Here is a 109,450-nt window from a genome sequence, read left to right on the forward strand (position 1 = left end):
GGAAGTAGTCGAACGGGCCCGGCGCCGAGCCATCGCCCTTGTAGCGAATGGGCTGATCGGCGACCACCGTGAAATCATCGAACTTGGCTTCAAGTCGGAGGTTGTCGAGAAAGTTAACCTTGATTTCCATGCGGGATTACCATGATAAAGCGAAACGAAATGGCCGCCATTATCCGGATTTTTGTCGCGCAAGTCTTTGCCGATCAGCGCGGCGTACTTGTTGCAGCCTCTGGCGTGCTTGCTTAGCGTCAAGGCCGCTCATAAAATGATAATGACTCCCAATTGCGCTTCGAGCCTTTTATGACCTCCAGCCAACGCCCGCTGACCCGTCAGGTGCAGCGCCTTTACCAGGAACATCAGCGTTGGCTGTTGAGCTGGCTGCGCCCGCGCGTCGACTGCCGTGAGCTTGCCGCAGACCTGGTGCAGGATGTGTTCATTCGGGTGCTCAGTGCCAAGGATGCACAGAATCAGCTTGAGGCAGTGCGCGAACCCAAGAGTTACCTGGCGACCATCGCCCGCCGCCTGATGATCGACCATTTTCGCCGGGCTCGGCTCGAACGCGCCTGGCTGCAGGCCCTGGCCGAGCAACCCGAGGCGGTCAGCATCAGCGAAGAAACCCGCGCAATCCTCCTCGAAAGCCTGTGCGAACTGGATGCGATGCTTGCCGGCCTGGGCCCAAACGTGCGCCAGGCGTTTTTGCTGTCGCAACTCGACGGCATGAGCTACAAGCTGATTGCAGAGCAATTGCAGGTTTCGGTGGTGACGGTTACCCGCTATATAGCCAAGGCCACCCAGCATTGCGTGCTGTTCAGCTTGGGCGCCGAACGCTGATGACCGTCCTCCACGCTCGACAACGCGCAGCCCTGGAACAAGCCGCAGGATGGTTTGGGCTTTTGCAGTGCGAGGAAGCCTCGGTTGCAGACCAGGCTGGCTGGCAAGCATGGCTCGACCGCGATGAATACAATCGCTGGGCCTGGGCTCAGGTCGAACAACTGCAACAACGTCTGCATGGCATGCCCACGAACGTTACCGGGCGAGCGCTGCGCCTTGCCGATCAGCCCGCGCTGGATAGCAGACGCGCCGTGCTCAAAGGTTTCGCCTTGATGGTGGGTACCGGCGCACTTGGCTACGCAGGTTATCGCCAAGGCCAACGCGCAGGCTGGATGGCTGACCACCACACACGCACCGGCGAGCGGCTCAATACGATGCTCGCCGACGGATCGCGCCTGCAACTGAACACCGCCAGTGCCGTCGACGTGCTCTACAGCGCTACCCAACGCCGAATACAACTGCACAGAGGCGAGCTGCTGCTGACCAGCGCCGCCGACCCTGCCCGTCGGCCGCTGCTGGTGCAGACTGCACAGGGCAGCATTCAGGCGCTGGGCACGCGCTTCGCCGTCAGGGCCGACGGCGCGAGCACGCTGGTCAGCGTTTTTCAACATCAGGTGCGTGTCACCCCAAATGGCGCTGCGCCAGTGGTGCTCGATGCAGGCACCCAGTGCCGCTTCAACGCCAACCAGCTTGGCGCGGTGCAACCGATCAATGCCGGTCAGGACGCCTGGAGCGAGGGCATGCTGGTGGCCAATGATCAGCGTCTGGATGCGTTTCTGGCTGAACTGAGCCGCTATCGCCCCGGCTGGTTACGCTGCGACCCCGCGGTCGCAGGGCTGCGCATCAGCGGCGCCTTCGCCATCGACGACAGCGACCAGACCTTGCGCGCACTGAGCACGACCCTGCCAGTGCGCGTAGTACAGACCACTCGCTATTGGGTCACAGTGGTAGCGCTATAAAGCATCCTGGTTCGGTAATCGCCCATTTTCAACTAGCAAACGTGCTAGCCGATTGACGAATTAACCAGATAGTACAAATATCGGGGCAATCAAAAACAACAAAGTGATCTGCCATGACGCCCCGAATTCTCGTGCTCAACGGCCCCAATCTCAATCTGCTCGGCACCCGCGAACCTGAACAGTATGGCCGCGAGACGCTCGCCGACCTCGCCAACAGCTGCGCCGACAGCGCCCGCGCTCTGGGCCTGGATATCGAATTCCGCCAGACCAACCACGAAGGCGAACTGATCGACTGGATCCACGCCGCCCGCGGTCGTTGCGCCGGCATCGTGATCAACCCTGGTGCGTGGACCCACACCTCGGTAGCCATCCGTGATGCGCTGGTCGCCAGCGAGGTGCCAGTGATCGAAGTACACCTGTCCAATGTGCACAAGCGTGAGCCGTTCCGGCATATCTCGTTTGTCTCGTCGATTGCCGTTGGGGTGATCTGCGGCCTGGGTAGCCATGGCTATCGCATGGCGCTGGCGCACTTTGGGCAGATGCTCGCGGAGCAACCAGCATGAGCCAATCGAGCATTCTGGCCGGCCTGATTGGCCGCGGCATTCAGGCATCCCGCACCCCTGCCCTGCATGAGCATGAGGGCGATGCGCAATCGTTGCGTTACCTGTATCGGCTGATCGATGCCGACCAGCTGGGGTTGGAAGACAGCGCCCTGCCCGATCTGCTTGAGGCCGCGCAGCGCACCGGCTTTACCGGCCTCAACATCACCTTCCCGTTCAAGCAGGCGATCCTGCCGCTGCTCGATCAACTGTCCGATGAAGCGCGTGGCATTGGCGCGGTGAACACAGTGGTTTTCAAGGACGGCAAGCGCATTGGCCATAACACTGATTGCCTGGGCTTCGCCGAGGGTTTCCGACGCGGGCTGGGCGACGTCAGCAAGCGCTTGGTGGTGCAGATGGGCGCCGGTGGCGCCGGTGCTGCAGTGGCCCATGCCTTGCTCGCTGAAGGAGTCGAACAGCTGGTGCTGTTCGAAGTCGATGTTGCGCGCGGGCAAGCCCTGGTCGACAACCTGAACCAGCGCTTCGGCGCAGGTCGAGCGGCCCTGGGCGGTGATCTCGCTGCCACCTTGGCCGATGCCGATGGCTTGGTCAACACCACACCGGTGGGCATGGCCAAGCTGCCAGGCACACCCTTGCCAGTGGAACTGCTGCACGCGCGGCTATGGGTTGCCGAGATCATCTACTTCCCGCTTGAGACAGCACTGCTGCGCCACGCCCGTGCGCTCGGCTGCCGTACACTCGACGGCGGCAACATGGCGGTGTTTCAAGCGGTCAAGGCTTTCGAGCTGATCAGCGGCAGAGTCGCAGACGCCAGCAGGATGCAGGCGCATTTCGCCAGCATGGATTGAAATGCCGGGCGACGGGCTGCCGAGGTTGCAGCCCGCTTGCCTCAGCTTTCATGGCAGCCACTGGTGGCATAGCTGCGGTATTCAACGCTCTGGCGCTGGCCGTGCGAATCGAGATACTCGATGCGCGAGTTGACGACCCCGCACGCATTGCTGCGGTCATCTTCTACCGACAGTACTTTCTTCACGTCCAGCCGATCGCCATAGCGATAGTGCATAGAGCTGCTGCTTTCCACCGATACGCTGCTGGCTTGCGCAGCGATGGTGGCGCTGCTGGCAACGGCGAACAAGGCTGCACTGGCAATGGTCTTGAAGTTCATGGCAACTCTCCGGGCTAGGTGGGGAAGACCACGCTTCCCGTTGAGTGCCATTTCACCCCCGACAGGTATCTGCCCTGTGTCGCCGAAGCGGCGTTATTGCGAGCCCGTGTATCTGCAGCACTGCGAGATACACTGCAATACAAAGCCGCGCAGGCAAGCGCCTTGGCGCTCGGTACACTGCGTCCATTCTCGCTGAGACGGACTTGCCTGATGGATCACATCGACCACATCCTAATCGTCGACGACGATCGCGAAATCCGCGAGCTGGTCGGCAATTACCTGAAGAAGAACGGCCTGCGCACCAGCATTGTCGGAGACGGCCGGCAGATGCGCAGCTTTCTGGAGTCGAACACGGTCGACCTGATCGTCCTCGACATCATGATGCCCGGCGACGACGGCCTGCTGCTGTGCCGTGAGTTACGCGCCGGTCGCCAGCGTACTACGCCGGTTCTGATGCTTACTGCGCGCAATGACGAGACCGATCGCATCGTCGGTCTGGAGATGGGCGCAGATGATTACCTGACCAAACCGTTTTCCGCCCGTGAGCTACTGGCGCGGATCAACGCAGTGCTGCGACGCACCCGGATGCTGCCGCCGAATCTGACCATCAGTGAAAGCAGCCGATTATTGGCGTTCGGCCAGTGGCGGCTGGATACCAGCGCACGCCACCTGCTTGACCAGCAAGGCACGCTGGTGGCCCTGAGCGGCGCCGAGTATCGGCTGCTGCGGGTGTTCCTCGACCACCCGCAGCGGGTGCTCAGCCGCGAGCAGTTGCTCAACCTTACCCAGGGCCGTGAGGCGGATATCTTCGATCGTTCGATCGACCTGCTGGTCAGCCGCCTGCGTCAGCGTCTGGGCGACGATGCTCGTGAGCCGACCTGCATCAAAACCGTACGCAGCGAAGGCTACGTTTTCTCGCTGGCGGTTCAACTGCTCGAGCCAACACTATGAAATGGCCGCATACGCTGGCTTCGCGGCTGGCCTTGATCTTCTTCAGCGGGCTGGTGCTGGCCTACGGGCTGTCGTTCAGCCTGCAGGCCTATGAGCGCTTTGTCAGCAGCCGCTCGATGATGCTCACCAATCTCGAACAGGATGTAGCCACCTCGGTGGCAATTCTCGACCGCCTGCCCGCAGCAGAGCGCGCCGCCTGGCTGCCGCGGCTGGAGCGCAGCACCTACCGCTACCGGCTCGACAACGGCCAGAGCGGCCAGGCCATGCCCAGCGAGAACCCGCCGATGGCGGCCGAGTCGGTGGTCAAGGCAATTGGCAAGGACTATCACCTGACGTTCCTGGAGATCCCCGATCAGGACGCGCACTTCCAGGTCCATCTGCGCCTGGCCGACGGCGCCCCGCTGACCATCGATGTAACGCCAGCCCTGGCACCGGTAGCCAGCTGGCTGCCGGTTGTGCTGCTGATACAACTGGTGCTGCTGCTGATCTGTACCTGGCTCGCCGTGCACTTGGCGATCGGCCCACTGACGAGGCTATCGCAGGCGGTGGACAACCTCGACCCCAACGCCCCCGGGCCGCAACTGGATGAAAGCGGCCCACGTGAGGTCAGGTATGCGGCAGTGGCCTTCAACGCCCTGCAAGCACGTATCGCTGCCTACCTGAAAGAGCGCATGCAAATCCTCGCGGCGATTTCCCATGATTTGCAGACGCCCATTACCCGCATGAAACTGCGCGTGGAGGTGATGGATGATGGGCAGGAAAAGGACAAATTATCGAGCGACCTGAGCGCCATGGAGCATCTGGTTCGCGAGGGCGTGGCCTATGCCCGCAGCATGGACGGCGGCACCGAAGCGCCGTGCCGCGTTGATGTTGACGCCTTCATCGACAGCATCGTCTTCGATTACCAGGACAGCGGAGCCCAGGTCGAGCGCCTGGGACATACCGGCGGTACCGTGCAGACCCGGCCGCATGCCTTGCGCCGGGTGCTGGTCAACCTGCTCGATAATGCGCTGAAGTTTGCCGGGGCTGCGCAGCTGGATGTATCCCGGCATAACGACCTGACGATCATCCGCGTGCTCGATGACGGCCCGGGCATACCTCAGGAAGAGCTCGACGAGGTACTCAAGCCGTTTTACCGGGTTGAAGGCTCACGCAATCGTCAGACCGGTGGCACCGGCCTTGGACTGGCGATTGCCCAACAACTGACGCTTGCGATGGGCGCCAGGCTAACGTTGAGCAATCGCTCGGGCGGTGGACTCTGCGCCCAAATCGAGGTGCCTTGAAGGCGTAGCCGGGGCTTGCAGTACACAGCGATACACAACGCTGTTTGGTCGACACATTGCCGATACCTCAGCGTCGCAGACTCTGCTCTCACCCTCTTCATGCAGCGGAGTTTGACCATGAACGCTATAAACCGCGCCTTCAGCAGTTTCGACAATTTCGCAGGCTGGACTGCCGACATACCGCTGCGCTTGTTCCTGGCCTGGGAGTTTTTTGAATCAGGCTGGGAAAAATTCAACGGCGGCAACTGGTTTGGCGACCTGCAAGCGAGTTTCCCGTTCCCTTTCAACCTTGTGCCTGCACAATTCAACTGGCAGCTGTCGATGTGGGTCGAGCTGGTCGCCCCGCTGCTGCTGATGCTGGGTCTGGGCACCCGGCTGGCCTCGGTGACACTGATTATCCTGACCGTGGTAGCCATTGCCGCAGTTCACTGGCCTGCCGACTGGTCGAGCCTGGCCGAGCTGGCCAAAGGTTATGCGATTACCGACCAAGGCTATGGCAACTTCAAACTACCGCTGATTTACCTGGTGGTCTTGCTTGCCCTGCTGCTGAGGGGCGCCGGCCGATTGAGCCTGGATCATTGGCTCTGGCAGCGACGCCCGACTACCACTAATACCGCATGATAAATTTCCGCCCACGGCCCTCGTCATTTGTACAAATGAGCCAACCAAGCGAGTAAGCCGTGGACCTGCAGAGCATTCTGGGCAATTTGTTCGCCAACGCCGCCAGCGTTGGCCTCAAGGGCGTGTTTCAGTTCGTCTTCGATGGCCATACTGCGTACTGGTACGAGGCCGGCGGCCATGCCGAAAGCGGCAGCGGCCAGCACGGCTCAGCAGACGTCAGCATTGCCGTTGCCAGCGCAGATTTCATGGCGATCATGGCCGGGCAGGCCAATGTCGAAGAACTATTCGCCAGCGGCCGCCTGATCATCGACGGCAACCTGGGCCTGGCTACTCTGCTGCCGCTGGCGATCGACATGGCGCTGCGCGGTAACCAGGCGCCTGCGGTCGAAGCCAATCGCCGCTATCCGCCAAGCGCCCGACCCAGCGATGCGCTGTCTGCAGCGCAGCCGCCGTTAATTCGCATCGAACGGCGGCCACGCGACGGCTTGTCCGTGGACGAATTCCGCCAACACTACATGCTGCACGGCATTCCGCTGGTGATCAGCGACGCGCTGCACGACTGGCCGTTGTTCAGCAATGGTCATGAGGCCTCGCTCGAGCTGTTCGCCAACCTGCAAGGCATTACCCGCCACGGCGACTATGTCGAGAAAACCTTCTCCACCGAGCGCGACTTCCGCTCGACGTCCATGGCTGATTTTGTCTCCAGCCTGGACAACCCCATAGCGGCAAGCACTGACGGCAAGCCGCCCGCATACATGGGTAATAACATCCTGCCGGCACAACTGCTCGAACACATCCGCTACCCCGGCTATTTCGAAGCCGAGCAATTCATCCCGCCGCGCATCTGGATCGGCCCCAAAGGCACGCTGACGCCCCTGCATCGCGACGACAGCGACAACCTGTTCGCTCAGGTCTGGGGAGAAAAGTCGTTCATACTCGCCGCGCCCCATCACCGCGAGGCCCTGGGCTGCTGGGCGACATCGCCAGACGGGGGCCTGGAAGGCTGTGACGTTGACCCCAAAGCGCCCGATTACGCACAATTCCCGCGTTGCCGCGAGGTGCGGTTCCTGCAAGTTGTGCTGCAGGCTGGCGACTTGCTGTTTTTGCCCGAAGGCTGGTTTCATCAAGTCGAGTCGCTGTCGACATCGTTGTCGGTGAATTTCTGGGTGAATTCAGGCCGCGGCTGGCCACGCTCGCCATTGCCTGAGCTGGTCGAAGCAGCGCCCTGCCCTACAGTACCCGCTTGATCAACGGCTCCAGCCGACTGAAACGCAAGCGTTTGAGGAATTTGCGCACCTGCTGCGGATGCTCGCCCGGCTCGCCCAGCTCACTGGCCGAGCGCAGCGCCGGCGCATGGTGCCTGAGCGCTTGCAACTCTTTCTCGCGCGGCGCCAACCACTGGCCCAGCGGGTCATCGATGAGCAACCCGTTTTCAAGGTCGAGGTTGAAGCCGCGCGGGTTGAGATTGTTGCCGGTGAGCAGGCTGTAGCGCTGATCGATCCAAACGCCCTTGGCGTGGAAGGTGTGGCCGGGGTCATTCCAGATGCGCAGGGTCAACTGACCCGCGTCGATCGCCGCCTGGCGGCGTTTGGCAAAGGCGCGCAGGGTGTCTTCGTACAGGTACGGCAATACACCACTGGCGCTGAATGGCTCACCAGGCGCGACGTAAAAATCGTTGGCAGTACGGTCGCCGACAATGATTTCCAGCGCCACACCACGCGCCAGTGCCCGATCGATCTCGGCCATGACCAGGCGCGGCGGATTGAAATAGGGCGTACTGATGACGATCTGCTCGTCCGCTGCCGCGAGTAACGCGCAGATCGCACGGTTGAGCGGGTTGCCACGGCCAATGCCGAGCAGCGGGATGACCCGCAGGCCTTGACTGGCCGGTTCAGCCGGCAATGGATAGGTCATGCGCCGCAAGCGTACGCGCAAGCGACGGATAGCAGCGCGCATAGTGCGCGTGGCCGGCGGCGCGGGCTGGTCCAGGCGCGGCGTGGCAACGCTGGCCAGCACCTCGTGGACCAGGCTGACCATGGCATCGGCAAGGCTTGGGCACTCGAACAGGTGATAACGGTCGAGGCGATACCGATCGAAGCGATGCAGGTAAACATTGTTGAGGCTGGCACCGGTGTAGATCACGCAATCATCGATGACGCTGCCTTTGAGGTGCAGCACGCCAAACAGCTCACGGGTTTGTACCGGTACGCCGTGGATGACGACGTCCAGACCGCGCTGTTCGCGCTGGGCCTGATACCAGGCGGCGTTGCCGGGCTGGCGGCCAGCGCCAAGCAAGCCACGACGCGCGCGGAACCAGTCAACCACGATGACAATCTGCAGTTCAGGCCGCGCCGCCTTGGCCTGGTAAAGCGCGTCCAGCACCTCTTGACCGGCTTCGTCTTCCTGCAGGTACAGCGCCACGATGACGATGCGCCGCTGCGCGCTGGCAATGCGTTCGAGCAACACCGTTCGATAAGCTGCAGCATCAGGCAGAGCGCTGATGGCTTGCGGTTCGATGGCAAAACCAAGCTGGGGAACAGGCATGGACGTGCGGATCAAGCGGATCACCTCCGGTCTCGAGTGAAATGCAAGGTTCACCCGTGCATTGCGTGGCGCCCATCATAGCAATAACGCCAGCACGCCCGACCATCGCGATCATTACAAAAAAATGAAGCGATGAGATGTCGCCGCCACCAGAGCAGCCCAGATTGCCTGGGGCTGCCCGGGGCGCCAATGGCTACTTCAGATCGAAACGGTCCAGCTCCATCACCTTCACCCAGGCCGCGATGAAGTCCTTGGCAAACTTCTCACTGGCATCACTGCTGGCGTAGACCTCGCTCAATGCGCGTAACTGCGCATGGGAGCCGAACACCAGATCTACCCGGGTACCCGTCCACTTGGGCTGGCCAGTTTTGCGGTCACGGCCTTCGAACGCATTGTTGTCCGCGCCGGTCGCCTTCCATTCAACGCTCATATCCAGCAAGTTGCGGAAGAAGTCATTGCTCAACTGCCCAGGTTTGTCGGTGAACACGCCATGCTTGCTCGCATCGTTGTTCGCGCCCAGCACACGCAGACCACCGATCAGCACGGTCAACTCTGGCGCGGTCAAGGTCAGCAGTTGTGCCTTGTCCAGCAACAGCCGCTCTGCCTTGACGTTGTAACTGCCCTTGGCGAAGTTTCGGAAACCGTCAGCCAACGGTTCCAGCGCACCGAACGATTCGACATCGGTCTGCTCCTGCGAAGCGTCGACACGACCCGGACGGAACGGCACAGTCAGGGCATGGCCGGCATCACGCGCCGCTTTTTCGACGGCAGCACTGCCAGCCAGCACAATCAAGTCGGCCATCGACATCTGCTGGCCGTCAGTGGCGAAACCGCTGCGAATGCCTTCCAGCACACCCAGCACTTTATCCAGCTGCTGCGGCTGATTGGCGGCCCAGAACTTCTGCGGCGCCAGGCGTATGCGCGCGCCGTTGGCACCGCCACGTTTGTCCGAGCCACGGAAGGTCGAGGCCGAAGCCCAGGCGGTATTGACCAGCTCGCCTACGCTCAGGCCCGAGGCGAGCACTTTGCTCTTGAGCGAGGCGATGTCTTGCTCACTCAGTGCCGAGGGGGTGGTTTTGGGCAGAGGGTCTTGCCAGAGCAGCTCTTCCTGCGGCAGCTCCGGCCCCAGATAGCGCGCCAGCGGGCCCATGTCGCGATGGATCAGCTTGTACCAGGCGCGCGCAAAGGCATCCGCCAACTGCTCGGGGTGATCCTTGAAGCGACGCGCTATCGGCTCATAGATGGGGTCAAAGCGCAACGCCAGGTCGGAGGTCAGCATTGACGGCGCATGGCGCTTGCTTGGGTCGTGCGCGTCGGGGATCTGCCCTGCCCCATCACCGTTCTTTGGCTGCCACTGATGGGCGCCAGCAGGGCTTTTGCTCAGTTCCCAGTCGAAGCGGAACAGATTTTCCAGATACTCGTTGCTCCAGCGCGTCGGCGTCGAGGTCCAGGTCACTTCGAGGCCACTGGTGATGGTATCGGGGCCTTTGCCGGTGCCAAACTTGTTGTGCCAACCCAGACCTTGCTGTTCCAGGCCGGCAGCCTCGGGCTCGGCGCCAACATTGTCGGCCGGGCCGGCACCGTGGGTCTTGCCAAAGGCGTGCCCGCCAGCGATCAGGGCCACGGTTTCTTCATCATTCATGGCCATGCGGGCGAAAGTCTCGCGGATATCCTTGGCCGATGCGACTGGGTCCGGATTGCCTTCGGGGCCCTCCGGGTTGACGTAGATCAGGCCCATCTGCACCGCCGCCAGCGGATTCTCCAGGTTGCGCCCGGCATCGGTGCGGCTTTGTTCCTCACCATGCTTGGCGGGCTCGGCAACCAGGTCACCCTGACCCGGCGTCTGGGCCTTGCCGTAGCGGGTGTCACCGCCCAGCCAGACCTTTTCCGAACCCCAATAGACGTCTTCGTCGGGTTCCCACACATCGGCTCGGCCGCCGGAATAGCCAAAGGTCTTGAAGCCCATCGATTCGAGGGCGACGTTGCCGGTCAGTACGATCAAGTCAGCCCAGGAGATAGCCTTGCCGTATTTCTGCTTGATCGGCCACAGCAGACGCCGCGCCTTGTCCAGGCTGACGTTGTCTGGCCAGCTGTTGAGCGGCGCAAAGCGTTGTTGCCCGGAGCCTGCACCACCGCGCCCGTCGCCAATGCGATAGGTGCCGGCGCTATGCCAGGCCATGCGGACGAACAACGGCCCGTAGTGGCCAAAGTCGGCTGGCCACCACTCCTGCGAATCGGTCATCAGCGCGGTCAGGTCCTGCTTCAGGGCTTGAAAATCAAGGCTGGCATAGGCTTTGGCGTAGTCAAAATCGGGGTCCATTGGATCGGACTTGTGTGAATGCTGGTGCAGAATGTTCAAGTTGAGTTGGTCAGGCCACCAGTCACGATTGCTGGTGCCACCACCTGCGGTTTGATGGAACGGGCATTTCGATTCGTTCGACATCTGCGGGTACCTTCGGGTCGGGTTCTGTCAGAGTTCCGGTCTAGGCCAGCTTGATCAGCCGAGCACACAGGCTCGGCCGTCTGCTCATCAGGTGGAGCGGTCAGGCCGCCACAAGCGTGCAAAGGGATTGCCTGATACGGCGCGCAGTGCAGCAGGTACAGCGCCGCCGCAGGCTTGTCCCTTGAGCAAGACTAGCCGAGCGCTGGCAGAGGTCTAATAGAGCCCGTATTCCCTGGCGATAGCGTGAGTCTGTCAGCCCGCCAAGACCTGCGTGCGCGGCGGCAGCTTACTTGCGCCGTTGCATCCACGCAGCGCCCAGACCACTGAGGCAGATGATCGCGATGCCCACCATGCTCAGGTGGTCTGGCACCTGGCCGAAGACCACAAAGCCCAACAGCCCGGCAAACACGATCTGGCAGTAGCTGAACGGCGCCAGCATGGCCGGGGCGGCAAAGCGGAAGGCCTGGGTCAACAGCAGGTGCGCAGACATGCCGAACCCCCCCAGCGCCAACATCAGCAGCAGGTGATCCCACTCGGGCATCTTCCAGAAAAACGGCACCAATGCCGTCATCACCAGGGTGTTGCACAGCCCGGCAAAGAAGTTGCTGGTGGTCGGACTGTCGTAGGCAGCCACTCTGCGCGTGAGTATCTGATAAAAGCAGAAACCCAACGCAGAGCCGAACGGGAACAGAATAGCCGGCGTGAACATCGAGCCGCCTGGGTGTACCACTACCAACACGCCAATGAAGCCCATGACCACTGCGACCCACTGACCGGTGGTGACATGCTCTTTGAGCAGCGGCACCGACAAGGCTGTCACCAGCACCGGTGCGAGGAAGTTGACCGAGGTGGCCTCGGCCAAGGGCAAATACTGCAACCCTGCGGTGAACAGCAGACTGGTACTCAGCAGGCTCAGTGCGCGCAGCGTCTGCAACACAGGCTTGCGAGTACGCAGGACTGCCATGCCCGACTTGGGCAGGAAGATCCCGGCCATCAGCAGCGTGTGCACCAGATACCGAACCCACACCACCATGATGATCGGGTACAGACCACCGAGGAACTTGGACAGCGCATCATGACTGGCAAACAGGAAAGTGGCGACCACCACCAGGGCGATCCCTCGCAGCGGCTGGTTGACTCCGGACAGCGGTGTACTCGAACTCATGGCGTACTCAAATATGGACCTGGCAGCTACTCCGCCAAGATCCGGCCGCCATCAAGGCTGCCTGGATATGGGCGAATTCTAGAAGAGATGCGCGCAATTGCGATAGCCGGTAATGGGTTGCCGTGCCTACCGGCCATATTAGCGTTCGCTGATCGAACACTTTGTCACAGCAGGTACGACAGCACCGACGCGCTAAAGCTCCCGGCGCAACAGGTAAGTGTCCATGATCCAGCCTTTGCGTAGCCGTGCCTGTTCACGCACCGCGAGGATCTGCATCTTCATTTGCAACAACGGCCCTGCCAACAGGAGCTCGTCCACCGTGCCGAGGTAGGCGCCCCAGTAAATATGCAGTTGTGGGTCGTCGATATTGGCAAACGCGCACTGGCCATCAAGCATGACCAGCACATTGTCGATCTGCTGCACTGCGCCGAGCTGCCGCCCGGGAAGCACGGTCAGCGGCTCGCCAATGCGGTTCAGCGGGATCTGATGACGAGCTGCCAGGGCCTGAATGCTGCTAATGCCGGGGATCACTTCGAGTTGCAGTCGTGTACCGCGCTGGCGTACCAGCTGGAGAATCCGCAACGTGCTGTCGTACAGGCTTGGCTCGCCCCACAGCAAAAAAGCACCCACGTCGTCCGGACCGAGCTCGTCATCGATCAATCTTGCGTAGAGCGCTGCGCGCTGCTGATGCCAATCCTGTACGGCATCAATGTAATCGCTAGCAAATGCATCACGCTGCGGATCATCGACTTGCAGCACCCGGTAGTCGCCAGTGTGCAGGTAGCGCTCGAGAATTGCCCGGCGCATGCGCACCAGCTCATCAGAGCGGGCGCCCTTGTCGAGGACGAAGAATACCGTGGCCCGTTTGAGCGCATCGACTGCCTCGAACGTCACCTGCCGCGGATCACCAGGGCCGATGCCGATCAATAACAACTGTTTCATTATTCGCTCCCGATCGGGGTTGCCGCCAGTGCCAGACCCTGAGTGTCGCCTTGAGCCGACACTAAGTCGAGCAGTTAAGGCTCTGGGGGAACAGCAAAAAAATCAACGTACATAAAACTAGTAAAGTTCCCTGACTACTTGCAAAGTTTATGGTTTACCCTGGCGCCGCCGGCAACTACACTCGGGACTAGTGAACAGCACTATCCCCTGCGTGGCCGACGTTATATCTTCTTGCAATGTTCGTCACGTTTTGACGCAGTCGTATTTAAGGAGTGATGAAAGTGTCCAGACTTGCAGAGTTTCGCGCTGCCGAAAAAGCGCTTCAGGAACAGATCGCCCAACTCGAGGCGCTCAAGCAGGATGCCGGTCTCAAACGCGAAATCGAGTTCGAGCAAAAGCTGCTGGGCCTGATGAAGACTTACGAAAAGGGCCTGCGCGATATCGTCGCCATTCTTGACCCCAAGGGCAGCAGCAAACCGGCCGCGAAGGCATCCGGGGCAGCGCCAAAACAGCAGCGCCGCGCCCGCGTGGTCAAGGTTTACGAGAATCCGCACACCGGCGAATTGATCGAAACCAAGGGCGGTAACCACCGCGGGCTTAAAGCCTGGAAAGAAGAATACGGCGCCAGCACTGTTGATGGTTGGTTGCGTCCATGAAACATGGACATACACTTCACATTTTTTTCACAGCTTGTCGGCCATGATCATTTCCAGCTAACGGATTAGCGACCCCATCTGCGCCCGCACACGCGGGCCTCTAATTTCAGCGCCCTGCCCTCGTGCAGGGCGCTTTCATTTTGCCTCCGCGCTCACCTCCCGTATCATGGACGGCCTGTCTTACCGCTGGTGCCTGCGGGCCCGGCCTCGTCTCTGGAGCTTTCATGAGCCTGAACGACCTCAACACCCTGCCTGGCGTTACTGCCCAAGCGGACCCTGCCACTGCGCAATTCGTTTTCAACCACACCATGCTGCGCGTCAAGGACATCGAGAAGTCGCTGGACTTCTATACCCGCGTGCTTGGTTTCAAACTGGTGGACAAGCGCGACTTCGTCGAAGCCAAGTTCAGCCTGTACTTCCTGGCGCTGGTTGACCCAGCGACAATTCCAGCTGATGACGATGCGCGCCACCAGTGGATGAAGTCGATCCCTGGCGTACTTGAGTTGACGCATAACCACGGCACTGAACGTGATGCAGACTTCGCCTATCACGATGGCAATACCGACCCGCGCGGTTTTGGCCATATCTGCGTTTCGGTGCCTGACGTAGTTGCGGCCTGCGAACGCTTCGAGGCCTTGCAGGTGCCGTTCCAGAAACGACTGAGCGACGGCCGCATGAACCATCTGGCCTTCATCAAAGACCCGGATGGTTACTGGGTCGAAGTGATTCAGCCAACGCCCTTATAAGTACAGCTAACTAGGCGCCCCGCGCATAGGCAACTGCAGCGTCGATCTGCGCTGCAGTGGGGCGCACGCCGGTATACAGCACAAACTGCTCCAACGCTTGCAGGGCAATCACCTCAAGCCCTGTGATGACCGGTTTGCCCAGTGCTTCGGCGCGGCAGATCAGTGGTGTGCGCGCCGGCATCGCCACGACGTCGAACACCCGCTCTGCCACTGCAATCGCGGTTTCCGGGAACGCCAGTTGCTCCGCCTCGGGGCCGCCGGCCATCCCTATCGGCGTTACATTGATCAGCATCGGCGGCGCCAGGTCGCCCAGTTCTGCCTGCCAGCGATAACCCAGCATGTCGGCCAGTTGCCGCCCAGCTTGTTCATTGCGGGCAACAATCAGCCCCTCACGAAAGCCGGCGTCACTCAACGCACAGGCCACTGCCTTGGCCATGCCGCCGCTGCCGCGCAGCGCGAACGCGGTGCTTGGATCTACCTCATGTTTGGCCAACAATTGCTGCACGGCCAGATAATCGGTGTTGTAAGCCTTCAAGTAGCCGTTGCTGTTGACCAGTGTATTAACCGACTCGATGGCAGCCGCAGACGCATCAACCTCGTCGACCAACGCCAGGCAAGCTTCCTTGAACGGCATCGACACACCGCAACCGCGAATCCCCAATGCGCGGATACCAGCCACCGCAGCGGGCAGATCATCTGTGGTCATGGCCTTGTAGTAGTAATCCAGGCCCAGCTGGTCATAAAGATGATTGTGAAAGCGCACGCCAAAGGTGCCGGGACGGCCGGCCAGGGAGATGCACAACTGCGTGTTTCTGCTGGGAATGTGACTCATCAACTGCTCCGTTTGCCTGAGCTGAATCGTTGCTCCAGCGTACCAGAGGGCATTGCTTACACAACCTTTACCCTTTCCCGGCGCTCAGTTGACAGTAACAGCGGCCATAGTAGGAGCCATTGCGAAGCGTGGTCTCGACACTACTGTTGATAGAGCTGATGACCACTATTGAGGAAGTTGATTTCAAACGCCGTCAGCAGCTGGGTAAGGTTGGCGCACGTCTTACAGGAGGTCAGCATGGCCACTATCCAGATCATGTCGGTTGTTGGTAGCGCAGTTCCTACTCGTTTGCGTGAGCAGGGGCTGCTGGCCTGCTGGTATCTAATGCGCAATGGCGAGCAGGTCAGCGGACCGCTGGCGTCCAAAGCGTGTGCGCTGGCAATGGCCGATCAGTTGCAGAGCGGCAGCTTGATGGCTTGAACGAATTTGTTGTGTGTTGCTCCTTGTGCCCTTGTTGCCCGCCGTTATTGGCGGGCTTTTTTTGCGGGCTGGGGCAGGCCTCAGACTGGATCTGGATGCTCGCTGGACACTGTGTTGTTCGCCTCTACGTCTGGCATTTCTTCGTCCAGGCCGGCATCTTCATCTTCAGGCAGCGGGGGCATTGAGTCATGAGCCGTCTCGTTGTCGGTCTTGCCGCCTACGCCCTGCTGGGAGATGTTGCCAGGTGCTTTTTCGTCGATATCCACAGCACTACCCTCGTCGATGCACAGATGCTCTGTGCCTAGACGTGAGAGCAGCGCCACCGACGCAAGTGCCCACGACAAGACCAACGGCACACCTGCTCAGCTCGATGTTTCTCGGCCCTGCTCACTTCGAGCCATCGTTATTGCTCCCACGCTTACGCCGAACCGCCTGCAGCAACAGAACAGCGCTGGGGATCAGCAGACCGACCGCAGTCCAGCTAAACGCAGGCTGGCCAGACGCGCCCACAGCAGCGAAGACAATGCCGATTACCAGCATCGATCCGCCTGCTGCGTAGAAAGGGATAGTGTTGTCCTTGCGCATGGGTATCCTCCTTAAAGTGCCGTATTGAATCATGAATCCGGAGATTGCTCATTAAACGCTGCAATGAGGCTGCGAAGCAGTCCTGATGAGGAGTAAATGCACCCGCCCGTTGTAACTGTTCCAGGTAACACATCGCGCCAGGATTAAAATTCGTTCACCTTGCGCCCTTTAGTCATAAGGCATTCGACACGCTTTCAGCCATACTCCACAATGCAGCGGTTTTTGGGGAAAACCCTGCAAAGCCAACGACATACCTCCTTTTAGTGAGCCTCAACGTGAAAACTTCTCTGTCCATCCTCAGCCTGCTGCTGTTGCTCACTGGAACTTCGACCCTCGCAACTACCGCTGCCGCTGCCCCGCCGCCGAGCCAGGCTCAGCGCGATCCGGCCAAACTGCACCTGGCCTCGGGCAGCGCGCTGCTGATCGACCTCAACAGCAACAAGGAGCTGTACGCAAGCCATGCCGACCGGGTGGTGCCGATTGCCTCGGTGACCAAACTGATGACGGCCATGGTAGTGCTTGATGCAAAGCTGCCTATGGACGAGCAGTTGACCATGACCATCGCCAACAACCCGGAAATGAAGGGTGTGTACTCGCGGGTACGCCTGGGTAGCCAGCTCGATCGTCGCGAGACCTTGCTGATCACTTTGATGTCGTCGGAAAACCGCGCAGCCAACAGCCTCGCCAACCACTACCCAGGCGGCTATGGCGCCTTTATCAAGGCCATGAACGCCAAGGCGCGCAGCCTTGGCATGAGCCATACCCGCTATGTCGAGCCTACAGGCCTGTCGACGCTGAACGTGTCGACCGCACGCGACCTTGGCAAGCTGCTGTTGGCATCGCGCAAGTACCCGTTGTTGAGCGACTTGTCGACCACTCGCGAAAAGACCGTGGCGTTTCGCAAGCCTAACTACACACTGGGCTTTCGCAACACTGACCATCTGGTCAACAAGAGCAACTGGGACATCAAGCTGACCAAGACGGGCTTCACCAATGAAGCCGGGCACTGCCTGGTGCTTCTGACCCGGATGGACAACCGCCCCGTGGCGATGGTGATTCTGGATGCCTTCGGCAAGTACACCCACTTCGCCGACGCCAGCCGCATGCGTCAGTGGCTGGAAACCGGTGCGACCAAACCTGCACCGGCCGTGGCCATGCAATACAAAGCGGAGCGACGCAAGGTCGTTGCCGACTGAGCCTGACGCTTCAGGGCGACGCCAGGCCAACCGCCGGGCGTCGCCTCAGGCCTGAGTATTGACCGCACCGCCGGCGCTGCTGCCACCGGTCTTGGTCAGGGCTTCGAGCAACTGCGCGGTCGCCGCCATGACCTGGCCGGTCAGCGTGCTGACGCTGGCTTGCTTGGCGCTAATCAAAGCGATCATCGCACCATCATCTGTGTCTTTAGCCATCATCTCGGCCAATTGCTTCTGCTCTTCGGCGAGCTGTTTTTGCAGTTGCTTAATAAGTTCGCGCAGTTGCTTGATGTGCGGCGGCTCGCTGCTGTCCGAGCCGCTATCTGCTTGTGCCGCCTTGGCGCCGCCAGCGACTTTTGACAGGTCGACAGGCATGGCGCCGCCCTTCTCGACCTGCTCGACGTCCTCACGGTTGGTTTTGCCGGCGACTTGCGCCGAAGCAGCGCTAGCGATCGAGATGCCTGTAACTGTAACCATGTTGCGTACCTGCCCTGAAGTGGTCCTTGCGTTAACCAGGTTATCGGCCGCGCGCAGCAGATCTTGAAGTGGGCAGCACCTGCGCTGCAGGCTGGCTAAATTCCCTCAAAGCTGGCTCGTTCCAAACTGTGTAGAAGGCGCAGGGGCCAAACTCCGGCGCGCCTGTTCATTCGAACTTCAGGGAACGCAGCCATGAGCCAGACCCCAGAAACAGTCAAAGATGTGATCGGCGTGGGTTTCGGCCCCTCCAACCTGGCCTTGGCCATCGCCCTGGAAGAACTCGCCCAGAGCCAGGGCCATGCCCTGGACGCCCTGTTCATCGACAAGCAGCAAGACTACCGCTGGCACGGCGATACGCTGGCCACCCAGAGCGAGTTGCAGATCTCCTTCCTCAAGGACCTGGTGTCGCTGCGCACCCCTACCAGTCCGTACAGCTTCGTCAATTACCTGCACCAGAAGCAGCGCCTGGCCGACTTCATCAACCTCGGCACCTTTTACCCGTGCCGGTTGGAGTACAACGACTACCTGCGCTGGGCCGCCGAGCATTTTGCCGAGCAGGCCGTGTACGGCGAAGAAGTACTGCGCATCGAACCGGAACTGCACGCTGGCCGGGTCGAGCACCTGCGGCTGGTCTCGCGCGACGGTCAGGGCCGTGAGTACAGCCGGCGCACGCGTTCGGTAGTAATTGGTAGCGGCGGCACGCCGAAAATCCCGGAGAAATTCGCCGGGTTCAAGGACGACAAGCGCGTCTTCCACCACTCCCGCTACATCACCGGCCTGGCCAAACTGCCCTGTGCCGAAGGCAAGCCGATGCGCATCGCGGTGATCGGTTCCGGGCAAAGCGCCGCCGAGGCCTTCATCGACCTCAACGACAGCTACCCATCGGTCAAGGTCGATATGATCCTGCGAGCCACTGCGCTCAAGCCTGCCGATGACAGTCCTTTCGTCAACGAGATCTTTGCCCCCGACTACACCGACCTCGTCTACAACGAGCCTGCCGAACTGCGCAGCAAGCTGATCGGCGAATACCACAACACCAACTATTCAGTGGTCGACCTCGACCTAATCGACCGCATCTACGGCATCCTCTACCGGCAGAAGGTCTCCCACCAGTATCGCCACAACGTACTGTGCCGGCGCAACGTGGATGCGGTCGTAGCCACTGCCGATGGCATCGAGCTGACCCTGCGCGACCTCGCCACCGGCCTGCAACAGACTCACCGCTATGACGCGGTGATCCTCGCCACCGGCTACGAACGCCGTTCGCACCGAGAACTGCTGGCGCCGCTGCAGGGCTATCTGGACGACTTCAGTGCCGATCGCAACTATCGAGTCCTGGCCAGCCCGGACATGCACGCCTCGGTGTACCTGCAAGGCTTCTGCGAAACCACTCATGGCCTGAGCGATACGTTGCTGTCGGTGCTGCCCGCCCGTGCCGCGGAAATCGGCCAGGCGCTCTATCAGGACCTCGCCCAGCGCTGTGCCCGCCCGGCGGTAATGGCCGCCGCGAGCAACGCCTGAGGGTACAGAACACCTTCTGAAATATCTGGTTGCATTTAAAAAGGCAGGATTTTCATTCTCATTCGTCTTTATTAATGCAGCCTTACACGGTTGAGCATGCGTTCGACCCTTATTTTCAGAAGATGACCGATGGCCCAATCTACGAAAAAGTCCAAGTCCAAGCTGTGGTTCCTCGTCCACAGCTGGCTCGCCCTGCCGATCTGGTTCTTTGTCCTGATCGTCTGCTTCACCGGCATGCTGGCCGTGGTCAGCCAGGAGATCGTCTGGCTGGCCAACTCTGACGTGCGCGCGAGCAAACCCAGCGACGGCGCCGAGCGGCTGAGCTTTCAGCAGATCATCGACGCCCTGCACAAGGCCGAGCCGGACATGGCCGTGCGCATGCTGGTGCAGCCTGAGGGTTCGCACTTTGCCCTCGCCGCCAGCGTCACCAACCCGGATGGCACCACCCCAACCCTGTACGTCAACCCGTACACCGGGGTGATCCAGGGCAAGGCGCCGGACTTCAACTTCGAAGCCTTCACCCGCGCCCTGCACGGCTGGTGGCTGGTGCCGTTCACCAACGGCTACAGCTGGGGCTGGTACCTGGTATCGCTGCTAGGCCTGCCGATGCTGGCCTCGCTGGTGACGGGCCTTGTGGTGTACAAAAAGTTCTGGCGCGGCTTTTTCAAGCCGGTGCGCAGCGGCCACGGCTCGCGGATCTTCTGGGGTGACGTACACCGGCTGGCGGGGGTCTGGTCGATCTGGTTCATCACGGTGATTTCGATTACCGGTATATGGTTCCTGATCCAGGCCATCCTCGGTGACAACCATATAACCATCTCCAGCGAGCCGATCGTGCCGGTGATTGCCCGCGAAGACGTGCCGCTGACTGCCGACGGCAGCCCGGCACCGCGGATCGACCTGGATGCAGCGGCGCGCATCGCCACCGAGGCCATTCCCGGCCTGGAGATCACCTTCATCAGCCTGCCCAGCACAGCTTACAGCCATGTCGAAATGGGTGGCCGCGGCTGGTACCCGCTGATGTTCCAGACCGCATCGGTCAACCCCTACACCAGCAATGTCGACAGCAAGTTCCTGCTCGAAGACCGCTCCGCACTGGAGTTCGTCACCGAGTCGATGCGTCCACTGCACACCGGCGACTTCGGCGGCCTGGCGATCAAGCTGATCTGGTTCTTCTTCGGCCTGGTGTTGACCCTGATGGTACTCAGCGGGCTGTTGATCTGGACCAAGCGCACCGCCCAGGCCACCGCCGCAGCGCTCAAGCGCACCGATCGAGTCGCGCGCGCGCAACCGGCACGCAGTGAAACTTCAGTGGAGGCGCAGCCATGAGCAAGGCGCAAGCAGTACAGGTGAGCCCGCTCAAGCAGTTCTGGCTGAAGTGGCGATTCCACATCAACATCCTGCTGATCCTGATCCCGCTGGGGTTCATGCCCAAGTACTTCGCCGACGCGGCCATGTTCCGCGGCGACAGTGGTTTGGGCGCCAATCAGGTCAGCGACATTCAGGTAGGCCCGTACACGCTCGACCTGGCCGAGCTGCGCGACGAAGCGCCCAGGGCGGATGGCCCGGCGGGTCATTTCAAACTGTTCAACGCAGCCCTGTGCAAAGCCTGTACCACGGAGGTTAAAGCGGTTTACCTGCGTATCGGCAAGCCGCGCAGCCTGCGCGCTGCGGGGACAATTTTCTTCGGGGCACCGTACCGCATGATCACTTCGCTGCCGGTACCGCCGCGCACACGGTCTGACGCACAGGTCTGGATCACTATCGAAGGCTGGGACGGCAGCATGCACCAGGCATCCGTCCCCCTGGCCCAGGCCTCACCGGCAACCGTGGCCTGGCTCGAGAAACAAGGAGGCACCAAATGAAACACCTGACTCGCAGGCTGGCCCTGCCAATTCTGCTGCTCTGCGCGGGCCCTGCCCTGGCGCACAATCCGATGTGCGAGTGCGCCCCGGTCGATGCGGAGCAGATCAAATGCACCGGTGGCTTCTCCGATGGCAGCGGCGCACCCGGCGTGACCCTGGACGTGATCGGCTACGACGAGCAGGTGCTGGTCGGCAGCAAGCTGGGAGACGACTCGACGCTGACCTTCAAGCGCCCAGACGGTGAATTCTACGTGCTGTTCGACGCCGGCCCCGGGCACGTCGTTGAAATCGACCATGCCGATATAGGCGAGCCATGAGCCGCGCCCAGGTGATCCGCCCGGCCGGTGCCGGGCACGAGACGCTATATGTACTGCTGACAGCCCTGCTGATCCTGGCGCTGGCCGCCACGGTGGTAACGCTGCGCGGCGAGCGTGAGGATGAAGTCAGCATCGAGAGCCACCAGATCGACGCCCGTCGCGACCTGACAGCGGCCGAACAAGGGGTTTTCACAGACCTGTTGGTGGCGTTCGACGAGATCCGCCAGTTGCGCGAAGAGAGCGGTTCCATGCCTGAAGTGGCCAGCCTCGCCGAAGAAGGCCTGCCGCCGTTTGTCAGCGATGCCAGCAGCGTCAGCCGCGGTGGCCATCAATGGCAGTGGCTGGCTGCCGGCGCCTATCTGGGGCGCAGCCAGGACAGCGCGGTTGCCGGTAGCTTCCTGCTGATCGTGCCCGCGCAGGCGGATGAACGGGCCGATGTCTGGCTGCGTCGCGACACCGCAGCGGTGGTCCCGGACGACCTGCAGCCGGTGGCCCTGATCGCCGCTGGCTGGCAGCAAGTGGTCAGCCATTACGACGCCGGGGTTACCCGTCAACACCGTCACTGAATCCAAGGACTCCTCCATGCTTCGCTCCGCCCTCGCCCGCCGCGCCCTCGCCCTGCTCATGGCCTGCGCCCTCCCGGCCCTGGCCCATGCCGAGGCCGGCAAGCCACTGCGCATCGGCATCACCCTGCATCCTTATTACAGCTATGTGAGCAACATCGTCGGCGACAAGGCCGAAGTGGTGCCGTTGATTCCTGCCGGTTTCAACCCGCATGCCTACGAGCCGCGCGCCGAAGACATCAAACGCATTGGCGGCCTGGATGTGATCGTGCTCAACGGCGTCGGCCATGATGACTTCGCCGACCGCATGATCGCCGCCAGCGAAACCCCTGATATCAAAACCATCGAGGCCAATGCCAACGTGCCGCTGCTGGCCGCGACCGGGATTGCCGCCCGTGGTGCAGGCAAGGTGGTCAACCCGCACACCTTCCTGTCGATCAGCACCACCATCGCCCAGGTCAACAATATCGCCCGCGAGCTGGGCAAGCTCGACCCGGACAACGCCAAGTTCTATACCCAGAACGCCCGTGCCTATGCCAAGCGCCTGCGCAAGCTGCGCGCCGACGCCCTGGCCAAGGTCACCGAAGCGCCCCACGCGGATTTCCGCGTAGCGACCATTCATGCCGCCTACGACTATCTGGTGCGCGACTTCGGCCTGGAGGTCACCGCTGTGGTCGAGCCTGCTCACGGCATCGAGCCAAGCCCGGCGCAGCTGAAAAAGACCATCGACCAGCTAAAGGCACTCGACGTCAAAGTGATCTTCTCGGAGATGGACTTCCCTTCGGCCTACGTCGAAACAATTCAGCGTGAGTCTGGCGTGCGCATCTACCCGCTGACGCACATCTCCTACGGCGAATACACCAAGGAGAAGTACGAGGTCGAGATGCAGCGCAACCTCGATACCGTGGTCCGAGCGATTCAGGAGAACAACGCATGACTGCGGCGGCCAACCTCAGCGTGGCCATGGGCCCGCGTATCGAGTTCGCCAGCATCGACCTGACTCTCGGGCGGACTTCGATTCTGGAACAGGTCAGCTTCAGCGTGGCAGCCGGCAGCGTGCATGCCATTGTCGGCCCCAACGGCGGCGGCAAGAGCTCGCTGATCAAGACCCTGCTCGGACAGATGCCGCATCAGGGTCAGCTGACCTTGCACTGGCCGGGCGAGCACGAAGTCATCGGCTATGTGCCACAAGCGCTGGAGTTTGATCGTGGCCTACCTATGACTGTCGACGACTTCATGGCTGCCATGTGCCAGCGCCGACCGGCCTTTCTCGGCCTGTCGCGCCGGGTCCAACCTGCCATCGATGCAGCACTGGCCCGGGTGGGCATGCTCGACAAGCGCAAGCGGCGCATGGGCGCGCTGTCTGGTGGCGAGCGCCAGCGCGTGCTGCTGGCCCAAGGGCTGATTCCCGAGCCGCAACTGCTGGTGCTTGACGAACCCATGTCGGCCCTCGATGAAGCCGGTATCCAGGTGTTCGAGCAACTGCTGCACCGCTGGCGCCAGAGCGGCATCACCGTGCTGTGGATCGAGCATGACCTGGAAGCGGTGCTGCGCTTGGCCGACCGAGTGACCGGCCTCAGCCGCAAAGTACTGTTCGATGCGCCACCGGCCCAGGCCCTGACCCCCGAGCGGCTGCTTGGCCTGTTCTCCGTCCACCCTCGCAGCGAGAGCCTCGCCCGATGAGCTTTGAAGCCTTCCGCCAACTGATCCAGGAATGGGCCAGCGCTGGCTATCTGCCGGAGGCGCTGGCCTACGGCTTCGTCATCAACGCGCTGATTGCCGGGGTGATGATCGGCCCGGTGCTGGGTGGCCTCGGCACCCTGGTCGTGGTCAAACGCTTCGCCTTCTTCTCCGAAGCGGTCGGCCATGCCGCGCTGACCGGGGTTGCCATCGGCATCCTGCTCGGCGAGCCCTACACCGGGCCGTACGGCAGCCTGTTCGGCTACTGCCTGCTGTTCGGCATCCTGCTCAATTTCCTGCGCAACCGCACCGGGCTGTCGCCGGACACCTTGATCGGGGTGTTCCTGTCGGTGTCGCTGGCACTGGGCGCAAGCCTGCTGCTGATGCTCGCAGGCAAGATCAACGTGCACATCCTCGAGAACGTCTTGTTCGGCTCGGTGCTGACGGTCAGTGCTCAGGACCTGCTGGTGCTGGGCATCGTCGCAGTACTGGTGCTGGCCCTGGCGTTGCCGCTGTACAACCGGATCATGCTGGCCAGTTTCAACCCACAGCTGGCGGCGGTCCGCGGGGTAGCGGTGAAGACCCTGGACTATCTGTTCGTCGTGCTGGTGACGTTGGTGACCGTGGCTTCAGTCAAGGTCATCGGCGCGATTCTGGTCGGCGCCCTGCTGGTGATCCCGGCAGCGGCAGCACGCCTGGTCAGCCAGTCGCTGAAAGGCTTTTTCTTCATCTCGGTGCTGATCGCTACGGTGAGCACGCTGTGCGGCATTCTGCTGCCGATCGTCTTCGACCTGCCGGTGCCGTCTGGTGCGGCGATCATTCTGGTGGCCGGCGTCTGCTTCGCCCTTGCCGCCCTCGCCCGCGCTCTGGTGCCACGCCTGCAAGGAAACCCGGCATGACTTCTACCCTCAAGCAACTGACTCTGGCCTTGGCCCTGGTGGGCCTGCCCGCGCTGGCGCTGGCGGCCAAACCGGCAACGGTTACCGTGCTGACCAGCCTGCCGGTCACCCACAGCCTGGCCACCGCGCTGCTCGAAGGCACGTCGGTACAGCTCAACAGCGCGGCGCCGGCGAACCTGCCAGCGACCCGCCAGCCGTCGTACTTCAGTGGCCGCGGTGGCGCCAGCCTGGACAAGGCCGCGCAAACGGCCGACGCCGCCATTGGCCTGCGTTCGATCTGGCGCGATGACCCGCTCTACCCAATGGCCCGGCGCAGCAACATCCGCATCGTCGAGATCGATGCCGCACGCCCGGTAGACGGTGCGCTGCCAGGCATTGCGATCCAGGGAGACAACGCGTTTGCCGGCTATCCATGGCTCAACCCCACCAACATGGGGCGCATGGCCGACGTCGTGGCCAACGATCTCGAGCGTTTGTCGCCGAGCGACAAGGCCAGGATCCAGGCCAATCTGGCAGGCCTGAAACGGCAGATGCTGGAACTCAACGCCAGCAGCCAGACGCGCCTGGCCGAGGCCGACAACCTCAGTGTGGTGAACCTGTCCGAGCGTCTCGGTTATCTGGTCAGCGGGCTCAATCTGGATGTGGTCGATCAGCCGCTGCCGGCGGATGACAAGTGGGATGCCGCTGCGCTCAAGGCCTTGGCCGACACGCTCAAAGGTCAGGGCGTGGCCTTGGTGGTTCACCATCGCCAACCCGCTGCCGAAGTCGCCGAGGTTATCAAGGCAGCCGGAGCAAAACTGGTCATAGTTGAAAGTGATCCACAAGACAGCGTCGCCGGGCTCAAAGCCAGTGTCGAACAGGTCATCGCCGCTCTGCTCGGCTAACCTGGTTTCAGGGGCTGCCAACAGCCCCTGAAATGCTCGTCCATCAGCGTTTCATACAGCGCTGATAACGCTCATCTACTCGACCAGCGAACCACGCCGTGGTCAGCTTGCGGGTGATCTTCGGGCTCTTCAGCTCGATCCCTGGCAACACCGCGCGCGGCAGCGACTTGCCGGCTTTGGCATCTGCCAGCGCAAATACCTCGCGATACAACTCGCTCTCCTCGAACGCAAGGCTTTCGCCCTCCTCCAGCTGGCTGCGTATTTGCGTGTTGCGCAAGCCCAGCGTCACCCCCAGCTTGCGTGCTGCCTGCTCGGTAGCGCCGGGCATGATCGAGCCCGGTGCAATCAGGTCACCATCGAGCGCCAGGCTGACGCCACTGGCGCGACTCAGCGCCGCCTGAAACGCCGCGTTGCGGCTGGCGTACCAACCCGCATTGAAGTCGCCAAAACGGTACAGCTGGCGCGGGTAATGCGCCGGATACCCCAACAGGTGGGCGATGCCGAAATACATGCCGCCGCGTCGGCTGAACACCTCCTGGCGAATGGTACCCTGATAGCTATAGGGGTAATTGCTGGCATGACGTTGGGCAAAGTCAATACTGACCTGCATCGGCCCACCGGTGTGCACCGGGTTAAGCCCGCCGAGCAGCGTCTTGCCCAACGGCAAACGTTCGATGACCTCGTCGTACAGCGCGCTGAGCTGCTTCTCGCTGCGCACCGCCGCCAGCCGCTGCTGATACGACTTGCCGTTGCCGGAGGGCGTCAGCAACGCAGCGTCCACCAGCAGTTTGGGGATATGCAGCCGGCCGGCCCGGCGGTCGATCTCGGCGCGGGCGATGCGGCCCAGGTTGGGCACCTGCGGGTCGGCGGTAAAGGTTGATTCCTGCTCGGTCACGGCCAATACCGCGCACAGATTGCTCTTGCTCGGATCAAGTTGCTGAGCTGTAAACGCCGTCTGGATGTCTTCGGCCCAGCCCTGACGGTCGTTGAGTTGGGCGGGCAGCAGCCGCAGCAGTTGTGCGCGAACCTTGGCCGGGTCTGCTTCGGGAGCACTCTCACGCTGACCGGCACACCCTTGCAGCAGGGCCAGAATCACCACGCCGGCCCCGGCCAGACGCCGGTTCAGGGTTGTTCTCCGACCATGTAGGTTTTGCTGATATGGCGGAACTGCGGATGGGCAGCGCTGCCCATTAGCTCGAACACGACCATCTCGCGGGTGACGATCTGCGCACCGGCGGCACGCATGCGCGCCAGCGCTGCAGCCTTATTCGCCACGGTACGGCTGTCGCAGGCATCCTCGACGACAAAGACCTGCTTGCCCAAACCGAGCAGGCCAAGCACGGTTTGCAGTACGCACACGTGGGTCTCCATGCCGCACACGATCACTTGCTCGCGCTCGAGCAAGCTGGCCGGCAGACACTGCGCGGCCACGCAGGAAAAGTGCTGCTTGCTGACCACCTGCGCGGCCGGAGCCGCCGCCGTGAGCTCGGTCAGGGTTGACCCGAGGCCTTGCGGGTATTGTTCGGAGATTACCGTTGGCAGCTGCAGCTCGGCAGTTGCCGCTAGCAACCAGCGCGCTCGCGCCCGGGTACCGGCCGGGTCGCTCATGGCGCCAATCAATTTTTCCTGGATATCGACGACCAACAGCGTGGCCTTGAGCGGATCAATCAACATTGCCCATCCCTTGCTTAGGAAAACTCAAGCCTCTCGCAAGCAAGGGAGGACGTCAATCAGGCAGTCAGGCGCAGCGGCTCGAGGACCTCGGTCAGCACGCTCAGCACGCGGTCTTCGTGCTGATGAATGAAGAAATGCCCACCCGGAAAGTGCTGCAGAGAAAACTCCCCAAGCGTTTCTCGGCTCCAGGCCTGCAACTGATCGGGGCTGGCGCGATCCGTCTCGCCACCGAGCACCCGCAACGGGCAGCGCAGTAATGGCCGCTGGCGATAGGCATAGCGGCCACACAGGAGAAAGTCAGCGCGCAGGATCGGCAAGGTCAGGTTCATCAGCTCCTGATTGTTCAACACCTCCTCAGGCGTACCTTGCAGACTGCGCAGCTCGGCGATCAACTCGGCGTCGCTGCGTGGCTCGCGCCAGCGGTTGCCGTCGTAGTCCTCGCGCCGAGTGGGCGCGGCGGTACCGCAGGCAAACAACGCCAACGGCGGCGGGCAACCCAGCGCCTGCAGTTCGTGGGCCAACTCAAACGCCACCAGCGCGCCCAGGCTATGCCCAAGCAGCGCGTAAGGCGCGTTGGCTGCCAATCGTTGCTCAGCGGCCAATTGCCTGGCCAGGCCCAGCAGGTCGGTGTGCAACGCCTCGCCCATGCGCGCACCGCGACCTGGCAACTCCACCGGACGCACCTGCAGCCAGGCAGGCAGCTTGCGCCGCCAGCGGCCATAGACCATTGCACTGGAGCCTGAGTAGGGAAGGCACAACAGGTTGACTACGCTCATCGGCAGACGCTCACTGCGCCGCCGCTGCTGCCATCTTCTGGCGCAAGCTCAGCGGTCGCATGTCGGTCCAGACCTCATCGATGTAGGCAAGGCATTCCTGCTTCAGGCCGCTTTTGCCCGCTGCGCGCCAGCCCGCCGGGATCGCTTTGTAATCAGGCCAGATCGAGTACTGCTCCTCATGGTTGAGCACCACCTGAAAAACGATATCGTCACGGTCGAAAACGGAAGTCATTGTCTGTCTCCTTGAAAATTGCCCGCCCCAGCACGGTCGGCGCGGGGCGATGGTTGCGGCCGTCTCAACGGCACTGACTTCAAGAGAACGTAAAAGCCCCGGGCAAAATTAGTCACCCGTGGTCTTTGCAAGCGCCGCCAATGCTGTCATACATCCAGTTACATCTGCCCAGCGCTTCGAGGAGAACAACAATGCTCGGTGTGACCGACTACGGCGCCTTCGTCATCGCTTTTCTGATCCTGCTGGCCATCCCCGGTCCTGGCAACTTCGCGCTGATCACCGCTACCGGCAAGGCGGGCATCAAAGGTGGCCTGGCTGCCACGTGCGGGGTGATTCTCGGCGATCAGGTATTGATGTGGCTGGCGGTGGCTGGGGTTGCCACGCTGCTGGCGGCCTACCCCGCGGCGTTCCATGTGGTGCAGTGGGCCGGCGCGGCCTATCTCGCCTATCTGGGACTGCGCATGCTGCTCAGCAAGGCCGGCGGCGCACCGCGCGTCAGCCGCATGGACAGCGGCCATTACCTGCGCCAGACGATGATGATCACCCTGCTCAACCCCAAGGCGATCATGTTTTACATGGCGTTCTTTCCGCTGTTCATCGACCCGGTTCGGCACCAGGGCATGGTCACTTTCGCCTTCATGGCGGTAACCATCGCCGCGCTGACATTGCTTTACGGGCTGGTGGCCGTGCTGCTGACCCATCACCTGGCCGAACGCATGCGCGCCAGCCCCAAACTGTCGAATGTGCTCGAGCGCCTGGCGGGTGCTTGCCTGATTGGCTTCGGGATAAAACTGGCGGCGATGCGCTGACTCAGGCGTCACGCAACAGGTCGTGCGCATCGAGCAGGCGGAAAGCAACTTCCGGGTTGCGCTCCAGCCCCCGGCGGATGGCTGCGGGGATGGCCTGGCGGGTCTTGCGGCACAGACCAGGCTGCTCGGCCAGTTCGATGAGGATACCGCGCATGGTGCGCACTTCGTTGAAACTGGGAGCAATGTGCACGCGGATGCCAAGCTGATCATGCATCAGCTGCTGCAAACGGTGCAGATCTTCAAGGCCCTTGAGGTTTTCCAGGCGTTCGAGCAGGCGTTTTTCTTCGTGGCGAGTCAGGCGCAGGATACGCTGCGCTGCAGGCGATGCGGCTTGCAAGTCATCGCGCCCGCAGTCGCAGGCACCGGGCGGGCAAGGTTGACGTATCGGCTGGCTGGCTGTCATGTGCCTAGCATAGCCGTTGTCACCGAGCCGCAACCACCGCCGTTGCTGATCCGAGAGCGGACAAATCGATACCCGTGCTCAGATCAGCGAGCAACCTGTCATTGCAATAGATCCTGGATCTTGTCACGCAGCGTATCCAGGTCGAACGGCTTGGCCAGGATCGGCGCCTTGCGCGCAATCGGGCTGCCGGATTCGAGAATCTCGGCTGGATAGCCGCTGATGAAAATCACCTTCAGATCAGGCCGCAGCTTGACCGCTGGCTCGGCGATCTGTACCCCGGAGATCCCACCCGGCAACCGGTAATCGGTGACGATCAGGTCCAGATGAGGCTTGCGCGCGAGAATCTCGAACGCCTGCTGGCCGTCTTCGGCAACCAGCACGTGGTAGCCCTCACCTGAAAGATAGTCGCGCAAGATCATCCGAATGGCCGGTTCATCCTCGACTACCAGTACAACATCTTGTGCATCTTCGCTCATGACAACGCCTTGGAATTCAGCAAGTTGGCCATCTGACCCCGGGCTTAAGCAGAGGTTGCCTGCGCCTGGTCGGTTTGTTGTGACAGCGCCGTCAGTGGCAGCAGCACGCTGAATGTCGCGCCTTGGCCTACCTCGCTGTCGATCTGGATCTGCCCACCATGGGCCCTGACAATCTGCTCGGAGATATACAGACCCAAGCCCAGGCCTCCGATGGCCTGCTCTGCTGCAACACGCTCGAACTGCTGGAAGATCCGCTGCTGGTTGGCGGCGCTAACGCCGATACCGTGGTCCTGCACCTGCACCCAGGCCATCCCGGCCTGCTCGAACACCCGTACCTGCACCGGTTGCCGCTGACCGTAACGCAATGCATTGGACAACAGGTTGGCTACCACCTGTTCAATTCGAAACTCATCCCACTCACCCTCAACTGTATCGCAGCGTTGCAGCTCGATGTGGGTGTTGGAGGCCAGCGCCTGCGCTTCGAAGTTCTCCACCAGGCCGCTGACCAGCTGCGCCAGGTCGAACTGGCGCGGCCGCAGCGACAATTTACCGGTGCGGATGCGCGATACGTCGAGCATGTCCTCGATCAGCCTGATCAGGCTGTTGATCTGCCGCTCGTCGCGCTCGACCATTGCCTGCAGCTTGTCTTCGCTGAATGCAGCCAGGTTGCCTCGCGACAGGTGCATCTTGCGCAGCTGGGTTTCCAGAATCAGCCCGTTCAGCGGCGTGCGCACTTCATGGGACACGATCGACATGAAGTCGTCGCGCATGCGCACCGCGCGCTCCAGCTCGCCCCGCGCCACCTGTAACTGACCGAGCAACACTTCCTGCTCCTGACGGCTGCGCTCCAGGTCCTGCAGCTGGCGGTCGAGCACCTTGCGCTGGCGGTACAGATCGACAAACACCGACACCTTGCTCTTCACCGCCATGGTGTCGAGGGGTTTGTGCAAAAAGTCGACGGCGCCACTTTCGTAGCCCTTGAACGCGTAGTTCATCTCGCGCCCGGCGGCGCTGACGAAGACGATCGGGATGTGCTTGGTTTTTTCCGTGCCGCGCATCAACTCCGCCAGCTCGAAGCCGTTCATGCCGGGCATCTGCACGTCCAGAATGGCCAAGGCAAATTCGTGTTCAAGCAACAGCCCCAACGCGTCTTCGGCAGACTGCGCCTGGTGCACTTCACGGTCTTCGCCATGGATCAGCGCGGCGAGGGCCAGCAGGTTCTCTGGCAGATCGTCGACGATCAGCAGTTTGGCGGTAATCTGGCTTAACATGCGCTGGTTTCCAGGCTGCCGAGCAATTGCCCGATGCCGCTCAGAGTAAGTATGTAGTCAGGGCTGTGCAGGGCCAAGGCGGCCTCCGGCATCAGCGCGACTTGTGCGTCCTGCGGGTCCTGAACCACTGTCCGGCCTCCGCATTTTTTGATGTAGGCGAGCCCGCGCGCGCCGTCTTCATTGGCACCGGTCAGGAGCACACCAAGCAGCCGCTGGCGATAGGCATCGGCTGCCGAGGTAAACAGAAAATCAATCGCCGGGCGAGAGAAATGCACCGGCTCCTCCTGGCTCAGCGACAGGCTGAAATCCTGCTCGACCGACAAATGATAGGCCGGCCCGGCCACGTAGATCAGCCCAGGCTCGATCAACGCCTTGTCACGCGCCTCCAGCACGGGTCGCTGCACCTTGCGCTGCAACACTTCAGCAAGCTGGCTGTGGCGGTCATCCGGCAGATGCAGCACACACAGCACCGGCACGGCGAAGCCCTGCGGCAGGCTGCCGAGCACGGTGAACAGGGCTGCGACGCCACCCGCCGAAGCGCCGATCACTACCGCATCGAAGCCTGTCATGATTTACGGAAGATCCGTTCAGGTTTGACCAAGGGCTCGAACTGCTCGCTGTAAGCAGAAAAATCCACCGACTCCTTGCTGCCCAGCACCAGAAAGCCGCGGTGGCACAGCGACTCGTGGAACAGGCCAAAGGCGCGGTCCTGCAAACTCTTGTTGAAGTAGATCAGCACGTTGCGGCACGACACCAACTGGGTTTCAGAGAACACACTGTCGGTGGCCAGGCTGTGGTCGGCAAAGGTCACGTTGTCGCGCAGGCTGCTGTCCATGATTGCGTTGCCGTAGGCGCTGGTGTAGTACTCGCTGAAGTCCCGGCGGCCACCGGCCTTGCGATAGTTTTCTTCATAGCCCTGCATGTTCTGCATCGAATAGATGCCCTGCTTGGCTTTCTCCAGCGAATGCGGGTTGATATCGGTGGCGTAGATGATAGTGCGCTCGAGCAGGCCTTCCTCGCGCAGGAGGATGGCCATCGAGTACACCTCTTCACCGGTGCTGCAACCAGCGATCCAGATCTTCAGCGACGGCCAGGTGCGCAACAACGGCACGACTTCTTCGCGCAGTGCAAGAAAATGCCCAGGGTCGCGAAACATCTCGCTGACCGGGATCGTCAGGTACTGCAGCAACTGCATGAACATGCCCGGGTCATGCAGCACCCGCTCCTGCAGCGCCGACACCGTACGGCAGTCGAACTGACGCAGCGCGTGCAGGATGCGGCGCTTGATCGACGCCCCGGAATAATCGCGGAAGTCGTAGCTGTACTTGAGATAGATCGCCTCGATCAGCAATCGGATCTCGATGTCGGTGTTGCGCTCGCTAGTCAAATTCGCTCCAGTTGCGGCAGCCAGACGCGGATCAGTGAGAACAGCCGGTCCAGATCAATCGGCTTGGCCAGATAATCATTGGCCCCAGCCTGCAGACAGCGCTGCTGGTCGTCTTTCATCGCCTTGGCGGTCACGGCAATGATCGGCAGTTTGCGCCAGCGCGCTTGCTGGCGAATCAAGCGAGTAGCCTCGTAGCCGTCCATTTCCGGCATCATCACGTCCATCAGCACCAGGTCGATGTCGTCGTGAAGCTCCAGCTGCTCCAGCGCTTCGCGTCCATTGCGGCCGATCTCGACGATGGCGCCCTTGTGTTCCAGGGCGCTGGTCAGGGCGAAGATGTTGCGCACGTCGTCATCGACCAGAAGGATCTTGCGGCCCTCGAACACTTTGTCACGGCTGCGCGCCGTCTTCAGCATGCGCTGACGCTCGTTGGACAACTGCGCCTCGACCTTGTGCAGGAACAACGTCACTTCATCGAGCAGACGCTCCGGCGAGCGCGCGCCCTTGATGATGATCGAGCGCGAGTACTTGAGCAGTTCGGTTTCTTCTTCGCGGGTGAGGTTGCGCCCGGTATAGACGATGACCGGCGGAAACGCGCGGATATCTTCGGCCGTCATTCGTTTGAGCAGCTCGTTGCCGAGCATGTCGGGCAGTTTGAGGTCGATGATCATACAGTCATAGATGTTCTCGCGCAGCAGCTCGAGTGCATCCTGTGCCAACGCCACCGCCGTGATTTCGATATCGTCGTCCCCGATCAGGCGGGCAATGCTCTCGCGCTGCAGGTCGTCGTCTTCAACCAGCAGGATGCGTTTGAGCTTCTGGGTCAGCTTGGCCTCGAGCAGGCCGAACACCTCTTTGAGCTCTTCGCGACTGGTCGGCTTGACCGCGTAACCGACCGCGCCCATGTGCATGGCCGCTTCGACACGGTCTTCGACCGAGATGATATGCACAGGAATATGGCGCGTGCTGGCCTGTTCCTTGAGCCTCTGCAGCACGGTCAGGCCGGAATGGTCAGGCAGGCGCATGTCGAGCAGGACCGCATCCGGCAGGTACTGCGCCGCCAGCTGGAAGCCCTCGTCAGCGCTCTGCGCGGCCAGGCAGTTGTAACCCAGTTCATGGGCCAGGTCGAAGAGAATACGGGCGAAGTTCGGCTCGTCCTCGATCACCAGAATGCAGCGCTTGCTGAACGGCGCCAGCTCGCGGTCATCGGCAAACGCGTGGCGCGGCAGCGGTACTGCTGCTGGTACCTGCGGCGCGGCCGGCAACTGATCGACAGCTGGGCGCAGGGTCTGCACCTCGACCGGCTCATCCGACTCATAGCGCTCGGGCATGATCAGGCTGAACACGCTGCCTTGGCCGGGGCTGCTGTCGAGGCTGATCTGGCCACCGAGCAGATGGGCCAGGTCGCGCGAAATCGACAGGCCCAGCCCGGTTCCACCGTAGCGGCGATTGCTGGTGCCGTCGACCTGATGGAAGGCGCCGAAAATCGCCTGCTGTTGATCCGGCGCAATGCCGATACCACTGTCGCGCACGGCAAACACCAGGCCGACGCCGGCCTGCTTGCTGATGGTCATGCTGACCTGGCCACGCTCGGTGAACTTGATCGCATTCGAAAGCAGGTTCTTGAGAATCTGTTCCAGGCGCTGGCGGTCGGTGAACAGCGTCGCCGGCAGCGGGTGCTCGAGCACGACCTGGAAGTCCAGGCCTTTGTCTTTGGCCAGCGGCACGAACATGCTGCGCAGGCCTTCGACCAGGCGCTCGACCTGGGTCGTCTCGGGGCGCACTTCAAGCTTGCCCGCCTCGACCTTGGCGATGTCGAGAATGTCATTGATCAGGTTGAGCAGATCGTTGCCAGCCGAATAGATCGAATCGGCGAACTTGACCTGTTCGACGGTGAGGTTACCCTCGCCGTTTTCGGCGAGTAGCTTGGCCAGGATCAGCGAGCTGTTCAGCGGCGTGCGCAGCTCGTGGGACATGTTGGCGAGGAATTCGGATTTGTACTTGCTCGAGCGCTGCAAGTCTTCGGCGCGGGCCTGCAGCTCCTGCTGGGCTTCATTAAGCTCGCTGTTCTTGCGATCGAGTGCCTCGGTGCGCTCGGACAAGCTCTCGTTGGTCTGTTCAAGCTCGGCCTGCTGCGTCTCAAGGTGCGCTTGCGATTCCTTCAGCACGCGGGACTGTTCTTCCAGCTCCTCGTTGGCAGTCTTGAGCTCTTCCTGTTGCACCTGCAGTTCTTCGTTGAGCTGCTGGGTTTCGGCCAGCACCTCTTGCAGGCGCTGACGGTAGCGGGCGCTTTCGATCGACATGCCAAGGTTTTCGGCAACGCGCTCGACCATCTCCTGGTCACGCTCGCTCAGCGGGCGCAGGAAACCAAGTTCGACGACGCCATTGATCTGGCCATTGTCGCGAGTCGGCATCAACAGTGCGCTGCGCGGCAAGCCGCTGCCCAGACCCGAGCTGAGGCGGAAGTAATCTTCTGGCAGCTGATCGAGGCGCACCACGCGCGACTGGCGCACTGCTTCCGACACCAAGCCCTCGTCGACGCCCAGCGCCTGCGTACGCAGTTGCTCCTCGGCGCTCAGGCCGTAACTGGCGACACGGACCAGGCTGCCGTGCTCGTTACGCACATACAACGCGCCAACCACACTGCCCAGGTACGTCGCAAAAAACTGCAGGATATTGTCGCCCAGCATCGGCAGGGTCAACTGCCCCAGCACTTGCTCGGCCAGCTGGGTCTGGCCATTACGCAGCCAGGCATTGTGTTCAAGGCGTTCATTGGCGCGCTGCTGCGCCTGCATGTTACCTACGTAGCTGTCCGACAACGCCAGCAAATCGCGGCGTCCCAGATACGCCAGCAGGCCGCTGAGCGCGACGATAAACAGTACGAAGGTGGTAATCGCCGTGACGGTAACCGTGTTGACGGTCTGGTTACGGACCTGGCGCAGTTGCTGTTCGTTGCCGATGAAGTCGTCAAACTCTTTGCGCACCTCGTCGGTGATACGCTTGCCGCGACCGTTGGTGATCGCCTGCTGGAATCCGCCTTGAGTCCGGCGCAGGGTGATCATCTCCTGGCCAAAATCGTTCCAGGCATGCTGCAGCGCGCTCAGCCGATCAATCCGGTCGACCTGCGCCGGGTTGTCTGCCACCAGCTCGCGCAAGCTGTCCAGGCTTGCGAATATACGCGGCTTGGCCACCTCGTAAGGGTCCAGGAAGCGCTCGTCACCGGTGATCAGAAACCCGCGCATGCCGGTTTCCATGTCGATCGACAGTTTCAGCGTTTCGTTGGCATTGCCAATCACGCGGTCGGTGTGTTCGACCCATTGCATGGCCGAGAGCAGGTAGCTGATTACCGCGACAAACGCCACGGCACCAAGCAGGCCCACGCCAAGTGGCAAGCCGACGTTGCGGCTTAACAGCTTGCGAAAGCTCTGCTGGTCCATAGAAGCTGCTTGAATCATCTGATAACGCCCGAGCGAATTAACTGTTGAATACCGAGGTGCCGGCACCTGCAAGATGCTGCTGCAGTGTCCCACTGGCGGGTCTGACAGCGAAGTCTAACCAGCTTTGCCATTTATGGCAGGGGCATTTAGCCAGTATTTGAGAACGGGATGCGCCAATCGTTCCATCTGATTGCAGTGAACGTTATATTGGGAACTTCTGGGCCTGATACGGGCACAGAGTAGAGACACTTATCTGGTACAGGACCCCGACATGCACCCCCTTCTAGTAGTCGAAGACGACGGCATCGTACGTATGCTGATGGTCGAAGTGCTCGAGGATCTTGGCTATAAGGTGATCGAAGCAGCAGACGCCACCAGTGCCCTGGCTATCCTCAATGACCCTGCAACGCCCTTGGACCTGCTTATGACCGACGTCGGCTTGCCCGATATGAGCGGTCAGGATCTGGCGGGTAAAGCACGGGAAATTCGCCCGCTGCTACCCGTGCTGTTTGCCAGTGGCTATGCCGACAGCTTGAGCGTGCCGGAAGGCATGCACTCGATCGGCAAGCCGTTCAGTATCGATCAGTTGCGCGACAAGGTCGTGCAGATGATCGGGCCTGCAGACTCCACGCAGGCCTGACTCACAGCTAAAAGACAGCTGTCACAACTTGGTTGCAGCGGGCCGAGCGCCGTCGATCTGGCGCAGTGTAATCAAGCGCTCGCTGGCCGGCACCGGCCGTCCATACAAGAACCTCTGGAAATGCGAGCAACCCTCGGCGCGCAGCAGTTCCATCTGCTCGGGCGTCTCGACCCCTTCTGCAGTGGTCTTGATCATCAGGCTGCAGGACAGCTCAGAGCCTAGCGGTCGCATGCGCCATGCCCTGCGATGGCAGCGACTGCGTCAACCTCTATCAGCATCCCATCAAGCGCCAGACGTGGCACCGGGATCAGCGTGCAGGTTGGCTTCATGTGCGCGCCCCAAGCCTGATCTGCCGCCTGCACCCATTGGCGCAGACGCTCTTCGCTGTGATCAACGATAAGCAAGGTGAGTTTGAATACATCGCCCAGACCGGCACCTTTGGAAGCCAGCGCCAGCTGCAGGTTGAGCAACGCCTGGGCCGCCTGTTCAGCAAACAGTGCTGAAAGGTTGCCCTGAGCGTCTTCGCCGCCCTGCCCGGCTACATACAGCAGGCAACTGTCGGAGCGGACCTGAGCAACATGCGAATAAGCATTGGCGCTGGGGTCATAAAGGCTGTCGGGATTGGTCAATTGGAAAACGTGGGACATGCGGTCGCTCCATCGAGTGAAAGAACGACCGAGTATCAAACCTCAGGTTAACCCGAGGTCAAGAGGATTATTTTTCTTCCAGCACATGACGGCCTTTGACTGCCCGCGGGCCGCGCCACATCCAGAACAACAGCCCAGGCACTGGCGCGTAGACGACAAAGACGATCCAGAGCATTTTTCGCTCCGCTCGCCGTTCACTACCGATGATGTTCCAGATCGCCCAGATTTCCAGGGCGATGACCACAGCGGCGACAATGATCCAGATCGTTCCGATTTCCATAAGCGTCCTCCCGTGAGCATGTAATGCTTTGGTCCCGCAGAGGGCGCAAGGGTTCATTCCGATTCAGCCCGTCTCAGGGCTTCGTCACCTGATCCAGCGCACTTTGCAGCGCCTTGGCATCGCTGAACTGCTGTTGTGCTACCACGCGACTGTGGTCCAGTTGCAACCAGAGCACCTGGCCTTCCTGCCCAGGGTAACGGCTGGCGACTTCACCTTGACGATCAAGCATGACCCGGTAGCTGTAGTCACGCATGGCTGGAATGGCGAACAGCTTGCTGATTATAGATGGCATACGCTGGATATCCGCGACGAACACTGCCTGCCGCGCCTCCAGATACCCCTTGGGCTGCTCGGCGATGGCCGCCTTGACCAGCTTGGCGCCGTCCATGTCGCGGGCCACAAGCAGAATGCGCGTGTCGCCATCCAGAGTGTAGCTCTGGTCATGCTGATCCTGCAGGGTCCAGGGCGCGAGTTGATCGCCAACTGCAACGGCATTGGCCACGAGCGGCAGGCAGGCAAGTAACAGGGCGGCGGCGAGTTTCATCTGGATTACTCGGATTGACGGCCCGCCAGCATAGAGCATGTCGCCAATAACGACCTCAACTACCACCCCAGCGCCGCCTCTGTTGTCTTTGCCCGGCGCCGGCAGCACACTCACCGCGTCAGCCAGGAAGCGGAGCCGGCAGTGGCCACACCTCGTCAATTCAGCAAGAAGACCAGCACCAGCAACATGTTCCGGACCAAGTCCGCAGATGCCAGTGTGCAGAAGCCCTACCAGGTCGATTTCGTCTTGCTCGAACACTTCTCGATGGCCAGTTTCACCGTGGCCATGGACGTCCTGGTCACGGCCAACCTGCTGCGCGCCGACAGCTTCGGCTTCACCCCGCTGTCGCTGGATGGCGAACGCGTGCAAAGCGACCTGGGCCTTGAGCTGATCGCCACCGATCTGGATCCGGCAACCCTCAAACAGGCTGATCTGTTGATCATCTGCGGCGGTTTGCGTACTCCACTCAAGTACCCGGCGCTGGATCGGCTACTGCAGGATTGCAACCATCATGGCCTGGCCTTGGGCGGACTGTGGAACGGTGCGTGGTTTCTCGGGCGGGCCGGAGTTTTGAGTGACTATGGCTGCAGCGTTCACCCCGAACAGCGTGCCAGCCTGGCCGAGCGCAGCCCGCAAACGCGGATCACCCCGGCAAGCTTTACCCTTGACCGTGATCGACTGACAGCAGCCAGCCCCAATGGCGCGATGGAATTGATGCTTGGGCTGGTACGGCGCTTGTACGGTGACGCCCTGGCCGAAGGCGTCGAGGAGATTCTATCGTTCTCCGGGGCGCGCTATCGCCAGGTTGGACCTGGCGCGAAAAAATCCATGAGCCTGCACCTGCGCACCATTGTCGAACTGATGGAAAACAACCTCGAAGAGACCCTCAGCCTGGACCAGCTGGCCGCTTACAGTGACCGCTCGCGGCGCCAGATCGACCGCCTGTTCCAGGCGCAACTGGGCACCTCGCCGCGGCGCTACTACATGGAGCTGCGCATCACCAAGAGCCGGCGCCTGCTGCAGTACTCGGACCTGTCGGTGATGGAAGTCGCCGTCGCCTGTGGGTTTGTCTCGGTGTCGCACTTCAGCAAGTGCTATGCAGCCTACTTTGGCTATCCGCCGTCGCGCGAGCAACGCCTGGGCGAATAGTCCGGTTCAGGCACGGATATAGCGCAGCACGACGTCGCCGATCATCTGTTTGTGGCGCTGCTTGACCTGGTCATCGGTCATGTCGATCTGGAAGATCTCGCTGAAGGTGTGCCGGTTGGAGACCCGGTAGAAGCAGAACGAGCTCATCAGCATGTGCAGGTCGATGACTTCGATACCCTCGCGGAACACGCCCTCGGCAACGCCGCGTTCGAGCGTGTGACCCAGTGTCTCCAGCACCACGCTGCTCATCTCGCGGATGACCGGTGATTGCTTGACGTATTCGCCATAGTGGATGTTTTCAGTCGAGACGATACGTACGAAGTCGACGTTGTGGTCGTGGTGGTCGAAGGTGAACTCCACCAGCCGGCGGATGGCCTGCTCTGGCGGCAAGGTCTCCAGATCAAGGCTGCGCTCGGTCTTGCGAATGTCGCCATAGAGCTTGACCAGGCACTCGACGTAGAGCTGCTCCTTGCTGCCGAAGTAGTAATAGATCATGCGCTTGGAGGTGGCAGTACGCTCGGCGATGGCGTCGACGCGGGCGCCGGCCAGGCCTTGCTGAACGAACTCGCCAATGGCGGCCTGGAGGATGTCCTCGCGGGTCTTCTCCGGGTTGTTCTTGCGCGATTTGCGCGCCCCTTCCAGGGCGGGCTCGCCGAGGCTGACTACGGAATCACTCATACCCACTCACAGGCTAATTATTGGAATTGGAGGGATTATCCGTGACTGCTGCGACGCAGGGAAGCGCGCAGATGGTCGCATTGGTCAGGTTTTGTGACAGGTGCGCCGGCCGCTGGGCCGGCGCTTGCCTTACAACACTGGTTTGCGTGCTGCCCCGCTGCGGGCCTTGGCCATGGCCGCCAGGCGAACCGCGACGTTGGCTGCGCCGTAACCGGCATACCCACCCTTGCGCTGGATGATTTCGAAGAAGAAACGCTCTTCGAACGGTTCGGTGTACACGTGGAACAGCTCGCCACCTTGGGCGTCACGGTCGTACAGCACGTTGTAGTAGGCCAGCTCACTGAGGAACTCGTCGTCGAAATCAAACCGCGCAGCGAGGTCGTCGTAGTAGTTCAGGGGGATTTCCAGCAGCGGCACACCGGCGTTTTTTGCCCGCGCCACTTCACTGAAGATGTCGGCACAGTCAAAGGCGATGTGGTGGACGCCCGAGCCACGATAGCTGGACAACGCGTGGGCAATCGCAGTGTTGCGGTTCTCCGAGATATTCAGCGGCAAGCGCAGGGTGCCACACTGGCTGCGCAAGGCACGGCTCTTGACCAGGCCGTAGGGGTCGGGCAAGACCACCTCGTCGTCGGCCTCGAAGTCGAACAGGCTCTTGTAGAACAGCACCCAGCTGTCCAGCGATTCGGCCGGCAGGGCCAGGGCCATGTGGTCGATGCGTTGCAGGCCACCACTGGCGCCGCTGGAGCCATCCAGACGGAAGTCGCTATCGTAGATGGTATGGCCGGCACCGGCCTGCTCGACCAGGTAGATCAGGCTGCCATCCGGCGCACGCACGGCCGGGATCTCGCGCTCGTTGGGCCCGACCAGGCCACGGAATGGCTGGCCACGGTAGGCGGTGGCACGCTGCAAGGCAGCCTGGCCGTCCTTGACCCGCAGTGCGGTGGCGCACAACGAAGGGCCATGGGCTTCGAAGAAGTTGTGCGCGAATGAATAGGGCTCAGCGTTGAGCACGATGTTGATATCGCCTTGGCGCAGCAGCCGGACACCCTTGCTGCGGTGTGCACCCGCCTCGACAAAGCCCAGGCGCTTGAGCCAACCACTCAGACGCGCCCCTACCGCTTCATCGACGGCAAACTCAAGGAACTCGACGCCGTCATAGGTACTGGCTGGCGCCGGGTCAAACAGTACCTCAGGCTCGATCGGCTGGGCCTCTCGCTGCAATTGCAGGCGAGTTTTTTCTTCCAGGTACAACAGCGAACGCAGGCCATCGGCAGCGTTCTGCCGGGTAGGTGCAGCGCGGAAGCCATCGTTGAAGATCTCCAGCGACAACGGCCCGCGGTAACCGGTCTGCAGAATCGGCGCGAGGAAACCGGCCAGGTCCATTTCGCCCTGCCCCGGGAAGCAGCGGAAGTGGCGACTCCACTCCAGCACGTCCATGGCCAGGATCGGCGCATCAGCCATTTGCACGAAGAAAATCTTGTCGCCCGGAATCTGCCGGATTGCACTAGGGTCGCCCTTGAGCGACAGGGTGTGGAAGCTGTCGAGGATCACCCCCAGCGCCGGGTGATCGGCCTGGCGTACCAGGTTCCAGACCTGCTGGTAGGTATTGACGTGACGGCCCCAGGCCAAGGCTTCGTAGCCAATGCGCAGGCCGCGGGCACCAGCATGTTCGGCCAGCAGGCGCAGGTCGTCGACCAGGATCTGCTCATCGCTCAGCGCGTCCGCCTGCACGTTGCTGCACACCAGCACCAAATCCGTTCCCAGCTCCTGCATCAGGTCGAACTTGCGCTCGGCGCGGTCGAGGTTTTTCTGCAGACGGTCGCGGCGGCAGCCTTCGAAGTCACGAAATGGCTGGAACAGGGTGATGGCGATGCCCAGATCGGCGCACATCTGGCGGATCTCGCGTGGGCTGCCGGCGTAATAGAGCAGGTCATTTTCGAAAATCTCGACGCCGTCAAAGCCGGCTGCGGCGATGGCTTCGAGTTTTTCTGGCAGAGTGCCGCTCAAGGACACGGTGGCAATCGAACGCTGCATGCTGGAGTTCCTTGTTATTTGAGAAGCGTCAGCCGAAAAACCCTTGCAGGTGCTTGGCAGAATCGATTATTCGCGGGTAAAGTCCTGCCATCAATGACTTTTGTACGAAACAGTTAGTTTTTGTTCGATTACCGAACAAAAGCGAATTTGGCGAATTGATTCGGTGCTCGAGCCTGGGCAACCATGAATCCAGTTACAGACCATTCGAACTCCTCACTGCCCTGCGAACGTTCAGCGGACCCTGTACCGACAAGCCCAGCGTCACGACATAATAAGTTCAATAACAAGAACAACGGAGACAACAATGGCTCACTCCAGCTCTCAAGCCAAGAAAGCGACCGCCAGTGGGTGGATAGGCTCGGCCCTCGAGTACTACGACTTTTTCATCTACGCCCAAGCCGCAGCACTGATCTTCCCGCAGATCTTCTTCCCGTCGATGGACCCGAAAATGGCCATCATCGCCTCGCTGGCGACTTACGGTGTCGGTTACCTGGCCCGTCCGGTGGGTGCCGTTGTCCTCGGTCACTGGGGTGATACCCGCGGCCGCAAAAACGTTCTGCTGCTGTGCATGTTCCTCATGGGTATCTCGACCATGGCCGTTGGCCTGCTGCCGACCTACCATGACATTGGCATCATTGCCCCGATCATTCTTGTGCTGCTGCGCCTGGTTCAGGGCTTTGCGGTCGCCGGTGAGATCTCCGGTGCCAGCTCGATGATCATGGAGCATGCGCCGTTCGGACGCCGAGGTTACTTCGCCAGCTTCACCCTGCAAGGGGTTCAGGCAGGTCAGGTACTGGCTGCGGCGGTGTTCCTGCCACTGGCCTACTTCATGCCAAGCGAAGCTTTCAACGAGTGGGGCTGGCGCATTCCGTTCCTGCTCAGCGCATTCGTCCTGGTAGCCGGTTTCATCATCCGTAGGGAAGTCCACGAGACCCCGGCCTTCGTCAAGGAAGAGAAGCAGGACAAGATCGCCCGCTCGCCAGTAAAGGAAGCGTTCAAGTACAGCTGGAAGCACATGGTCCTGGTTATGTTCATGGCCCTGATGAACGTGATTCCAGTCGTTGCCACCGTGTTCGGTGCAGCCTATGCGGTGCAGCCGGCTTACGGCATCGGCTTCGACAAGAGCGTGTACCTGTGGATCCCGGTAGTCGGCAACATCGTGGCAGTGCTGGTGATCCCGTTCGTTGGCAACCTGTCTGACAAGATCGGCCGTCGTCCAACCATGATTGCCGGCTGCCTGGGCTCGGGCCTGCTGGCCTTCGGTTACCTGTATGCGATCAGCATTCAGAACGTGCCGCTGGCCTTCTGCGCATCGATCCTGATGTGGGGCATGGTCTACCAAGGTTACAACGCGGTATTCCCAAGCTTCTTCCCGGAGCTGTTCAATACTCGCTACCGCGTCTCGGCCATGGCTATCGCGCAGAACATCGGCACCATGTTCACTGCCATGCTGCCAGCGGTATTCGCTGCCATCGCGCCGCCAGGCTCGGAAAACATCTGGCTGGTGGTAGGTGGCTCGGCGTTCTTCATCACCTGCATCTGCGCCCTGGCTGCCTACGTGGCTCCCGAGACGCACCGTCTGGCGATGGAAGACCTCGGCAACCCGAACGCCAAACCGATGGACAAAGATACCTACGAAGCTACCCGCAAAGGCAGCCTCAACACTGCTGCAACTCAGTAAAAACTGCCTGGGGCTGCATGCAGCCCCAGCCGTTTCAAGCGCTGACCACCGCCTGCAAGTTGGCCCACAAGCGTTCGACATGCTCACGCTCGGTGGGCAGCGCCCCTACCGATACCCGCACCATCCACTGCCCTTCCAGCGTTGCCGGCGTGACGTACGCCAACCCCGAACCATTGAGTCGATCGGCCCAGGCCCGGGTATGGGCATCCAGCGCCGCACCTTCCAGCCCGTCCGGGCAATGACGAATACACAACGTCTGCAACTGCACCGGGGCCAGTACCTGCCAATCTTCTGCGGCCTCGACCTGAGCGGCCAGCCAGCGAGCGTTGTCCAGATCGCGGCGCAAGCGCTGCTGCAAGGCCTCCACCCCTTCGCTGCGCAGCATCAGCCATAGCTTCAGCGCACGGAAGCGCCGCCCCAGCGGAATGCCCCAGTCACGCAGGTTCTTCACCTCGCCGTCGACCGCCGACTGCAAGTAACTCGGGTTGGTACTCATCACCCGAATCAGGTGCTGCGGGTCGCGCACGTAGTAAATCGAGCAATCGAAGGCCACCCCCAGCCACTTGTGCGCGTTGACCACGACCGAGTCGGCCAGCTCGATACCGTCCCACATCCAGCGACACTCAGGCAGGATCATCGCCGAGCCAGCCATGGCCGAGTCGACATGCAGCCATAGTTGGTGCGCCTGGCTGATAGCGCCGATCGCTGCCAGCGGGTCCAGCGCAGTGGTGGTCGTGGTGCCGGTGGTGGCGACTATCGCGCACGGTTGATTACCCGCCGCCAGGTCAGCCTCGATGGCCGCCTGCAACGCCGCTGGTTGCATGGCGAATTGCTCGTCGGTGGCGATCAGGCGGATGTTCTCGCGACCGAACCCTGCCAGCAAAGCCGCTTTGTCCACCGAGCTGTGGGCGTGGGCGCTGGCATATACGATCAGCGGCTTGGGCTGGCCCTGCAAACCACCACGGGTCAGGGCAAAGTCACTGGCGCGCTCGCGCGCGCAGATCAACGCCACCAGGGTGCTGGTCGATGCAGTGTCCTGGATCACCCCGCTCCATTGGGTAGACAAACCCAGCAATTGTCGCAGCCAGTCGAGGGTGGTTTCTTCCAGCTCGCTCAGGGCCGGACTGGATTGCCAGGACAAGCCGAGCACGCCCAGGCCGGTACTGAGAAAGTCGCCCAAAACTGACGACAGGGTGCCGTTGGAGGGGAAGTAGCCATAGAAGTCTGGATGCTGCCAGTGCGACAGGCCGGGCATGACCAGCTTGTTGAAATCGTCGAGGATGGCTTCGAAGGGCTCGCCTTGATGCGGCGCAGCTACAGGCAAGGCGGCTTTCAAATAGCCGGGCTCGACCTGCGCCATGACCGGGCGCTCGGCGATGGTCTGGCGATAGTCGGCAATCAGGTCGATCAGTTGGTGGCCGTGTTGGCGAAATTGTTCGGGGGTCACGCGCGGGCTCCTTGCGGGCTGAGAATCGGCTGCTGTTGCTGCCGCCCAGTCTAGGCGCGTGGCCGTCGCGCAATAACCCCGCCTGGTGCATAGGTACTATGGCGAAGGCGCATGCCCGCCGTACACGCCGAACTGCGATTGGCGCCACACTTCATAGACCCGGTTGCGCAGCCAGCGGTGCTCGGCCGACGCCTGCAAGCGCTGATGCCAGACCACCCAGTAGCGCTGGCTGTGCTCGACAAAGGCCAATGGCCGCCAGGCCAGGCCGTGCAACCGGGCCAGCTGCCGAGCAATGTGCTCCGGCACCGTCACCAGCGCCTGGCTGTTGCCAACCACCTGTACGGTAGCCGAAAAGAACGGCAGCTCCAGGCTGATCCGGCGCTGCAAACCCTGTGCCCGCAGATGGCGATCAATGAAGCTGTCCTTGTCACCGCCGCCACTGATGCGCACATGCTTGAAGGCCAGATAATCATCCTGACTCAAAAGCTCACGGGCGGTCAGTGGGTGATCAGCGCGCATCAGGCATACGGCGCGGTCTTCGCCGAGCAGGCGGCCATGAAGGTTGGCCGGCGACTCGTCGAACAGTGTCGTGGCCAGGTCGATCTCACCGCTGGCGAGTTGCGCATACTGCCCTGCCTGCCAGGTACGAAAATCCAGCGACACCCCTGGTGCCTCAACTTCAAGCGCCGCCACCAGCAACGGCAACATATGCTCGGCAACGTAATCCGACGCGGCCAGACAAAAGCGCCGCTCGCACCTCGCTGGGTCGAACACAGCCGGCTCGCGCAGCGCTTGCAAGGCTTCGAGCACCTGGCGCAGCGGCTCGACCAGCGCCTCGGCATGCTCGCTGAGCACGTAACCACGGCCCTGACGGACCAGCAATGGATCATCGAACGCCTCGCGCAAGCTGGCCAACTGGCGGCTCAAGGCCGACTGGCTGACGCCCAGGCGCGCACCGGCATGGCTGAGGTTTTTCAGCTCAAGCAGGCAATCGAGGGTCCGAAGATGGGAGAGACTGAGCGAAGCGAAGACAGGATGCATGACGTACCACACAAAAGCAGCGTTGCGCCGCGAAAGGGCCGCAGTGCGGCCCCCATGCACTGATCAGTCAGTCAGGCCGACGTAGACGTTCTGCACGTCATCGTTGTCGTTGATCGCTTCGAGGAACGCTTCAACTTCAGCCAGTGCCTCGGCACTGAGGCTGGCAGCACTTACCGGGTTTTTCGGGGTGTAGCCGATTTTTGCCGAAATCACGGTAAAGCCCTGCGCTGGCAACGCCTTCTGTACAGCGTCGACGTCGGTCGTGTCGGTGATGAACAGGGTCGCGCCCTCCTCTTCACCTTCTTCGAAGTCCTGCGCGCCGGCCTCGATGGCAGCCATTTCCGGATCGGCGTCAGCGCTGTCCGGGGTGGCTTCAATCAGGCCAACATGGTTGAAGTCCCAGGCGACCGAACCGCTGGCGCCCAACTGGCCCTTGCGGAACAGCACGCGGATCTGGGCGACGGTGCGGTTGACGTTGTCGGTCAGGCACTCGACGATCAGCGGCACCTGATGCGGCGCGAAGCCTTCGTAGCTGACGGCGGTGTACTGCACCGCGTCGCCATCCAGGCCTGCGCCTTTGCGGATCGCCCGTTCGAGTGTCTCGCGGGTCATCGAGGCCTTTTTGGCCTGTTCTATCGCCAGACGCAGACGCGAGTTGGAGTCAGGGTCGGCGCCGGATTTGGCAGCGATCTGAATTTCCTTGGCCAGCTTGCCCATGATCTTGCCTTTGGCATTGGCTGCGGTTTCTCTGTGCTTGGCTTTCCACTGTGCGCCCATGTCGACTCTCTACGTTTCAGCGGGCCGGTTCAGGAAGCGACCGGCCAAAGTGGCAGCAGTTTATACGGCCCTCGGCAAAAAATCTCGCGCCTGCACCGCCAGCCGGCACTGAGGCTTGATCAATATCAGCCTTTGTCGGCTTTGCCGGCGGCTGCGGCATACCTGGCCAGGCGCACGTCCAGCCGCCGTGGCCGCATGCCGCGGTCTTCTGCCCGCTCTTTGCGGCGGATCGCATCGCGCACCAGCAGCGAGCCCAGATAACGGATCGGCTCCGGCGGAAACTGCCCCAGCGGGCCTTTGACCAGCCCTGATCGGGTCCAGGGATTGTCCAGCCCCAAGGCCAGCGACGAGAGAATCTGCCCGCCCATATGACACGGGCCGACGCCACTGCCTGAATAGCCGAAGCCGTAAAAGACATTGCCCTGCCCGTCCAACCGCCCGAAGAAGGGCAAGCCGGTTACCGAACGGTCCGACGGCCCGTTCCAGCTCGCCGCAATCGGCACCTCGGCCAGCGCCGGGAAGAAGTCGTTGAGCGTCTGGCGCAGCAGCGGCTGGTACGGCGAAGGCTGGTCAAACACCGGCAGCATGCGCCCGCCGTAGGCAAAGGTATTGCCGCCCTTGCCGAGCATCAGCCGGCCGTCGCTGGTGTTGTGGTAGTAATGCACGAAGATGCGCGAGTCGAGCACGCTGATGCCGCTGTCCAGGCCGATTTTATCGAGCAGCTCAGGGCACGGCTCGGTGATCACCATATCGCTGGAGACGATCGCCACGCTGCGCTCGAACTGCTGGAACGCCCGCGCCATCCAGGCATTGAGGCCCAGCACCACTCGATCAGCACGGACCGTTGCATGAGCAGTGCGCACCTGTACCGGAGCGCCATGCTCAAGGCTGGTCATGGCCGTGCCTTCGTATATGCGCACCCCGCGCTGCAACGCAACGCGGCGCAAACCACGCACCAGCCGGCCCGGCTGCACTGTAGCGGCTGCCGGCGAGAACCAGCCTTCTAGATGGCGCGCAGAGCCCGCCCGCTGCTGCACCTGCTCAAGCGCCAGTCGCTCGAAAGAATTGATGCCCTGACGCGCCAAGGCGGCAATCACCGCATCGGTGCCGCCCAGTTGCGCGGCGTTGCTGGCGGTATACAGGGTGCCATCCATGCGGTAGTCGCAATAGATGCCGTTGGCTGCGCAATAGTCGCCGATGGCTGCAATACTGCGCTCCGATTCGCGCACCAGGCGCACCGCTTCGGCCGCGCCGAACAAGCGCTCGAGGGTGAAGTACTTGGCCGACCAGGACAACGCACAACCGCCGTTGCGGCCACTGGCCCCGGCGCCGCAGATATCGGCTTCGATCAGCACCACCTCCAGCTGCGGCGCCTGCTCCTTGATCATCAATGCCGTCCACAAGCCGGTATAACCACCACCGACGATGCAAACATCACAGCGGATGTCGGCGCTCAGCGGCGGGCACAGTGTGTCCTGCTCCTGATCCAGGGCTTGTTGCAGCCAGAAGGGTCTCATCGCTTGGGCTTTCCTTTAACTGCGCAGTGGCTTGATTGCCATGCTGGTGTTGGGGGCAACGTCGACCACCTGTTCGGCGGCGACCGGTCGGCTGTTCCAGTGCGGTAGCAGCACCAACGCGGAGAACAGCGCGCAGCCAGCAAACACGATAAATACCGTGACGCTGTCGAAGTAGCCCGGCAGCAAGCCGCCCAGCACCGCGCCCACCGAGCCGCAACCGTTGACGAAGCCTGCGGCGGTAGCACCGGCCTTGGCGCTGCCAAAGTCAATTGCAGCGGCGCCGCTGATCATTGAATCGGGGCCGTACAAGGTCAGGCCCATGACAAACAGCAGGCCCACCACCAGGGCAATGCTGCCGCTGTTCATCGCTGCCATGAACAACGCCAGGGTCACCGTCAACAGCAGCAGGCTGATCACGCAGGCGGGCATGCGCCGGGCCCCGAACAGCTTGTCCGACGCCAGCCCGATGATGATCGGCCCGAGCAGCCCGGCCAGCTCGAATGCGGTGGGAATGATTGCAGCACCCACCTTGCCCACCGACGGCATATGTTCAAACACGATCACCGGGCCCCAGAGCAAGATGGCGTAGCGCGCTGGCTTCAACAGAAAGTAGGCCAGGCCCAGTGTCAGCACCGTGCGATTACGCAGGATCTCACGCAGCGGTTGCCATACGCTGCACAGGTTTGGCCCTGGAGCCATGCTCTGCGGCTCTGGCTCGACCGCCGGCAGGCCGACGTCTTCAGGCTTGTTGCGTTGCAGAAAGAAGAACAACACCGCCACCAGCGCCACCACCACCGCACTGGAGAAAAACGCCGCGTGCCAGGTGCCGATCAAGGTATACGCCCACCAACCGGCAAACGGTGATGCCACCAGGCCGCCGAAGGCGTAGCACGAGCTCCATAGCCCCAACACCCGGCCACGCTGCGACGATGGGAAGAAGCTGCCAAGGTTCTTGCACAACCCCGCCCAACCGGTCGACTGCGCCAGGCCCTGAATCAACATGCAGGTGGCGAAGATCGGGAAGGTTGCGTAGCTGCCCATCACCACCGCCGCCGCCGCTGAAATCAGCAACCCGCCGAGCACTACCACGCGCGGCCCGAAACGGTCGGCAAGCATGCCCCAGGTGAACTGGCCGACTGCGTAGGCAGCCAGATAGATGGCATCGAGGTTGGCCATTGCCGCCTTGTCGAGCATGAAGCTTGGGTCTTCGCCGATGCCCAGCTTGGCCACCGAGAAGGCCTTGCGGGTGAAATAGAAGCCAGCGTAGGCCAGCCAGGTAATGGCGAAAATCTGGATACGCCACCGTTTGATGGTGGCAAGGGTTTGGTTCATGGGAGTCTGACCTCTCGCTCAAGTGTGCCGGCAGAATGTGAAAAAACGCCTGTCTTGTTGTTTTGAGTCGCACTACATGACGGTGGCCATCGTCGGGTCAGATAACAGGGCGGGCTGACATGACCGCGCCGCTGCTATGGCCACCAGCGCGCTGCGTCTTGCTGCGCACTGGAGCTGTCGATCATAGAAACAGTTACTGACTGATAACAAAAATCGATTTATCGTATTTCACACATAAGCTCAGCTTGTAAGTGGAGGCGGTATGTCGGTGTCTCAGGCACAGCTCAAGGCGTTTCATGCGGTCGCTCAACACGGTAGCTTCACGCGCGCGGCGCAAAAACTGTTTCTCACTCAGCCAGCAGTGTCCGACCAGGTGCGCAAGCTCGAAGAGCGCTTTGGCGTGCTGCTGTTTCATCGCAACAAACGCTCGGTGCAACTGACCGACCTCGGCGAGCGACTGCTGGGCGTGACCCAGCGCCTGTTCGCCTGCGAAGCCGAAGCCGTCGAGTTGCTACAGGATTCGCGTGCATTGCACACCGGCCGCCTGGTGTTGGCGGTGGATGCGCCGGTGCATGTGTTGCCGCAGATCGCCCGCTTCTGCCAGCGTTACCCCGGCATTCAGGTCAAGATCGAGACTGGCAACACCGATGAATCACTGGCGCGCCTGTTCAGCTACCAGGCCGACCTCGCCCTGCTCGGCCGCGATGTCGATGACGAGCGCCTGTACTGCGTGCCAATGCGCCGCGACCCGATGGTGGCGTTCGTGTCGCACAACCACCCCTGGGCCAGTCGCGCCTCGATCAGCCTGGCTGATCTGGACGACACGCCGCTGGTGCTGCGTGAACCAGGCTCGGTGACGCGGCAGACGCTGGAGGAGGAAATGCACCGGGCAGGGCTGCGCATCCGCGCGGCAATTCAGGTCGAAGGCCGCGAAGCTGCGCGCGAGGCGGTGGTAGTGGGGATTGGCGTTGGCGTGGTGTCGGCTGCCGAGTTTGGCGCCGACGCTCGGGTATGTGCGCTGCCGATCGTGGACTGCAAGCGGCATTTGACTGAAACACTGGTCTGCCTCAGCGAGCAACGTACCCGCCGGGTGGTAGCGACCTTTTTGCAGCTGGTCCAGGAAGGGCTTTGAGCCCTGCCTGCCCTGCCTAAGCTGGCGCTGGTTTCGCAGTTAGCGAGTAGCAACCACAAACAAGCGCGGGAACGGCAGCAGCACCTTGCCGTCGCTGGACGGTGGGTAGTCATGCTCCATCGCCTGCAGATACAACTGCAGGAAGTCCGCCTGTTCTGCTTCGTTCAGACGATCCAGGTAAGGTCGCAGTGCCGAGCCTTTGAACCATTCAACCACCGCCTGCGCACCGCCGGCCAAGGGGTGATGGTAAGTCGTGCGCCAGACGTCGACGCGGCTGCACAGCGGGCTGAGCAAGTCGTAGTAGAACCCTGCGGTATGCCGCGGCGGCAGCGAGAAGTCAGCGAACTTGTCGGCCCATGGCCCGCGCTTGGCGATCTCGCGAATCTGTCGGTGGGCCGGTTCGTCGATGTTGTCCGGAGTCTGCACGGCAAGGCTGGCGCCTTCGCTGAGCTGGCGGACCAGGTGCGGATACAGCGTGGCGTGCTCAGGGAGCCATTGCAGCGAAGCGTTGGCGAGGATCAAGTCCTGTGGTTCGGCTGCTTGCCAGGTCGCGATGTCGGCAATCTTGCAGCTGACCCTCGGCACACTCAAACGCGGTCGTTTATTGGCCTTGTCGATCATGTCCGGATCACTATCGAGCGCTGTCACCTGAGCGTCCGGGCAGCGTTGCAACAACACTTCGGTGGAGTTGCCCGGCCCACAGCCAAGGTCGGTAGCGTGACGCACGGGACGCGGCGGCACCGCCGCCAGCAGATCGCGCACGGGGCGGCTGCGTTCGTCTTCAAACAGCGAATATTGGTTGGCAGACCAGGCCATGGGCGGCTCCTGTAGGCGGCTGAGCGCCTAGCATAAGCCATGTCGAGGGCTTCGCGGTGAGACCCGCACAAACAAACGCGGCCGGCCCCTTGCGGGAACCGGCCGACATCATACAGCGCGTTGTTTAGTGCAGTTTTTTCGCCGAACGGATCTGATGCACAACACCCATCGCCACCACCACACAGGCAGCAATACCGGTCGAAACCACCAGAATCTGGTAGTCAGGCATGAACGCCATGGTCACCAGCGCAGCAACGATAAACGCAATCACCAGGTAGGTCAGCCAAGGGAACAGCCACATCTGCAGGCGGATCTCCTTGCCTTCGGCAATCAACTTGCGGCGCATACGCAGCTGGGAGAAGGCGATCACCAGGTACACCAGCAAAGCGATCATGCCCGTGGTGTTCATCAAGGTGTCGAGCACGTCCTTGGGCCGCAGCGTCTCGCTGAAGTTGATCAGCGCGCACACCACTGCCACCGCGCACGAACCGACGATCGCGAACACCGGTACGCCAGTGCCGGCGCGGGTGATCTTGAAGAACGACGGCGCGTCGCCACGCTGAGCCAGCGAGAACAGCATGCGCGAGGCAGTGTAATGGCCCGAGATCAGGCAGCTGCTCACCGAGGTCAACACGACGAAGTTCATCAGCAGCTCGGCATATGGCACGCCCAGCAGTTCCAGCGTACGGCGATAAGCGCCATAGCCCGACTCACCCAGGTGCGGGTCATTCCACGGCACCAGGCAGACGATCAGGAAGATCGAGCCGACATAGAACAGGCACACCCGCCAGACCACCGAGTTGGTCGCCTTGACGATCTGCCCGGCCGGGTCTTTCGACTCGGAGGCAGCGATGGTCACGATCTCCGCACCGAGGAAGGCGAACATCACCCCAAGCAGCGCACCAATCACCGTGGTAAAGCCGTTCGGCATGAAGCCTTCGGCAGTCAGGTGAGTGATCCCGCGGACTTCACCGAACTGCCAGATATTCAACACCGCCGAGCCACACACGATCAGGAAGCAGACGATCGCGATCACCTTGATCAAGGCAAACCAGAACTCGAACTCGCCGTAGTGCTTGACGTTGAAGAAGTTGACCGTAATCAGCACCAGGGTCGTCGCCAGGACGAACACATTAGTGCTTACCCCTGGGAAGAAGCCGTGCAGGATCTTGCCCGCCACGTACGCTTCCCAGGCCATCAGGATGACCCAGTACCACCAGTACAACCAACCGATGGTGAAGCCCGCCCAACGGCCAATGGCGCGGTCAGCGTAGGTCGAGAACGAGCCGGTGTCTGGCGAAGACGTCGCCATTTCACCGAGCATGCGCATGATCAGCACCACCAGGATGCCGCCAGCCAGATAAGCCAGCACCGCAGCTGGGCCGGCGCTGTGAATGACACTGCCGGAGCCGACGAACAGTGCGCCGCCGATGACCCCGGCGATCGACATCATCGTCAGGTGGCGCGACTTGAGCGAAGCATTCAGCTTGCTCTCCGGCGCCCCTTTTTCGGATGCGGTAGTTGTAGATGTTGCGTCCATCAGTTGTGTCCCCGTGCTTCTTTTTATCTAAGGAATTGCGTGAAACCCCGATGGCAAGCGGTTTCACCTGTACATCGATACTGATGCGCGCAGGCGCTGTGCGAGGGCACGAGCAGGCCTTCCGTGGCGGCCTGTGGCTCGCTCGAGGCGGGCCTCGAACGAACTGAAACAAAAGGTGTCTGGCGATCTCAGACACCTAATGTAAAAATGTCGCGCTGATAGAGCCATGCACAGTGGCATGAAAGTCGCACTGCACTGTACAGGCCGCCCATGCAATACACCGCGCGACACCCGGCAGATGCCCCGCGTCTGCACACCTGAAGGCACACCCATGCTCGTACTACATCCAGACTCCGCCACCCCGCTGGTCAACCAGATCATCGACGGCTTGCGCGAGTTGATCGACAGCCAGGCGCTCAAACCCGGTGCCAAGGTCCCGTCGATCCGCGCCTTTGCCGCCACCTACTCGGTGAGCACCTTCACCGTGGTCGAAGCGTACGACCGCCTGGTTGCGCAAGGGCTGCTGGTCAGCCGCGGCAACACCGGCTTCTTCGTCAATCGTGCGGCCAGCGAGCAACTCGACAGACCGGCCCACGGCGCCGACAACAGCCGGCCGTCGTTCAATGCCGAGTGGTACCTGCAGCAGATTTTCGAAACCCGTCAGTTGCCGTTCAAACCCGGCTGTGGCTGGCTGCCCAACGACTGGATGTACGAAGATGGCCTGCGCCGTGGCATGCGTCAGGTCGCCGGTAGCCCGTTGGAGCTGTCCGGCTATGGCGAGCCGATGGGCCTGCCGGAGCTGCGCACGCTGACCGCGCAGAACCTGCAGCAAGAGCTGTCGATCGTGGTCAACCCGGCGCAGCTGATGCTCACCCACGGCGCCAGCCAGGCGCTGGACCTGGCGGTACGCACGCTGGTGCGCCCCGGTGACGTAGTGTTGGTCGACGACCCGGGCTACCCCAACCTGATGAGCATTCTGCGGTTTCAGGGCGCTACCCTGATCGGCGTGCCGCGCACCCCGGCCGGCTACGACCTCGATCGCCTGGAGCAACTGCTCAGCGAACACCGCCCAAGTGTCTTCTTCACCCAGCCGCACCTGCACAGCCCGACCTGCTCGCGTACGCCGTTGCCGCAACTGCACCGCTTGCTGCAGCTGGCCAGCCAGCATGGCTTCCGGCTGGTGGAAAACAACTTGTACGCCGACATGATCGCGGAGCCGCAGCCGTGCCTGGCCAGCCTCGATCACCTGCAGCAAGTCGTATACGTCGGCAGCTATTCAAAAAGCATTTCGCCGAACGTGCGGGTTGGTTACCTGTTCGCCAACCCGGAACTGATGCAGCAGTTGCTGCGGCTGAAAATGCGCTCTGGGCTGACCACCTCCCAAGTGATGGAACGGGTGGTCTACGCGGCGATCATCGATGGCCGCTGGCGCAAGCACCTCAAACGCCTGCGCCAGCGCCTGGCCGAAGCACACCAAGAAGTGGGCCGGCATTTGCACCGGCTGGGCTTCGAGCTGTTCACCGAATCGGACGAAGGCATGTACGTGTGGGCGCGCCACCGGGCCATCCCGGACAGCGCGGCCCTGCTGGATGACGCGCTGGAGCAAGGCATCATGCTCGGCCCCGGACAGTTGTTCATGGTCGACGCCCAGGCGACTGGGTGGATGCGCTTCAACGTCGCGTTCAGCACCGACCCGGCGATGTGGGAGCTGTTGGAGAAGATCCTGGTCAAGCAGGTGCGCCGCTCGGCCATCTAGTGCCAGCGACTGCAGGTGACGATACCCGCTGTGACAATCTGCCCACAGCGGGCAGTCACAAATGATAATGACTCGTAGTAATATTGCGCCCTGCCCCCACATCACGCGCGATAGCCAATGCCAGCTGAACAACCCACGCCCGCGCCGCGAGTGCTGGTGGTCGACGACCACCGCAAGATCCGCGACCCGCTGGCGACCTACCTGCGCCGCCATGGTTTCGAGGTGCGCACCGCCGCCGACGCGGCCGGACTCTGGCAATTGCTCAAGCAGCAGGCGTTCGACGTGGCCGTGCTCGACGTCATGCTGCCCGACGGCGATGGCTTCGAGCTGTGCCAGCAACTGCACCGGCGCTGCAACCTGCCGGTGATCCTGCTGACCGCCCGCGACACCACTGCAGACCGCATTCGCGGCCTCGACCTGGGCGCCGATGATTACCTGACCAAGCCGTTCGAGCCGCGTGAGCTGGTCGCGCGCCTGAACAGCGTGCTGCGCCGGCATCAGGCAACCCAAGCGCGACTCCACGCGGCGCCTGCTGCTACTCCCGCAGTTCGCCGCTATCGCTTCGCCGGTTGGCACTTCTGCGCCAGCAGCGCCTCGCTCAGCCGCGAAGGTGCCGAGTCAGTTCAGTTGAGCACCGCCGAGGGCAAGCTGCTGCAGGTGTTTCTGGCCCACCCGCATCGCAGCCTGACCCGGCAACGGCTGGTCGACCTGACGGCAGCGCACGACAGCGACATCAGCGAACGCGCCATCGACCGCCAGGTCAGCCGCCTGCGGCGCAAGCTCAGCCATGACGGGCAAACCGCCGAGCTGCTGCGCACCCTGTGGGGCAGCGGCTACTTGCTGGCCGCCGATGTCGAGCTTGAATAGCCTGCGCCGGCTGTGGCCGCAGCGCTTGCTGCACCAGTTACTGCTGCTGCTGTGCCTGGCGCTGCTGGCCTCGCACTTGATCGGCATCGTTCTGCTGCACCGCCACGGCAGCCTGCTTCATCCGCTGTCCCGGGCAGCCAGCCTGGAGCGCCTGGCAACTGCGTTCAACCTGGCACGCGACCTGCCCGCAGCGCAGGCCAACAGGATGCTGGCCAAGATGGCAAACCCGGAAACCCGCTTCTGGATCGCGGCAACCCCCGAGGTCAGTGCTTTCGCCGCTCGCTCTGAAGAACAGCGGCTGACCCGCGACCTGCGCCAGCGCCTGCAGCTATCCCCGCAACACTCGCTGATCGTGCAACTGGAGCGGGTCAACGGCACCGACGCCCGCGCTTATCCGTTCAGTCCTGGCGGTTGGGCGCCACTACGCTTGCGCAGCAGCCTGGCGCTGGGCAACGGCCAGTATCTGAATGCCGAGCAGCACCCCAGCGGAGCTTATCAGTGGGGCACTGTACTGGCTTACAGTTTGCCAATGACCACCCTGCCGGTCTTGCTGGTGATGATGTTCGGCTTTGCCCGCGTGCTGCGCCCGATCAAGGCCCTGGCCAAAGCCACCGAGCGGGTCAGCCGTGGTGAGTGGATTGCGCCGCTGCCGTTAACCGGCCCGCACGAAGCACGCGAGTTGACCCATGCTTTCAACACGATGCAGGCCAACCTGGCCCGGCATGTCGAAGGCCGCACCCGCTTGCTGGCAGCGATCAGCCATGACCTCAACACGCCGCTGACCGAATTGCGTTTGCAGGTTGAGCTGCTGGACCCCGGCGCCGCCCGCGACGACTTGCTGGAAAGCCTGGGCGAGCTGACGGCGATGGTCGGAGAAACTCTGGAGTTCGTGCGCGGCGATGCAGTGCAGGAGGCGACCTGTCAGTTGCGCCTGAACGACTTGCTTGACGAGCTGGACCGACGTTATCGCCTGCTTGGGCAACCGTTGACCTGGGATGTGCAGCAACAGGCCTGGCTAAGCTGCCGACCTTTGGCGCTCAAACGTGCCCTGACCAACCTGATCGACAACGCCTTGAAGCATGGCGGTGCGACCCACGTGACGCTCAGCCAGGCTGACGGCCAGGTGCGCCTGGAGATCACTGATCAAGGTCCGGGGCTGCCTGAGCAGTGGTTGGAAAAAGTCTTTGAACCCTTTGTCCAGCTCGGCCGCGGTGGTGCCGACGCCCGCAGCGGTGGCGGCCTCGGTCTGGGCTTGGCGATCGCCCGTGCCTGCATTCAGGCCCATGGCGGTGAACTGCTGTTGGAAAACCGCAAACCACGCGGGCTGTGCGCGCTGGTGCGGCTGCCGGTCGGCCAAGGCTGACAAGCGCAAACGCAAACCGGGCCGATGTACGGCCCCGTTTGCAACTGCTCTGATCAGAAGTTGTAGGTCGCGCCCATCCACAGCGTGCGGCCATAGTTCACCGTGCCGTAGGTCTCGTCGTCCAGACGCTTGTCGGTAATGTTGTTCAGCGAGGCATTCACAGTCAGCGCATGGGTCAGGTCATACGAGCCGCCGATGTCGGCAGTGGTGTAGCCGGGCGCCGATTCGGCAGTGATGGTGTTGCCTGTTTCTTCGCCGTAGTAGCTGAGCGCGGCCCAGGCTTGGGCACGGTCATTGACCTGCCATTCGCCGCGCAGGTTGGCTTTCTGTTTCGGCGTCAGGGCAAGCGGCGCACCGGCGTTGGCACCGGTCTTCTGCTCTGAGTCGGTGTAGCTGTAGTTGCCTTTGATCAGCAAGTCGGCGCGGATGTCCCACTGGCCGGTCAACTCGACACCACGGATAACAGCCTTGTCGACGTTGACCCGGTCCATGACGATGTAGCCGTTCCAGCGTCGGTCAGTGGTTACGGTCGAGAGCTTGTCCTGAAAGTCGTTGTAGAACAACGTCACGCCTGCCGACAGGTCATTGCGGTTGGACCACAGCGCCGACACTTCATAGTTGGTGCTGGTCTCGGGCTTGAGGTCAGGGTTGCCGAGCATGACGAACCGGTTGCGGCGCAGGTAGGCGTAGCCTTCAACCACGGCGCGCAGCTCAGGGGTCTTGAAGCCGCGGGCAACGCCGCCTTTGAGCGTCCACTGATCCGTCGCGCGCCAGACCCCATACAGGCGTGGGCTGAAGTGGTTGCCGTATTCTTCGTGGTTGTCCATCCGCAGCCCGCCGGTCAAGGCGAAGGTGTCGGTGACCGACCATTCGTTTTCGGCAAACAGCGCTTTTTGCTGGACCGAGAACTCGTAATCAACCTTGTCACCCAAGCCCTGGTTCCAGTCGGTAACCTGGTTTTTCTGCCATTGCAGGCCAACCGTGCTGACGTTGTAGGTGGTCGGCACGACCAACTTGGCGTCGAGCACGCGGTTGCGGATTTCAGGCTTGCGCCCGTAGATGTCGGTCTGGTCTGGCGTCGCCTTGCCTTCGCGGCTGGTGGTTTCCTGATAGAGAGCGACGTCAGAGGTAGCCCAGCCCCAGCGACCCTGGTGCGACAACGACCAATGATCACGGTTGTTCTCTTGCTCGCGGGTGGCCCAGTTGGCACTGACGCCATCACCGTTTTTCAGGCGCGTAACGCCGGCTTCGAGGAGGATGTCGTGGTCGATAGTGGGCGTGAAGGCCAGGCGGGTGGTCAGGTCGCGGTGATCGGCCTTGCTGTGGCCGTTGGTCTGTTCCAGGTCAGCATCGGCCTGGCGGTCCAGGTAGCGGCCCCAAACCTGAAGGCCAAGCAGGTCTTCCTTGAGCGGACCGCTCAAGTAGAAAGTGGTTTGCCCGGCGTCGCCCTCTGCGCTGTGCTGACGCGCCGAATAGTCGTAACCGATCGAGCCGCCCCACTCGAGCGAGACCTTGCGGGTAATGACGTTGATTACCCCCCCGATAGCGTCCGAGCCATACAGCGACGACATCGGCCCGCGCACCACTTCAATCCGCTCGATAGCGGCTGCTGGCGGAACAAAGCTCTGCTCGTAACCGGCGTTGCCGTTGACTCTTGATTCACGGGCGCTCTGGCGTTTGCCATCGACCAGAATCAAGGTGTAGTCGCCCGGCATGCCGCGCATCGAGATGTCGCTTTCGTTGGCGCCGCCGTTGACGGTAACACCCTCGACATCACGCACTGCGTCACCGAGGTCGCGGTACGACTTGCGACGCAGGTCTTCGCCGTCGATGACGGTGATCGACGCGGGCGCGTCCTCAACCCGCTGCTCGAAGCCCGAGGCAGTCACAACCACTTCTTCAAGGGTCAATGGGACGGGTTCTGGAGGGTTTGTCTGCGCGTGCGCGGCACCCGCCAGAAGTACGGCCAACGTGGAGGAACGGCTGAAAATACGACGTGGTGCGCGCATGCAAGGGACCTGTGGATTCCACTGTAAAAGAGAATCCTAATCAGATGCATTGGCGCAAATGGGACAAAGTGTGACAGCCGCTGTCGACGACCGCGACGCCAAAGGCAGCATCGAGGTACCACAGCTATGGCTGCAGGCACCTCAAGCACGCTGACCAGCCGATCATTCGGCAGCCTGCAATCCCATCTGCCAGAAGTCCGCCTCAAGCCGTGAGGCCTGGGCAAAGATCGCCGCCAGCTCGGTGAAACGTGACTCGGTCATGCTCCGCGCGGCCAGCTCGTCCAAGTGCTTGCGGGCAGACGCCGCCACGTCTTGATAGGCCTCACCGGCATACTCGCCGATCCATTCGCGGTACGGATGCTCGTTCAGATCACCAATTGCGCCGGCCAGGCGCTGGCCGATTTCGGCGTAGCCGATCACGCACGGCGCCAGCGCAACGTGCAGTTCAAGCAGGTCGCCGGCGGCGCCGCAGTCAAGCACATAGCGGGTATAGGCCACGGTCGCCTGATGCTCGGGGGCAGCTTGAATGTCGGCTTGCGACAAGCCCCAGCGGGCGCACAGGCGCAGGTGCAGTTCAGTCTCGTCAAGAATCGCCGCAAGCCCGGCCTGCGCGGCGCGGATGTCACTTGGCAGGCGGCTCTTGTAGGCGGCCAGCGCCCAGGCGCGGGCGAACTGGATCAGGAACAGATAGTCCTGCACCAGATACTCGCGAAACGCCGCCTGACTGAGGGTGCCCGTCTGCATCTGCTGCAGGAAGTCATGCTCGACGTAGCTCGCCCATTGCAGCGCAGCGGCGGCCTTGAGCCGATCAAAAATATCCATGTCAGGCCTCGCCATCGTATACGGCATCGAAGAAGGCCAGTTCCAGCGCGACGGTGCGCAGGTAATAGTCGCGGCTGAGCTCGGCCTCCTTTGGCCCGACGCGGTCCAGTTCGGCTTGCAGGAACGCGACAAAATCCTCGAAGAACGGGTTGTCATGCAAGGTGATCCACTCAGCGTGGACGAAATGCTCGGGCAGTGGCTGCGGCGCCTTCTGCGCCCAGTCCAGGTACAACCCCTCGGCCACATTTAGCACCGCCAGCGCTGCCGCATAGGAGCGGCTTGCCGCCGCCTCGGCCATGACCGCCTTGAAGCCTGCAGTAGGCGCACTGTCGGCAGGCTCGTCGCGCTGCGCCGGGCTTACACCGAGGGCCTCGAATGCACGCAGGAAATAGGTATTTTCGTCACTCGAGATCATCCCGGCAAAACGGCCCAGACGCAGGCGCGCTTCAAAGGTATCGGCTGTGGCAATAGCCGCACCGAGCAGGGTCAGGAAGCTGTCGAGAAAGCGATGGTCCTGAACCAGGTAACGGACCATGACCGGATCCGCCAGGGAACCATCACATAGCTGCCGCACGAAGCGGTGGCCAACGGCAGCCGACCAGGTAGGTTCGCTCTGCTCACGCAAATAATGGGTAAAACGTTCGCTCATGCTGCTGTCCTCTGGGAGGTGGCAGCGAGGCCAGGCGGGTGATGCATGGTGCGGCCTCGCAGTGAGGCCGGCGCAAAGGCAGGTCGGCTGTCCCATCCCTTCGCCGGCATGATCCGGATCAGGTGTTAAGGGTCACCGCGCTGCATCTCGCCAGCGGTTTCTCAGCCCGTCTCCGGGCTCCCCTTGGTAGCGCTCAGGTATACCGCAGTCGCAGGTCGGTTGTCACGGCACATTGGCTGCACGCCCCGCAACAGGTATGCTTGGCGAACATAGCCAATTGCTATCATTAAAGCCGTGCAGTGATCGCGCGCCAAGGAACCCGCTTTGCCCAGCAACCCCACGCGCCAGACCATCGCCCGCCAGTGGCAGCTGCTTAAATTGCTGCCTGACCGCCACCCGGGCATGAGTTCCAATCAGTTGCAGCAGGCCCTGCACCAGGTCGGCCATGGCACCAGCAAGCGCACGGTGGAACGTGATCTGAACGAGCTGACCGAGCTGTTTCCGGTGCGCTGCAACAGCAAGGGCACCCCGTATGGCTGGTACTGGCAGGCCGAGATCAGCACCGAGCTGCTGCAGCCGCCGCAGCCCAGCGATCGTGGCATGGCGCAACCGATCACCTTGCGTGCCTGGGTGACGCCGGGGCTGGCGCGGCAGTTGGCGGCGCAGCCGCTGTCGGACGACATGTTGCTGGAGCCGCTTGCCGAAGGCGACGCCAGGTTGGTGGCCACGGTTGCCTATGACCACGCCCTCATCAGCTGGCTGCTGGCACATGCCGGCTCGATCAAGGTCACTGCACCTGACAGCGTGCGTGAGGCCCTGCTCGAACGGCTGCGTCAAGCGCTGCTGTTGCACGACAGCGACTGAACCAGCGTCAAAATCTGTGCGCAAATTACCTCGATCTGCGATAAACGCCGCACAAATCATTGGCGCGAGCGCTAAACGTCACCGATCAAGTTGAATGAACTCCCTGCTATTCGACCGCGTCCCCCGAATGAACGAAAACAATCCGGCCTGTGCCGGGGCTTTCATCATCGAGGGAAACGACCATGGACAAGACCGACCACAGCGCCTCATCGCCACCCGATAATAATCAGGATCACCTGCACACAATCGCCGACGAGGCTGGTGCCCTGCTCGGCGAGGCGAAGACGCAAGGTGCCGAGCAATTCGAGCACTACCGCGACACAGCTGCCGACCAGTTGGACTCGCTCCAGGAGGGTGCTCGTTCGGCGGCATCTGCGCTGAGAGACAACGACACGCTGGGTATCTCGCATTACCTCGGCCAGGCCGCGGAATGCATCGGCACCTTTGCCGAGCAGATCCGCCACGAGAGCGCCGAGGATCTGCTGCACAAAGGCACGCGGCTGGCACGCGACAACCCCGGGCTGTTCCTCGCCGGCAGTGTTGCCGTCGGCTTTGCCTTGTCGCGGTTCCTGCGCGCCAGCGGCCACCATGACACCACTTCGCCAACGCCCGCCCCCGCCTATGGCAGCAACGAGCCCTACCACAGCACCCCGCCCACCCCGGATCGCGCCAGCGATGTTTCCACGCACAAGCCCTACACCCCGGTCGACCCGATCGGCGTCGGTGCCGGTACCCCTGTGACCGCCAGCGCTCAGCAACGTGACCCGCTTGAAGGAGCCGAATGATGAACAACGACTCGCTCCACACCCCGCCTCCGGTGCAACCGGCCAGCGAAGATCCAGTCGGCATCGGCGGCCTGCTGCGCCAACTGATGCGTGAAGTGCCCGAGCTGTTCAGCAAAGAGCTGGCGTTGGCCAAAGCCGAGCTGACGCACAACCTCAACACCCTGAAGGCTGGCACTGCGGCAGTTGCCGCTGGCGCCATTGTGCTGCTGGCAGGCTTCATCATCCTGCTGCTGGCGGCGGTCTACGCGCTGGCAATGGTGGTTGAGCCATGGTTGGCGGCACTGATCGTCGGTGCGATCACGGTGATCATCGGCTTCATCATGCTCCAGTCGGGCAAGAAGCAGTTCGAGCCCGACCATCTAATGCCTGACCGCACCCTGCATGCCATGCAACAGGACAAGGACACGCTGAAGAGGAAACTGCCATGAGCACTTCTTTCGAACATGAAGCAGACAAAGACCCGGACCTGCTCGAGCAGGAGATAAACGCCAAGCGTGAGCACATCAGTGACCTGGTCGATGCTCTGGAACAGCGCCTGAGCCCCGGCCAATTGATGGATCAGGTGCTGGCGTACGGCAAGGGTAATGGCGGCGAGTTCTTTCATAATCTGGGCACCACGTTGAAGAACAACCCTGTACCAGCGACCCTGACCGCAGTGGGCATGGCTTGGCTGGCGATGAACCAGAACCGGCCGTTCAGCCCAGGGCCTGCACACACCGGGCCGGGCCTGGGGGATAAGCTGGGCGAGGCTGTCGGTGCGGTCAAAGGCGCGTTCGGACACGCTGGCGATGCCCTCCACGATGCCAAGCATACCGTGCAAGCCAAGGCACATGATCTGCGCGATTCGGTCGGTGGTTCAGCCGCCAGCGTCCGCGACACGGCGCATCAGATGGGCGATCAAGCCACCGCTCTTAAGAACCAGTTCGACCATCTACTCAAGGAGCAACCGTTGGTAATGGCTGCACTGGGCATCGCCCTGGGCGCTGCGTTGGGCGCGGTGCTGCCGACTACGCGCAAGGAGGACCAGTTGATGGGCGAGCACAGCGACCGCTTGACCGACACGCTCAAGGCCAAGGGTGAGCAGGTCAAGGGAACTGTGACACAGACGGTGAAGGACAATACTGCGCCGGATCGGCACGAGCCTGCGCAGACTGACTTGTCGTCGGGGTTGGGTTTCCAGCGCTGAACAACACGCCGCTTGGTTCTAGGGCTGCTCAGCAGCCCTAAAACTCACAGCCAGAGCGTTACCACCTGCCCAAACCTCCATGCCATAGGCTACTGTTCCCCCTTGCGCATCGTCCAAGCCAAGGAATACCTATGCCGCATCGCCTGTTACTGCCGCTATTGCTGCTGTGCCCGCTCGCCTCTGCCGCCGATGCACCGCAAAAAGACGCCACCAGCTTCACCCGCCAAAGCAATCAACAATGGCTGCAGCGCCTCCCCTTCAACGACCGCGCCGATTTCGACGCCGCTCAGCGCGGCTTGATCGAGCGCTTCGATGGCCGCATCGACAATGCCGACAGCCAACCGGTGTGGGACCTGCAGCGCTACGCCTTCATCAACGGTGAAGCGCCTGCCACCATCAACCCAAGCCTGTGGCGCCAAGCCCAACTGAACGCCATCGCTGGCTTGTTCCAGGTCACCGAGGGCATCTATCAGGTACGTGGCCTGGACCTCGCCAACATGACCCTGGTCGAAGGCGACAGCGGCCTGATCGTGATCGACCCACTGCATTCAGTAGAAACCGCCCGCGCTGCCATGGAGCTGTACTTCAAGCATCGCCCGCGCAAGCCTGTGCTGGCAGTGATCTACAGCAACCCCCAGGTGAGCAGCTATGGTGGCGTGCGCGGTGTGGTCGACCCCGCCGAGGTCAAGGCCGGCAGGGTTCAGGTGCTGGCACCGCGCGGTTTCTATGCGCAGGCCATCAGCGAGAACGTGCTGGCGGGCCCAGCGATGCAGCGCCGCGCCGAATACCTGTATGGCAACGCCCTGCCCCGCGGGCCGCGCGGTCAGGTCGATGCAGGCCTGGGCAAAGATATATCCAGCAACGCCACGATCAGCCTGATCGCCCCCACGCGGGAGATAAGCAAAGCGGTCGAGACCGTGCGCATTGATGGTATCGACATCGAATTCCAGCTCACCTCAGGCCAGGACGCGCCGGCACAGATGAACCTCTGGCTGCCGCGCTTCAAGGCGCTGGTCATGGGCGAGAACGTCGCCCACAGTCAACTGAGCCTGCTCGACCTGCGTGGCGCGCCGGTGCGCGATGCCAGAAGCTGGTCGCGCTACCTCGACCAGGCCTTGGTGCGTTACGGTGAGCGGGCCGAGATCGTCCTCGGCCAGCATCACTGGCCAACCTGGAGCGGCGCGGCAGTGCGCGAGTACCTGGCCGACCAGCGTGACCTATACGCCTATATCGATGGCCAGACGCTACGCCTGATCAATCAGGGCCTGACCCCGGACGCAATTGCCGCGCAACTCGCCACGCTGCCCCCGCGCCTGGCCAAGCGCTGGTACAGCCGCGATTACTACGGCTCGCTCAGCCTCAACGTGCGCGCGGTGTATCAACGCTACATGGGAAGCTACGACGGCAACCCCGCTACCCTCGACCCACTGCCACCGACCGACACCGGCCGGCGCTATGTCGAAGCCATGGGCGGCGCCAACCAGGTGCTGAGCCTTGCGCGCAAAGCATTTGCTTCAGGTGATTACCGCTGGGTCGCCGAGCTGACTCGGCAATTGATCTACGCCCAGCCCGGTAACAGCGCAGCACGTCAGCTGCAGGCCGATGCGTTCGAGCAACTCGGCTACCAGAGCGAGAACGCCCCCTGGCGCAATGCGTACCTGACTGGCGCCCAGGAGCTGCGCGACGGTGTTGCCGCAAGCCCTGCCCCCGGCAATGTCGATGACATGGTGCGGGCCCTGGCAGCGCCTCTGTTCTTCGATCTGCTCAGCGTGCGCCTCGATGCGCAAAAGGCAGCCGAGCAGGAACTGACCATCAACTGGCGCTTCACTGACCTGGGTGAAGATTATGCGCTGACCGTGCGCAACGGCGTGCTGACCCACCGCGACCGCACGCGCCACCGCCGTGCGGATGTCGAGGTCAGCATGAAAAAAGCCACACTCGATCGTATCGCCTTGAAGCAGACCGGCTTCGTCAAGGAGGTCACAGTGGGCGATATCAGCATCACCGGCGAGCGGATCAAGTTCCTGCGCCTGATGTCCGGGCTGGAAGATCCGCAGGGGCGCTTTGAGCTGGTCGCGCCTTAAGCCCGGCGCTGGGCCGTAGCCTGCTGGCTGCGGCTCAGGCATGCGTAGCCAAGGCCCAATACACCGATCGCCAGTGCACCGAGCAAGGCCAGCAGCAGTTGGCTGTAGCTGGCAATGGTGGCTGGCAGGCCGACGAACTCGCGGTAAGCGAGAATCTGCGCCTCGCCGTCAGCGTGGCGAATGCTCAGGCCGCCCTGTCGGATCTGCGAGTAATCCGAATCGAAGTACACCCATACCTTGCAGTCTTCGCGCCCGCCGATGGTGGCGATGTCGATCAGGTTGGTTGCCGCCTGTGGGATGATGTCGTTGCCGTCATCGTCGCGCACCTGCACCAGGCCCTTGGCCGGCAAGCGAATCTGGACGTTCTTGAGTGGCGCTTCGCGGGTGTTCTTCAGCTCTATTACCAAGCCGGTACGATGGTCGACCAGGCCTGCCTCGAACGGCTTGGCAAACAACGCCACATACGGCGCCTGGGCCGCGTCCACCAGCTTGTCGACCTGCTGATTGCTCAACTGGCCCTGGCTGATATCGCTTATCTGCCCGTGCAAGCGCTCGTAGCGCAGCATGTCGTTGGCCGTGCTGATGCGCTCGCTGAACTGGCTTGGGTAGGTCAGGTAGGAGTAGGTAAGCCGCGCTTCCAGGGCTGGGTCCTGCTTGAATGCCAGATACACGCCGCCTGCACAGGCACCAGCGACCAGCAGGCCAACGAGGGCTTTACCGACTTTTTCCCAACTCACCTGGGCGTTTCCTTATATCGCTGTAGGGGCGATGCAAAATCGCCGGCCAAGCGTGCCACTGATCGCGCTCAGGGGCAAATGCGAATTAGACCGATCGCCAGCCATCGCCCACGCAGATAAGCCTGCCCGGGCGATGGTCTGGATCAAGCCAGGCGCTGCACCTGGGCCGGGGTGCGGCGCATCAGCACCTTGCCATTGCGCACTGAAACCAGTGCGTAACCCTGGCTGCGGACCATCTCGTAATCATCCGGCGCCGACAGCACCAGCAGATTCGCTGGCCGTCCGACCTCCAGCCCATAGCGCTCGCCAAGATTGAGGGTGCGCGCGCTGTTGTCGGTGATCAGGTCGAGCGAGCGCTGCAGGTCTTCGTAGCCGAGCATGTGGCAGATGTGCAAGCCGGCCTCGAGAATGCGCAGAATGTTGCCATTGCCCAGTGGGTACCAGGGGTCGACGATCGAGTCCTGGCCAAAGCACACGTTCATCCCGGCGCGGTCGATTTCGGCGACGCGGGTCAGGCCACGGCGTTTGGGGTAGGTGTCGAACCGGCCCTGCAGGTGGATGCTCTCGGTCGGGCAGGAAACAAAGTTGATGCCCGACATTTTCAGCAAGCGGAACAGCTTCGAGCAGTACGCGTTGTCATACGAACCCATTGCCGTGGTGTGGCTGGCGGTAACCCGCGCACCCATGCCGCGCACCCGCGCCTCCTCGGCCAGCACTTCGAGGAAGCGCGACTGCGGGTCGTCGGTCTCGTCACAATGTACATCGACCAGGCAACCGCTGCGCTCGGCCAGGTCCATTAGAAACTTGATCGACGACACGCCCTGATCACGGGTGTTCTCGAAGTGCGGGATACCGCCCACCACATCCGCGCCCATCGCTACCGCCTCGGTCATCAAGGCGCGACCATTGGCGTACGACTCGATGCCCTCCTGCGGAAACGCGACAATCTGCAGGTCGATCAGGTGGCGCATTTCTTCGCGGACTTCAATCATCGCCTTGAGTGCGGTCAGCTTGGGATCGGTGACGTCGACATGGGTACGGACATGCTGGATGCCGTGATCGACCAGCATGCCGATGGTCTTGCTGGCGCGGGTCTTGGTGTCTTCATGGGTATTGAGCTCTTTGCGCTCGGCCCAGCGCTCGATGCCCTCGAACAAGGTACCGCTCATGTTCCAGTTGGGCTCGCCAGCGGTGAGGGTGGCATCGAGGTGAATATGCGGCTCGATAAAGGGCGGCACCACCAGGTTGTGCTCGGCGTCGATATCACTGGCGTTATTCAGCGCCAGCGACCCGGTCTGCACCTGGATCGCAGCGATGCGCTCGCCTTCGAGTTCGATGCGAAACAGCCCGTCCTTGCCACGCAGGCGTGCATTGATGATGTTCATGGTTTTACTCCTTGCCCTGGGCTGCGGTCATGCGCCATATGAGCATAGCGACCGCAGCATTCATACGAAAAAGCGGATCATCGAGTGATTGCCCGCTCAGTTGTTCAATTCTGCCCATGCGTTGATTGATGGTATTGCGGTGCAGGCCCAAGCGCGCGGCGGCCTGCAAGGCGTTACCGTTGGCGCCCAGCAGGGCATCGAGTGTGTGCAACAACGCATAAGGATGCTTGCGCCCGGTTTCGATCAGGCGACCGAGGGTCTGGCTGACGAAGCTGTCGATCAGGCCGCGGTCGCTGATCCCCTGCAACAGGCGCAGCACGCCCAGCTCGCTGAAGTCGCACAGGCCGCTGGCCGGGCGCAGGTGCTGGGCGACGTCGAGCGCCTGACGGGCTTCGTTGAGTGCCTGGCGATAGTGCGCGCAGTCCTCGGCCAGGCAGGACATGCCCAGATATACCCCGGCGTCACCGGCAATAACCCGCAATTGCTGATGCAACTGCGCCAAGCCACCGCGCAGGTTCGGCACGTCAGGCAGCAATAGCACGAACAGATCGCCCGGCAACTGTGCCGTCACAGCGCCCACCTGGGTGCGACACCATGCTTGCAGGCAGTCTTCGAGCGCTTGCTGGCTGGACTGCCAGAGGCGCTCGGCTTGCTCCGGAGCATGGTGTTCGAATACCTCATCGCCTGCCAGCCGCAGCGCCACCAGCCGCCGCGGCTCGTCCAGCGCCAGCTGCAAGTGCGCGGCGCGTTGCCGGGCGATGGCCAGGCTTGGATAATCGCCGGTCAGCAATTGCCCGATGATGTCATCCCGCGAGCGGCGCGCTTGCGCCATCTGCACCAACGCCGTACCGATCAAATGGGTCACCACCACCATCTTCAGCGCGTAGGGCTGCTCGATCAAGCTCAGGCCCAGTTGCTCGGCGCGTTCGATCACCTTCGGCGGAATCTGCTGAATGAAGCTGCCGCCAGTGAGGATCACCAGACCGGCGACGCCCACCGCGTCGCCATCCTCGACCAGGCTCAGCAGATTGGCCTCGCCGCGCGGGTGATTGATGCCCGTAACGAACACCAATTCACCGCCCATCACCCATTCGGCAATACCCTCGTTCTCGGCCACATAGGGCCAGCGCACCCGCCGCTGCAGGTTGCGTTGGCCAGCGCGCACGGTCATCTGTGCAAGCCCGGGCAGGCGCAGAATTTCTTCCAATGCCAGGCTCACGGCTCGACCTGCGCCAGCGCCCGGCGCCGACCGCCAAGCTCGAGCAGAACGATGTAGCACAGCGCCGAAGCGCCAATTCCCACCAGCGGCGCGACCCACGGCGAGCAGTAGGCCAACAGCGCACCGACGGCATAGGCAGTCAGCCCCTTGAGGTTGTAGCGTGGCAACTGAACCGAGGCCAGCGCCGGGTACTTGCCGCGGTGGCGGTACCAGAAATCAGCCATGATCACCCCGCCGACCGGCGGAATGATCGAACCCAGCAGCACCAGAAACGGGATCAGCAGCTCGTACATGCCGCCAATCGCCAGAAGGATGCCCAGCCCCGCCGCGACCAGAGTTGCCGTGCGCCGGCGTTCGCTGCGCAAGAGATGGCAGGCCGCTGCCGAGACGTTGTAGATGGTCGGCCCCTGGATGGTCCACAGGTTCAGGCAGAGCATGATCACTGCAGCGAACGACAAGCCCTGCAGGATCATCACCTCGACGATATCGGCCTGCTGATAGACCATCGCGCACCATGCTCCCGCCACCACCATCAAGCCATTGCCGAGCAGAAAACTGACCACACTGGCGGTTACCGCGACCCACCCGCTGCGCGACAGGCGCGTCCAGTTGGTGGCTTGAGTCGCACCGCTGGCGAAGGTGCCAAAGACCATGGTCACCGCCGCTGAGAACGTCATCGCCTCGTGCGGCACCACCGCAGCCAGGCCAGCAAAACCACCGGCGTCGCCGGTAGCGATGTACATCGATACCAGCAACAGCACGAACATCAACGGCACCGACACCCGCGACAGCAGGTCCAGGCCCTTGAAACCAATGATCGCGGTAATGCTGAAACCAAGACCGAACAGCACCATCAGCGGCACAGTGAAGCCCTCGGCCAGGCCCAGGATCTTCACCAGCACGATCGCCACCGTCGCGGTGCCCCAGGCGTACCAGCCCAGCTCGGCGAAGCCCAGCAGGAAGTCTGAGAGCCGGCTGCCCGCCTCGCCAAAACAAAAGCGCCCCATCAATACCGTGTTCAGCCCGCTGCGCGAGGCGATGAACGCTAGGCTGGCGGCGTACAGCGCCAGCAGTGAGTTGCCGATGGTGGCGATCCACAGCATGTCGACGAAATTGAACGCCATGCCCAGCTTGCCGCCGGCGAACATGGTGCCGGTGAAGAAGGTGAAACTGAACAAAACCATGGCGATTGGCAGCAGGCCCTTGCGGGCTGACTGCGGGGCTTCGGATAACGGGAATTCGCTAGGGGCGCTCATCGATGCTGCTCCGGGTTATGGATGGAGCAGCTAGAGCAATATGCGGGCCGCTTCGAAGGGGCCGCTGATCTCGCAAAAAGCGTGCGTCTGCAACAATGATCACTGTGCAGTCAGCACACTTTATTCAACATGACGGCCTCAGGCGTGTGCTTTATGACTCATCCCGAGGCAACTCTGCACCATTCAGGCACATTGCTATGGGAAGTTGGGAAACGAGCGTTGTGCTGTCCAGCCATTACGAGATGATCCGGAACCAGCAGACCACCAGGGTCAGCAAGCTGGTTTCCGGGGCCTGAGTATTAGCCACGCTGGCGCCGCCAAGGGTAAATATTGTTTATCTACGATCGTCGATTGTCAGACGATAGCGACAACGGCAAGATGCCCGCCGAATTGCTCAAACAAGGAACGTCCCCGTGCAAACCTCAGCATCATCCCTGCCCTCAGCGGTAGCCCCTGCGCCGTCACGCTATAACGTCTTCAAGCGTCTTGGCATGCTGGCGCTGGCGCTCATCATCTACTTTGCCGCAAGTGTGCTGGTGGTCCTGCCAGACCCGTCCGCGCCGCTCACCAGCCAGAAGCTGATCAACTCGGTAGGCTACGCCGCGATCGGCCTGTTGGTGCTGCTGTGCTTGCAGTACCGCAAGCAAGGCCTCAGGCAGGTGATCCTCGGCCAGCGCTGGCGGCGTCCGTTGCTGTTCGGTCTGATCGCCATGGTCGGTGCCTACACGCTGTGCGCGCTGCTGATGCACCTTTTGCAGATACCTCGCGAAAGCTTCATGGTGCACTTCTATGACGGCCTTGGCCCGGCCCAGATCGCCCTGCTCTGCCTGACTCTGGTGCTGTTCCCGCCGGTCGCCGAAGAGCTGCTGTTCAGACACTACGTGATGCGCGTATTTGCGCTGGACAGTGGCCGCTTCTGGCAGTGGACAGCGATCATGGTCAGCACGCTGGTGTTTGCTGCGCTGCACAACCAGTACGACAACCTGATCACCTTGGTAACGCTGGTTGCCGTCGGTTTGATCCTCGCCATCGCACGGGTAGCCAGCGGCGGTTTGCTGGTGCCGGTGCTACTGCATGCCGCGGCGGAGGTGGTGGCGATTTCGATCAATTATCTGCAGATGGATTGAGGTAACTGGAGACTCATTGGGCACTAGCGCCGAGCAGCGTTTTCATTCGGCGCCGGGCGGAATCCCATCTTTGTTCTTGTCTTTGAGCCGAGCCTTCTCCTCTTCGGTGGAATGAGCAGGCACCTGGCTGTCTTGCTTGTCGTCTTTTGGATCGGTCATGGCAGTTTCCTCAGTGTGTGGACATTGGGCAGCCCACCTGCGGAGCAGTTCAGTTTAAGCAGCACCCTGGCCAGCGCAAAATGATTGCTTTGTTCAAGTATCAGGCGTGCCTACTGCCGATCATGAGGCTCCTCGTTCTGGAGTCTTGTCATGATCCGTTTTCTGCGCACTGCCTACGCCCCGCTGTTTCTGTTCGGCTTTATTGCCACGGCTTGCTGGCTGGTTGCTCGCCAGGTTCCGCTGTGGGCATTGATACCACTGCTTGTACTGGCAATCATCGTCTCGTTCGGCATGGAAAGGTGGTTGCCATTCAAGGCCGAATGGAACCGCAACCAAGGCGACAGCCTGAGGGATTGCCTGCATGCACTGTGCAACGAGGGCCTCAATTGCCTGAGCCTGATGGCACTGCCCTGGTTCGCGCGCTGGCTGCCCGATCTGGGGCTATGGCCTGAGCAGTGGCCGTTCGTCGTGCAAGTGATTGTGACGATCATCTTTGCCGACCTGGGCATCACGCTGATGCACTGGGCCAGCCACCGCAACAAATGGCTGTGGCGGCTGCACGCCGTGCACCACAGCCCGCAACGGCTGTATGGTTTCAATGGTTTGATGAAACATCCGCTGCATCAGTTGCTCGAGGCGCTGGCCGGGATCGGCCCGTTGCTGCTGCTGGGTTTGCCAGAAAACGTTGCAGGGCTGTTGGCGTTCGCAATCGCTATCCAGTTGCTGCTGCAGCACAGCAATGTCGACATCCGTGTCGGCTACCTGGATCGACTGTTCGCCTGGGCACCGGTGCATCGCTATCACCACATCAAGTACGGCCGCGCAGGTGACGTCAACTTCGCGCTGTTCTTCAGTTTCTGGGATCTATTGTTGGGCACGGCTTTCACTCGCAGCGGATGCGAGCTGCGGTCTAGCGACCTGGGGATTGGCTCGCAACCCGACTATCCGAAGGCCTACCTGCAGCAGCTGGCCCAGCCCTTCAAGCGCCCGGCAAGCAAGCACCCGGAGCCACGCCTGCCGTGCCATCTGGGTGGTGTGCAGGCAGCAGACGCAGGTGCAGGTGACGCAGGTTCTGGCGGCCACTGATGCCGAACATGCTGCGCAGTGTTCGCGACAGGTGCGCAGAGTCGGCAAAGCCTGCCGCGTGAGCGGCCTCGGTCAACGAGCTGCCTTGCATGGCCAGCATCAAGGCCAGGCGCAGTCGCCGCCAGAGCACCATACGCCTGATCAAAACACCCAGCTGGCTGTCGAACAGCCGTTGTAGGTGACTCACTGAGGTATGCACATGACGAGCAAGCTCTGCCGCACTGAGTTTCTCCAGCAGGTGGTCATCCATCTGCCGCAATACCGCCTGCAAACGCTCTGGCAAAGGTTGCCGCCGAATAGACTGAACCGTGCGCGCCAGCGCGGCCAGCGAACTGTGGTCCGCTTCGGCGATGGCACGCAGGCTGGCGATTTCGAAAGAAGACGGCTCGGCATAGACAGCCAAGACCTCGGCATCGGTCACCTCGACTGCATGAGCCTGCATCGACTCGGTCCATTGCCACGGGCCGGGCTCGCCCGCCAGCAGCACGCTGAGGCACTGATGCGCGTAATGCCGGTGCGGGCTGGCGTGGCCGGTCAGGCCTCTGAATAATGCGAAGTCATTGCCCAGCCACAGCTCGCCACGCCATGGCTGATTAGCTCTGATCGACTTCATTGCATTGCCCTCCGGATAGCGGCGCACCAGCACGCCGCGGTAGCCAGTCGATATTGAGTCAGAAATCGACGGTCGCCGATAGCTGAACAGTGCGCGGAGCCCCAAGGCCAAGGCTGGACGTCAACGGCATGCCCCAGTAGGCCTTGTTGGTGAGGTTGGTCACGCTGTCGCGCAAGGTCACGGGATAGCTGGCCGCCTGGGTGGTGTAACGGGCACCTACGTCATAGAGGGTGTAGCCCGGGATCGACAGTGTGTTGTCGCTGCTGATGTACTGCTTGCCGACCGAGGTAGCATTGCCGGTGAAGGTCAGGCCCGGCACCAGCGGCGTATCCCACTCCAGGCCCAACTTGCCCTGCAGTTTGGGCACGCCAGTGGCCAGCTTGCCTTCGCTGGCAACGTTGGCGCTCTTGGTCACTTCAGCTTCGACATAGCCTACCCCGCCCATCAACCGGACGTCACTGAGCGGCGCGCCGAAGAACCCCCACTCCACGCCGCGGTTACGCTGCTCGCCACCAAAAGAGAAGACGTTGCTGACCGGGTCGGTATAGCTGCCTGGGCGTTCGATCTGGTACAGCGCCAAGGTATGGGTGAAGCTGCCCAGGTCGAGCTTCAGGCCGACTTCTTTCTGCTTGGATTTATAGGGGGCAAACACTTCGCCGGAATTGGCGCTGGTCATCGGCGCGACTGCGCCTTTGCTCAACCCCTCGATGTAGTTGGCGTACAGCGACAAGTCATCCGTTACTTTGACCAGCAACGCGACGGCGGGCGTCGTGGCGCTTTCGTCGTAACGCGAAGTGCGATCGCCGGTGACAACGCTGAAGGTGTCAGTCAGCACCTGCTGACGACGCACGCCGACGGTCAACTGCAACCGATCATCCAACACCGACAGCGTATCGGCGACACCGTAGCTGGCCAGGCGATTTTCCAGATGTTGCACGGCCGGCCAGGACTCGTCGGCAGCCGCCCCCAGACCGGATGGTAGATATTGGTGGTGACATTGGCACCCGGCACCGAGCGGCGGCCAAAGTCCTTTTGCTCGTCATCATAATGGGTGGCATTCACCGTCAGCTGATGACCGATGCCGAAGGTCTCGAAGGTTGCGCGCAGGCCGGCTTCAGCAGATTTTTTCTCGAGCTGCATTTTCAGCTGGCCCATGGTGGTGTTGTAGTCACCTGCAGCGTTGATCACCTGGGCAGACATGGTCCCGCTGAAGGCGTAGTCGGTCTTGCTGGCACCGACCGCCGCGTAGGCGAGCACATGCTCGTTGAGGTCGAACTCGCCGCGCAGCATCGCCCCCTTGTCCTTGCTTTCGACATAGGCCCAGTCCGGGTTGAGCAGTGTGTCGGATTTTGGCGGTTTGGGCACTGCCACTCCCGGTGCCAGGCTGATACCCCGGTTTTGCCCTCTGACCTTGTCATCGGCACTGTAAAAGTCTGCCGACAAGCGCGCCCGCTCCCCTCGCCAGTCCAGCGCCAATGCCGAGACGCCGACTTTCATCCGCTGCCCGTCGACCGCTGTGTCACCATCGCGATAGACCTGGTTGAAGCGCACGCCAAACTGCTGGCCCTGGCCAAACCGCCGGCCAACGTCGAGGTGCCCACCTAACTGCGCATCAGACATGTAGCTGGTGGTCAGCCGAGTCAGCGGCTGCTCGCCTGCGCGTTTGGGCACCAGGTTGACCGTGCCCGCCACGGAGCCATTCGGCGGCATGCCGTTGAGCAACGCCGACGGCCCCTTGAGCAGCTCGATCCGCTCGAACATTTCCGGTTGGCCTGCCTGCAGTGCGGTGCCTTCGATGTGGATGGCGGGCAGCACGGCAGCGCTGCCTTGCTGCTCCTGCTGCTGATTGTCTTGCGCAGCCAACGCCTGACTGCCCAGTACATCATCCGTCGCTCGGTGGCGACCGAGTCGATGCTGGCCAAGATCATCGGGCACCAGGCGCATATCGCCCAGGCTTACGTGCTCTCGCAAGACAGTGCACGCTGGCTGTTGGCGACTGTTGCGTTTCATTGTTTTGCAGTCGCGGATACGGTGTATTCGGCCACCAGCCTAGAGCCGCTGCCAGGGGTCGATCAGGAGGCCGAGAAGCTTGAGATGGAGGCAGCACTGGTCCATGGAGTGCGCGCGCTGATCAATGGCGCAGTGGGAATGCTGGCGCAGGCCGGGGACGGCGTGTAGCTGCTCGCGGCTATCAACCGGCGATGCTACTCTGCAAAATCTAAATCGTCGTCGCAGGACTGGCCCATGAGCTTCAACTGGCATTCAGGCCCTTTCAGTCGTTCCACTCCTTTGGACGATCAATACCGTAACACCCAAAAGGTTCGCCAGTTCCTGACCGCCGAATGCGGTGATGGCTTTAAGTTCGACCGTCCGTTCATGGCCTGGATCAAGAGCGGTGTTCCAGCAACGATGGGTGATGTCGCAGACGAATGGCTGCGTAGGAACCGCAGAGGCTAGCAAGCGACCAAGATTGCCTGAGCCTGAATCGATCCCCGCCAAGCCCACTGCCGAGTGGGCTTTTTCACGTCTGGGTGAAGGCCCGACCCGCCTTCGACGAACATGCAGCGGCAACGCGCTTAGTAAAGTATTTGTCAGTTTTGTGTAAACAAAATTGGGTAATTACTTTTAAATGGTTCTCATTTGCGATACCGTCCGACCCCGATTGCGTTCTGCCTCTTGAATCCAACCGATCGACAAGGACTGTTCCACGATGCCACGCCCACCGTTCTGCCGTGCCCTGCTCACCCTGGCGCTGATCGCCGCAAGCCCTGTTCAGGCCGAAGAAACCCTCGAGCTAGAGCCGCTGCCTGCCACTGAACTGCAAGCTTCGTTCGTCACCGCTAGCGGCGGCGGCACTGATGTGCGCGATGCCCCGGCCAGCGTCAGTGTCATCACCCGCGAAGAGATCGAGCGCCAGCCGGTGTACGACCTCAACACCCTGCTGCGGCGTATCCCCGGTGTGACCGGCGGCTTTGGCCCGGTGGGCGAGCAATCGAAGATCAAGCTGCGCGGCCTGGACGACAAGTACACGCTGATTCTGGTGGACGGCAAACGCATCGGCAGCTCCGCCGACACCAACTACCGCCGCGACCTGGGCCGCCAGGACATCAACTGGATCTCGCCGAACATGATCGAGCGGATCGAGATCGTGCGCGGGCCGATGTCGTCGCTGTACGGCTCGGACGCCATGGGCGGCGTTATCAACATCATCACCCGCAAGGTCTCCCGTGAGTGGAGCGGCTCGCTCAACGCCAACACGACCATCCCGGAAGACTCCGACCGCGGCCAGACCAACCAGACCAGCGTTAACCTGTCTGGCCCGATCACAGAATCGCTGGGCCTGCGCCTGGGCGCCAACCTCACCCGGCGGGCGGCCGACGAAGTCGAACCGCGGGTCGATACCCTCGGCGACTTCGTCTACAACGACGGCGCTGGCGGGGCCAAGGACCACAGCGTAAACGCCCTGCTCAACTGGCAAGTCAACGACAACCATCAGCTGTCGTTCGAAGCCACCCAGGGCGTGGAGCGCTCCTGGTCATCGAAAAAAACCTTCGGCGACTGGGACGAAACCATTGGTGAAGGCTTTGGTGCTGCGCGCCTGACCCGAGATAGCTTCATCATCTCGCACAACGCGGACTGGGGCTTTGGCACCTCGCGCATCGACGCCTACCTGAACAAATTCAAGAACGACATCAGCTGGGGCAAGGCCAGCTCCGAGGAAAAGATCGTCGAAGGCAGCCTCAACATCCCGTTCGATCTGCTGATCAACCAGCGCCTCACCGTTGGCGGCCAATGGAAGCGCGAGCAACTGACCAACACCGATACGCTGGGTACCGTCCCCGTCGATTATCAGGGCAAGCCAGTCAGCGGTGCGGAACTTGAGGGCGACTACTCGGCGCTGTTCATCGAAGACGAACTGTTCCTGCTCGACAACCTCTCGCTGACCTTGGGCAACCGCTTCGACCACAGTGACGAATATGGCAACCACAACAGCCCGCGCGCCTACCTTGTCTACCACCCGCACCCGGACTGGACAGTTCGCGGCGGTGTGTCGCGAGGTTTCCGTGCGCCAAGCCTGAAAGAAGGCAGCGCCGGTGCGGCAACCAACTCCGGCGGTCGCGGCTGCACGTCGCTGCGGCCGCTGGGATACGTCACCGGCGAATGCTGGATGGCCGGCAATCCAAACCTGCGCCCGGAAATCAGCACCAACAAAGAAATCGGCGTGTCCTTTGACCACGACGGCTGGGAAGCAGGCCTCACCTACTTCCACACCGACTTCAAGGACAAGATCGAATACGCCCCGCTGGGCAACTTCCAGGGCCGCTGGTGGACCATGCTGGAGAACGCCGACAAAGCCCGCACTCGCGGCTGGGAAGGCAGTAGCAAAGTCCCGCTGTGGGAAAACGCCAGCTGGCGCACCAACGCCACCTACATGCTCGAAAGCCGCAACCTGTCGACCGGACGCGACCTGATCAGCGCGCCGAAACTGTCGCTGTTCAGCGCCATCGATTGGCAAATCAGCGATCGCATCGGCACTGAGCTGTCGGCGCAGCATGTTGGCAAGCAGCGCGGTTTGGGCACTGACTTCGTCAAGTCTTACACCACCTATGACTTGAGCGCCAACTGGGCGGCGACCAACTGGCTGTCACTCAATGCCGGCGTGCAGAACCTGCTCGATGAAGACCCGCGGGATGAGTCGACCAGCTTTTACGTGCCGGGTCGGGCGTACTTTGTCGGGATGACGACTTACTTCTGAAGATTGTCTGGACATCAGGCAAATCATTATAGGAGCGGCCTTGTGTCGCGAAAGGCTCGCGTAGCGAGCCCGGCGATATTGGTCGCGAAGCTGACCACTGGGGCCGCTGCGCAGCCCTTTCGCGACACAAGGCCGCTCCTACGGAAACCGCGTGATATCAAAGCCGGTCGCAGCATTTGCGGCGACGGCATGAGGCTAGATGCGCTGAGATTGGCCTGCTTGAGGTTAAAGGCGCTAGGAGTATGTTTGGGAAATGGACTACAGGGAAGCGGAAAAATCTGCCTTTGGACATGATTTGACGCGGCCTGAAACAGGTTTTATTGTCCGGTAATACGTTGTTTCCAAAAGCCTCTGAGGCACTGATGCTCCCTGACTCAGCATTCTATACAGCACGCGGAAGACGCATAGCGCGACTGCGTGGCAAAGTTGGGCTGTGCATGGTCGCAGCACTCTCCTTCCTCGCCGGCATGACTGACGCAGTCGGGTTCACCGCAACAGGTGATTTCGTATCCTTCATGAGCGGCAATACCACCCGCCTCGCCGTTTCAATTGGTGAGCGGGACTACAGCTCCATCCTCACCATCAGCACTCTGATCGGCGCGTTCATCGCTGGCAATGCCATCGGCGTGATCGTCACGCGCCTGGTCGGCCGCCGCTCCTGGCCATTGCTGCTCTGCGTAGGCGCCCTGCTCTGCCTGGCGGGCTTGATCTCGATAGCACTTTTCTCACTGGTGTGCACTGTCATAGCCATGGGCATGATCAATGCCGTGGTCGAGGAAGTAAATGGTTTGCCGATCGGGCTGACTTACGTCACCGGCGCCCTGTCACGCTTCGGCCGCGGGCTTGGCCGGTGGTTGATGGGTGAGCGCAAGCCAGGCTGGAGGGTGCAGCTTGTGCCTTGGGTTGGCATGCTGCTGGGAGCAATCGTCGGTGCCCTGCTGCAAGGGTATCTTGGTATCACAGCCTTTGTGATCAACGGGCTACTGGTGTTTGCACTCGCCGCGTCATCGCTAGCCATCCCACGTCGCTGGCAGCGCAACTACATGCCCAAGTAGCTATGGCAGGATACGCATCTGAACAGAATGCAGCCCATCACAATTGAGAATTGCTAGGGATACCTGACCCGTTTAATGCTTCCACTATTGAGGCTATAGGAGGAAGCCACATACAGCGTTACCACCTGAGCTCTCTCAGCGAGGAAGCCTTTGTAGTGGTCTACTAACCCCCGGACTGGTGACCTGATCCTACTCGATTTTGATTACTACCTTACCAAAGGCGCCTCTGGCCAAATGTTCGTACGCTTCGCGTGCTTGATCGAATGGATACACGTGGTCGATTACCGGGCGAATCTTGTGCTCATTCAAGAATTCGTTCATTCGGTCAAATGACGAACGTGGAGCAACGGCTATGCCGCGAATCGTTGTTTGTCGGAAAATCATAGGCATCAGGTTCAGGGTAGAGGTTTGGCCTGTCAGAAAGCCGATCTGTGCGATACGTCCACCTACCTTTGTTGCAGCAATCGATTGATTGAGGCCGTCACCGCCTGCTACATCCAGCAGCAGATCCACTCCCTTGCCGTCAGTGAGCTTCATAACTTCCTCTGCCCATTCAGGGGTAGTGCGATAATTCACACCAGCAACAGCGCCCAGTTTTTTTACAGCTTCCAGATTGTCATCACGGCTGGAGGTGACGATAACCTTGGCTCCCAAAGCCGTAGCAATTTGTGCTGCAAAAACAGAAACACCTCCAGATCCCTGAACCAAAACGGTTTGGCCGGTCTCGATCTGGCCATAATCGACGAGCGCATACCACGCCGTCAGAGCAGCAATTGGAAGGGTCGCTGCTTCCTCATCTGACATGTTGTCGGGGGCACCTACCGCGCTGTCTTCATGGATGATCATGTATTCCGCCAGACCACCAGGCAATGGCGATCCAAAGCAGTAGTTAGGCTCATCCGGCCCAGGCATGCCGTCCAACCAGCGTGAGTAGAGGTGTGAGTTGACCCGGTCTCCGATAGCGAAGCGGCTGACACCATCACCAACTGCCACGACAGTCCCCGCCGCATCGCTGACGGGGATCAGTGGCTTGGGCACCAGGTGAGGTTCATAGATGCCGTCAACGATCGCCTTGTCCCGGAAATTGAGTGATACAGCGCCTACTTTAACCAGCAGTTCACCCGCTTGGGGCACGGGGGTTTCCGTTTCGCCCTGTACCAGATTATCCAAGCCGAAATCTTTCAGAAGCCACGCTTTCATTCTTTGTCTCCAACAATTTTGAATGTGCAGGTGAGGAAAGCTCCTCCCTTACGCTGAGGACATTGTTGAGGTTTCCCGGCTATAGATAAATGTGCAGAAACGAACAGGATTGTTATCCTGATCAGCAACAATCACCCAGTTAACAGGTTCCCGAGAAGAGACGTATGGAGCTTCTACAGTCGATGCAAGTATTCGCCAAGCTAGCGGAGTTGGGGAGCTTCACCAAAGTCGCTGAGGCAATGCAGGCCGGACGCCCGCACGTCACACGCACCATTCAGGATTTGGAAGCCTCGCTGGGTGTCCGTCTGTTCCAGCGCACTACGCGTAAAGTAAAACTGACCGCTGAGGGCGAGCGGTTTTACGAACGCGTCAAAGAGATTTTAGCAACCATCGCAGAAACCACTTCCATGTTCGACCGTAGTGGATCGACGCTGCGAGGTCGGCTTCGAATTGACATCCCAACTGCATTTTCCCAGCGCAGCTTCATGGAAAGCCTTAGGAGATTTACAGAGGCATTTCCCGAAATCGAGCTTGCGCTAGGCGTGACCGACCGTACAGTAGACCTGGTAGCCGAGGGCATCGACTGTGTATTACGAATTGGTGACCTCCCGGATTCAAGCATGGTGGCCAGAGAAATCGGCACCGCCACCATGGTGACCTGTGCGTCTCCAAGTTATCTCCAAGCCTGCGGCGCTCCCATAACCCTACAAGATCTAGCAGACCACCAATGTGTAAACTTCCTTTCCGGTCAAAATAACAGACCGCTGCCTTGGCACTTCTCGGTAGACGGCAAAGATCGTCCACACACGCCTCATGGTGGAATCACTGTGAATGAGTCGAATGCCTACGTTCAGTGCGGTGTTGCAGGCTTCGGCATTGTTCAAGCTCCTGGCATTGCCGTTGAGACATTCCTCGCAAGCGGAGAACTGGTTGAAGTGCTCAGGGCGTTTCGTCCAAAGCCTCGCCTAGTATCCGTGCTTTATCCAAGCAGAACGCATCTTGCGCCTCAGGTCGACGCATTTGTGGATTGGCTGAAGCAACATTTTCCTGTGCTACACCCCAGCTGGTTCACAGCGCACTGACCTTCGCTCATATGCTGACCCTTCGCCAGAACTGGCTGGTGCAAGATGTGTTCGGCAGACGCTTACGACCAGTGATCGCAATATGGCAGCCGTCAGTTTCGCCAAAGGCTGTGGCGCTATCGCATGCGCCAGAGCATGAGCCGCCGAGGAAAACGCTGGGATAATGCGCCGATGGAGCGAGTTTCCGTAGCGTGGAATCAGAGTGGATACCGACCACGGGTTACATGACCGGGCAGCAAGCTCAACGAGACATTAGCCAATACCTGATGAACCACTACAACTGGATCCGACCCCATCAACTCAACGGTGGACTGGCTCCGGCGAAAGCTGAAAATAAACTCTGTGCGCCGCAGGTGTAACTGAAGAGGATCAAAAGTCACTGCTCGGGCACAAGAACGGCAGCATCACCAGTCATTACTCCGGCGCTGAGCTGGGCAAGCTGATTGAGGCTGCGAACCTGGTATCAACTACCGACTCGCGTGGGCCCGTGCTGACGATCTTGAAAAGGGAAATTGGATGATCCCCCGAAAAAGTCCCAACACGCAGAAATGAAAAAGCCACCCTGAGGTGGCTAAGTCATTGGGATTATTTGGTCGGGACGGAGTGATTCGAACACTCGACCCCTTGCACCCCATGCGTGCAGTAGGCCTTAACCCCCAGTAAACACGGCACCTCACTCGGCGCTCGCTGCAATCGACTGCTCATAGGTGCTTTCAACTGCTGGGAAGAGTCACGCAAAAGTCACGCGGGCCTTCTCACGTCTCCGGCGTTCTGCCGACCTCCACCTTCCTTTATATGGCTACACCGTCCGACACCACCACGACTGCGCATACAGCACGCCGTCGACCTCCTCCACGCCGTTGATGTTGATGCCAAGCTGGGCCATGCCATTCACCTTGGCATCGTGGAGGCGCGGGATGACATCGGCGCCGGGCGAATGAGTGAATACCCAGGCCTGCGTGGACACCCTGCCCAACGGTGCGCTGTGGTGATCGCCGATGTGAATGTCTGCCTTCAGGGCCTGGATCTTCCCCAGCTGATCACTCGGGATGGCCACGCCTAGCTTGCGCCGCCGTACAATCAGGAAATACATGACATCGGCCCGTGGCTGCGCAGGCTGTAGGTCACCACACCCCAGACGGTGAACTCGTCACCCTCCATGATGAACCGCGGCGCATACCGAGGATTCTCCGAGCGCAGCACGATCTGCCGGCCAACATAGTCGAGCCGTTTGCAGACTGGCTCGCCGTTCACTGCCGCGATGACGATGTGGCCTGCACGCGCATCGATCGCCTTGTCGACGATCACAACGTCCTCATCGAAGATCCCGGCACCCTGCATGCTGTCGCCGTCTATCTTGACCAGGTAAACATTGGGCGCATGCACCTGCAGCAGTTCGTCGAGGGAAATGGCCTCCAGGTCTTCGGCTGCAGCGAAAGCACTCACGGACTGCATGGTTGGCCAGCCTCAAGGCCATAGAGACGAGCCGCCTCTGCCAGCTCGAGCATGTCGGCGAGCTGGTCGGCGTCTACCTCATTTCTGCGGTGAGCGGCCAAGGCCATTACCTCGAGCACAGCCGATCTTCCATCGGGGTCGTCGGTCAAGGCAGCGACATCATCGAGCTCAGCAACCCAAAGCGGAGGTAAGTGTTGTGACATGGCGGCACCCAATACTGTATATAAAAACAGTATCGTAAAGCCGCAAATGGACGGCGGCAATCACCGCCTGGCGGGCAAGGATCAGTGCGCGGGCGCGCCTCTGCCGCTCAGGGCTTTCAGCTGGTAGTCAGTGACCGCCCGGGCGTGAGCATCGTAGATTTGCCGCAGCCGCTCAACCTCATGGGCTGGAGCGCCCCTGTCCTTCGCATCGTGGTAGCGTTTTAGCGCAGCCATGACCTCTAAGTACATCTCATGGTCTGGCATCAGGACTAGGCCTGTATCAGGGCTCAATGACTTATTCCTTGGTGAATGCACAGTGACTCTAAGCGCGAGCTCAGAGCGCCACCCTATGAAAGAGGCATGATCAGTATGTCCGCTCCGAAGTCCCGAGTGGTCTTTACGTAGGGATTCTTCAATGCTACGAGCATGTTCTGGCTTCCGGCGCTGAACACCCACGGGGAAGAATATTCCCCCGCTGTGACAATTTCTTCCACCGTATCCGAGTCTAGGTACTTTCGAACAAGTCCGCCTGTAACTGGTGAGCAGATCAGCGACTTCCCGCTCGCCTCGATTGCCGCGCCCCCTGCATAGGTATGCACAGCTACTGGTAATACCGATACGTTCTGCAGCTGCCGCCCAGTATCCACATCGACTGTAACAAGCCTGCTTAGCGCGCTTTTGCCATCCGCGCTAACTTGGCTGTAGGAAACCGCTATGACGCTGTCAGAGATCCATCGCGTTTCATAAGGGACAGTGTCGTGATGAGCCTCTAGCCCGAGATCGATGGGGATTTCAGTCTTGGATTGGAAAGCATTTTGGGTGACGACCACCGTGAGCCCGATGTGGCGTTTTTCCGCTGCAGAGTAAATGGCGTAGGCCATGGCGCACTTACCCCCTCCCGATACGGAAAGCGCCGTGGAGTAGGGAAAGGTCCCCGCGCCCTCGCCAGCAATCATGATTGCTTCGCTCCAGGTGTCGCCGCCGTCTTTGGTTGTCCGAGCAACAACACGGCGCCACTCGCCCGAGGGGTGCCGCCCGATGCGCTCCTGCTGCGTGTGCATCAGAATGATGCTTCCGTCGGGAAGCGCTGCTAGCGATGCATAGGTCGACCGCCCGGAGTCGATGACACGAGCCTTGCTCCATTCGGAGGATGCTTGGGAGCTAGGGGTTCGTGAGCACATCAACGGTGAGGAATGATTACTGAAGCAAGCGAGGACGCTCCCCTCGTGCTTCCCGCTTGGCACCCTGATCAACGATGGCGATCCATGGTCGCTCGCGTCTTCGAATTTGTGGATGCGAGAGGTACTGATGAGCTTCAGCTGGTCGTTGATTGCCGAAACAAGAACCTCACCATTAGAGGTCACATACCCGAACAAAAAACCGCCTGGACCGACCGCAACCGCAGGCCGGTTGTACCACAAACTATATGCGCCATTGAGCAGTAGCGGTGCAGCCGGCGCGCCCGCTCTGGCGAACGGAATCGAAGTGAATGCGCCAACGATCCCTGCTGATATTAAAAAGCTCCTGCGATTCATCACGATAACTCTCGGTCCCAAAAGGGACGATTATGCCATTCGTGGCATCGTTATAGCTCAAGAACGTACCCTGTATGGACCTTAGGCAGGCGAAGCACTCGAAACTGCCATAGGCTATCGACAGGATGCTACAGCAGCTTCGAGCACGCGCTCGTAGCCAATTCGTTGCCGGCGCTCTGCCAGCAGTGCTCGCACTTTCACCTCCAGATTGTCGGCCTTCCGCAGGCCTTCGGCAGCCCACGGTGGAGCCAGCACATCCGGAGCGCGGCACGGCACCTGCACGGGAACCTCGACGCGGATGTACTGGGGTTCAGGCTCCGCCCGCCCCGCGCAGCCGGCCAGCACGCAAGCGCCTGCGAGCACCCCCACCCCGTGCAGGAATTTGACTGCAATGGTCATAGGCCAAGCTCCTTGTCGATGATCGAAGTGGCGGCGGCACACTGGTCACCCCCGGTCCTCTCCTGCTGCAGGCGGTTCGCCGCGGCGTAGTCCGCCTTCGCGCCGACCTCAGCAGTCTTCACGACCTGCTCGGCGGCTGCCTGGCGACCGGCGGCGGCAAGCATCAGGTCGCCAATGGCCTTGCCCTGCTCGGTGGCCAGCCCGGCCAAGTTGTCGCGCGCGGCAGTGCACTGGGCAACCTTGGCCTGCTGATCATCCAGCAGCGGGCGGAAGTGGTGAGTTGTCGCCCGGGCGCCCACGGTGATACCCAGCAGGATAAGCAGGCCGGCCCCAGCAAGGCGCAGCACCCAGGCATTCATGCCAGCACCCGCACGGCGATGTCATACAGCGCCTTGCGCTCAGCAGCGCCATGCGGAACGCGGCCAGGCTTGCCAGTATTGATGATGCTTCCGATGTCCTGAATGCGGCCGGCATCGGCCAGCTCGTTCAGCCCGTGCTTCGCCCACCACCAGGCAGCGGACTGTGCAGCGTGCTCGGCCTGCTCGAGCAGTTCCGGCTGATCCTCCAGCTGCAGCCCCAGCGCGGCGCCCGCCGCTCGGTAGTTATCGCGACCGGTGAGCTGGATCAGGCCACGCCCTCGGTAACGCCAGCCATCGCCCGATGATTCGGGGCCATTACCCATCCGACCGCCGTAGACGCGGTTGGCGATTCTCTCCGGCTGCCGGGCATATGCCGGTGCAGTCTGGGCAGTGAACCTGCTGGGCCAGGTGCGCACCAGCGCTTCGGCGCTATAGTTGAGATTCTCCACCAGCACGCGCAACTGGCCGGACTCATGGCCGATCTGGGCCAAGAAAGCCGCGGCGCGCAGCCGACTGTCGATCTTCCAGCGAAGCGTGGCCCGGTTCAGCGCGGGCAAGAAAATGCCCGCGACAGTGCGGGCCTTGGGCAGAACCTGCAGCAGCTGCTGCGCGGTGATGGGCATCTGTGGTTTCTCCAGGCAAAAAAATACCGCCAGGCGGCGGTTGTGGATTCGTGCGGATCAGGCCGGCGGCGCAGGCCAGTCGATAGTGGCCGGGTAACCTGACTGATCAGGCAGGCGGTTCAGCGCCACGCGGTAGCGCTTCCATTGTTTCAGCGCAGCAGCTTCAAGTTCGGTCGCCTCATCAAGGTCGACAGCGTCCTGCAGCGGCGCGATGGCTGTGTCAGCAGAGGCCCGGCGTTGTGCTATCTCAGCTACCACCGCGGCGAGCATCTGCTCGGCGGCTGCTTGAGCTTTCTGCTCTGCCGTGATGACTTGGGACCAATCGATATTATTCATCCGCAGAAACCTCTGTCAGCGGCAGTGCTGGCTGCAAGTTATAGATCGGGAGTGCAACGGGGCCATTTCGGGTGATGGTCATCGGCTCAGGGAACCGGGTGGCATGAGGTGCATTGGCTCCATGCGGGATGCGGATGGTCAAATGAAGTTCGCCATCGATGCGGCTGACTTCACCTGGGAACCAATCGGACAGTACAGCCTCTTGCGGGAGGGTTGCCCCCTCGGCCAGAGGACTGAAGTCGAAAGCCTCACCATTGACGTAGAGGGTGTCGCCATCCCGATCCAGCGTGAGTTGCTCGTCCATACGGACGGGGGATAGAGTCAGTTGCATCAGTACCACCTTCCCTTAGCTGTAAATGAGAGCACAGTTGTAACGCCAACCGCGCGCGAGAAAGCGTCCACGAATCGAGCCGTAGCAGAGAAGTTAGAAACCCCTCCCCCAATTCCTGCCCAGCTTGCGCCAGTGGCAATCCTTCCGTTAACACTCACTGCAGGGGGGGAAGAGAACGGCATCGGGAACGTCCAGCTCCGAGTACCAATGAAAAGGCTTCCATACGTAATGTCGCAAGCCTGATCCGTCACCGTGGCGTAGAGGAAGCAGTCCATGGTCCCGTCGGCGTACTTGGTGTATTCGCCATTGGCGTTGCTACCTCGTTCAAAAATTGCGCCCGTCGGGACGCCGCCGGCCTGGCTGACCTGGCCAACAATCGCGGCAACAGCTGCTGTCCCAAGTTGCAAACCCGATCGCGCGAGCGCCGGGGTAGTCCCCCCAGTACCTCCCTTTGTGACGGGCAGAGCCACCGGCAAGTTCGTGGCGCCAGCGCTCCCTGCCAGCCAGTCATAGAGCTCGTTGAAGTTGGAGATCGCTTTAATCCAGGCGCTGCGGCGATCATCACCGCCAGCCCCCGCCGGAGCGATACCGAGATTTATCGCTTGTTTGGCCATGTGCATTTGACTCAATTAAAAGGAAATGGAAGTCCGTTTGTTCTGACCACTAGCGCGGTCGGGAATCGATCAATCGGTATCTGCCGCCAATAGTTGTAAGGGGCGCCACCTGTAATTGTTTGAGTAGTGACTGCGGCGATGGTGAACATAAAGCGTACGCCTCCAGAATAGCCAAAGGCGCCTTCCTGACACCCATATTCAAACCCTCCAAGGCCAGAGTTCGACCCATTACAAGCCGCACTTCTAGAAAAATTTATATATGCGGCCAGCTCTCCCCCACCTAGGGGCACATCAACATAAGACTTCATGACTGGTCGACCGGGGTTGCTTACCGAGTTGTAACCACCAGTGTACGCCGTGTATCGTAAATCGCTGCCTGACGCCACCCGAGCACCAGGCTCAGGCGCTCTGATCGAGGCAAGGATATTGAGCGGCGGCTGCGAAGAATTAAATGACAGCCTACCGTCGGACTCTATGAAGCATTTCATACCTGTGATCGGACCCGCGTCGCTCATCAGGTCAAACACAAAGCACTTCGTACTCGCTGAGGCGCCAACGAACAAGAGGGTCTTAATGCCGTTCTCGAGTATTTCCCCACAGGGGCTTCCGTCTCCAACCAGAAACGCCATCGGCGAAGTCCACCCGCTCAGCGAGATTCCGTATATAGGTTCTATAGGACTGCTTTCTGCCCAATTGGCGCCATTGTTGGGATCTAGCTGATCCGACCTCAAATACTTCATAGGCCAATGCGCCACCAGCTGTAGGTAACCGCTTTTCTTCAAGCCGTAGCAGATCCTTTCGGTGTCAAACAGGAGTGACTGGTCCTGCTCTCTGTAAGCAACAAACTTGCCTGCCATTAGTAGTACCCGTAGAAGATCCTGCAATTGGCTGCAAAATAGCCCCAGCCGTTGGTGCTGAAAGAATAAGCCCAGGTCATGGTGTTATTGGATATCGTCACGCCTGGCTTCTTGCCCCGCTCCCTATTCAAATCGACTAACGCCACGACCATATAGAAACGCGACCTGCCCGAGGGAAGAGCTGGAAGCGTTGCGCTTCCATTCTGCCCATTAGTGTCGATGCTCCCCATGGTCTGGCTGATGAACACTGTCATGTCAGTCATGACAGTGCCATCTTCCATGAACGCAAGAAAACCTGTGCTCATATGCCTATACCCATCTTGGTCGCAGGCCCACCATTGGCGTAGTACGTGTTCACTTGGCCATTGGTAATCAGGGTGGACCCGTCATTGCTCTGGCCGCGCAATGTGAACGTGCCAGCCTTGAAGTTGATTTCAAGGAGGGGTAGTCCCTGAGCGTTTAGCGTCTCCGACCTGATCGTCATGCCGGCGACAATCTCCTGGATGAAAGCTACGTTGATCACCGCTTGGTTGATGAACACTTGGCCGTTTTGCACAACGAAAGGCAGAACCATATCGCCGTTCACACCGTCCACGATGGCCAAGCGCTGTGCCATCAGCAGGATCTCACCCACCTCCCCATTGCTACCCTGCACGATGCCAGTGGCCACCCGCCGGCCGCTGGCGTTGGTTTCGGTCTTCCAGGAGGAAATGGCCGAGACCTTGCCGTCGACGCCGGCGACTGTTTCGCTGATGGTCTGCACCGAAGCGTTCACCTCACCGAACTGGGCTTGCACCGTGTCGACTCGCTTGCCGGTGGCGATGAATTCGTCCGTGCGCGCCGATTGCTCCGTCCACACGCCGACCAAGCTGCCTTGCTGGCCAGCCATGCCAGAAGAATCGCCCTCCATCTCCGGATTCACCTGAACGTAGATTCCGTCTAACCGGTTGGCCTGCGCGGTGATGGCCGTACCCTGCTGATCCACAGTCGCAGCCATCTGACTGATCGCGGTAGCTTGACCTCCTACTGCGCGTGCCGACGAGCCAGATACGAAAGGCGAAGGCACATTTCCCTCGCCAATCCGCTTCTCGATCATGACCGAATCGACCACGACCGCCCCGCTGGCTGCTGCATGCCGATTCGGATACAGCAACAGGGACACTCGGGCGCTATCGGTGACAGTGATCGGGAATGTGACGCGCGTGCGCACAGTGGTGTACGGGATGTTGGCAGAGGAACGTGAAGCGCCGTCATACAGGCTGGCCATAGCCAGCCCAGCGGCGCTCCCCTGAATGTACATCGAGACGAGGTACACGCCAGGCTCAATCCGCACGTTCCAGTGAGCCGCAGCATTTGTCGGCGAGAACACGAAGTAGGCTGATGCGTTCGTCGTGGAGTAGGCCAACGAGTAGCCGAAGCCAGAGTCTGCAGCTGCCACCGCCACGCCTTCACGAGTAACCGCGTTGCCGCTAACCGCAGGCAAGGTGGCCGACGTGAGCCAGCTGTACGTATCTTCCAGCAGGTTTGTGCCTGCCCCGCCAATGTTGCCGACGCTCGCTTGCAAGCTGGTCAGGGCCTGTCCTTGGCTGGTGATAGCGCCGCCTTGAACTGTCACTTTGTTGTCCAGCGCCTGAAGTGCGGTCGAGTCAGCCTTCCCCGCTACCTGATTGCTCAGGCCCGTTATGGCTTGCCCCTGACTGGTCAGCCCCTGCTCTGTCTGCGTCACGCGGGTCGAGAGAGAGTTGACCGTCGACGCATCAGCTTTGCCCGCAAGGCTCGACTGGACGCCGTCAATGCGCAGCGCCTGAGCCGTCAGCTTCCCATCCTGCTCGGTAACCTTGGTCTCGACCGTGCTCACCCTCGCGGCCAGCCCATCAGCCGTCCGCACTGCCTGGCCAACATCGGTCCAGTAGGTGGCGTTCGGCGGCGGGGTGTTGACCGGTACCGCCTTCTTGGCTTGGTACAGCTTACCGTCGTCGCCCAGCACACCCTGGTCAATCTCGTAGGGCTGGTCGGGTTTGTAAGGCATCGAGTCAGCCAGGTCTGCAATGCTGTCGATCTGCTCCTGCAGCTGATCGTTGATCGCCTGGAGCCGGTTGTTCACCGATCCGGGCATGGTGGGTGGTCCAGAGATCAGCGCGATGTCCTGGCGCAGCGCTGGATAAAGCGCGCCGTTGCCGATCTTGTCCTTGAAGTACTCCTCATATTCTGACTGGTTGCTGCTGGATGCCCCCGGCACGCCCGCGGCGGCGGGATACCACGGCCCGATGTTGCCAGAGCGGTCGACCAGGCGTGCCCAGAAGAAGAACTGCAGGCCGGCGGCGCCGAGCTGCAGCGTGTGGTCCTGCTGCGGGTAGGCGAAGTCCGCGAGCTTGGTCGCCGACTCGCGTGCGTTCGTCTTGCCGTACCAGATCTCGGTGCGCTGGGTGTCCTCGGCGCCAGCCGGGAATCCCCATCCCAGGCCTATGGCGTAGACAAGCGGCGTTGCTGTGAGGTGCGTAACTGCCGGCGGCAGACCTTCTTTGCCAGCCAGCTCGGTGAGCATGGAATCGCGCCAAATCGAAGTGATGTCGAATGCGCTCACCGCCCTCACACGCGCCAGGTAGGCGCCAGCGTAGATGCCAGTGATGTCGACGGATGTTGCGCCGACGCGCTGCAAACGGATCCAGTTGCCGTTGTCCTTGCGCCACTCAACGTCATAGGCGACCGCGCCCTCGACAGCTGGCCACTCGATCGTCATGGTGCTGACCGCAATGCCTTGGTCAATCGCATACCCGGAGGTAAGGGTAACGCTGGCTGGAGGTGGCACCGTGGTGATCGGGATGACGCTGATCGGGCGCTCTTCCAGCTTGGCGCCATTGTCGATCGCGGCGAACTTGCTCGGGTTGAACTCCAGCGCGGTGAACTCGTACTCGCCTTCGGTCGTGCGCTTGCGTTTGAGCACACGGAACAGTTGCACGGCCAGGTCGCTGTAATCGATCGCCCACTGCAACTGCGGCTCGGGCTGCAGGGTGTATGCCGTGGTGACCGTCACGGTGCGGCCAGCCACCGACTGCACGGTCCTGGCCTGAGCGGTACCGTTTGGCAGATTGACGATCAGGCGGTCGCCCGCTTTCACCGGCGTGTCACGGTCCAGTGTCACGGTGCGGCCCGCAGCGGCGGAGATACGGCCACCATTCGGCCTGCCGGCGACCAGCTCATCGGCCACCGGAATCACAAAGCCCGGTAGCACCGCCGCCCCTTCCATGCCGGTCTTGAAGGAAACGGTCCGGTCTTGGTTGTTGCTCAGCAGCGCCCACTTACCGCGGCGCTGGGCCTCGCTTGCCCGAGTGCAGCCGATTGCCGATATCTCGATCGGCCGATCCCGGTACCGGCGCTGCAGCGCGTTGTCGGTAACCGGGATGACGTCGGTGTCGTAGTTGTTGGCCGGGTTGTCGTAGCTGACCAGTGCGCGGCTGTAGTGCGTGTCCCGCCCGGCGCCGCCGTACACGAAGTCGCCGTCAATCACGTTGGAACGGGTGAAGGTGTAGTCGATGTCCTGTGCCCGCGGCATATCCGCCTGCATGTACAGCGAGCCCTGCGCCCAATACACCATCCCACGGTAGATCGCAGAAAGGTCACGCAGCAGCGTCCAGGCCTCAGCCTTGCCCTGCAGGTTCAGGTCGCACAGATAGCGCGGCTCCATCCCGCCCACGCCGTTAGACACCAACTGATCGCAGTACTGACCGATGCGGTACATCTCCCACTTGTCGACCATCCACGGCTGGATTCGCTTGCCCAGGCCAAAGCGATCATTGACGCACAAGCCGTAGGTGGCCCAAACAGGGTTGTTCGTCCAGGCCTGCTTGAAGGTGCCGTCCCACACGCCGGTGTAGGTCCGGGTCACGGGATCGTAATTGCTCGGTACCGGCCAGCGCTGGCCGTTGCAGTTGACGGTCACAGCCGGGATATTCTGGAACTGCTCGGCGTCGAACTCGATGTAGAGCAGCGCGGTGTTCGGGTAGCGGATCTTCTGGTCGATGATCTCGGTGTAACCCGCGATAGTCATCGTGTCGGCGATCAAGCCGTCGTTTGCATTGGGCGTGATCCGACGCACTCGAAAGGACCACCCCGTGGTGGCCCGTGGGAGGTCTACCGCCTCAGATCGTTGATAGCCAGAGGTAGTCTTGCCGTCGACCGCTCCGCGAAGAGCCTCTACAAACGATCCACCATCAGTCGCAATATCGATTGCGTACTCGATGCGGTAACCGTTTGTGTCTCCACTGCTCTTGTCCTGTCTCGCCAAGCGCGGCCAGGCGAATCGCAGACGAAGTCTGGAAAGCTGGGTGTTACTCAGCGCTCTCGTGAAGGGATTATCGCTGCGCAGCTCGACGTTGACCGTGGTCTCGTTCTCGATCGACGGGATGCCCTTGATGTACTCCTGCTCGACACTGCCTGGCCGCCACTCCCACTTCACACCCGGGAAGTTGAGGTTGCCGCTGGCGTCCATGATCGGCGTGTTGTCGAGGTAGATGTCCCGCGCGCTCGGCGTCCCATCGAACTCCCCCTCGCCCACCGCCAACAGGATCTTGGCAATGTTGGTCGAGCGCAGGCTGTCCGGCGCCTCTACCGGGGTTTTCGGCTTCTTCTCGCCACCTTTTTCCCCGGCAATCACCAGGTGAGCTGCTGCGCCCATGCTTTCCTCCAGGCGTAAAAAAACCGCTCGAGGCGGCTGATGTTGTTTCTTGCGGGCTGCTACGCCTTGTCTTGGGCGTAGATCGAGGCGGAGATAATCGCTCCGCCCCAGCGGCGCCTGCCGATGCAGATCGGCACAGGGTTGCCGCTGGCCGTGGTGTTCTTGGCGGAGCCGAATGCGTATGAGGGCATGTTCGCAGGACTTCCGCTCTGGGAGAGTCCTTTGGCTTGTGGGCTGAGCATCTGGATCACGCCGCCTGCCACGAGCCCAATGCCCGCACCAATAAGTGGCGCACCGAACGGGGTCGCTGAGAAGAAAAGGCCAGCCACAATCATCACTGCGCCCAAAATCGTCTGCAGAATTCCACCACGTTTGCTACCACCGATCACCGGCACAATGCGAATTTCGCGGGCTCCCCCTCTTGATAGATCACTCTCGCCGACGTTCCTCTTATTCCGAAAAATAGCAAAGCGTATGCCCAGGCCACTGAGCCGTTTAATCTCCTCTTCGAACCCTGGCACTGTCGCTTTCAGCGCACGAAAGACCTCCAGCACGCTCCCCTCTTCGAGCAAGCGGCGATGCAGCCTCCCGAACTTCTTCGCGAGGGATCCCGACAGCTTGATCGAGGTCAGAGGCTCGTAGTGAGCAGCAGTTGCGATCATGATCTCTCCAAAATAAAAAACCGCCCGAGGGCGGTTATGTCAGCGGTACTCAATAAACGGTCCGATGTAAACGCCACCGGCATCACCACTTATTCGATACAGGCTTGTCTGGCCAGCCTCCACCTTCCCGGTTATCGAGCGCACAGCCATTCCGCTGCACAGCCCTGACTCCGCAAGGCCGATCCCGATGTTTGGTTGGCCTGGCTGTAAGTAAAAACTCGCCCGCTGCCCGGGGCCAACTTTGGCCGATCTGCGGCCATCGATGTAGACGACGACATCACAGCCTGATCCAAGAGCGCCTGAATCCCGGACTACAGTCAACGTCCCACTGACCCCAGCAGGCTTCTGCTGAAAAGCATAAAGCTCATCGACAGGAACAGGTTTGGCCTCGCCGACGGGAGTAGCAGATGTGGCACATCCCGCAATTAGGATAAGCCCCACGCATAGAAGGAAAGACTTCATGCGACCCCCTCGGCAGCCAAGTCGCTACCACAATGCTTGCACTTGATCGCCACGGCCAGCACCTCTTCTCCACAGAAAGGACAGTCTTTCTTAGGCTTCTGGCCAGTATCGACAGATGACTCGATAGTAGTCCCGGCGGACTCGGGGGAGTGTGCCGTGATCACTACTGGCGATGGATTTTTGAACGCCCACACCAATGCGGCAACCCAGCCCAATAAGCTCCACCCAAGGAAAAAGTTGAGAGCGGCAATAGCTCCTAGGTTGTTACTTTTCCGCAACCCCGCCTCAATTGTGGGGAGCATGTAGAAGGCAGGCACAAATATGATCCCGCTAAAGGCCATCAGTGTGCCGAAGGCATTCAGTCCTCCTCGCTCGGTTCCCATGGCGAAGCTGAAGAATGCGAGAAACCCCAAAACAAGTAGTCGAACGACGAACATTTGAACTCCATGCTCACTAGCCACGGCCCCTCCATGACAATGACAGGATGCTATCACCTTGCGCTAAGTGTTCGAAATCCAAAACCAAGACCCCAATGGCTGGACGAAGGCTTAGGCTAAGCGCCGCGCTCCTCGCTCCTGTCCACCCATCCAGCGTGGATGAAATGCCAGTACCGCGCCACTACAGCTGCGTAGTAGCGTTGCACCTCCCAACGAACCGCCCCGGTCCGTTGCCGGAAAGCCCATGGACTGGGGTATCTATGACCTAGGAGGTCGAATTGTCCTACGAACCGATGACACAAGAACAAGCCATCAACCAACTCGTGACTGTTGTCTTGGCTCTCGCTCACTCCCAAGCTGCTGTAAACCATGACCACACTTTAGCAAGGCTGGGTGGAGCAGTAATAGCCTGCCGCAACAGTGGTTTCGGCGACGGTTATGCCCTGCAGATCTTTGAACAAGTATTCCCAGGTAAAGCACTTCCAATTGTGCTCTCTGATGAAGAGTTCGCTAAGAAGCAGCGCGAGCTGGGGCAGTAATATTGCCCTTGGTGATGGTCGAAGCTGCTATCAATGCCTCGTTGATGTAGATGCGACCATCACCCCCTACGATAAATGGCAATGCAACTGGCTTCACTTCCGATGGTTTTTTGTTCATATCCTCTCCAGCGGCCGTACCGCTTCATTTTGCGTCCCGATGACGCAACAAAAGACGTGCCCGGGCGAGCCAAGGCCCGCCGAACACGATGATTTCTGATGGCCTGCCGTACAGGTGGTGCAGCAGGAACGGGCCGGGCCCGAACACATCTGCTTGCTCGCCCGGTAGTGCCGGTTCGATGCCTAGGAAAATTCCCGCGTGGTTTGGGTGCGCGGTTCGGCCAACGGCCATGACGACCATGTCGCCGCGCTGCGGCTGGCTGACATGGTAGAAGCCAGCCTCCTCGTAGGCCTGCTCGTACAAGCTCGGTCCCTCGGCGCTCTCCCACCAACCGTCCTCACGGACGTAGGCTGGAAACTCCAAACCCCACTCACGCTGATACCAGTCCGCACAGACCTGCCAGCAATCCCATGCCCCGTGCACGAAGGGCCGGCGCAGCAGCGGCGTTTCGCCCGTTGGGGTGATGGTGCGCAGGTCGCCCTCCGGCCATGACAGGATGTGCCATGGCAGCCCCGTTGCCTCGCACATGGCCAGGTCACGCGGCGACGGCCGACTGGTCGCATCTGGATGCGAGTGCACGACGCCGATCACCTCGCCGTGGTCTTCGGCCTCGGCGTACTGCTCCGGCGCGATCCGAAACTCTTCGGTCGGCTCGGTGGCCATGTTCGTGCACGGGTAGTAGACCTGCTTGCGCCCCACGGCCAGCAGCAGCCCACAGCTCTCGCGAGGGTATTCCGCCGCTGCATGCTGCTGCACTGCGGCAAGGATGTGTTTGCGCATGATCAGCTCCGAGCGATCAGAGACACGGCTGGGAAGCCGCCGAATGGAATTTGATTGCCTTGGCCGAACCGCACGACGCAGCCCGTATCCAGACAGCCATTGCACTCGTCCTTGGCGGGGTCGTCCGTGGGGTTCCCGTCGAAATCGAAGTACGGCCCGGTGTAGCCGCAGTCCGGCCCACGGTATCCGTTTGTCATTGCCCAGTGGCACAGCGTGGTCATCTGGCGCCCGATCGTCTCACCGCCCACATCGCCGGGGCTGGCAAGCTCCCAAGCTACGGTCGCGCCGTTCTCCTGGGTTTTCTGGTCTATGAACCAGACCTCGACACTCTCTTCAGTTGGCGCAGCATCAGGATTGCCGGCGGGGAAATTCCTGGCATCAAGGTACTGTGTCAGGGTTAACCGAAGCGTCAACCTGAATTCGAGCAGGTCGTCGAAGGCTAGGCACAGCGCGGTTATTCGCCCGTTGACGTTGCCCACCTGCAGAGTGGGTCTAACCGCAGTGCCATCCGAGTTGGCTTCGATGCCCTCGATCTGCATCGGCCATGCGGTGTACTCGTTGCCCTGCCACCAGATTGACTTGGCGGGCAACTGATCCGCATCTGCGCCAGCTGCCGCTAAATCCTCCGCCGTGTGAGGAATTGCGTGCCCATGGAAGCGCAGCACATCAGCGCCGTAGTCCGAACCGTCCAATTCGAACAGCAAGACCTCGTTTCCAGGCTCCAGCAGTTGGATATCGCGAATCAAAGACATGAACTGACCTCAAGGATGGTAAGCACGCTGGAACGTGGCAGTTAGCTTGAATATCCCACCACCGACAGGGGTAGGCTTGGGATCGGCACAGGTGAACAACCCCAGTGCGCCCATAGGCGTTTTCCAGAGGAATGCTTTGGCGCCTGCATGTCGGTCCAGGAAATCAGAAGCCTGCTTGATCTTCGCCTTCGGACCGGTGACGGTGATGGGGTAGCTGTCTTCCTTGTTGTTCGGCCCATCACCCACAGTCTGCTTGTAGCCGCCGCCAAACTTGGACTCGCGCACCCGATAGCTGACCTCCGGAGTTTCTCCGCGCTGGATGGACCAGCGGAATGTCTCGATGGCCATTACCTTCTCCCCTGTGAGTTTCGATAGCTGATACCGCCTGGTCGCCAGGAGTCAGCTACTGCCTTCTCGCCGGCGGCCTTCATCTGGGCCTGCATGTTCTGCTGCAAGGCTTGCTGGTCCAACTGCATGCCCTCACCGCTGCGGTCCTCGGTGACAAGCGTCAGCGACATGGGCATGGAGATCGAGGTCCCACCACCCCCGCCTACTGCCCGCACGCCGAGTTGCCCACCGGCGGTTCTGGTCAGCGGCATGACAGCTTCATCACCAGCCTCCCCCATCACGCCCATGCGTCCTCCGGCCATGCCGAAAGCAGTGGGCGTACTGACGATCGAGTTCGTGAAGGCGCCGCCGTCAGCGAACATCTGCACGCCCTGTGACCATGCCCCGCCCAACGCCTGGGGGAAGTAGGCACTGCCATATCCGGCCTGAGATGCGCCGAGATTGGACGACACAGCGCCTGCTGAGCCCGCTTCCATGCCGTTGCCCGAGCCCCCGCCAAAGTAGGCGGATGCAGCCGAAACCCCAAGGTTGACCAGTCCGCCCAGCAATCCAGAGGCCGCCTGCCGCGCAGCGATTCGCGCCATGTCAGCGATGATGGATCTCGCGAAGTCCGCAAAAGAGGCCTTCCCGGTCATCGCGAAATTGACGATCGAATCCTCCATGGAACTGAAGGCATTGCCGAACAACGTCTTAGTCTGGCCAGCAATGTTCTTGGCGCTATCGAGGTAGTTTTCCCACGCAGCCGAAGCGCCCTTGGTCCAATCACCCTGGGCGGCTTCGACATCGGCGTAGTTCTGCTGGATCTGGTCCGTGGCTTTCTTGTTTGCTGAAGCCAAAGCCTGAGATTTGCGCTCGAACTCAGCTTCGGACATGTTGCGCGACGGGTCAGAACGCTGATTTTCCAGATCGAGCACCTGCTGCGCATATCGATCCTGCTGGGTGTTCAGCTCCCCGTTGAGAGCGTTCTGCCGGTCGCCGCGCCCTACTCCAACAACTGCCCGCTGACCCGCAAGCTCCAATGCTCTCTGTTGCTGCTCGAGAGCCTGCACGTAGCTTGAGATCGCTCGCTCCTGCTTGGCCAGCCGTCCTTGCTCATTGGTCGCCAGGACAGAAAGCTCGGTGTCAGCATCCTTCTGGGCTTTGACCATGGCAGCGCGAGCGTCCGCGATCTTCTGGTCAAGCTGGATCCGCTGCTGGGCGGAGGTGCTACTGCGCGCCTTCGCATCCTCCAGCGCTTTGATCTCGGCCTCGTAAGCGTTTGTAACCTCGGCCTTCTGCTGCTCAACGATCGCTGCGCGCTGGGCTGCATATGACTCCTGCGAGATCAGGCCGGCTTTCTGCGTCGCGTCCAGTTCTTTCTGGTTGTTTTTGTACTCGGCCAGGATGGCGGCCAAGGCGTTCTTTTGGTTGTTAAAGCCTGCGAGATCAACAGTGCCAGGGCGCCCCGCGGGATCTTTGTATTTCTCAGCAATGTTGCTGCGAACCTTTTCTATGGTTTCAGGATTGAGCCTGGCATCGTCTGGATTTTTCTTCCTGATTACATCCAGCGATTTCTCGTATTCCTTGAGCTCCTCGCTGCGTTTCTTGGAGTTGGTCCAGGCTGACTTCTCCAAGGCATCGACCTTGGCCATAGCCTTGATGGTTTTCTCGTTGGCTTCCGCCTCCTGGCGGTCGAATGCAGCGATATCTTCTTGGGCTGCCTTCTTGTCCTTCAAAAATTGAAGCTGGTCGGTATAGAACGTGACCATTTCCTTCTGATTTTGGAAAGCCCCCACATCGCCGCGCTGCGCGCTAGCCAGGTTTTCCTCCATGCGGGCAATATCATCATCGATGCTAGATCGACCGATGTTTTTCAGATTGTCCGCCGCCTTGGCTACCGCGTTGTAGCCACGCTCCCACCAGCTCAGATTCTCGATGATCTTCGGAGTGCGCTCGTTGATGGCGTCCGCAAACGCTTCGGTGGCGAGCTTGACGGCTTCTGCGTGCTTGCCCTGCTGCTCAAGTGCCGTAATCTGCGAGTAGACAGAACTCGTCAGGTAGTTGTACTGGGTATTCAACGCTACCGATGCTTTGACTGGGTCGTCCGCCAGCTTGACGAACTCGGCAATGGTCTCGGAAACCGCCTTGCCTGTTGCCTCCTCCATCGATACAGCTGCCTGCGCAACATCCATGAAGCTGTCGCCTGCGATCTTACCGCTACCGGCCAAACTCGCCAGAACCGATGCAGCTGCCCCAGTTGTGCCAACAGTCGCGCTCACCTGTTTGGCCAGACTGCCCAGCTGGTCGGCCGTAAGCCCGGCGGAGTTACCCGTCAAGACCAGGGCGTTGCTATAAGCATCGGTCTCTTCAGTCCCCTTGTAGAAGGCATATCCAAGCGCTACCGCAGCAGCAGCCGACACGGTTAGGGGGGTAATCAGACCAAGGATGTAGCCGCCCAAGGCGCGCGCGGCTGGACCAAGCCCGCCGAACATATCCTTAAGCTGCCCGCCCTGCTGCAGCGCGACCATGGTGATAGGCTGGCCTGCTGCGATCGATGTGAAGATATCGGTGAACTGAGCAGGAACGCCGCGCAGTGCCGCAGCTGTAGCCTTCGCGGTCATGCCGGTCTTGCCGAGCGCACTGTCTGCGGCGCCAAGCGCGGTGCGCGCCTGGTCGATCTTCGTCTGGTACTCGCCGAAGGCTTCAGCATCAAGCGCGCCGCTCGCACGGAAGCCCTTAAGCTTCTGCTCCATGGCGTCCAAGCGGCCCATCGCTGCGACGGTGGGGTCTATCTTGCCAAGCAGCTCATCAAGTGCCTGGCCCTGATCACGCTGGGCTGCGGCTGAAGATTTGGCCGACTGCGCCAATCGTTCTTCAGTCGCCAGCAGCGCCTGTGCTCTGCTGTTGATCGCGGCCTGTCGTGAGGCATTGTCCGATAGAACGGCGTTGGCCTGCCCAGTAACTTCGACCGTTTGCGCAGTGGCCCGATTCAGCGACTGCACATACTCGCTTGCCTCCAGCGAGGCCCGTGCCATGGCCAGAAGCCTGGACTGCTGCTCCTCAGTGGTCTCGGCAGCACGGCGCCCTGCCTGCGCGCCAGCATCCGTGGCAGTGGTCAGCGCTGCTTGTGCTTGGCCAGCCTGCGCGGCCTCGGCCCGGAAAGCCCCCATGTTTGCTGCAGCGCTGCTGAACGCTGTGGAAGCGGTCGTGACAGCTCGACTCACGGTGGCCATCTGCTGCGCCAGCTCAGCCTGTTTGGCGTTGAGGGCCTGCAGCTCTTGAACGATCTGCCGAGTGTCGCCCTGCAGGCTTCCAAGAGCTGCTTCCCATGCGCGCCCGGTTTTTCCGGCTGACTCTTCGCTACGCTTGCCGGCGTCCGTCAGCTGGTCAAGGTTGTCCTTCGCCTCAACAGCATCACCGGAGTCGATCTGGAGACCGAGAGAGGCAATGGTGGTCATGATCTACTCCAGCGATTCGGCCATGACGGCCAGGGCCTCGACCTCCATGACGCGGAGATCGGGGAAAATTTCAGTGAGGTCGCGGCGCTTGATGCCGAGCATTGAGGCCGTCGTCGGTATGGCGGTGTAGTCAAGCCCAGATGGACCGCCCGGCCCGAGCCGCCACTGTGTGCCCATGGCATCAAACAGGCGGAAGGCAGGCCAAGCATCTGGCCACACCTCCACTTCCTCTTCCTCGATGTCGTTTGGGGTCAGGCCAAGGGCCGCCAATTGCTCAGCAGATGGCCCTTGCTCATAGCAAGCCCGGGCCGCCGCTCTCAGTTTCCCAAGCGTGCCGGGCTGTAAGCCGCTTGGAATGCATCGATCACGGCCTTGGGGGCGCCCGTGCAGGTTCGCACCAGGTCAAGAATTGCCTCTTGGCAGAACTCATCCTCCAAGTCCCAGCCCGCGACGATCTCCCCCAGTTGCTCGGCTTGCAGAGTGATCTCCCCTGCAGTCACCACTTCCCAGCTGGCGTCCTGCTCCTTGGCCTTTTCGGCCCAAGCGTCGCGGGCCTTGTTCCAGCGGTCGAACATGCCGGCCAAAGTCACCCGATCCATGTAGCGGAACTCGAACTCCACTGGCACCGCCTCGCCGCCGATGCGCGGCACCTGCACTGGAGCGGTAAAGGTTGGGTTTTGCGCAATCTTGATCTTCGCCATGAGAGCCCCTTACGCGCCAGCCAGGTAACGAAGAGAACGAGCCGAGAGACCCACGCTGATAGTGCGGGTCATCACGTTGTTTCGTTCCATGGTTGGATCAGGGGTGATGCTTACGAAGCCCGGGTAAAGGATCTGGTCGCCGTTGCGCAGCTTCATGCGAATCACGGCCAGCTCCTTGGAGGCGTCGTAGCCCTCAACGGTACCGACGTAGGGTGCAGTCGGTTGGTCCTCGACAACGATGGTGAGCGACCGTGGGTTGCGGTTGGACGGATACTGCTTGTCATCATCGTCTTCCAGGTAGCCCACCGTGGTGTACTGCTGTTCACCGCCGGCAGAAGTGAATGAAGTCACCTTGGAGATTTGCACCCAGTCGGAAACAGGCAGAACCGAACCGACGCCAGCCCCTGCTGTGAAGTATTCGGCATCGCTGGTATCCAGGCCGGCCAGCGCAAAAACGTCTTCTGCGACTCCGGAGGCTTTGACCGCGCGGTCATTGATCTGCGCCCAGCCAGAGTTCACCAGCAAAACGTCGCCGTTCTGGATCGTGTGATCTGCGGCAGTAGCAACTGGGGGCTTCGCATTGGTCAATGCAGTGAAAGGGACAGCAGCGCCAATGACGCGTGCGATCTCCAGCACGGCGCCGTTAGGCAGCGGGAAGCGTGCGGCCATGGGGTATTTCCTCTTGAAGGTTCGCCTGGTGGCGGGTGGTTATGCCCCTACGGGCGATTGGTCCGCGACGCCGCGGTAGGTGAAGCTGGCCGGGACCGTGTAGGTCGCCGATTCGGTGATGGTTGGGCCCTGGTCAACTGGCTCGGTGACTAGGCCTTCGAAGCCGTTGCGGCTGATCGTCGAGTCCACCCGGAAGAGGCTCGAAAGCTCGTCGACCAGGTTCTCAGCGGTTGCCAGGGGCTGGCCCGCAGGGCAGACGATGCTCACCTGGTAGACACCGGTGTACTCGTAGGCTTCGCCGCCCAGGTAGCGGCAGGTGGTGCCCGCCGGCAGCTGGAACGCTTGTAGATAGGTTTCGTCGACCCCGGCCTCGAATCCTTGCTCGAAGTTCGCGACCCGGATCGGGAGCGCCGCGGCCCAGGCCATCAGCTTGATCTCGATGGCCTGGCGGGCTTTTGCTTGGCTCATACGCTGTTGTTCCTGATGGCTTCGTCGACGATGCGTTGGAAGTTGGCCAGGGTCACCCTGACCATGCCGCCGGGCGCCTGAGTCGAATGGCCATACTCAAGCGGAACCGCATATGGGAGGTTGTTGACAATGTAGGCCGTCTGGCCGATGGTCAGCGCCTGCACTTGCGTGATGAGCGCGGTAAGCGCTTCGCTACCCGACGGGTCGATTCGGTCGAGCTCTTCGGTAGCCGGCGAATCGATAGAGAACTGCCAGTTGCCGCGGAACCGTCCACCGACGTAGCCCTGGCCCGCTACCAATCCATTGGTGGCGAAGTTCTGCTCGCGCTCGGTCTTGGTCAGTGGTTTGGCGTACTTCACGCCTTTGCGCAGATTGCCGGCCTTGGTGAAGTTGTCCTGGTTCAGGTTGATCAGGGTGTTGCGTACAGCGACCTTGAAGTCGTAGTCATCGGCAGCCTTGTTTGCCTTGGCCCGGTGGGCCACGTTGGCCGCCCACAGCTCCGGATTGCCGACCGGAGACATGCGGATCACGCTGCTGCCGATCTCGATCACAATTTCGCGGAAGGTGGCGTCCAAGGCTTGCTCCGCCTGCTCGGCGAATGCCCGGATAGCCTCGGCGAATCCACCCTGCTGACCACCGTACCGCTGGGCCATGTGTGAGCCGCGTGCCATATCACTTCCTCAGCTGGATGGTCCAAGTCGCCTGGGCTGGATCCTCGGACACATTGAGCGCGCGGTATCCGCTCACCTGGTCGCCGATCTTGGGCGCTGCGGTGACATCGCTGACAGCGCCGGCCTGCCCCTCGAACAGTTCGTTCTGAAGCACCAGCAACTTCACATCCTCGGTCTGGATGCGGGTCCCGTCGATCTCCTTGGCCAGGTAGCTGCCGAATACGCCACGCCCGGTGTAATTGATGGTCGAGGCCGGGACGGTGCCGCCGATCTCGGGGTCGTATCCGCCCTTTACGGTACGGCTCCCTGCAACCGGCTTCACCGCATCGGCCAAGCCGTCCGGATCATCGAACGCTTCCGCCAGCTCGGCCTGGATTTCTTCTTGCATGCCCATTTCAAATAAACTCCAGCCAACCCCATAACAGAGATCGGACATGACAAAAAAAGCTGAATGCGAAATGGCGATACGCCAACTGGTTCACACCTGGGCGGGAACCAAGGAGCAGCCGCCACGCTGGCATCCGAGTTTCGGAGAGTTCAAAGACTGGCTTCGGGCCCAAGGTTATGGGCACTACCTAGAGTTCAAAAGCGTGATGCCCGCGAACGATGTAGCTGAGCGATGGTTTGATCAGGAACTGAAACAGACCTGGCGAAACTGAAGGCAGTTACACCCGTTTCAACATCACGGTGCCAGAGCGCCGGATCCACGGGGCAATAAGGTCCAAGGCGAAGTTCTCGGCAGCGGAGCGATCGACAGACCCCGCGACGTAGGTCTTGCTGGTCGACGTTCCAGCCTGGGCCGACACCGACTTACTCTGCACCTCGCGCTGGGTGTCCTTGTAGAGCTTGCCGACTGCAGCCAGCTTGGCCACCTGCGCGCCGGCTGTCACGATGGCATCCGGCACCGGAACTGGCACCGGGCGCTTGATCTTGGCCGTGAGCCAGGCATTTGCCATGGATACGGCAAGGACTGCATCACCGCCGCCTGCCCAGCCCTGCCCGAGCGCCTCGTCGACGTCGGCAACGGTGATGAAGTCGGTCATGGCTTATTCCTTCGACGGGATGAGGGCCTGCAGATCTGGCTTGTTGAGGGCGGGGTCGAAGGTAATGCCCTGCGCCGTCAGCCAATCCTTGAGCTCCGGCACCTTCATCTTGTGCGGATCGGTCTCTGCCTGGTCGGATACGGCTTGGTCGCCAACCTCGATGCCAGCGGCCTCGTAGGCTTCGACAATCTCTGGCGCATCGCCGTCGACCACAACCTGCGTTGCCCCGTCGATGACCCCAAAGAATTGGCTCAAGAGCCGGTAGCACACACCACGCTCACGGCCGGGTTTGTCGGTGTAGATCACTTTCATGATGTTCTCCTGCGCAGGGCGCCAGGACAGCGCCCCGCATGACGGGTCAAGGGGTGGCGGTGCCGCTGATGACAGCGGCGAACGGCACCTGCTTGCGGTCGAACACGCGCTCCCAGTTCGCGGCGCTCGCGTACTGGGTGGCATTCGGGCTCAGGTTCAGGTTGTTGCTGCCTTTCCAGCTGAAGCCGGCAGGCTGCAGAATGAAGGTCTTGCGCTCCCACAGCACCTCGGCACCACCACCGTTACCGCCGTCAGGCTTGCGCTGCATCTCGACGGGAGTATGCGGGCTGCCCTCGCCGTAACCGAACGCGCCTTGACCGAAGAAAACCGACAGGAACTGGCCGGACGCGTAGGTCAGGCTGTCGTCCATGAACACCGGCTTGCCGAGGTAAGTGGCTAGGATGATCTTGCCGGTGGAGTCGCGCAGGTACTCGATCAGGTCCTGCTTGACCATCTGGTTCATGACCACCGAGTGCACACCGATTGCACCGAACATGTCGGCGGCGTCGCCGGCGGTAAAGGCTGCATCCTGGAAAGCGGAGGCACTGATGCTCGGGCCAGCATCCTTGACCATATCGCCGCCGTTGTTGGCGATGTTGGAAGCGATGACGCCTCGCGCGGCGCCCAGCAGGTAGCGCTGCCACTGACGGGTCCAGTAGGTGCCGAAGCGATTGCGGATGTGCTGCATCGGCTCGCTGTTGGCCAGCTCGGCGGTGAGGTCAGCGACACCGTAGCCTTTGTTGAGGTAGAGCGTGCGGGCGCGCATGCTGCCCTGCTCGGCCTTGCCTACCTCGCCCAGGTCGTCTGGGTTGTCGTTGGAGATGTTCGGCGCTTCGTCTGCGTCGAGATCTTGCCAGTAGCTGATCTCGGAGGTGCCCTGGCCGTTGTTGGCGATGTTATCGAGCGTCGGCGAGCGGGTCACGATGCCCGATTCGAAGACAGCGGTTTTTTCCGGGGTGTTCACCGGCGCCAGCGCGCCGTAGTAATCGCGGACGAAGATGTCCGACAGCTGGGTAGTAGCCATGGATTAGGTTCCTTGGGTGGCTTGGAGTCGCTTGAACGCTTCGGGGTTGTCACGAGCGATCGCTGCGCGCTCGGTCTCGGTGTACTCGCCCCATTTCTTCGTGGCCTTGCCACCGTTGTCGCCGGTCTGCCCGGCACCCTGAGCCCTTGGCCAAAGGTGAGTAGCGGTCTCGCGCAGCGATTCCGCCCATTCGTGAGGAGACAGTGGGCTCTTCCCGTCCTTGCCGTAGATGACCTGGCCATCACGGTCGGTGGCGATCGGCTCACCGTCTTCGCTCAGTTTGAAAGTGCCGCGGGCTCGCAGGATGATGTCCTCCGCAGCCTCGGGCAGCGCGCCAGCCTTGATGGCGGCAGCGCGGATTGAGTCGGCCAGCACCTTATCGCTGTACTTGGCAGCGAAAGCTTCAGCCTTCTCGGCACGCTCGTTCGCGGCCTTGATCTGTTTGTCGAGATCGCCGCGCAGGCGCTCGGTACGGCGGCTGACGACCTCGTCCAGCTTGCCCTCGGCGATCAGCTTGGTTTCTTCATCCTGGCCAGCCTTGGTGAGCAGGCCTTTAACAGCCTCGATGTCCAGACCCTCGAACTGCCCTTTGAGCTTGTCCAGCTCGGTCTTGATGGTCTTGTTGGAGCCGATCAGCTCCTGGTTCTTGGTTTTGAGGCCCGAGACCTCGCCGTCCAAGAATTTCTGCACCTCGCCGCCGAGTGCAGCTTTGAGCGCCGCGGCTTGGGTGTCGTCGAGGGTGAGGCCGTGGGCGGCCGGGTCAAAGTCAAAAGGCATGTGGTTATCCCCTTGGGATTGATTGGCCCGCCTTGCGGGCATAAAAAAACCCGCCTAGGCGGGTTTGGTTTAAATCCAATTGTCGTATCTATTGAGAAGGATGTTATCCATCTGGCGAAGGCTTAAGGGTTTCCGAAGCTCTCCCTCAAACAGATCCTTAGCGTCCAGATAAATGCTCACATACTGACGGTAGTTTTTTGCGGAACCGGCAGTGGTAAAAGCGAACACCCATTCTTCCTCTTGCGCTAACCACTTGAGAGCTTCTCGCGCTCTAGAATCCATCATCGGAAAATGGTTGGGCCGATGGAAGTGCAGATACTTGGAAGCGAAGCTGCTACAGTCTCGGCCGGTGAGGCTTGTAACTGCCTCACAAAGCCGGGCATGCACCTTCACCACCTCAGTGATCGAAGATCGCGAAATAGCACTGTCTTGAGGCAAAAGCTGAAGCAGTTCGTCAACCATGGATTTAGAAATGGTCTCTGCGAGCGCGTGGTAGAACGAACCAGATGGGATAGGGCCATCCTTCACTGCCCGACGCTCGGCAGACGCAGCCATGCTTCGGCCGATGATGAGCGCTTTGGATGCGATTTGAGCCGGATCGCTATTGCTCGGATTTTCACGCACGAACTGATAAAGCATGCGGTTTGCAGGGATGAATATTCCGCAACCCTCATCCGTACCAATGAAACTATCAGTCAAATATTCCCTAGGCTTAGTAGCTGTCAGCATGCGCGTCTCCTGAAGTGGGTAGACACGATACCGTAGCTGCGCAGTCGATCAATCCAAACCAGCCCGCTCAAATGCCAACGGTTCCAGCTCCTTAAGCTGATCCAGCGTCAGCGGCTTGAAGTTCTTGCCCAGTTGCAAGGCTGCAAAGCGCTCGGCCGTCAGCCCGCCATCGCGGAACAGCTTGCCGCGCACCGGCCCCAGCGCGACGTCCTGAAACGCCGCTGGCTGCGTTTTCAGCCATTGGTAGTAGCTGAGGCTCGCCGAGACCTGTGCACCGCCATCTGCGCCAACGGATGCCCTAGTGGCACCCTGCCCGAACAGTGCCGACAACGTGGTGATCGGTGTGATCGTCGTCCGGCAATTGACGTGAAACGGCGGCACCGGTCCTTTTCCTATCTCAAACTCTCGGCCATCCAGGCTCTTGCATAGCTGGCTGGTCTTGCGGTCGAGTGTGGCGACGATCCGGTAGCCAGGCACGAACTCTGCGTTCGCGGCAAGCGTCTCCATGCGCGCCGTGGCGGACACATGCTGCACGGCGGTATGCACCACCGATTTGGCATTGCGGTTACTGACCGCCAGCACGCCATCGGTGAAGTTCTGCGCCGCAGTACCACGTATGGCCTGGGTGATCTCGGCGTTGGTCTGGCCCTGCACCACCCCGAGCCGGATCGCATTGGTGACTCGTGTTGATTCAGTGCGAGTCCAACCGTTGAGGAACGGCTTCAGCAGAGTGCCGCCGTCAATTCCAGACACCTGCAGCGGCTGAGTGTTGATCGCCGCTCGGATCAGAGAGTCAGCCGGCATGATGGCGTCGATCAAAAGCGCCTTGGCCAGACTTTTGCCCTCAAACGCGGCCTCGTACAGTGCGATGTCGACCAGATCCGCCTGCATGCGGTCGCCGAATGCCTGGTAGATTCCCAGCAGCTTGCCGCCCACCCGTCCGAGGAATTCCTCAAGCCGGCTGCGGCTGTAGGTGGTCAGCTCCCTTCGCGTGAGTTGGTCCCGAACCTGCGTATCCACTTGGCGTAAGACCGTCTCGAACTTCTGGACCTCACCTGCCTTGAGCCGCTCCAGCAGCACCGCGTGCCGACTTACCTGCTCCAGCAGCAACTCGTCCGCTGTTTGTGTCGGTTTCGTCGTCATCGTCTTTGTCCAGGTTGAAGCCGGCCGACTCACGCTCATCACTGATCAGCCCGGCTTCTTCATCGTAGGCCCGCTCGGGCAGCTTGCCGGTGGTGAGGTACTGCCAGTAGGTCTCGGCGCTGATCGTGCCGGCCATGACGCTCTTCTGCAGTTCGGCCAGCACCTGGGCGTTGACCTCTGGCATGACGAACTCAGGCTTGACCGTGAACACCACTTCGTCCGGGTTGTAGCCAGTCCACTCGGCGGCATAGCGCAGAGCCTGCTCAATCGCGGCAGCTGCGGTAATGACAATGCTGTGCAGCGTGGCATGCTGGTCGTTCTGACGGGTCTTGCGTGCCTCACCTGACTCGGTGCCGGACACGTCCATGACCTTGGCGCCAGCCTCAAGGGCTGCGCTTTTCTGGTCAGACATGGCGGTGCGCACGGCCTCGACACCAGCGCCTTGGAACTCCAGATAGCCGCACTGGCCTTTTGGACCGAGGTCCCAAGCCGCCGATGGCCCGGTCACGCTGAGCTCAACCCTTTCGTCCAGGCCGGATACCCACGGCTGCGGGTGGCTGGTCTGGTGCAGCGCAGTGAAGTAGTCGGCGCTGAGCTGGTAGGACTTGAGGGCTGCGCGCGCCATGGTCAACAGCGGAATCTCGTCCACGTCGGGCGAGTTGTCGGTCGATCCGCAGTAAATGACCGGGATGTACTCGAGACCTCGCACCAGCCGGTTGTCGTTCCCAACCGTGCCAAGTGGCCGGGCATCTTCGATCAGCTCGCCAGCCTGGTTGCGCACTGACGTGTAGCAGACCTCGCCCTCCATGTAGAACTCGCGGAAGACCGTCACGCACTCATGGCTGTAACGGTCCTCAGCGTCCTTCTTCCGAAACTCCCGGAACACGGCCAGCACCAGATCCTGACGCCCGCCCTGGTCGGCAGTGTCCCAGTTGATCGCGTTGCGCACGGCGTAAGTAGCAAAGTAAGGCTGGCCAGCATCGTCGACATTGACCACCAGCGGCACCCGGCCGTGCGAGATCGCCTGCCGCACGATGCGTAGGAAGAGCTGGGCCAGGCCGAAGCCGTCGGCGGTAGCGTTTTCTTCCAGATCCTTCAGCCCGCTG

The 109,450-nt window shown here is 61.2% G+C and carries 117 protein-coding genes, 4 pseudogenes and 1 riboswitch (2 of these 122 cut by a window edge); of the genes and pseudogenes, 46 read left to right on the forward strand and 75 right to left on the reverse strand.

Translation table 11 applies throughout. The annotated features are described in order from the left end of the window. Window positions 1–130: the beginning of an OsmC domain/YcaO domain-containing protein gene (locus HU736_RS06355; protein WP_186699287.1), read on the reverse strand. It extends 2,066 nt beyond the left edge of the window; the window shows 130 of its 2,196 coding nt (coding positions 1–130); the start codon lies at window positions 128–130; its stop codon lies off the left edge, out of view. Between the two features lie 170 nt (window positions 131–300). Between HU736_RS06355 and HU736_RS06360 the strand changes: the two genes are divergently transcribed. The 4 genes from HU736_RS06360 to HU736_RS06375 all read left to right on the forward strand — a co-directional run bounded on the left by HU736_RS06360 (window position 301) and on the right by HU736_RS06375 (window position 3,198). Next, window positions 301–831 (forward strand): sigma-70 family RNA polymerase sigma factor, encoded by a 531-nt coding sequence (locus HU736_RS06360; RefSeq protein WP_181106491.1) that lies wholly within the window; start codon window positions 301–303, stop codon window positions 829–831. Next, window positions 831–1,790, forward strand: a complete 960-nt coding sequence (locus HU736_RS06365; protein WP_103437666.1) for a FecR domain-containing protein — start codon at window positions 831–833, stop codon at window positions 1,788–1,790. Before HU736_RS06360 ends, HU736_RS06365 begins: the two co-directional genes overlap by 1 nt. Window positions 1,791–1,903: 113 nt before the next feature. Continuing rightward, a complete protein-coding gene (gene aroQ, locus HU736_RS06370; protein ID WP_103437667.1) occupies window positions 1,904–2,353 on the forward strand; it encodes a type II 3-dehydroquinate dehydratase in 450 nt (149 codons plus the stop codon). Beyond that, window positions 2,350–3,198: a shikimate dehydrogenase gene (locus HU736_RS06375; RefSeq protein ID WP_103437668.1), complete on the forward strand. Its 849-nt coding sequence runs from the start codon at window positions 2,350–2,352 to the stop codon at window positions 3,196–3,198. The genes aroQ and HU736_RS06375 overlap by 4 nt, the downstream gene beginning before the upstream one ends. Before the next feature lie 41 nt (window positions 3,199–3,239). Here HU736_RS06375 and HU736_RS06380 read toward each other — a convergent pair whose 3' ends face one another. Further along, window positions 3,240–3,515 (reverse strand): DUF2790 domain-containing protein, encoded by a 276-nt coding sequence (locus tag HU736_RS06380; RefSeq protein ID WP_103437669.1) that lies wholly within the window; start codon window positions 3,513–3,515, stop codon window positions 3,240–3,242. 210 nt (window positions 3,516–3,725) lie between these two features. Here HU736_RS06380 and HU736_RS06385 point away from each other — a divergent pair, with 210 nt between their 5' ends. The 4 genes from HU736_RS06385 (at window position 3,726) to HU736_RS06400 (ending at window position 7,617) form a co-directional block, all read left to right on the forward strand. Then, window positions 3,726–4,466, forward strand: a complete 741-nt coding sequence (locus HU736_RS06385; RefSeq protein WP_181106499.1) for a response regulator — start codon at window positions 3,726–3,728, stop codon at window positions 4,464–4,466. Beyond that, the gene (locus HU736_RS06390) at window positions 4,463–5,749 is read left to right on the forward strand and encodes a sensor histidine kinase (RefSeq protein ID WP_186699285.1); all 1,287 of its coding nucleotides are present in this window, start codon (window positions 4,463–4,465) and stop codon (window positions 5,747–5,749) included. The genes HU736_RS06385 and HU736_RS06390 overlap by 4 nt, the downstream gene beginning before the upstream one ends. 117 nt (window positions 5,750–5,866) lie before the next feature. Then, complete coding sequence (locus tag HU736_RS06395; RefSeq protein WP_103437671.1) at window positions 5,867–6,370, forward strand: HvfX family Cu-binding RiPP maturation protein; 504 nt, start codon at window positions 5,867–5,869, stop codon at window positions 6,368–6,370. Between the two features lie 59 nt (window positions 6,371–6,429). After that, complete coding sequence (locus HU736_RS06400) at window positions 6,430–7,617, forward strand: cupin-like domain-containing protein (protein WP_186699283.1); 1,188 nt, start codon at window positions 6,430–6,432, stop codon at window positions 7,615–7,617. Here HU736_RS06400 and pssA read toward each other — a convergent pair. From pssA to cobF, 4 genes are all read right to left on the reverse strand, one after another. Next, on the reverse strand, window positions 7,601–8,914 hold the full coding sequence (pssA, locus tag HU736_RS06405) for a CDP-diacylglycerol--serine O-phosphatidyltransferase (protein WP_103437673.1): 1,314 nt from the start codon (window positions 8,912–8,914) through the stop codon (window positions 7,601–7,603). The two genes, HU736_RS06400 and pssA, sit on opposite strands and share 17 nt — an antisense overlap. A gap of 193 nt (window positions 8,915–9,107) precedes the next feature. Then, window positions 9,108–11,357, reverse strand: coding sequence for a catalase/peroxidase HPI (gene katG / locus HU736_RS06410; protein WP_186699281.1), 2,250 nt, complete (start codon window positions 11,355–11,357; stop codon window positions 9,108–9,110). A 286-nt stretch (window positions 11,358–11,643) separates the two neighbouring features. Further along, window positions 11,644–12,522: a DMT family transporter gene (locus HU736_RS06415; RefSeq protein ID WP_181106511.1), complete on the reverse strand. Its 879-nt coding sequence runs from the start codon at window positions 12,520–12,522 to the stop codon at window positions 11,644–11,646. 192 nt (window positions 12,523–12,714) lie between these two features. Beyond that, on the reverse strand, window positions 12,715–13,464 hold the full coding sequence (cobF, locus tag HU736_RS06420) for a precorrin-6A synthase (deacetylating) (RefSeq protein ID WP_186699279.1): 750 nt from the start codon (window positions 13,462–13,464) through the stop codon (window positions 12,715–12,717). Window positions 13,465–13,745: 281 nt separating this feature from the next. On the opposite strand from cobF, the gene HU736_RS06425 reads away from it, so the two are divergent. Continuing rightward, a complete protein-coding gene (locus HU736_RS06425) occupies window positions 13,746–14,120 on the forward strand; it encodes a histone-like nucleoid-structuring protein, MvaT/MvaU family (protein ID WP_103438799.1) in 375 nt (124 codons plus the stop codon). 224 nt (window positions 14,121–14,344) lie between these two features. Then, window positions 14,345–14,866, forward strand: coding sequence for a lactoylglutathione lyase (gene gloA / locus HU736_RS06430; protein ID WP_103437732.1), 522 nt, complete (start codon window positions 14,345–14,347; stop codon window positions 14,864–14,866). Between the two features lie 10 nt (window positions 14,867–14,876). Here the strand turns inward: gloA and HU736_RS06435 are convergent, their stop codons facing one another. Further along, window positions 14,877–15,698, reverse strand: coding sequence for a shikimate 5-dehydrogenase (locus tag HU736_RS06435; RefSeq protein WP_103437733.1), 822 nt, complete (start codon window positions 15,696–15,698; stop codon window positions 14,877–14,879). A gap of 237 nt (window positions 15,699–15,935) precedes the next feature. Here HU736_RS06435 and HU736_RS06440 point away from each other — a divergent pair, with 237 nt between their 5' ends. Further along, window positions 15,936–16,118 carry a hypothetical protein gene (locus tag HU736_RS06440; RefSeq protein WP_181106517.1) on the forward strand — a complete coding sequence of 61 codons (183 nt, stop codon included), beginning with the start codon at window positions 15,936–15,938 and terminating at the stop codon, window positions 16,116–16,118. An 80-nt stretch (window positions 16,119–16,198) separates the two neighbouring features. On the opposite strand, the gene HU736_RS06445 is transcribed toward HU736_RS06440, so the two are convergent. Together HU736_RS06445 and HU736_RS06450 are read right to left on the reverse strand one after the other, a co-directional pair. Further along, window positions 16,199–16,462: a hypothetical protein gene (locus HU736_RS06445; protein ID WP_367615282.1), complete on the reverse strand. Its 264-nt coding sequence runs from the start codon at window positions 16,460–16,462 to the stop codon at window positions 16,199–16,201. Between the two features lie 43 nt (window positions 16,463–16,505). Then, window positions 16,506–16,703 (reverse strand): hypothetical protein, encoded by a 198-nt coding sequence (locus HU736_RS06450; protein WP_186699277.1) that lies wholly within the window; start codon window positions 16,701–16,703, stop codon window positions 16,506–16,508. 275 nt (window positions 16,704–16,978) lie between these two features. On the opposite strand from HU736_RS06450, the gene pbpG reads away from it, so the two are divergent. Continuing rightward, on the forward strand, window positions 16,979–17,899 hold the full coding sequence (gene pbpG, locus HU736_RS06455; protein WP_103437737.1) for a D-alanyl-D-alanine endopeptidase: 921 nt from the start codon (window positions 16,979–16,981) through the stop codon (window positions 17,897–17,899). Window positions 17,900–17,944: 45 nt separating this feature from the next. Here pbpG and HU736_RS06460 read toward each other — a convergent pair whose 3' ends face one another. Further along, window positions 17,945–18,373: a prefoldin domain-containing protein gene (locus HU736_RS06460; RefSeq protein WP_186699275.1), complete on the reverse strand. Its 429-nt coding sequence runs from the start codon at window positions 18,371–18,373 to the stop codon at window positions 17,945–17,947. 192 nt (window positions 18,374–18,565) lie between these two features. On the opposite strand from HU736_RS06460, the gene HU736_RS06465 reads away from it, so the two are divergent. The 9 genes from HU736_RS06465 to HU736_RS06505 all read left to right on the forward strand — a co-directional run bounded on the left by HU736_RS06465 (window position 18,566) and on the right by HU736_RS06505 (window position 26,102). Further along, entirely contained in the window at window positions 18,566–19,894 is a 1,329-nt protein-coding gene (locus tag HU736_RS06465; RefSeq protein WP_186699273.1) for a lysine N(6)-hydroxylase/L-ornithine N(5)-oxygenase family protein, read from the forward strand. A 129-nt stretch (window positions 19,895–20,023) separates the two neighbouring features. Further along, window positions 20,024–21,223 carry a PepSY-associated TM helix domain-containing protein gene (locus tag HU736_RS06470; protein WP_103437740.1) on the forward strand — a complete coding sequence of 400 codons (1,200 nt, stop codon included), beginning with the start codon at window positions 20,024–20,026 and terminating at the stop codon, window positions 21,221–21,223. Then, complete coding sequence (locus tag HU736_RS06475; RefSeq protein WP_186699271.1) at window positions 21,220–21,759, forward strand: PA2404 family protein; 540 nt, start codon at window positions 21,220–21,222, stop codon at window positions 21,757–21,759. Before HU736_RS06470 ends, HU736_RS06475 begins: the two co-directional genes overlap by 4 nt. Next, window positions 21,756–22,076 carry a hypothetical protein gene (locus HU736_RS06480; RefSeq protein ID WP_101320278.1) on the forward strand — a complete coding sequence of 107 codons (321 nt, stop codon included), beginning with the start codon at window positions 21,756–21,758 and terminating at the stop codon, window positions 22,074–22,076. Before HU736_RS06475 ends, HU736_RS06480 begins: the two co-directional genes overlap by 4 nt. Further along, window positions 22,073–22,642: a DUF6162 family protein gene (locus HU736_RS06485; protein ID WP_186699269.1), complete on the forward strand. Its 570-nt coding sequence runs from the start codon at window positions 22,073–22,075 to the stop codon at window positions 22,640–22,642. The genes HU736_RS06480 and HU736_RS06485 overlap by 4 nt, the downstream gene beginning before the upstream one ends. Window positions 22,643–22,658: 16 nt before the next feature. Then, a complete protein-coding gene (locus tag HU736_RS06490; protein ID WP_103437742.1) occupies window positions 22,659–23,576 on the forward strand; it encodes a metal ABC transporter substrate-binding protein in 918 nt (305 codons plus the stop codon). Further along, on the forward strand, window positions 23,573–24,322 hold the full coding sequence (locus HU736_RS06495; protein ID WP_181106649.1) for a metal ABC transporter ATP-binding protein: 750 nt from the start codon (window positions 23,573–23,575) through the stop codon (window positions 24,320–24,322). The genes HU736_RS06490 and HU736_RS06495 overlap by 4 nt, the downstream gene beginning before the upstream one ends. Next, entirely contained in the window at window positions 24,319–25,218 is a 900-nt protein-coding gene (locus tag HU736_RS06500; RefSeq protein ID WP_101320288.1) for a metal ABC transporter permease, read from the forward strand. Before HU736_RS06495 ends, HU736_RS06500 begins: the two co-directional genes overlap by 4 nt. Further along, window positions 25,215–26,102 carry a metal ABC transporter solute-binding protein, Zn/Mn family gene (locus tag HU736_RS06505; RefSeq protein WP_186699267.1) on the forward strand — a complete coding sequence of 296 codons (888 nt, stop codon included), beginning with the start codon at window positions 25,215–25,217 and terminating at the stop codon, window positions 26,100–26,102. The genes HU736_RS06500 and HU736_RS06505 overlap by 4 nt, the downstream gene beginning before the upstream one ends. Before the next feature lie 43 nt (window positions 26,103–26,145). Here the strand turns inward: HU736_RS06505 and HU736_RS06510 are convergent, their stop codons facing one another. Genes HU736_RS06510 through HU736_RS06525 form a run of 4 tightly spaced genes read right to left on the reverse strand, consistent with a single transcriptional unit; the run spans window position 26,146 to window position 28,784 of the window. Then, entirely contained in the window at window positions 26,146–27,201 is a 1,056-nt protein-coding gene (locus tag HU736_RS06510) for a DUF1615 domain-containing protein (protein ID WP_340610094.1), read from the reverse strand. A gap of 23 nt (window positions 27,202–27,224) precedes the next feature. Next, window positions 27,225–27,776, reverse strand: coding sequence for an isochorismatase family protein (locus tag HU736_RS06515; RefSeq protein WP_181087346.1), 552 nt, complete (start codon window positions 27,774–27,776; stop codon window positions 27,225–27,227). A 56-nt stretch (window positions 27,777–27,832) separates the two neighbouring features. Beyond that, window positions 27,833–28,552, reverse strand: coding sequence for a thioesterase II family protein (locus HU736_RS06520; protein WP_186699265.1), 720 nt, complete (start codon window positions 28,550–28,552; stop codon window positions 27,833–27,835). A 10-nt stretch (window positions 28,553–28,562) separates the two neighbouring features. Next, window positions 28,563–28,784 (reverse strand): MbtH family protein, encoded by a 222-nt coding sequence (locus HU736_RS06525; protein WP_181106659.1) that lies wholly within the window; start codon window positions 28,782–28,784, stop codon window positions 28,563–28,565. 191 nt (window positions 28,785–28,975) lie between these two features. On the opposite strand from HU736_RS06525, the gene HU736_RS06530 reads away from it, so the two are divergent. Further along, window positions 28,976–29,593: a LysE family transporter gene (locus HU736_RS06530; RefSeq protein WP_103437747.1), complete on the forward strand. Its 618-nt coding sequence runs from the start codon at window positions 28,976–28,978 to the stop codon at window positions 29,591–29,593. Window position 29,594: 1 nt separating this feature from the next. Here the strand turns inward: HU736_RS06530 and HU736_RS06535 are convergent, their stop codons facing one another. The 6 genes from HU736_RS06535 to HU736_RS06560 all read right to left on the reverse strand — a co-directional run bounded on the left by HU736_RS06535 (window position 29,595) and on the right by HU736_RS06560 (window position 36,585). Then, complete coding sequence (locus HU736_RS06535) at window positions 29,595–29,996, reverse strand: hypothetical protein (RefSeq protein ID WP_101320300.1); 402 nt, start codon at window positions 29,994–29,996, stop codon at window positions 29,595–29,597. 98 nt (window positions 29,997–30,094) lie between these two features. Further along, window positions 30,095–30,472, reverse strand: coding sequence for a response regulator (locus HU736_RS06540; protein WP_101320302.1), 378 nt, complete (start codon window positions 30,470–30,472; stop codon window positions 30,095–30,097). Window positions 30,473–30,516: 44 nt separating this feature from the next. Beyond that, window positions 30,517–31,743, reverse strand: a complete 1,227-nt coding sequence (locus HU736_RS06545; protein ID WP_186699263.1) for a hybrid sensor histidine kinase/response regulator — start codon at window positions 31,741–31,743, stop codon at window positions 30,517–30,519. Continuing rightward, window positions 31,737–32,312 (reverse strand): chemotaxis protein CheB, encoded by a 576-nt coding sequence (locus HU736_RS06550; protein WP_186699261.1) that lies wholly within the window; start codon window positions 32,310–32,312, stop codon window positions 31,737–31,739. Before HU736_RS06550 ends, HU736_RS06545 begins: the two co-directional genes overlap by 7 nt. Then, the gene (locus HU736_RS06555; protein WP_103437751.1) at window positions 32,309–33,130 is read right to left on the reverse strand and encodes a CheR family methyltransferase; all 822 of its coding nucleotides are present in this window, start codon (window positions 33,128–33,130) and stop codon (window positions 32,309–32,311) included. Before HU736_RS06555 ends, HU736_RS06550 begins: the two co-directional genes overlap by 4 nt. Then, window positions 33,127–36,585 carry a response regulator gene (locus tag HU736_RS06560; protein ID WP_186699259.1) on the reverse strand — a complete coding sequence of 1,153 codons (3,459 nt, stop codon included), beginning with the start codon at window positions 36,583–36,585 and terminating at the stop codon, window positions 33,127–33,129. The genes HU736_RS06555 and HU736_RS06560 overlap by 4 nt, the downstream gene beginning before the upstream one ends. 253 nt (window positions 36,586–36,838) lie before the next feature. Here HU736_RS06560 and HU736_RS06565 point away from each other — a divergent pair, with 253 nt between their 5' ends. Further along, on the forward strand, window positions 36,839–37,207 hold the full coding sequence (locus tag HU736_RS06565; RefSeq protein WP_103437753.1) for a response regulator: 369 nt from the start codon (window positions 36,839–36,841) through the stop codon (window positions 37,205–37,207). 21 nt (window positions 37,208–37,228) lie between these two features. Here HU736_RS06565 and HU736_RS06570 read toward each other — a convergent pair. The 4 genes and pseudogenes from HU736_RS06570 to HU736_RS06585 form a co-directional block, all read right to left on the reverse strand. Beyond that, window positions 37,229–37,423, reverse strand: a pseudogene (locus HU736_RS06570) (hypothetical protein); the annotation flags it as partial. A 2-nt stretch (window positions 37,424–37,425) separates the two neighbouring features. Then, window positions 37,426–37,854, reverse strand: coding sequence for a RidA family protein (locus tag HU736_RS06575; protein ID WP_186699255.1), 429 nt, complete (start codon window positions 37,852–37,854; stop codon window positions 37,426–37,428). 67 nt (window positions 37,855–37,921) lie between these two features. Further along, window positions 37,922–38,134 carry a PLDc N-terminal domain-containing protein gene (locus tag HU736_RS06580; protein WP_101320321.1) on the reverse strand — a complete coding sequence of 71 codons (213 nt, stop codon included), beginning with the start codon at window positions 38,132–38,134 and terminating at the stop codon, window positions 37,922–37,924. Window positions 38,135–38,207: 73 nt separating this feature from the next. Then, the gene (locus HU736_RS06585) at window positions 38,208–38,678 is read right to left on the reverse strand and encodes an FAD/FMN-containing dehydrogenase (protein ID WP_186699253.1); all 471 of its coding nucleotides are present in this window, start codon (window positions 38,676–38,678) and stop codon (window positions 38,208–38,210) included. Window positions 38,679–38,819: 141 nt separating this feature from the next. Here HU736_RS06585 and HU736_RS06590 point away from each other — a divergent pair, with 141 nt between their 5' ends. Next, complete coding sequence (locus HU736_RS06590; RefSeq protein ID WP_103437756.1) at window positions 38,820–39,827, forward strand: GlxA family transcriptional regulator; 1,008 nt, start codon at window positions 38,820–38,822, stop codon at window positions 39,825–39,827. Window positions 39,828–39,833: 6 nt separating this feature from the next. On the opposite strand, the gene HU736_RS06595 is transcribed toward HU736_RS06590, so the two are convergent. Both HU736_RS06595 and quiC read right to left on the reverse strand, forming a co-directional pair. Further along, the gene (locus HU736_RS06595; protein ID WP_101320329.1) at window positions 39,834–40,505 is read right to left on the reverse strand and encodes a TetR/AcrR family transcriptional regulator; all 672 of its coding nucleotides are present in this window, start codon (window positions 40,503–40,505) and stop codon (window positions 39,834–39,836) included. 129 nt (window positions 40,506–40,634) lie between these two features. Beyond that, window positions 40,635–42,542 carry a 3-dehydroshikimate dehydratase QuiC gene (gene quiC, locus HU736_RS06600; RefSeq protein WP_186699251.1) on the reverse strand — a complete coding sequence of 636 codons (1,908 nt, stop codon included), beginning with the start codon at window positions 42,540–42,542 and terminating at the stop codon, window positions 40,635–40,637. 304 nt (window positions 42,543–42,846) lie between these two features. On the opposite strand from quiC, the gene HU736_RS06605 reads away from it, so the two are divergent. Then, complete coding sequence (locus tag HU736_RS06605; RefSeq protein ID WP_186699249.1) at window positions 42,847–44,223, forward strand: MFS transporter; 1,377 nt, start codon at window positions 42,847–42,849, stop codon at window positions 44,221–44,223. Between the two features lie 34 nt (window positions 44,224–44,257). Here HU736_RS06605 and HU736_RS06610 read toward each other — a convergent pair whose 3' ends face one another. The 5 genes from HU736_RS06610 to HU736_RS06630 form a co-directional block, all read right to left on the reverse strand. After that, window positions 44,258–45,670, reverse strand: coding sequence for a DOPA decarboxylase (locus tag HU736_RS06610; protein ID WP_186699247.1), 1,413 nt, complete (start codon window positions 45,668–45,670; stop codon window positions 44,258–44,260). Window positions 45,671–45,766: 96 nt separating this feature from the next. Then, entirely contained in the window at window positions 45,767–46,711 is a 945-nt protein-coding gene (locus HU736_RS06615; RefSeq protein WP_186699244.1) for a LysR family transcriptional regulator, read from the reverse strand. 63 nt (window positions 46,712–46,774) lie between these two features. Then, entirely contained in the window at window positions 46,775–47,488 is a 714-nt protein-coding gene (locus HU736_RS06620; protein ID WP_103437761.1) for a YebC/PmpR family DNA-binding transcriptional regulator, read from the reverse strand. A 125-nt stretch (window positions 47,489–47,613) separates the two neighbouring features. Continuing rightward, window positions 47,614–49,005, reverse strand: a complete 1,392-nt coding sequence (locus HU736_RS06625) for an FAD-dependent oxidoreductase (protein WP_186699242.1) — start codon at window positions 49,003–49,005, stop codon at window positions 47,614–47,616. Between the two features lie 15 nt (window positions 49,006–49,020). Further along, on the reverse strand, window positions 49,021–50,337 hold the full coding sequence (locus HU736_RS06630) for an MFS transporter (RefSeq protein ID WP_186699240.1): 1,317 nt from the start codon (window positions 50,335–50,337) through the stop codon (window positions 49,021–49,023). Window positions 50,338–50,599: 262 nt separating this feature from the next. Here HU736_RS06630 and HU736_RS06635 point away from each other — a divergent pair, with 262 nt between their 5' ends. Next, on the forward strand, window positions 50,600–51,469 hold the full coding sequence (locus tag HU736_RS06635) for a LysR substrate-binding domain-containing protein (protein ID WP_186699238.1): 870 nt from the start codon (window positions 50,600–50,602) through the stop codon (window positions 51,467–51,469). A 39-nt stretch (window positions 51,470–51,508) separates the two neighbouring features. Here HU736_RS06635 and tam read toward each other — a convergent pair whose 3' ends face one another. After that, window positions 51,509–52,285 (reverse strand): trans-aconitate 2-methyltransferase, encoded by a 777-nt coding sequence (gene tam / locus HU736_RS06640; RefSeq protein WP_186699236.1) that lies wholly within the window; start codon window positions 52,283–52,285, stop codon window positions 51,509–51,511. A gap of 124 nt (window positions 52,286–52,409) precedes the next feature. After that, window positions 52,410–53,825 carry an amino acid permease gene (locus tag HU736_RS06645; protein ID WP_103437766.1) on the reverse strand — a complete coding sequence of 472 codons (1,416 nt, stop codon included), beginning with the start codon at window positions 53,823–53,825 and terminating at the stop codon, window positions 52,410–52,412. Window positions 53,826–54,156: 331 nt separating this feature from the next. Here HU736_RS06645 and HU736_RS06650 point away from each other — a divergent pair, with 331 nt between their 5' ends. The 3 genes from HU736_RS06650 (at window position 54,157) to HU736_RS06660 (ending at window position 57,811) form a co-directional block, all read left to right on the forward strand. Continuing rightward, a complete protein-coding gene (locus HU736_RS06650) occupies window positions 54,157–55,581 on the forward strand; it encodes an aminotransferase-like domain-containing protein (protein ID WP_103437767.1) in 1,425 nt (474 codons plus the stop codon). Window positions 55,582–55,698: 117 nt separating this feature from the next. Next, complete coding sequence (locus HU736_RS06655; protein ID WP_101320355.1) at window positions 55,699–56,448, forward strand: response regulator transcription factor; 750 nt, start codon at window positions 55,699–55,701, stop codon at window positions 56,446–56,448. Window positions 56,449–56,473: 25 nt separating this feature from the next. After that, window positions 56,474–57,811, forward strand: coding sequence for an ATP-binding protein (locus HU736_RS06660; RefSeq protein ID WP_186699325.1), 1,338 nt, complete (start codon window positions 56,474–56,476; stop codon window positions 57,809–57,811). A 53-nt stretch (window positions 57,812–57,864) separates the two neighbouring features. Here HU736_RS06660 and HU736_RS06665 read toward each other — a convergent pair whose 3' ends face one another. The 3 genes from HU736_RS06665 to HU736_RS06675 all read right to left on the reverse strand — a co-directional run bounded on the left by HU736_RS06665 (window position 57,865) and on the right by HU736_RS06675 (window position 61,291). After that, window positions 57,865–59,820: a TonB-dependent receptor domain-containing protein gene (locus HU736_RS06665; RefSeq protein ID WP_186699234.1), complete on the reverse strand. Its 1,956-nt coding sequence runs from the start codon at window positions 59,818–59,820 to the stop codon at window positions 57,865–57,867. Between the two features lie 162 nt (window positions 59,821–59,982). Then, window positions 59,983–60,642, reverse strand: a complete 660-nt coding sequence (gene tenA, locus HU736_RS06670) for a thiaminase II (RefSeq protein ID WP_103437770.1) — start codon at window positions 60,640–60,642, stop codon at window positions 59,983–59,985. Between the two features lies 1 nt (window position 60,643). Next, window positions 60,644–61,291 carry a TenA family protein gene (locus HU736_RS06675; RefSeq protein ID WP_103437771.1) on the reverse strand — a complete coding sequence of 216 codons (648 nt, stop codon included), beginning with the start codon at window positions 61,289–61,291 and terminating at the stop codon, window positions 60,644–60,646. 78 nt (window positions 61,292–61,369) lie between these two features. Then, a riboswitch (TPP riboswitch) is annotated at window positions 61,370–61,485 on the reverse strand. A 130-nt stretch (window positions 61,486–61,615) separates the two neighbouring features. Here HU736_RS06675 and HU736_RS06680 point away from each other — a divergent pair. The 5 genes from HU736_RS06680 (at window position 61,616) to HU736_RS06700 (ending at window position 66,210) form a co-directional block, all read left to right on the forward strand. After that, window positions 61,616–62,155, forward strand: coding sequence for a WYL domain-containing protein (locus HU736_RS06680; protein ID WP_186699231.1), 540 nt, complete (start codon window positions 61,616–61,618; stop codon window positions 62,153–62,155). Window positions 62,156–62,337: 182 nt separating this feature from the next. Then, window positions 62,338–62,940: a hypothetical protein gene (locus tag HU736_RS06685; RefSeq protein WP_186699229.1), complete on the forward strand. Its 603-nt coding sequence runs from the start codon at window positions 62,338–62,340 to the stop codon at window positions 62,938–62,940. Next, window positions 62,940–63,368, forward strand: coding sequence for a phage holin family protein (locus HU736_RS06690; RefSeq protein WP_103438862.1), 429 nt, complete (start codon window positions 62,940–62,942; stop codon window positions 63,366–63,368). The genes HU736_RS06685 and HU736_RS06690 overlap by 1 nt, the downstream gene beginning before the upstream one ends. Then, a complete protein-coding gene (locus HU736_RS06695; protein WP_186699227.1) occupies window positions 63,365–64,126 on the forward strand; it encodes a DUF3618 domain-containing protein in 762 nt (253 codons plus the stop codon). The genes HU736_RS06690 and HU736_RS06695 overlap by 4 nt, the downstream gene beginning before the upstream one ends. 131 nt (window positions 64,127–64,257) lie before the next feature. Further along, window positions 64,258–66,210, forward strand: coding sequence for an alkyl/aryl-sulfatase (locus HU736_RS06700; protein ID WP_186699225.1), 1,953 nt, complete (start codon window positions 64,258–64,260; stop codon window positions 66,208–66,210). On the opposite strand, the gene HU736_RS06705 is transcribed toward HU736_RS06700, so the two are convergent. The 4 genes from HU736_RS06705 to codB all read right to left on the reverse strand — a co-directional run bounded on the left by HU736_RS06705 (window position 66,207) and on the right by codB (window position 70,807). Next, window positions 66,207–66,947, reverse strand: coding sequence for a hypothetical protein (locus HU736_RS06705; protein ID WP_186699223.1), 741 nt, complete (start codon window positions 66,945–66,947; stop codon window positions 66,207–66,209). The two genes, HU736_RS06700 and HU736_RS06705, sit on opposite strands and share 4 nt — an antisense overlap. Before the next feature lie 143 nt (window positions 66,948–67,090). Continuing rightward, a complete protein-coding gene (gene codA / locus HU736_RS06710; RefSeq protein ID WP_186699220.1) occupies window positions 67,091–68,332 on the reverse strand; it encodes a cytosine deaminase in 1,242 nt (413 codons plus the stop codon). A gap of 4 nt (window positions 68,333–68,336) precedes the next feature. After that, window positions 68,337–69,551 (reverse strand): PucR family transcriptional regulator, encoded by a 1,215-nt coding sequence (locus HU736_RS06715; RefSeq protein ID WP_186699218.1) that lies wholly within the window; start codon window positions 69,549–69,551, stop codon window positions 68,337–68,339. Next, entirely contained in the window at window positions 69,548–70,807 is a 1,260-nt protein-coding gene (codB, locus tag HU736_RS06720; protein ID WP_186699216.1) for a cytosine permease, read from the reverse strand. The genes HU736_RS06715 and codB overlap by 4 nt, the downstream gene beginning before the upstream one ends. 413 nt (window positions 70,808–71,220) lie before the next feature. On the opposite strand from codB, the gene HU736_RS22015 reads away from it, so the two are divergent. Both HU736_RS22015 and HU736_RS06730 read left to right on the forward strand, forming a co-directional pair. Further along, complete coding sequence (locus HU736_RS22015; RefSeq protein ID WP_186699214.1) at window positions 71,221–71,934, forward strand: CPBP family intramembrane glutamic endopeptidase; 714 nt, start codon at window positions 71,221–71,223, stop codon at window positions 71,932–71,934. 309 nt (window positions 71,935–72,243) lie between these two features. Continuing rightward, the gene (locus HU736_RS06730; RefSeq protein ID WP_225912984.1) at window positions 72,244–73,179 is read left to right on the forward strand and encodes a sterol desaturase family protein; all 936 of its coding nucleotides are present in this window, start codon (window positions 72,244–72,246) and stop codon (window positions 73,177–73,179) included. Here the strand turns inward: HU736_RS06730 and HU736_RS06735 are convergent. Genes HU736_RS06735 through HU736_RS21810 form a run of 3 tightly spaced genes read right to left on the reverse strand, consistent with a single transcriptional unit; the run spans window position 73,073 to window position 75,607 of the window. Beyond that, on the reverse strand, window positions 73,073–73,792 hold the full coding sequence (locus tag HU736_RS06735; RefSeq protein ID WP_186699212.1) for a helix-turn-helix transcriptional regulator: 720 nt from the start codon (window positions 73,790–73,792) through the stop codon (window positions 73,073–73,075). The two genes, HU736_RS06730 and HU736_RS06735, sit on opposite strands and share 107 nt — an antisense overlap. A gap of 58 nt (window positions 73,793–73,850) precedes the next feature. Continuing rightward, window positions 73,851–74,729, reverse strand: a complete 879-nt coding sequence (locus HU736_RS21805; protein WP_367615283.1) for a TonB-dependent receptor — start codon at window positions 74,727–74,729, stop codon at window positions 73,851–73,853. After that, entirely contained in the window at window positions 74,651–75,607 is a 957-nt protein-coding gene (locus tag HU736_RS21810; RefSeq protein ID WP_225912985.1) for a TonB-dependent receptor, read from the reverse strand. Before HU736_RS21810 ends, HU736_RS21805 begins: the two co-directional genes overlap by 79 nt. Window positions 75,608–75,619: 12 nt before the next feature. Between HU736_RS21810 and HU736_RS06745 the strand changes: the two genes are divergently transcribed. From HU736_RS06745 to HU736_RS06760, 4 genes are all read left to right on the forward strand, one after another. Then, complete coding sequence (locus HU736_RS06745) at window positions 75,620–75,970, forward strand: hypothetical protein (RefSeq protein ID WP_202883892.1); 351 nt, start codon at window positions 75,620–75,622, stop codon at window positions 75,968–75,970. Between the two features lie 66 nt (window positions 75,971–76,036). After that, a complete protein-coding gene (locus HU736_RS06750; RefSeq protein ID WP_103437782.1) occupies window positions 76,037–76,249 on the forward strand; it encodes a DUF6434 domain-containing protein in 213 nt (70 codons plus the stop codon). Between the two features lie 253 nt (window positions 76,250–76,502). Next, window positions 76,503–78,548, forward strand: a complete 2,046-nt coding sequence (locus tag HU736_RS06755) for a TonB-dependent receptor domain-containing protein (RefSeq protein WP_186699210.1) — start codon at window positions 76,503–76,505, stop codon at window positions 78,546–78,548. A gap of 362 nt (window positions 78,549–78,910) precedes the next feature. After that, on the forward strand, window positions 78,911–79,603 hold the full coding sequence (locus tag HU736_RS06760; RefSeq protein WP_186699321.1) for a YoaK family protein: 693 nt from the start codon (window positions 78,911–78,913) through the stop codon (window positions 79,601–79,603). A gap of 189 nt (window positions 79,604–79,792) precedes the next feature. Here HU736_RS06760 and HU736_RS06765 read toward each other — a convergent pair whose 3' ends face one another. Then, window positions 79,793–80,803 (reverse strand): zinc-dependent alcohol dehydrogenase family protein, encoded by a 1,011-nt coding sequence (locus tag HU736_RS06765; protein ID WP_186699208.1) that lies wholly within the window; start codon window positions 80,801–80,803, stop codon window positions 79,793–79,795. A gap of 182 nt (window positions 80,804–80,985) precedes the next feature. Between HU736_RS06765 and HU736_RS06770 the strand changes: the two genes are divergently transcribed. The 3 genes and pseudogenes from HU736_RS06770 to HU736_RS06780 all read left to right on the forward strand — a co-directional run. Continuing rightward, window positions 80,986–81,885 (forward strand): LysR family transcriptional regulator, encoded by a 900-nt coding sequence (locus HU736_RS06770; protein ID WP_186699206.1) that lies wholly within the window; start codon window positions 80,986–80,988, stop codon window positions 81,883–81,885. A 75-nt stretch (window positions 81,886–81,960) separates the two neighbouring features. Continuing rightward, window positions 81,961–82,244, forward strand: a pseudogene (locus tag HU736_RS06775) (integrase core domain-containing protein); the annotation flags it as partial. After that, a pseudogene (locus tag HU736_RS06780) lies at window positions 82,226–82,405 on the forward strand (tyrosine-type recombinase/integrase); the annotation flags it as partial. The pseudogenes HU736_RS06775 and HU736_RS06780, both read left to right, overlap by 19 nt. A 279-nt stretch (window positions 82,406–82,684) precedes the next feature. Here the strand turns inward: HU736_RS06780 and HU736_RS06785 are convergent. Next, window positions 82,685–82,978 (reverse strand): hypothetical protein, encoded by a 294-nt coding sequence (locus HU736_RS06785; protein WP_101320136.1) that lies wholly within the window; start codon window positions 82,976–82,978, stop codon window positions 82,685–82,687. After that, window positions 82,966–83,340, reverse strand: a complete 375-nt coding sequence (locus tag HU736_RS06790) for a LexA family protein (RefSeq protein WP_186699204.1) — start codon at window positions 83,338–83,340, stop codon at window positions 82,966–82,968. The genes HU736_RS06785 and HU736_RS06790 overlap by 13 nt, the downstream gene beginning before the upstream one ends. A 2-nt stretch (window positions 83,341–83,342) precedes the next feature. Here HU736_RS06790 and HU736_RS22020 point away from each other — a divergent pair, with 2 nt between their 5' ends. After that, the gene (locus tag HU736_RS22020; protein ID WP_186699202.1) at window positions 83,343–83,531 is read left to right on the forward strand and encodes a hypothetical protein; all 189 of its coding nucleotides are present in this window, start codon (window positions 83,343–83,345) and stop codon (window positions 83,529–83,531) included. Between the two features lie 359 nt (window positions 83,532–83,890). Here the strand turns inward: HU736_RS22020 and HU736_RS06800 are convergent, their stop codons facing one another. From HU736_RS06800 to HU736_RS06850, 12 genes and pseudogenes are all read right to left on the reverse strand, one after another. Next, on the reverse strand, window positions 83,891–84,604 hold the full coding sequence (locus HU736_RS06800; protein ID WP_217862379.1) for a hypothetical protein: 714 nt from the start codon (window positions 84,602–84,604) through the stop codon (window positions 83,891–83,893). A 588-nt stretch (window positions 84,605–85,192) separates the two neighbouring features. Continuing rightward, window positions 85,193–85,477, reverse strand: coding sequence for a hypothetical protein (locus tag HU736_RS06805; RefSeq protein WP_186699198.1), 285 nt, complete (start codon window positions 85,475–85,477; stop codon window positions 85,193–85,195). Next, window positions 85,474–85,836: a hypothetical protein gene (locus tag HU736_RS06810; RefSeq protein ID WP_186699196.1), complete on the reverse strand. Its 363-nt coding sequence runs from the start codon at window positions 85,834–85,836 to the stop codon at window positions 85,474–85,476. Before HU736_RS06810 ends, HU736_RS06805 begins: the two co-directional genes overlap by 4 nt. After that, complete coding sequence (locus tag HU736_RS06815; protein WP_186699194.1) at window positions 85,833–86,459, reverse strand: glycoside hydrolase family 19 protein; 627 nt, start codon at window positions 86,457–86,459, stop codon at window positions 85,833–85,835. Before HU736_RS06815 ends, HU736_RS06810 begins: the two co-directional genes overlap by 4 nt. A 57-nt stretch (window positions 86,460–86,516) precedes the next feature. Next, on the reverse strand, window positions 86,517–86,795 hold the full coding sequence (locus HU736_RS06820; protein ID WP_186699192.1) for a tail fiber assembly protein: 279 nt from the start codon (window positions 86,793–86,795) through the stop codon (window positions 86,517–86,519). Beyond that, window positions 86,788–87,126 carry a hypothetical protein gene (locus HU736_RS06825; RefSeq protein WP_186699190.1) on the reverse strand — a complete coding sequence of 113 codons (339 nt, stop codon included), beginning with the start codon at window positions 87,124–87,126 and terminating at the stop codon, window positions 86,788–86,790. Before HU736_RS06825 ends, HU736_RS06820 begins: the two co-directional genes overlap by 8 nt. Beyond that, on the reverse strand, window positions 87,126–87,740 hold the full coding sequence (locus HU736_RS06830) for a hypothetical protein (protein WP_186699188.1): 615 nt from the start codon (window positions 87,738–87,740) through the stop codon (window positions 87,126–87,128). The genes HU736_RS06825 and HU736_RS06830 overlap by 1 nt, the downstream gene beginning before the upstream one ends. 856 nt (window positions 87,741–88,596) lie before the next feature. Further along, window positions 88,597–88,902, reverse strand: a complete 306-nt coding sequence (locus HU736_RS06835; RefSeq protein WP_186699186.1) for a hypothetical protein — start codon at window positions 88,900–88,902, stop codon at window positions 88,597–88,599. Then, window positions 88,899–89,897 carry a phage tail tip fiber protein gene (locus tag HU736_RS22025; protein WP_367615292.1) on the reverse strand — a complete coding sequence of 333 codons (999 nt, stop codon included), beginning with the start codon at window positions 89,895–89,897 and terminating at the stop codon, window positions 88,899–88,901. The genes HU736_RS06835 and HU736_RS22025 overlap by 4 nt, the downstream gene beginning before the upstream one ends. A gap of 474 nt (window positions 89,898–90,371) precedes the next feature. Further along, a pseudogene (locus tag HU736_RS06840) lies at window positions 90,372–93,272 on the reverse strand (TipJ family phage tail tip protein); the annotation flags it as partial. A 59-nt stretch (window positions 93,273–93,331) separates the two neighbouring features. Then, complete coding sequence (locus HU736_RS06845; RefSeq protein WP_186699182.1) at window positions 93,332–93,934, reverse strand: tail assembly protein; 603 nt, start codon at window positions 93,932–93,934, stop codon at window positions 93,332–93,334. A 458-nt stretch (window positions 93,935–94,392) separates the two neighbouring features. Continuing rightward, entirely contained in the window at window positions 94,393–94,833 is a 441-nt protein-coding gene (locus tag HU736_RS06850) for a superinfection immunity protein (RefSeq protein ID WP_202883891.1), read from the reverse strand. Window positions 94,834–95,111: 278 nt separating this feature from the next. Between HU736_RS06850 and HU736_RS06855 the strand changes: the two genes are divergently transcribed. Then, window positions 95,112–95,372: a hypothetical protein gene (locus tag HU736_RS06855; protein WP_186699179.1), complete on the forward strand. Its 261-nt coding sequence runs from the start codon at window positions 95,112–95,114 to the stop codon at window positions 95,370–95,372. A gap of 142 nt (window positions 95,373–95,514) precedes the next feature. On the opposite strand, the gene HU736_RS06860 is transcribed toward HU736_RS06855, so the two are convergent. From HU736_RS06860 to HU736_RS06905, 10 genes are all read right to left on the reverse strand, one after another. Further along, window positions 95,515–96,270, reverse strand: a complete 756-nt coding sequence (locus HU736_RS06860; protein ID WP_186699177.1) for a C40 family peptidase — start codon at window positions 96,268–96,270, stop codon at window positions 95,515–95,517. Between the two features lie 2 nt (window positions 96,271–96,272). Further along, window positions 96,273–97,022, reverse strand: a complete 750-nt coding sequence (locus HU736_RS06865) for a phage minor tail protein L (RefSeq protein ID WP_186699173.1) — start codon at window positions 97,020–97,022, stop codon at window positions 96,273–96,275. 9 nt (window positions 97,023–97,031) lie between these two features. Further along, entirely contained in the window at window positions 97,032–97,370 is a 339-nt protein-coding gene (locus HU736_RS06870) for a phage tail protein (RefSeq protein ID WP_186699170.1), read from the reverse strand. Next, complete coding sequence (locus HU736_RS06875) at window positions 97,370–100,807, reverse strand: phage tail tape measure protein (RefSeq protein WP_186699168.1); 3,438 nt, start codon at window positions 100,805–100,807, stop codon at window positions 97,370–97,372. The genes HU736_RS06870 and HU736_RS06875 overlap by 1 nt, the downstream gene beginning before the upstream one ends. Before the next feature lie 3 nt (window positions 100,808–100,810). Beyond that, window positions 100,811–101,062, reverse strand: coding sequence for a DUF1799 domain-containing protein (locus tag HU736_RS06880; RefSeq protein WP_437180455.1), 252 nt, complete (start codon window positions 101,060–101,062; stop codon window positions 100,811–100,813). Window positions 101,063–101,124: 62 nt separating this feature from the next. Further along, entirely contained in the window at window positions 101,125–101,508 is a 384-nt protein-coding gene (locus HU736_RS06885) for a phage tail assembly chaperone (protein ID WP_186699164.1), read from the reverse strand. Window positions 101,509–101,517: 9 nt separating this feature from the next. Then, window positions 101,518–102,177 (reverse strand): phage tail protein, encoded by a 660-nt coding sequence (locus HU736_RS06890; protein WP_186699162.1) that lies wholly within the window; start codon window positions 102,175–102,177, stop codon window positions 101,518–101,520. Window positions 102,178–102,216: 39 nt separating this feature from the next. Continuing rightward, entirely contained in the window at window positions 102,217–102,645 is a 429-nt protein-coding gene (locus tag HU736_RS06895; protein ID WP_186699160.1) for a phage tail terminator-like protein, read from the reverse strand. Beyond that, window positions 102,642–103,316 carry a hypothetical protein gene (locus tag HU736_RS06900; RefSeq protein ID WP_186699158.1) on the reverse strand — a complete coding sequence of 225 codons (675 nt, stop codon included), beginning with the start codon at window positions 103,314–103,316 and terminating at the stop codon, window positions 102,642–102,644. Before HU736_RS06900 ends, HU736_RS06895 begins: the two co-directional genes overlap by 4 nt. A 1-nt stretch (window position 103,317) precedes the next feature. Next, on the reverse strand, window positions 103,318–103,710 hold the full coding sequence (locus tag HU736_RS06905) for a hypothetical protein (RefSeq protein ID WP_186699156.1): 393 nt from the start codon (window positions 103,708–103,710) through the stop codon (window positions 103,318–103,320). Between the two features lie 40 nt (window positions 103,711–103,750). Between HU736_RS06905 and HU736_RS06910 the strand changes: the two genes are divergently transcribed. Beyond that, a complete protein-coding gene (locus HU736_RS06910; protein ID WP_186699154.1) occupies window positions 103,751–103,975 on the forward strand; it encodes a hypothetical protein in 225 nt (74 codons plus the stop codon). Window positions 103,976–103,981: 6 nt separating this feature from the next. On the opposite strand, the gene HU736_RS06915 is transcribed toward HU736_RS06910, so the two are convergent. The 7 genes from HU736_RS06915 to HU736_RS06945 all read right to left on the reverse strand — a co-directional run. Continuing rightward, window positions 103,982–104,359: a hypothetical protein gene (locus tag HU736_RS06915; RefSeq protein WP_186699151.1), complete on the reverse strand. Its 378-nt coding sequence runs from the start codon at window positions 104,357–104,359 to the stop codon at window positions 103,982–103,984. Between the two features lie 3 nt (window positions 104,360–104,362). Then, window positions 104,363–104,671, reverse strand: coding sequence for a hypothetical protein (locus HU736_RS06920; protein ID WP_186699149.1), 309 nt, complete (start codon window positions 104,669–104,671; stop codon window positions 104,363–104,365). Window positions 104,672–104,717: 46 nt separating this feature from the next. Beyond that, complete coding sequence (locus HU736_RS06925) at window positions 104,718–105,695, reverse strand: major capsid protein (RefSeq protein ID WP_186699147.1); 978 nt, start codon at window positions 105,693–105,695, stop codon at window positions 104,718–104,720. 3 nt (window positions 105,696–105,698) lie between these two features. Beyond that, window positions 105,699–106,472, reverse strand: coding sequence for a hypothetical protein (locus HU736_RS06930; RefSeq protein ID WP_186699145.1), 774 nt, complete (start codon window positions 106,470–106,472; stop codon window positions 105,699–105,701). 69 nt (window positions 106,473–106,541) lie between these two features. Then, window positions 106,542–107,201 carry a hypothetical protein gene (locus HU736_RS06935; RefSeq protein WP_186699143.1) on the reverse strand — a complete coding sequence of 220 codons (660 nt, stop codon included), beginning with the start codon at window positions 107,199–107,201 and terminating at the stop codon, window positions 106,542–106,544. A gap of 48 nt (window positions 107,202–107,249) precedes the next feature. Then, complete coding sequence (locus HU736_RS06940) at window positions 107,250–108,344, reverse strand: minor capsid protein (protein WP_186699141.1); 1,095 nt, start codon at window positions 108,342–108,344, stop codon at window positions 107,250–107,252. Then, window positions 108,253–109,450, reverse strand: partial view of a DUF4055 domain-containing protein gene (locus tag HU736_RS06945; protein ID WP_186699138.1) — the 3' portion only. It continues 275 nt past the right edge of the window; the window shows 1,198 of its 1,473 coding nt (coding positions 276–1,473); the start codon falls outside the window, past its right edge — the gene reads right to left on this strand; the stop codon is at window positions 108,253–108,255. Before HU736_RS06945 ends, HU736_RS06940 begins: the two co-directional genes overlap by 92 nt.

The sequence above is a fragment of the Pseudomonas shirazensis genome (assembly GCF_014268785.2).
In the GTDB taxonomy this organism is placed as follows: Bacteria; Pseudomonadota; Gammaproteobacteria; order Pseudomonadales; family Pseudomonadaceae; genus Aquipseudomonas; species Aquipseudomonas shirazensis.

Bases quoted from the DNA above. Each gene is read 5' to 3' on its own strand.
- HU736_RS06810 (WP_186699196.1), bottom strand. From the start codon at position 85,836: ATGAATGCCTGGGTGCTGCGCCTTGCTGGGGCCGGCCTGCTTATCCTG.
- cobF (WP_186699279.1), bottom strand. From the start codon at position 13,464: ATGAAACAGTTGTTATTGATCGGCATCGGCCCTGGTGATCCGCGGCAG.
- HU736_RS06695 (WP_186699227.1), top strand. From the start codon at position 63,365: ATGAGCACTTCTTTCGAACATGAAGCAGACAAAGACCCGGACCTGCTC.
- HU736_RS06900 (WP_186699158.1), bottom strand. From the start codon at position 103,316: ATGGCACGCGGCTCACACATGGCCCAGCGGTACGGTGGTCAGCAGGGT.
- HU736_RS06730 (WP_225912984.1), top strand. From the start codon at position 72,244: ATGATCCGTTTTCTGCGCACTGCCTACGCCCCGCTGTTTCTGTTCGGC.
- HU736_RS06470 (WP_103437740.1), top strand. From the start codon at position 20,024: ATGGCCCAATCTACGAAAAAGTCCAAGTCCAAGCTGTGGTTCCTCGTC.
- HU736_RS22025 (WP_367615292.1), bottom strand. From the start codon at position 89,897: ATGTACATTCAGGGGAGCGCCGCTGGGCTGGCTATGGCCAGCCTGTAT.
- HU736_RS06565 (WP_103437753.1), top strand. From the start codon at position 36,839: ATGCACCCCCTTCTAGTAGTCGAAGACGACGGCATCGTACGTATGCTG.
- HU736_RS06650 (WP_103437767.1), top strand. From the start codon at position 54,157: ATGCTCGTACTACATCCAGACTCCGCCACCCCGCTGGTCAACCAGATC.
- HU736_RS06785 (WP_101320136.1), bottom strand. From the start codon at position 82,978: ATGTATTTCCTGATTGTACGGCGGCGCAAGCTAGGCGTGGCCATCCCG.
- HU736_RS06735 (WP_186699212.1), bottom strand. From the start codon at position 73,792: ATGAAGTCGATCAGAGCTAATCAGCCATGGCGTGGCGAGCTGTGGCTG.
- HU736_RS06530 (WP_103437747.1), top strand. From the start codon at position 28,976: ATGCTCGGTGTGACCGACTACGGCGCCTTCGTCATCGCTTTTCTGATC.
- HU736_RS06770 (WP_186699206.1), top strand. From the start codon at position 80,986: ATGCAAGTATTCGCCAAGCTAGCGGAGTTGGGGAGCTTCACCAAAGTC.
- HU736_RS06485 (WP_186699269.1), top strand. From the start codon at position 22,073: ATGAGCCGCGCCCAGGTGATCCGCCCGGCCGGTGCCGGGCACGAGACG.
- HU736_RS06615 (WP_186699244.1), bottom strand. From the start codon at position 46,711: ATGCATCCTGTCTTCGCTTCGCTCAGTCTCTCCCATCTTCGGACCCTC.
- HU736_RS06850 (WP_202883891.1), bottom strand. From the start codon at position 94,833: ATGTTCGTCGTTCGACTACTTGTTTTGGGGTTTCTCGCATTCTTCAGC.
- HU736_RS06505 (WP_186699267.1), top strand. From the start codon at position 25,215: ATGACTTCTACCCTCAAGCAACTGACTCTGGCCTTGGCCCTGGTGGGC.
- HU736_RS06595 (WP_101320329.1), bottom strand. From the start codon at position 40,505: ATGAGTGATTCCGTAGTCAGCCTCGGCGAGCCCGCCCTGGAAGGGGCG.
- HU736_RS06435 (WP_103437733.1), bottom strand. From the start codon at position 15,698: ATGAGTCACATTCCCAGCAGAAACACGCAGTTGTGCATCTCCCTGGCC.
- HU736_RS06490 (WP_103437742.1), top strand. From the start codon at position 22,659: ATGCTTCGCTCCGCCCTCGCCCGCCGCGCCCTCGCCCTGCTCATGGCC.
- HU736_RS06700 (WP_186699225.1), top strand. From the start codon at position 64,258: ATGCCGCATCGCCTGTTACTGCCGCTATTGCTGCTGTGCCCGCTCGCC.
- HU736_RS06885 (WP_186699164.1), bottom strand. From the start codon at position 101,508: ATGGCGAAGATCAAGATTGCGCAAAACCCAACCTTTACCGCTCCAGTG.
- HU736_RS06755 (WP_186699210.1), top strand. From the start codon at position 76,503: ATGCCACGCCCACCGTTCTGCCGTGCCCTGCTCACCCTGGCGCTGATC.
- HU736_RS06915 (WP_186699151.1), bottom strand. From the start codon at position 104,359: ATGACCGACTTCATCACCGTTGCCGACGTCGACGAGGCGCTCGGGCAG.
- HU736_RS06625 (WP_186699242.1), bottom strand. From the start codon at position 49,005: ATGAGACCCTTCTGGCTGCAACAAGCCCTGGATCAGGAGCAGGACACA.
- HU736_RS06860 (WP_186699177.1), bottom strand. From the start codon at position 96,270: ATGCGCAAACACATCCTTGCCGCAGTGCAGCAGCATGCAGCGGCGGAA.
- HU736_RS06925 (WP_186699147.1), bottom strand. From the start codon at position 105,695: ATGGCTACTACCCAGCTGTCGGACATCTTCGTCCGCGATTACTACGGC.
- HU736_RS06415 (WP_181106511.1), bottom strand. From the start codon at position 12,522: ATGAGTTCGAGTACACCGCTGTCCGGAGTCAACCAGCCGCTGCGAGGG.
- gloA (WP_103437732.1), top strand. From the start codon at position 14,345: ATGAGCCTGAACGACCTCAACACCCTGCCTGGCGTTACTGCCCAAGCG.
- HU736_RS06450 (WP_186699277.1), bottom strand. From the start codon at position 16,703: ATGCGCAAGGACAACACTATCCCTTTCTACGCAGCAGGCGGATCGATG.
- HU736_RS06460 (WP_186699275.1), bottom strand. From the start codon at position 18,373: ATGGTTACAGTTACAGGCATCTCGATCGCTAGCGCTGCTTCGGCGCAA.
- quiC (WP_186699251.1), bottom strand. From the start codon at position 42,542: ATGCAGCGTTCGATTGCCACCGTGTCCTTGAGCGGCACTCTGCCAGAA.
- HU736_RS06790 (WP_186699204.1), bottom strand. From the start codon at position 83,340: ATGCAGTCCGTGAGTGCTTTCGCTGCAGCCGAAGACCTGGAGGCCATT.
- HU736_RS06820 (WP_186699192.1), bottom strand. From the start codon at position 86,795: ATGAATAATATCGATTGGTCCCAAGTCATCACGGCAGAGCAGAAAGCT.
- HU736_RS06835 (WP_186699186.1), bottom strand. From the start codon at position 88,902: ATGAGCACAGGTTTTCTTGCGTTCATGGAAGATGGCACTGTCATGACT.
- HU736_RS06845 (WP_186699182.1), bottom strand. From the start codon at position 93,934: ATGATCGCAACTGCTGCTCACTACGAGCCTCTGACCTCGATCAAGCTG.
- HU736_RS06620 (WP_103437761.1), bottom strand. From the start codon at position 47,488: ATGGGCGCACAGTGGAAAGCCAAGCACAGAGAAACCGCAGCCAATGCC.
- HU736_RS06655 (WP_101320355.1), top strand. From the start codon at position 55,699: ATGCCAGCTGAACAACCCACGCCCGCGCCGCGAGTGCTGGTGGTCGAC.
- HU736_RS06920 (WP_186699149.1), bottom strand. From the start codon at position 104,671: ATGAAAGTGATCTACACCGACAAACCCGGCCGTGAGCGTGGTGTGTGC.
- HU736_RS06385 (WP_181106499.1), top strand. From the start codon at position 3,726: ATGGATCACATCGACCACATCCTAATCGTCGACGACGATCGCGAAATC.
- HU736_RS06380 (WP_103437669.1), bottom strand. From the start codon at position 3,515: ATGAACTTCAAGACCATTGCCAGTGCAGCCTTGTTCGCCGTTGCCAGC.
- HU736_RS06395 (WP_103437671.1), top strand. From the start codon at position 5,867: ATGAACGCTATAAACCGCGCCTTCAGCAGTTTCGACAATTTCGCAGGC.
- HU736_RS06805 (WP_186699198.1), bottom strand. From the start codon at position 85,477: ATGACCATTGCAGTCAAATTCCTGCACGGGGTGGGGGTGCTCGCAGGC.
- HU736_RS06870 (WP_186699170.1), bottom strand. From the start codon at position 97,370: ATGGCCATCGAGACATTCCGCTGGTCCATCCAGCGCGGAGAAACTCCG.
- HU736_RS06935 (WP_186699143.1), bottom strand. From the start codon at position 107,201: ATGCTGACAGCTACTAAGCCTAGGGAATATTTGACTGATAGTTTCATT.
- HU736_RS06895 (WP_186699160.1), bottom strand. From the start codon at position 102,645: ATGAGCCAAGCAAAAGCCCGCCAGGCCATCGAGATCAAGCTGATGGCC.
- HU736_RS06560 (WP_186699259.1), bottom strand. From the start codon at position 36,585: ATGATTCAAGCAGCTTCTATGGACCAGCAGAGCTTTCGCAAGCTGTTA.
- HU736_RS06690 (WP_103438862.1), top strand. From the start codon at position 62,940: ATGAACAACGACTCGCTCCACACCCCGCCTCCGGTGCAACCGGCCAGC.
- HU736_RS06535 (WP_101320300.1), bottom strand. From the start codon at position 29,996: ATGACAGCCAGCCAGCCGATACGTCAACCTTGCCCGCCCGGTGCCTGC.
- HU736_RS06375 (WP_103437668.1), top strand. From the start codon at position 2,350: ATGAGCCAATCGAGCATTCTGGCCGGCCTGATTGGCCGCGGCATTCAG.
- HU736_RS06480 (WP_101320278.1), top strand. From the start codon at position 21,756: ATGAAACACCTGACTCGCAGGCTGGCCCTGCCAATTCTGCTGCTCTGC.
- codB (WP_186699216.1), bottom strand. From the start codon at position 70,807: ATGAGCGCCCCTAGCGAATTCCCGTTATCCGAAGCCCCGCAGTCAGCC.
- HU736_RS06665 (WP_186699234.1), bottom strand. From the start codon at position 59,820: ATGCGCGCACCACGTCGTATTTTCAGCCGTTCCTCCACGTTGGCCGTA.
- HU736_RS06645 (WP_103437766.1), bottom strand. From the start codon at position 53,825: ATGGACGCAACATCTACAACTACCGCATCCGAAAAAGGGGCGCCGGAG.
- codA (WP_186699220.1), bottom strand. From the start codon at position 68,332: ATGAACATCATCAATGCACGCCTGCGTGGCAAGGACGGGCTGTTTCGC.
- HU736_RS06540 (WP_101320302.1), bottom strand. From the start codon at position 30,472: ATGAGCGAAGATGCACAAGATGTTGTACTGGTAGTCGAGGATGAACCG.
- HU736_RS06635 (WP_186699238.1), top strand. From the start codon at position 50,600: ATGTCGGTGTCTCAGGCACAGCTCAAGGCGTTTCATGCGGTCGCTCAA.
- aroQ (WP_103437667.1), top strand. From the start codon at position 1,904: ATGACGCCCCGAATTCTCGTGCTCAACGGCCCCAATCTCAATCTGCTC.
- katG (WP_186699281.1), bottom strand. From the start codon at position 11,357: ATGTCGAACGAATCGAAATGCCCGTTCCATCAAACCGCAGGTGGTGGC.
- HU736_RS06825 (WP_186699190.1), bottom strand. From the start codon at position 87,126: ATGCAACTGACTCTATCCCCCGTCCGTATGGACGAGCAACTCACGCTG.
- HU736_RS06685 (WP_186699229.1), top strand. From the start codon at position 62,338: ATGGACAAGACCGACCACAGCGCCTCATCGCCACCCGATAATAATCAG.
- HU736_RS06760 (WP_186699321.1), top strand. From the start codon at position 78,911: ATGCTCCCTGACTCAGCATTCTATACAGCACGCGGAAGACGCATAGCG.
- tenA (WP_103437770.1), bottom strand. From the start codon at position 60,642: ATGGATATTTTTGATCGGCTCAAGGCCGCCGCTGCGCTGCAATGGGCG.
- HU736_RS06910 (WP_186699154.1), top strand. From the start codon at position 103,751: ATGACAAAAAAAGCTGAATGCGAAATGGCGATACGCCAACTGGTTCAC.
- HU736_RS06865 (WP_186699173.1), bottom strand. From the start codon at position 97,022: ATGTCTTTGATTCGCGATATCCAACTGCTGGAGCCTGGAAACGAGGTC.
- HU736_RS06830 (WP_186699188.1), bottom strand. From the start codon at position 87,740: ATGGCCAAACAAGCGATAAATCTCGGTATCGCTCCGGCGGGGGCTGGC.
- HU736_RS06815 (WP_186699194.1), bottom strand. From the start codon at position 86,459: ATGCCCATCACCGCGCAGCAGCTGCTGCAGGTTCTGCCCAAGGCCCGC.
- HU736_RS06365 (WP_103437666.1), top strand. From the start codon at position 831: ATGACCGTCCTCCACGCTCGACAACGCGCAGCCCTGGAACAAGCCGCA.
- HU736_RS06800 (WP_217862379.1), bottom strand. From the start codon at position 84,604: ATGCACACGCAGCAGGAGCGCATCGGGCGGCACCCCTCGGGCGAGTGG.
- HU736_RS06750 (WP_103437782.1), top strand. From the start codon at position 76,037: ATGAGCTTCAACTGGCATTCAGGCCCTTTCAGTCGTTCCACTCCTTTG.
- pssA (WP_103437673.1), bottom strand. From the start codon at position 8,914: ATGCCTGTTCCCCAGCTTGGTTTTGCCATCGAACCGCAAGCCATCAGC.
- HU736_RS06905 (WP_186699156.1), bottom strand. From the start codon at position 103,710: ATGGGCATGCAAGAAGAAATCCAGGCCGAGCTGGCGGAAGCGTTCGAT.
- HU736_RS06930 (WP_186699145.1), bottom strand. From the start codon at position 106,472: ATGCCTTTTGACTTTGACCCGGCCGCCCACGGCCTCACCCTCGACGAC.
- HU736_RS06765 (WP_186699208.1), bottom strand. From the start codon at position 80,803: ATGAAAGCGTGGCTTCTGAAAGATTTCGGCTTGGATAATCTGGTACAG.
- HU736_RS06495 (WP_181106649.1), top strand. From the start codon at position 23,573: ATGACTGCGGCGGCCAACCTCAGCGTGGCCATGGGCCCGCGTATCGAG.
- HU736_RS06465 (WP_186699273.1), top strand. From the start codon at position 18,566: ATGAGCCAGACCCCAGAAACAGTCAAAGATGTGATCGGCGTGGGTTTC.
- HU736_RS06500 (WP_101320288.1), top strand. From the start codon at position 24,319: ATGAGCTTTGAAGCCTTCCGCCAACTGATCCAGGAATGGGCCAGCGCT.
- HU736_RS06630 (WP_186699240.1), bottom strand. From the start codon at position 50,337: ATGAACCAAACCCTTGCCACCATCAAACGGTGGCGTATCCAGATTTTC.
- HU736_RS06475 (WP_186699271.1), top strand. From the start codon at position 21,220: ATGAGCAAGGCGCAAGCAGTACAGGTGAGCCCGCTCAAGCAGTTCTGG.
- HU736_RS06585 (WP_186699253.1), bottom strand. From the start codon at position 38,678: ATGAAACTCGCCGCCGCCCTGTTACTTGCCTGCCTGCCGCTCGTGGCC.
- HU736_RS06890 (WP_186699162.1), bottom strand. From the start codon at position 102,177: ATGGCCGCACGCTTCCCGCTGCCTAACGGCGCCGTGCTGGAGATCGCA.
- HU736_RS06390 (WP_186699285.1), top strand. From the start codon at position 4,463: ATGAAATGGCCGCATACGCTGGCTTCGCGGCTGGCCTTGATCTTCTTC.
- HU736_RS06440 (WP_181106517.1), top strand. From the start codon at position 15,936: ATGGCCACTATCCAGATCATGTCGGTTGTTGGTAGCGCAGTTCCTACT.
- HU736_RS06605 (WP_186699249.1), top strand. From the start codon at position 42,847: ATGGCTCACTCCAGCTCTCAAGCCAAGAAAGCGACCGCCAGTGGGTGG.
- HU736_RS06520 (WP_186699265.1), bottom strand. From the start codon at position 28,552: ATGAGCGTAGTCAACCTGTTGTGCCTTCCCTACTCAGGCTCCAGTGCA.
- HU736_RS06575 (WP_186699255.1), bottom strand. From the start codon at position 37,854: ATGTCCCACGTTTTCCAATTGACCAATCCCGACAGCCTTTATGACCCC.
- HU736_RS06875 (WP_186699168.1), bottom strand. From the start codon at position 100,807: ATGACCACCATTGCCTCTCTCGGTCTCCAGATCGACTCCGGTGATGCT.
- HU736_RS06940 (WP_186699141.1), bottom strand. From the start codon at position 108,344: ATGACGACGAAACCGACACAAACAGCGGACGAGTTGCTGCTGGAGCAG.
- HU736_RS06525 (WP_181106659.1), bottom strand. From the start codon at position 28,784: ATGACTTCCGTTTTCGACCGTGACGATATCGTTTTTCAGGTGGTGCTC.
- HU736_RS06550 (WP_186699261.1), bottom strand. From the start codon at position 32,312: ATGACAGGCTTCGATGCGGTAGTGATCGGCGCTTCGGCGGGTGGCGTC.
- HU736_RS06515 (WP_181087346.1), bottom strand. From the start codon at position 27,776: ATGTTGATTGATCCGCTCAAGGCCACGCTGTTGGTCGTCGATATCCAG.
- HU736_RS06360 (WP_181106491.1), top strand. From the start codon at position 301: ATGACCTCCAGCCAACGCCCGCTGACCCGTCAGGTGCAGCGCCTTTAC.
- HU736_RS06580 (WP_101320321.1), bottom strand. From the start codon at position 38,134: ATGGAAATCGGAACGATCTGGATCATTGTCGCCGCTGTGGTCATCGCC.
- tam (WP_186699236.1), bottom strand. From the start codon at position 52,285: ATGGCCTGGTCTGCCAACCAATATTCGCTGTTTGAAGACGAACGCAGC.
- HU736_RS06545 (WP_186699263.1), bottom strand. From the start codon at position 31,743: ATGTTAAGCCAGATTACCGCCAAACTGCTGATCGTCGACGATCTGCCA.
- HU736_RS06675 (WP_103437771.1), bottom strand. From the start codon at position 61,291: ATGAGCGAACGTTTTACCCATTATTTGCGTGAGCAGAGCGAACCTACC.